At 44.2% G+C, this 81,656-nt stretch carries 67 protein-coding genes; 37 read left to right on the top strand and 30 right to left on the bottom strand.

What is annotated here, in order from left to right; translation table 11 throughout:
* Positions 1–2: 2 nt before the first annotated feature.
* On the bottom strand, positions 3–560 hold the full coding sequence (locus tag ACRBG0_RS13160) for a dihydrofolate reductase family protein (protein WP_431487335.1): 558 nt from the start codon (positions 558–560) through the stop codon (positions 3–5).
* 79 nt (positions 561–639) lie between these two features.
* Here ACRBG0_RS13160 and ACRBG0_RS13155 point away from each other — a divergent pair, with 79 nt between their 5' ends.
* Positions 640–1,317: an HAD family hydrolase gene (locus tag ACRBG0_RS13155; RefSeq protein WP_431487334.1), complete on the top strand. Its 678-nt coding sequence runs from the start codon at positions 640–642 to the stop codon at positions 1,315–1,317.
* 4 nt (positions 1,318–1,321) lie between these two features.
* On the top strand, positions 1,322–2,281 hold the full coding sequence (locus ACRBG0_RS13150) for an ADP-ribosylglycohydrolase family protein (protein ID WP_431487333.1): 960 nt from the start codon (positions 1,322–1,324) through the stop codon (positions 2,279–2,281).
* A 1-nt stretch (position 2,282) separates the two neighbouring features.
* Here the strand turns inward: ACRBG0_RS13150 and ACRBG0_RS13145 are convergent, their stop codons facing one another.
* Positions 2,283–3,050 carry a DUF481 domain-containing protein gene (locus ACRBG0_RS13145; RefSeq protein WP_431487332.1) on the bottom strand — a complete coding sequence of 256 codons (768 nt, stop codon included), beginning with the start codon at positions 3,048–3,050 and terminating at the stop codon, positions 2,283–2,285.
* Positions 3,051–3,111: 61 nt separating this feature from the next.
* Between ACRBG0_RS13145 and ACRBG0_RS13140 the strand changes: the two genes are divergently transcribed.
* Positions 3,112–3,282 (top strand): DUF6435 family protein, encoded by a 171-nt coding sequence (locus tag ACRBG0_RS13140; RefSeq protein ID WP_431487331.1) that lies wholly within the window; start codon positions 3,112–3,114, stop codon positions 3,280–3,282.
* 92 nt (positions 3,283–3,374) lie between these two features.
* Here the strand turns inward: ACRBG0_RS13140 and ACRBG0_RS13135 are convergent, their stop codons facing one another.
* Positions 3,375–5,591, bottom strand: coding sequence for a GEVED domain-containing protein (locus tag ACRBG0_RS13135; protein WP_431487330.1), 2,217 nt, complete (start codon positions 5,589–5,591; stop codon positions 3,375–3,377).
* A 344-nt stretch (positions 5,592–5,935) separates the two neighbouring features.
* Here ACRBG0_RS13135 and ACRBG0_RS13130 point away from each other — a divergent pair, with 344 nt between their 5' ends.
* On the top strand, positions 5,936–6,307 hold the full coding sequence (locus tag ACRBG0_RS13130) for a CoA-binding protein (RefSeq protein WP_431487329.1): 372 nt from the start codon (positions 5,936–5,938) through the stop codon (positions 6,305–6,307).
* Here ACRBG0_RS13130 and ACRBG0_RS13125 read toward each other — a convergent pair.
* The 5 genes from ACRBG0_RS13125 to ACRBG0_RS13105 all read right to left on the bottom strand — a co-directional run bounded on the left by ACRBG0_RS13125 (position 6,304) and on the right by ACRBG0_RS13105 (position 10,611).
* The gene (locus ACRBG0_RS13125; RefSeq protein WP_431487328.1) at positions 6,304–7,143 is read right to left on the bottom strand and encodes a S24 family peptidase; all 840 of its coding nucleotides are present in this window, start codon (positions 7,141–7,143) and stop codon (positions 6,304–6,306) included. The two genes, ACRBG0_RS13130 and ACRBG0_RS13125, sit on opposite strands and share 4 nt — an antisense overlap.
* A 141-nt stretch (positions 7,144–7,284) precedes the next feature.
* On the bottom strand, positions 7,285–8,043 hold the full coding sequence (tpiA, locus tag ACRBG0_RS13120; RefSeq protein WP_431487327.1) for a triose-phosphate isomerase: 759 nt from the start codon (positions 8,041–8,043) through the stop codon (positions 7,285–7,287).
* 63 nt (positions 8,044–8,106) lie between these two features.
* Positions 8,107–8,703 (bottom strand): hypothetical protein, encoded by a 597-nt coding sequence (locus tag ACRBG0_RS13115; RefSeq protein ID WP_431487326.1) that lies wholly within the window; start codon positions 8,701–8,703, stop codon positions 8,107–8,109.
* Between the two features lie 15 nt (positions 8,704–8,718).
* On the bottom strand, positions 8,719–9,411 hold the full coding sequence (locus ACRBG0_RS13110) for a cell division ATP-binding protein FtsE (RefSeq protein ID WP_431487325.1): 693 nt from the start codon (positions 9,409–9,411) through the stop codon (positions 8,719–8,721).
* Between the two features lie 123 nt (positions 9,412–9,534).
* On the bottom strand, positions 9,535–10,611 hold the full coding sequence (locus tag ACRBG0_RS13105) for a branched-chain amino acid aminotransferase (RefSeq protein ID WP_020539614.1): 1,077 nt from the start codon (positions 10,609–10,611) through the stop codon (positions 9,535–9,537).
* 108 nt (positions 10,612–10,719) lie between these two features.
* Between ACRBG0_RS13105 and ACRBG0_RS13100 the strand changes: the two genes are divergently transcribed.
* Genes ACRBG0_RS13100 through ACRBG0_RS13070 form a run of 7 tightly spaced genes read left to right on the top strand, consistent with a single transcriptional unit; the run spans position 10,720 to position 16,562 of the window.
* Positions 10,720–11,175: a hypothetical protein gene (locus ACRBG0_RS13100; protein ID WP_431487324.1), complete on the top strand. Its 456-nt coding sequence runs from the start codon at positions 10,720–10,722 to the stop codon at positions 11,173–11,175.
* A gap of 6 nt (positions 11,176–11,181) precedes the next feature.
* A complete protein-coding gene (gene rdgB, locus ACRBG0_RS13095; protein ID WP_431487323.1) occupies positions 11,182–11,772 on the top strand; it encodes an RdgB/HAM1 family non-canonical purine NTP pyrophosphatase in 591 nt (196 codons plus the stop codon).
* On the top strand, positions 11,765–12,700 hold the full coding sequence (locus ACRBG0_RS13090) for a DUF4340 domain-containing protein (protein ID WP_431487322.1): 936 nt from the start codon (positions 11,765–11,767) through the stop codon (positions 12,698–12,700). Before rdgB ends, ACRBG0_RS13090 begins: the two co-directional genes overlap by 8 nt.
* Positions 12,693–13,166, top strand: coding sequence for a hypothetical protein (locus ACRBG0_RS13085; protein WP_431487321.1), 474 nt, complete (start codon positions 12,693–12,695; stop codon positions 13,164–13,166). The genes ACRBG0_RS13090 and ACRBG0_RS13085 overlap by 8 nt, the downstream gene beginning before the upstream one ends.
* Positions 13,167–13,175: 9 nt before the next feature.
* The gene (locus ACRBG0_RS13080; RefSeq protein WP_431487320.1) at positions 13,176–13,946 is read left to right on the top strand and encodes an FkbM family methyltransferase; all 771 of its coding nucleotides are present in this window, start codon (positions 13,176–13,178) and stop codon (positions 13,944–13,946) included.
* A 15-nt stretch (positions 13,947–13,961) separates the two neighbouring features.
* Positions 13,962–14,648: a hypothetical protein gene (locus ACRBG0_RS13075; RefSeq protein ID WP_431487319.1), complete on the top strand. Its 687-nt coding sequence runs from the start codon at positions 13,962–13,964 to the stop codon at positions 14,646–14,648.
* Positions 14,649–14,651: 3 nt separating this feature from the next.
* Positions 14,652–16,562, top strand: a complete 1,911-nt coding sequence (locus ACRBG0_RS13070; protein WP_431487318.1) for a RecQ family ATP-dependent DNA helicase — start codon at positions 14,652–14,654, stop codon at positions 16,560–16,562.
* Between the two features lie 15 nt (positions 16,563–16,577).
* On the opposite strand, the gene ACRBG0_RS13065 is transcribed toward ACRBG0_RS13070, so the two are convergent.
* On the bottom strand, positions 16,578–18,359 hold the full coding sequence (locus ACRBG0_RS13065) for an LptF/LptG family permease (protein ID WP_431487317.1): 1,782 nt from the start codon (positions 18,357–18,359) through the stop codon (positions 16,578–16,580).
* 278 nt (positions 18,360–18,637) lie between these two features.
* Here ACRBG0_RS13065 and ACRBG0_RS13060 point away from each other — a divergent pair, with 278 nt between their 5' ends.
* From ACRBG0_RS13060 to ACRBG0_RS13010, 11 genes are all read left to right on the top strand, one after another.
* A complete protein-coding gene (locus ACRBG0_RS13060; protein WP_431487316.1) occupies positions 18,638–19,141 on the top strand; it encodes an RNA polymerase sigma factor in 504 nt (167 codons plus the stop codon).
* Positions 19,131–19,625, top strand: a complete 495-nt coding sequence (locus ACRBG0_RS13055) for a hypothetical protein (protein WP_431487315.1) — start codon at positions 19,131–19,133, stop codon at positions 19,623–19,625. The genes ACRBG0_RS13060 and ACRBG0_RS13055 overlap by 11 nt, the downstream gene beginning before the upstream one ends.
* Before the next feature lie 106 nt (positions 19,626–19,731).
* Positions 19,732–20,235 carry a DUF4252 domain-containing protein gene (locus ACRBG0_RS13050; protein WP_431487314.1) on the top strand — a complete coding sequence of 168 codons (504 nt, stop codon included), beginning with the start codon at positions 19,732–19,734 and terminating at the stop codon, positions 20,233–20,235.
* A gap of 214 nt (positions 20,236–20,449) precedes the next feature.
* Positions 20,450–20,971, top strand: a complete 522-nt coding sequence (locus ACRBG0_RS13045; protein WP_431487313.1) for a DUF4252 domain-containing protein — start codon at positions 20,450–20,452, stop codon at positions 20,969–20,971.
* 201 nt (positions 20,972–21,172) lie between these two features.
* Positions 21,173–22,447 carry an HmuY family protein gene (locus tag ACRBG0_RS13040; RefSeq protein ID WP_431487312.1) on the top strand — a complete coding sequence of 425 codons (1,275 nt, stop codon included), beginning with the start codon at positions 21,173–21,175 and terminating at the stop codon, positions 22,445–22,447.
* Between the two features lie 70 nt (positions 22,448–22,517).
* Positions 22,518–23,435, top strand: coding sequence for a heme/hemin ABC transporter substrate-binding protein (locus ACRBG0_RS13035; protein ID WP_431487311.1), 918 nt, complete (start codon positions 22,518–22,520; stop codon positions 23,433–23,435).
* The gene (locus ACRBG0_RS13030) at positions 23,436–24,470 is read left to right on the top strand and encodes a FecCD family ABC transporter permease (RefSeq protein WP_431487310.1); all 1,035 of its coding nucleotides are present in this window, start codon (positions 23,436–23,438) and stop codon (positions 24,468–24,470) included.
* Entirely contained in the window at positions 24,467–25,249 is a 783-nt protein-coding gene (locus ACRBG0_RS13025; protein ID WP_431487309.1) for a heme ABC transporter ATP-binding protein, read from the top strand. Before ACRBG0_RS13030 ends, ACRBG0_RS13025 begins: the two co-directional genes overlap by 4 nt.
* A 22-nt stretch (positions 25,250–25,271) precedes the next feature.
* On the top strand, positions 25,272–25,646 hold the full coding sequence (locus ACRBG0_RS13020; RefSeq protein WP_431487308.1) for a DUF6686 family protein: 375 nt from the start codon (positions 25,272–25,274) through the stop codon (positions 25,644–25,646).
* Positions 25,633–26,688 carry a hemin-degrading factor gene (locus ACRBG0_RS13015; protein WP_431487307.1) on the top strand — a complete coding sequence of 352 codons (1,056 nt, stop codon included), beginning with the start codon at positions 25,633–25,635 and terminating at the stop codon, positions 26,686–26,688. The genes ACRBG0_RS13020 and ACRBG0_RS13015 overlap by 14 nt, the downstream gene beginning before the upstream one ends.
* Before the next feature lie 10 nt (positions 26,689–26,698).
* Positions 26,699–28,768 (top strand): TonB-dependent receptor domain-containing protein, encoded by a 2,070-nt coding sequence (locus ACRBG0_RS13010; RefSeq protein WP_431487306.1) that lies wholly within the window; start codon positions 26,699–26,701, stop codon positions 28,766–28,768.
* Between the two features lie 55 nt (positions 28,769–28,823).
* Here ACRBG0_RS13010 and ACRBG0_RS13005 read toward each other — a convergent pair whose 3' ends face one another.
* The gene (locus ACRBG0_RS13005; RefSeq protein WP_431487305.1) at positions 28,824–30,053 is read right to left on the bottom strand and encodes a zinc dependent phospholipase C family protein; all 1,230 of its coding nucleotides are present in this window, start codon (positions 30,051–30,053) and stop codon (positions 28,824–28,826) included.
* 161 nt (positions 30,054–30,214) lie between these two features.
* Positions 30,215–31,252 carry a Holliday junction branch migration DNA helicase RuvB gene (ruvB, locus tag ACRBG0_RS13000; protein WP_431487304.1) on the bottom strand — a complete coding sequence of 346 codons (1,038 nt, stop codon included), beginning with the start codon at positions 31,250–31,252 and terminating at the stop codon, positions 30,215–30,217.
* 138 nt (positions 31,253–31,390) lie between these two features.
* On the opposite strand from ruvB, the gene ACRBG0_RS12995 reads away from it, so the two are divergent.
* Positions 31,391–33,613 carry an NADP-dependent isocitrate dehydrogenase gene (locus tag ACRBG0_RS12995; RefSeq protein WP_431487303.1) on the top strand — a complete coding sequence of 741 codons (2,223 nt, stop codon included), beginning with the start codon at positions 31,391–31,393 and terminating at the stop codon, positions 33,611–33,613.
* Between the two features lie 71 nt (positions 33,614–33,684).
* Here the strand turns inward: ACRBG0_RS12995 and ACRBG0_RS12990 are convergent, their stop codons facing one another.
* The 3 genes from ACRBG0_RS12990 to ACRBG0_RS12980 form a co-directional block, all read right to left on the bottom strand.
* Complete coding sequence (locus ACRBG0_RS12990) at positions 33,685–35,019, bottom strand: T9SS type A sorting domain-containing protein (RefSeq protein ID WP_431487302.1); 1,335 nt, start codon at positions 35,017–35,019, stop codon at positions 33,685–33,687.
* A 119-nt stretch (positions 35,020–35,138) separates the two neighbouring features.
* Positions 35,139–37,511 (bottom strand): T9SS type A sorting domain-containing protein, encoded by a 2,373-nt coding sequence (locus ACRBG0_RS12985; protein ID WP_431487301.1) that lies wholly within the window; start codon positions 37,509–37,511, stop codon positions 35,139–35,141.
* Positions 37,512–37,738: 227 nt separating this feature from the next.
* Complete coding sequence (locus ACRBG0_RS12980; RefSeq protein ID WP_431487300.1) at positions 37,739–38,089, bottom strand: HesB/IscA family protein; 351 nt, start codon at positions 38,087–38,089, stop codon at positions 37,739–37,741.
* Positions 38,090–38,892: 803 nt separating this feature from the next.
* Here ACRBG0_RS12980 and ACRBG0_RS12975 point away from each other — a divergent pair.
* Positions 38,893–40,284, top strand: a complete 1,392-nt coding sequence (locus ACRBG0_RS12975) for an aminopeptidase P family protein (RefSeq protein ID WP_431487299.1) — start codon at positions 38,893–38,895, stop codon at positions 40,282–40,284.
* Between the two features lie 106 nt (positions 40,285–40,390).
* Here the strand turns inward: ACRBG0_RS12975 and ACRBG0_RS12970 are convergent, their stop codons facing one another.
* From ACRBG0_RS12970 to ACRBG0_RS12945, 6 genes are all read right to left on the bottom strand, one after another.
* Positions 40,391–41,239, bottom strand: a complete 849-nt coding sequence (locus ACRBG0_RS12970; RefSeq protein ID WP_431487298.1) for an alpha/beta hydrolase — start codon at positions 41,237–41,239, stop codon at positions 40,391–40,393.
* Between the two features lie 738 nt (positions 41,240–41,977).
* On the bottom strand, positions 41,978–42,706 hold the full coding sequence (locus ACRBG0_RS12965; protein ID WP_431487297.1) for an RluA family pseudouridine synthase: 729 nt from the start codon (positions 42,704–42,706) through the stop codon (positions 41,978–41,980).
* Complete coding sequence (locus ACRBG0_RS12960; RefSeq protein WP_431487296.1) at positions 42,699–44,711, bottom strand: bifunctional riboflavin kinase/FAD synthetase; 2,013 nt, start codon at positions 44,709–44,711, stop codon at positions 42,699–42,701. Before ACRBG0_RS12960 ends, ACRBG0_RS12965 begins: the two co-directional genes overlap by 8 nt.
* Positions 44,712–44,836: 125 nt before the next feature.
* Positions 44,837–46,390 carry a hypothetical protein gene (locus ACRBG0_RS12955; protein ID WP_431487295.1) on the bottom strand — a complete coding sequence of 518 codons (1,554 nt, stop codon included), beginning with the start codon at positions 46,388–46,390 and terminating at the stop codon, positions 44,837–44,839.
* A gap of 129 nt (positions 46,391–46,519) precedes the next feature.
* Positions 46,520–47,785, bottom strand: a complete 1,266-nt coding sequence (locus ACRBG0_RS12950; protein ID WP_431487294.1) for an HlyD family efflux transporter periplasmic adaptor subunit — start codon at positions 47,783–47,785, stop codon at positions 46,520–46,522.
* Between the two features lie 113 nt (positions 47,786–47,898).
* Positions 47,899–50,076: a peptidase domain-containing ABC transporter gene (locus ACRBG0_RS12945; RefSeq protein WP_431487293.1), complete on the bottom strand. Its 2,178-nt coding sequence runs from the start codon at positions 50,074–50,076 to the stop codon at positions 47,899–47,901.
* A gap of 116 nt (positions 50,077–50,192) precedes the next feature.
* Between ACRBG0_RS12945 and ACRBG0_RS12940 the strand changes: the two genes are divergently transcribed.
* The 7 genes from ACRBG0_RS12940 to ACRBG0_RS12910 all read left to right on the top strand — a co-directional run bounded on the left by ACRBG0_RS12940 (position 50,193) and on the right by ACRBG0_RS12910 (position 58,733).
* Entirely contained in the window at positions 50,193–51,140 is a 948-nt protein-coding gene (locus ACRBG0_RS12940; RefSeq protein ID WP_431487292.1) for a glycosyltransferase, read from the top strand.
* 266 nt (positions 51,141–51,406) lie between these two features.
* Positions 51,407–52,357, top strand: coding sequence for a septal ring lytic transglycosylase RlpA family protein (locus ACRBG0_RS12935; RefSeq protein WP_431487291.1), 951 nt, complete (start codon positions 51,407–51,409; stop codon positions 52,355–52,357).
* Between the two features lie 435 nt (positions 52,358–52,792).
* Positions 52,793–54,241 (top strand): T9SS type B sorting domain-containing protein, encoded by a 1,449-nt coding sequence (locus ACRBG0_RS12930; RefSeq protein ID WP_431487290.1) that lies wholly within the window; start codon positions 52,793–52,795, stop codon positions 54,239–54,241.
* A gap of 22 nt (positions 54,242–54,263) precedes the next feature.
* Positions 54,264–55,418 carry a hypothetical protein gene (locus ACRBG0_RS12925; protein ID WP_431487289.1) on the top strand — a complete coding sequence of 385 codons (1,155 nt, stop codon included), beginning with the start codon at positions 54,264–54,266 and terminating at the stop codon, positions 55,416–55,418.
* A gap of 51 nt (positions 55,419–55,469) precedes the next feature.
* On the top strand, positions 55,470–56,348 hold the full coding sequence (locus ACRBG0_RS12920; protein WP_431487288.1) for a hypothetical protein: 879 nt from the start codon (positions 55,470–55,472) through the stop codon (positions 56,346–56,348).
* A gap of 270 nt (positions 56,349–56,618) precedes the next feature.
* Positions 56,619–57,599 (top strand): glucosaminidase domain-containing protein, encoded by a 981-nt coding sequence (locus ACRBG0_RS12915; RefSeq protein ID WP_431487287.1) that lies wholly within the window; start codon positions 56,619–56,621, stop codon positions 57,597–57,599.
* 39 nt (positions 57,600–57,638) lie between these two features.
* Positions 57,639–58,733: a hypothetical protein gene (locus tag ACRBG0_RS12910; RefSeq protein WP_431487286.1), complete on the top strand. Its 1,095-nt coding sequence runs from the start codon at positions 57,639–57,641 to the stop codon at positions 58,731–58,733.
* 134 nt (positions 58,734–58,867) lie between these two features.
* Here ACRBG0_RS12910 and ACRBG0_RS12905 read toward each other — a convergent pair whose 3' ends face one another.
* From ACRBG0_RS12905 to ACRBG0_RS12890, 4 genes are all read right to left on the bottom strand, one after another.
* The gene (locus ACRBG0_RS12905) at positions 58,868–59,377 is read right to left on the bottom strand and encodes a DUF3124 domain-containing protein (protein ID WP_431487285.1); all 510 of its coding nucleotides are present in this window, start codon (positions 59,375–59,377) and stop codon (positions 58,868–58,870) included.
* Between the two features lie 24 nt (positions 59,378–59,401).
* Positions 59,402–61,375: a glycoside hydrolase family 13 protein gene (locus ACRBG0_RS12900; protein ID WP_431487284.1), complete on the bottom strand. Its 1,974-nt coding sequence runs from the start codon at positions 61,373–61,375 to the stop codon at positions 59,402–59,404.
* A gap of 96 nt (positions 61,376–61,471) precedes the next feature.
* Positions 61,472–62,014, bottom strand: a complete 543-nt coding sequence (locus ACRBG0_RS12895) for a hypothetical protein (protein ID WP_431487283.1) — start codon at positions 62,012–62,014, stop codon at positions 61,472–61,474.
* Between the two features lie 20 nt (positions 62,015–62,034).
* Positions 62,035–63,627 carry an amidohydrolase family protein gene (locus ACRBG0_RS12890; RefSeq protein ID WP_431487282.1) on the bottom strand — a complete coding sequence of 531 codons (1,593 nt, stop codon included), beginning with the start codon at positions 63,625–63,627 and terminating at the stop codon, positions 62,035–62,037.
* 169 nt (positions 63,628–63,796) lie between these two features.
* Here ACRBG0_RS12890 and ACRBG0_RS12885 point away from each other — a divergent pair, with 169 nt between their 5' ends.
* Positions 63,797–65,227, top strand: a complete 1,431-nt coding sequence (locus tag ACRBG0_RS12885; RefSeq protein ID WP_431487281.1) for a hypothetical protein — start codon at positions 63,797–63,799, stop codon at positions 65,225–65,227.
* A gap of 103 nt (positions 65,228–65,330) precedes the next feature.
* Here ACRBG0_RS12885 and ACRBG0_RS12880 read toward each other — a convergent pair whose 3' ends face one another.
* From ACRBG0_RS12880 to ACRBG0_RS12870, 3 genes are all read right to left on the bottom strand, one after another.
* A complete protein-coding gene (locus tag ACRBG0_RS12880) occupies positions 65,331–68,615 on the bottom strand; it encodes an amidohydrolase family protein (RefSeq protein ID WP_431487280.1) in 3,285 nt (1,094 codons plus the stop codon).
* A 185-nt stretch (positions 68,616–68,800) separates the two neighbouring features.
* Positions 68,801–69,871, bottom strand: a complete 1,071-nt coding sequence (locus ACRBG0_RS12875) for a T9SS type A sorting domain-containing protein (protein ID WP_431487279.1) — start codon at positions 69,869–69,871, stop codon at positions 68,801–68,803.
* A 76-nt stretch (positions 69,872–69,947) separates the two neighbouring features.
* The gene (locus tag ACRBG0_RS12870; RefSeq protein WP_431487336.1) at positions 69,948–70,010 is read right to left on the bottom strand and encodes a hypothetical protein; all 63 of its coding nucleotides are present in this window, start codon (positions 70,008–70,010) and stop codon (positions 69,948–69,950) included.
* Positions 70,011–70,465: 455 nt separating this feature from the next.
* Between ACRBG0_RS12870 and ACRBG0_RS12865 the strand changes: the two genes are divergently transcribed.
* The 3 genes from ACRBG0_RS12865 (at position 70,466) to ACRBG0_RS12855 (ending at position 75,118) form a co-directional block, all read left to right on the top strand.
* Positions 70,466–71,794 (top strand): IS4 family transposase, encoded by a 1,329-nt coding sequence (locus ACRBG0_RS12865; RefSeq protein WP_431487278.1) that lies wholly within the window; start codon positions 70,466–70,468, stop codon positions 71,792–71,794.
* A gap of 151 nt (positions 71,795–71,945) precedes the next feature.
* Positions 71,946–74,099, top strand: coding sequence for a prolyl oligopeptidase family serine peptidase (locus ACRBG0_RS12860; RefSeq protein ID WP_431487277.1), 2,154 nt, complete (start codon positions 71,946–71,948; stop codon positions 74,097–74,099).
* A gap of 257 nt (positions 74,100–74,356) precedes the next feature.
* Positions 74,357–75,118, top strand: coding sequence for a sensor histidine kinase (locus ACRBG0_RS12855; protein WP_431487276.1), 762 nt, complete (start codon positions 74,357–74,359; stop codon positions 75,116–75,118).
* A 220-nt stretch (positions 75,119–75,338) separates the two neighbouring features.
* Here ACRBG0_RS12855 and ACRBG0_RS12850 read toward each other — a convergent pair whose 3' ends face one another.
* A complete protein-coding gene (locus tag ACRBG0_RS12850; RefSeq protein WP_431487275.1) occupies positions 75,339–77,600 on the bottom strand; it encodes a T9SS type A sorting domain-containing protein in 2,262 nt (753 codons plus the stop codon).
* A 94-nt stretch (positions 77,601–77,694) separates the two neighbouring features.
* Complete coding sequence (locus ACRBG0_RS12845; protein ID WP_431487274.1) at positions 77,695–78,537, bottom strand: zinc ribbon domain-containing protein; 843 nt, start codon at positions 78,535–78,537, stop codon at positions 77,695–77,697.
* A gap of 259 nt (positions 78,538–78,796) precedes the next feature.
* On the opposite strand from ACRBG0_RS12845, the gene ald reads away from it, so the two are divergent.
* Positions 78,797–79,909, top strand: a complete 1,113-nt coding sequence (ald, locus tag ACRBG0_RS12840; protein WP_431487273.1) for an alanine dehydrogenase — start codon at positions 78,797–78,799, stop codon at positions 79,907–79,909.
* Between the two features lie 208 nt (positions 79,910–80,117).
* The gene (locus ACRBG0_RS12835) at positions 80,118–80,399 is read left to right on the top strand and encodes a hypothetical protein (protein ID WP_431487272.1); all 282 of its coding nucleotides are present in this window, start codon (positions 80,118–80,120) and stop codon (positions 80,397–80,399) included.
* A 198-nt stretch (positions 80,400–80,597) separates the two neighbouring features.
* Here ACRBG0_RS12835 and ACRBG0_RS12830 read toward each other — a convergent pair.
* Positions 80,598–81,656: GEVED domain-containing protein (locus tag ACRBG0_RS12830; protein WP_431487271.1), on the bottom strand; the 1,059-nt coding region annotated here is incomplete at its 5' end.

Raw genomic sequence — 81,656 nt, 5'->3', positions numbered from 1 at the left:
CACTAAGCCTTTTCATATACCAAAACCACGATCCCACAATCAAAAGATTGGCTTTTGATATGTTTTAGTTGAGTGCGCTGTTTGAAAATTTTCATTCCTGTGCCAAGGGCGGCAGGATTAACAAACAGGTGGTATTCATCAATAAGGTTTTCTGAAATAAGGTTGGATACAAATTTTCCGCCACCATAGGCTATCAGGTCTTCTCCTTCCATGCTTTTCAGGGCATTTACTTCCTCTACTAAATCTCTCCCCGCTAACGCTGTATTCGGCCACGCTACGGCCTTGAGCGTTTTGGTGAAAACCACTTTTGGTGTATTTGTGAATTTCTTACCCGCTTCTACTTCCGGATTAGAAGCATCAGCCGCCACGCCTGCCCAGTGAGGGATAAACCCTTGAGCCAGTTTTCGTCCTAATAGAATTGTATCTACTGGTGCAGTGATACTCTTCACGTATTCACCAATGTCGTCCGTCCAGGGGAAGGTCATCCAATCCATTTCGCCATTTAGGCCCGCGATATAACCATCGATGGTTATTTGGACTTGGAGCTTTAGTTTTCTCATTTTATAATTAATTAAAAATTAACTCAAAGTAGACTCGCCAAATCTACTCCTTTTTCCAGCGATCACCTACCTTCGCGTCATGAAAATTCCTAACCCCATCTCTGCTGTTATTTTTGATCTTGATGGCACCCTGGTACAGACCGAAAGTGTTCATTGTGAAGCTTGGTTAAAGGTACTCGCCAAGCGTGGCTTTCATTATGATGAATATTGGTTTGAACAATGGATCGGCACAGCAGATCGCTTTCTTGCCCAAGGAGTGATTGATGAGCATCAACTTACAATTAATCGGCGAGTGCTACAACTGGAAAAAGAAGCCTTGTTTTATGAATTAGTTGTCAAAGAAAACCAAGCTTTTTCGGGAATAGAAACTATACTCAAAGAATTATCGGACAGGCTGCCAATAGCTATCGCTACCAACAGCTCAAAGCAGGATACGGAGTATGTTTTTCGATCTACGCCGATTAATCGCTTTATGAAAACCGTCGTGACCTCTTCTGATGTTAAGCAATTAAAACCTGACCCTGAAATATATCTCTTGGCCGCTGCACAGCTAGGTGTTCCTCCTAGTGAATGCCTTGTTTTAGAAGACTCTCCTGCTGGATCAGAAGCAGGAACCGCAGCAGGTATGTATGTGTTAGGTCTCTGTAGTTCTCAGCCCAAAGAAAAAATGACGGCTGCCCAGGAATGGTTTGCGACACCACAGGAAGGAATGAAAAGGATACTAGAACTTACCGAAGAAGAAATTAAACCCACCTAAATCTATGTCATCAATTATTCATAGTGCCATTATAGGACTTGCTGTTGCAGATGCCTTGGGCGTACCCGTCGAATTTGAAGATCGCAGCAAACTAGCTACCGACCCTGTCACTGACATCCGTGGCTATGGTACATACAACCAACCTCCGGGAACGTGGTCAGATGATTCGTCGCTCACGTTTTGCCTCGCTGATAGCTTGGTCGGTGGGTATGATTTAGCCGATATGGCCCGTAAATTTGTGGCTTGGCGCAATGCTGAAATATGGACACCGCACGGTAGTATTTTTGATATTGGCATGACCACCCATCGCGCAATCGGAATATTATCAGAAATCCTGGTTAGCGGTGATTTGGAGTCGCTCGAAGAGTTGCACTGGGAGGCTGACGAATATACTAATGGAAATGGGGCTTTGATGAGAATCCTTCCCCTCTATTTTGCAATTCATAAGCTTACGCTGGAAGAACAGTTTGATCGCATATGGAAGGTATCAGCACTCACACATGGCCATATTCGGTCTGCTTTATGCTGTTTCTACTATTTGCGTTTCTTTCACCAAATTGTGAACAAAAAAACAAAAGAAGAAGCTTACACTGTTACCAATCTTGAGTTTGTAGCATTCCTCAAGCAGAAAGAAGTTGCTTACGGAGAACAACAGCTTTTTGATCGTATTCTTAGTGGAGCAATTGCTGAATTACCAGAAGAAGCTATTGCTTCGGATGGCTATGTTCTGCACAGTCTAGAGGCAAGTCTTTGGTCATTGCTACGGAATAAGGACTATCCTGCTACGATTTTAGCTGCCATCAATTTGGGAGAAGATACCGATACAACGGCTGCCATTGTGGGGGCTTGGGCAGGGGCTTTATACGGATTTTCAGATATACCTCTCCATTGGAAGGAAATTTTGGTAAAGTATGAGGAAATATCAGCGTTATGTGATCAGTTAGTAACTGAGTATCTAGATTAAATTAAAATCTCAAGCGTAAGGTATTATTCCAAGTGTAATTCGTAGCTGGAATGCCAGGTAACAGCTGAGTTAGTAGCCCATCATAGGTGATGCTAAAGCTACTTCCAAAGGCAATGTGTTCATTAAGGTCAATAGATAGTGTATTTACAGAAGAAAGACGGCTTTCCCCAAGTTGAGATACCAGTGGTTGATAATAAGAAGTACTAGCTAGGTTAGCATGTTCTCCTACTTTAATTCTAGCACTTAAATAGCTACTCAAGCGACTGTCTTCTCTTGTAATCGCTCCTTCTTCCAGTTCGTTGTACTCGTACATATACAACAAACCTACCGCCAATTCCCATTGCTCACTTTCCCGAATCTGCAACCGTGGTCCTGTCCCTACAAGTCCACGAAAATCAATCAAAAGACGACGATTGTACTGTAGTTGGCCAAATGTCTCCCAACTCCATCGCTGATTTATATTTTGTCCAAAGCGAAGGTGGCCAAATCCATCATTTACGAACCGATCTTCATTGGCTTTTACCAGATTGTAATTGGATAGAAAAAGCCATTGTGAATTTTCTTTGATCTGATCTATTCTTACGGCTCCATTCAGGGCTAGTACAGATTTGGTATTCTCTGTAAGCTTGCCCCCAAAATCCAGTTGCCAAAACCAACCGACAGTGTCTAACTGAGCCCGTTTATCTTCTATGTTGACGATTTGTCCGCTTGCATTAATATAAGAGAATAGTGAATATCCAAGTAGTAATAATTTTACTGTTAATCTCATAATAAAACAACAAATTTAGGATAGTGGTGTTTCAATGCAGCATCAAAGATAATCAAGAAAGATGTTTGGATTATTCAAAAAAGACCCTGTGAAAAAACTCGAAAAAGAGTATCAACAACTCATGGAAGAAGCCATGCATGTACAACGATCAGGCGACCTAAAAGCGTACGCTCGAAAAATCGAGGAGTCCGAAAAAATCTTGGCACAGTTAGAGGAATTGAAAAACAAATAAGCAGGAATTGATAGCTTATGCAAGTGAAATACTTAGGCCTTGCTTTGGGTACTCCAAAACAAGGCCTAGTAGGAAAAATGGTAGCTCAGCTATTAGAGTTTTGTAAACCATTGCCCCTGAGGAGCACTATTTTGATTCTCTATATTCAAGTAATAAACCCCTGAGGGTAAACTCGATAAGTCTAAGCTAGCTTGAAAAGCAGATGCGCCTGGATAGATGGTTATTTCCTGCACTTGGCCCAGGCTATTGGTAATAAAGGCTTTGCTCTCCTTCGATAACTCAAAATTCACTCGGACATTGAGGCTATGAGCCACCGGATTGGGAAACAATTGTAAGAACTCATCCCCTTCCCAGTTTAGTGCTACTGTTTTGGAATAGGTGAATTGCCCATCATAATCCTGCTGCTTTAAACGGTAATAGTTTATACCCGCTAAAGGACTCCGGTCTAGCCAATTGTAGGATTTCTCTATAAAAGAAGTACCAGCACCAGGGATTTCTCCTAAACTCACAAATTGATTCTGTTTTTCATCGAGTCGCTCAATGATAAATCCGCTGTTATTGTGCTCCGTAGCAGTTATCCAATTTAGTGTTATATGTTTTTCTTTAGCACTTCCTGTAAAATCGATAAATTCTACAGGAAGAGGTGCTGCAACAACGTTTAGCGTATAATCCTCACTTTCTCCGTATGAATCGGTACCGCAAGATGTCGCGCTTGTGTTCCACGTAATACGTACACGAAATCGGGTGTCCCCTAATTCAGCGCCAACAGGCGGTGTAATGGTCGCAGTATATGGACCGACTCCAGGATTACCAATGACCGTAATGTTTTCATTAGCATCATCAAAATCACCATCTTGGTTCCAATCAGCGAAAATGCCACATTCATCATTAGGATATGCTGCTAATCCATTTGTAATAGTAACTGGGTAATCAGTGCCTATTTCTACCGTCGTTGAACTAGCTGTATAGTTATGGTAACCACCGTCAGTACAAGCTGAAGAGTTATCAATAGTACCGATTTCTACTCTTGATATGAATTCATCGCAAGTAGTTGCCCCTACCCCACAGTAGATTAGATCAACTTCAACTTCTAGTACACTGCTATAAGTGTCTTTATCGCCATTTGTTGGTTTTATCCGATACCAATAAGTGGTAAAAGCTTCAATATTAGGGTCAGACCAACTGACAGCATTGGGACCTAGGCCCATATTCTCAAGCGCTACAAACCCACTATTTGAAGAAGTAGTCGACCGTTCTATAACATAGCCCATTTCATTACCAGCAGCATCTGTCCAGCTTATGTCTATTTCTCCATTTACTTCATCTATAACCCCTATTAATCCCGTCGGTACATTTACGCTCTGAGGGCTTGCTGTTAAAGAATAGGCTGAATGCCCTTGCCGGGTAGAGAGCCCCTGAGCTATGCGTGTATATTGGTCAGGCGTGAATATGCCGCCGCAGGCATCTGGATAGTAAGACATAACGTTATCAATTGGAGGCGTATAAACGTCTCCGTTTTCATCCATTTCGTCTGTTGGAACTGAGCAGCTTCCAAAGTTGAAATTTCCACTATCGTATCTAGGGTCTGCATCTGTATCGCAGAGCAAATCACCGTTGGTGTCACAGTTGGCATTTGGGCCTGTTCGGGGAACATTTTCCGCATCGGGGTCACCAGGGCCATATTCTGTATCCTGGTGCGTATGATATAGATTAAAGTAATGCCCAAATTCATGGACGAAAGTACCATTTGCACCATTCAAAAGACAATCGGTATCCATTACGGAGCGATTGGAATAAGCAGCATTCCAAGGAAAATAAGCATATCCACAGGCATCAAAACCACCGGAGAGCCGTAGGCTATTTACGAAATAGACATTAACAGCATCTATAGCAGTCGTAAATAGAGCAACAAGATCTGCCTCTGTATCATTGCCTCCTATGTCATCATCCTCGCCATTAAAATTGTATAAATCTGTATCGTTTACATAGCTTGGAAAATCTTTGTAGAAGAATTCAATACCAGCACTAGCATAGAATAAATTCAGTTTACTCAGTGCTTTGGCAAGATCTTCCAGGCTAGGCCCTCCACTTCCTCCATCTTGGACAATATGAACCTGAATAGGAATGCCGGTGGTACCTGAGTTCCTGTTTGGCGCAATATTCGCAACATGATTCAACGTGTATTCTATTTGCTCCTGGGTAGGGTTAGCTGTACCACATCCTTCCTCCTGGGCAGTAAGGAATTGTGCAGGAAACAAAAAAAGAGTAAAAAGCAAAAACTTAAATACGGAATGGAAATGTTTAAGCATAAAACTGTGTATTAATTTAACAAGGGAGATAATTGCTATACAGGCGCCTTACCCATGGTGAATTACCAAAAGAGGCCAAATAGATGTACTTGCCCAATGCAGAGCACAGGGAAAGTAGTTTAAGCTTGTTGTTAACTGGAGAAAAGCTTCATCAACACCCGTAGTGCTGGAATGAATTTTGTGTCGTCAGAAGTCTATACAGAAGTACAAAAATACTTTATTCGGAGTAGCTTCTTATAGTGTTTGACTGGGAGAGTTGTGAAAACATAAAGATTCACTAATGTAGCACATAATTACATAAACTTGATTATTACCTAATTAAAAAAATAACCGCTATCAAAAATATGCATACGCTTGTCTTAGGCGCGACTACCAATCCTGGCCGAATAGCATTTCAAGCAATCCATCGCCTCGTAGCGAAAGAATACCCAGTAAGTGCGGTAGGAATTCGGGAAGGTGAAGTGGCTGGTATCCCCCTTCAGCAAGGCACCCCTCTCCTGGAGAAAGTACATACGGTAACTCTTTATTTAAACCCAAAGCGGCAAGAACCGTACTATGATTACATTTTAGGGTTAAACCCCAAACGGATTATTTTTAATCCTGGAACGGAAAATATTGAATTAATGGAAATGGCGAAAGCGAAAGGTATAGAGGTAGAAATAGCCTGTACTTTGGTTATGCTAGCGACAGAAGAATATGCTAAACCATCTATTTAGTCTCTGCGTTGATTTACTAACTGGGTGATGGTCGCATTAAGATTTTCTATCAATCTTGATTGTTGTTGCATCGTTTTACGAAGTTCAAAGACCTCCTCTCTGACCAAATTTTTAATATTCTGTGGAGAAGGAAGAAACGGACTAATCCGGGCTCTTACATACCATATTTCTCGGATGTCATTGAGCTTGATTGTGGTCCTTTCATAGTATAGATTATCAGAGATCAGCTCCAATTGGCGGGACTCTTTCACAAGGTTACTCACCCTTTGCACCAGTACATCAGCTCTAGTAATAATGACATAAACATAGTTGCTCTTGACACCTGTTTCCCACAAAGTAGGTTCTAAGTAACTACAGACCACCTTATCCCCCTCGAAGAGGGTTGGTTCCATACTATCTCCAGCGACATCAAAAGAACGATGTGTGCCTACTTTGTATTTATAATCGGGCAATACATAGCTGGGTAAGTCCTGTATGAAATTGGGGTCGGTGTGCTCAGCAGCATAACCAGCCTGAGCAGGGATAGGGACGTGGACGATACGTTCATCCTCATTGACGGTAGTAACGATCGTCAGAGTTCTAAAATCCTGATTTTCTTCCTCTGTCATAAACATTGGACCATCCCCGGTAAACAGGTAGACAGGATTGACCTTGTACTTGTCGATGGTTTTCTCCATAAGCGAAACAGTGGCGTCTCGCCGACCTTTCAATATTTCGCTTAAACTCTGAGGAAGGTAGTCTACAGAAAGTGCAAATTGCCTACTTGAACGCACCGTACCATCCGACTTCAGCTTGTCATGGCATTTGATGAAACGTTGTGTAACAATGTTGCTCATTCGAGAATTTGTAGCCCGCCTGAAGAATCAGGACGAAGAGAGGACCATTGGCCCAGTGTCATATATAAAACAAATATAGCAAGTTCTGTCAAAGCACCTGCAACAAAAAAGGTAATAATTAGTGAATTGCCATTTTTTTGCTTACATCGCATCAATTATTGCTAGAAAGTCGGCTGCATTCAAAGAAGCCCCTCCTACTAAGCCTCCATCGACATCAGGCTGAGAGAACAATTCCTTTGCGTTACCTGGCTTTACACTACCGCCATAAAGGATGGATGTTGCGTCAGCGATTTCTTGCCCGTATTGCTCTACAATCAAAGAACGGATAAAGGCGTGCATTTCCTGAGCTTGAGCGGGAGAAGCCGTTACGCCAGTACCAATGGCCCATACCGGTTCGTAAGCAATTACCACTTTAGAAAAATCAGCTGCACTAAGGTCAAAAAGGCCTTCTTTTACTTGCTGAGCTACCAAGGTCTCGTGATCACCAGCTTCCCGAACAGGCAGTTTTTCGCCACAGCAGAAAATAGGTAGCATGTCATCAGCTAATGTCTTTTTGACTTTGGCGTTGATCAGCTGGTTGCTTTCCTCAAAATAGTCTCTACGCTCACTATGACCAAGGATTACATATTGACAACCTACAGAACGTAGCATACCTGTTGATATCTCGCCTGTATATGCCCCACCCTCTTCTTGGTGACAGTTTTGCGCGGCTAGATAGAGGTTGTTGATATCACTAATAATATGAGACACTCCTTTCAAGTGGATATAAGGGGTACCTAAAATGGCAACGGTTTCAGAAGGCTTGAGCTTCGCCACGATCTCACGGGCGAGCGTACGCCCTTCTTCGTAGTTCTTGTTCATTTTCCAATTACCAGCAACTATATTTTTACGGTGACTCATTTGTTTCTTGTTTTTAATGTTAGTGACAAAAATACACTAAGTAAAGCGATTATCCCTTCTTCCTTACAAATTCTTTGCGGTGCCTGCCATTTGTCGTTTTTTATTCGCTCGGGATTCAATCCAGAAAGCCAGGCCAATCCCTCCGGCCACAAACAGGAGATTCCAATACCAGGCAAGTGGTTCGCGCCCTACTTCAATATAGTTTACTGTTTCAGATAATTCGTATTTATTGGCCGCCAACATATGTGCTTTATTTTTCTGGCGCTGCATTTCTCTAACTACACCTAGTACATTGCCATGTAAACGTGGCGCACAAGTGTTCTCTATATCACAATCAAGAGAGAATTCTTTGGTCCAACCGATAAACTGGGGTTGCACCTTTTCTCCTGCGTCGGCGGCGGCCATTTGTTTCTCACTAAGCAAAGGAAATATAAGTATTGCCTTATCTGCTCCGGTACGCGGAGGAACCACTATATAATCGCCGCTTTTCCAAGCTCCGGTCAACTCTACAAAATCTGCATCTCCTATACCTTTCTCCAGGGCTTCGTCCATGGTAAAGGTTCTCAATTTATGCGTCCCGAAAAACTGAGAAATAAGACTATTACAGCCGTTGATAAAAAACACAATGCAAAAGAGCATCGCGATTAATCTAAACCACATAAGCTTAATGTATTTCTAAACAATAATGTCTTCATCACTTACCACTCGTTGCTGAAAACAACGCACGATACGGGCTGGGAAATTCTCCAGAATCCGATAATCGTGGGTAGCAAACAATACAGCGGTGTTGTGTTTGTTGGCTAGTTGCCGCAAGAGCAACAATATCTCGTCACTGGTTTCAGGGTCTAGGTTACCTGTAGGCTCATCTGCCAGAATCACTTCAGGGTCGTTTAGTAACGCCCTTGCAATCGCAACCCTTTGTTGTTCTCCTCCTGAAAGCTGGAATGGCATTTTATTCTCCATTCCATTGAGGCCAACCTGTTCAAGCATGAACTGAATACGGTTGTCTCGTTCTTCTGCTTTCAACCAGCCTGTTGCCCGTAGCACAAAGTCGAGATTGTCTCTTATGCTTCTATCGGTTAAGAGGTTAAAATCTTGAAAAACGATTCCCAGCTTCCGGCGTAAAATCGGAATGGAATGCCGGTCAAGCGTTGTCAGAGAAATGTCGGTTACTTTGGCATATCCATCTTGCAGTGGCAGTGCCCCATAAAGTGTTTTTAACAGGCTGGATTTGCCGCTTCCGGTTTTACCAATCAGGTAAACAAATTCTCCTTTGGAAATCCGCAGATTGACTCCTTCCAATACCAGTTGTGTACCCTGTTGGATATTAATTTGCCGTAAATCTACTACCAAATTTGTGGTGGACATGATAACAACTTAAAGTAAAGGGAATCAAATTACTCACAATGGTATAAAAAAAATCGGGAACGATAAAACCTTGGTTTCATCCTTCCCGATTTTTAATGCTTATTTTATCAGCAGGGCTGATATTTATACTTCAGTAACCTGCTTTACAGGTACTATCCAATTGTGAGTATCGGCAATACGGCCAGAACGAAGTCCGTCAATGTAGTCTTTCAGCATTACACCGATTTTACGATCCTCTACCGGTGGTAAAGTCATACGAAAATCGCCATAAGCAATCTCTGCAACGTGAGAAACTACGGCAGCAGTACCAGCACCAAAGGCTTCCTGCAAGGTGCCTGCTTTATAAGCCTCCACCACTTCGTCAATGGTTAATGGACGCTCTTCAAAAGGAATGTTTTTCTCTGCGAGAATCTTCAAGAAACTATCACGGGTAATACCTTTTAGAATAGCACCGTCAGTGGCAGGCGTGACAACCTTTCCGTCAATAACGAAGAAGATATTCATGGTACCTACTTCCTGGATGTGTTTCATCTCTGGGCCACCCATCCAAACGACTTGGTCAAAACCTTGCTCTTGTGCAAGGTGTGCTGGCAACAAACTACCAGCGTAGTTACCGGCAGCTTTTGCTTCCCCCGTACCACCTGGTACCGCACGTACATAATGTTGTTCTACTTTTAGACTTACGGGCTTAGCGTAGTAAGGACCTACGGGGCCTGTGAAGATTACAAATTTGTATGTCGTTGATGGTTTAACACCAATAAACTCATCGGTTGCAAACATGTAAGGGCGTACATAAAGGGCACTGCCCTCTTGGGGCGGAATCCATGCAGCATCCACGTCGATTAGGCGGTGGAGTGCTTCAACGAATACATCTTCAGGGAAATCAGGCATCATCATGCGTTGCGCAGAACGGTTGATGCGCTGTGCATGCATTTCGGGGCGAAGCAATAACGGTTCACCATTTTTTCCTTTTGAGGCTTTCATCCCTTCAAAAATAGCTTGTCCGTAATGGAGCGCCATCGAAGCCGGATGCATTGAAAAGTTTCCAAAAGGAATAATACGGTAATCATGCCATTCGCCGTCGCGGTAATCCGCAACAAACATATGATCAGAAAAAACCCGTCCAAAAGGAATATTAGCAAAATCTACTTCTGCTACCTTGCTTTCCTGTACCTTAGTGACTTGGATGTTATGCTTCATTAGACAAATTATTTTTTACAAAAATACTGGATTATTCTAAATTACACAAGCAAAACAACCTTGTTTAAAACATTGTTCTAAAATAAAACCAAAAACATATTTTTTATTTTGAGTAGTAATTATTTTGATTTTCGATTATTTCGTTTCTCAGAACCCGGAAAAGCCCCTTTGCAATGGCAGGGTAATGGAAAGAGTGGAATTTTAATTATTTACAACCATTCTGAACTGGCAACTGAAGACCGAACCTTTCTCGAAAACATCCTTAAAGCTGTTAAACTCAGCCCTGTAGCGGATCATGTTTTCCTATTGGGATGTCCACCTGGAGAGCATTGGCCTTTGAGTTCTATATGCAGGGATCACGCTATTACCACTGTGTATATTTTCGGCACCCCTCTTGCTCAACTAGGTATTAGAGCAGAGCTCCCACCTTATTCTTTTACTCGGCTTGGTGACTTATCTTTGCTGCGCGCTCATGCATTGAGTACCATCCGCAAAGAGCGGGAACAAAATAAAAACGAAAAAGCCGGTTTACTCTGGCAGGCTCTCAAAGCTAAATATCTGTAAGCATTCATGGAAACTATTGTCTTTGCCACTAACAATCCAAACAAAATTAGAGAAGTCCAGCAATTACTGGGCAGCAATTATCAATTTCTAAGCCTGGAAGAAGTAGGCTGCCAGGAGGAATTGCCGGAGACGAGCCCTACGCTCGAAGGTAATGCCCTGGAAAAAGCACGCCATCTCCTACAGCACTATCATCAAGATTGTTTCTCCGAAGATACAGGTTTGGAAGTAGAAGCACTGGATGGTGCACCTGGCGTTATTACTGCCAGGTATGCTGGCCCTGAACGTGACCCTCATTCAAACATGCAAAAACTACTCCGAGAATTGGCGCCATTCCCTAATCGGAAGGCACGGTTTCGTACGGTTATAGCGCTTTTGCTAAAAGGAAAAGAATATCTTTTCGAGGGAATCGTAGAAGGAGAAATAAGTACAGAACTACAGGGAGAAGATGGTTTTGGTTATGACCCTGTATTTATGCCAGAAGGCCAAAGTCGAACGTTTGCCCAGATGAGCAAGGCTGAGAAAAATGCGATCAGCCATCGTGGGCGGGCGATTGCCAAATTGCAGGCTTTTTTGGAAAAACAAGCGGACCATGGCTAAAAATCGACTATGGGTTCTTCTTTTTGCCTTAGCTGTAGTCGTATATGGTGGAAGTCAGTACTTTCAGCAACAACGCAGTAATCGTTTTCATTCTGTATTGATGGATTTCCTGCCCAAAGACGTTGTGAAGATTGATATCCACAAAGAGGAAAGCCCTCCATTTAGTATCATTCGCTACGAAAACCGATGGCTACTAAGCCAACAGAATGTGAATGAAGCAGCATCAACAGAAGCAGTAGAAGACTTACTGAGACGGTTGCGCGATATCAGAACGTCGGCGCTTATAAGCCAACAGCAAAGCGATTGGGAAGACTTCGGTCTAGGTCCTAAACAAGGCATATTGCTGTGCTTGCATTTTGAAGAAGAAGCAAAAAGCTGCGTAAGGATCGGTCGTTATGCGTACTCCAAAGAAGACAAAGAAGTACAAGCTTATACGCGCTTGGAAGAGCAAAAAGAGGTTTTTACAATTAATGGTTTGGCTTTGAGTATGTTTAGTGGAGAATTATCAGCCTTTCGCCACAACCAACTACTCAGCGGCAAAGGAAAGGCAGACAGCCTCTATTTTGTCTCTGGTGCAAATGCCTTAAAAGCGATCCACACGGATCAAAATCAAATGCTTGTGAATGGTCAGGTGACAGGTGACAGCTTATTGTGGGTGAATTACCTCCAAGCATTAAATGATCTAAAGGGCGATGAATTTGCCGATGACATTAATGAGTTGAGTATTGATTCGCTGAGGTTTTGGCAACTTACGGTTTATCAGGGTAATGATTCATTGGTTTTAGATTGTTATCGAGACACGACTAGGAAGTCGCCCTACTTACTTCACTCTCAGCAATTTCGGAGTACCTGGATCAGCAGTGATAGCGCCGGCCTGCATGCCCAACTTATTCAACCCTGGAAAAAATGGATCAACAATCATGACTGAAATACTTTATAAATACACTCCTACTTCAGATGACCAATTCTATTTATGGTTGGGTATTATCCTTGCCTTCGCTGGATTTGGTACTGCCTATTTTTTACTAAAAAAGCCAGCCGTAGGTCGCGCATATACAAGTAATAGTATCATTGCGATGTTGGCCTTTTTTGTTGGACTGATGGCGGTAGGTACTGCTTTTTTTAGTGGCTGGAGCCTCCGGAAACAAGGAAAGGTGGAGATTTATCAAGAAGGAATACAATTTGGAGCTACTGAAATCCCCTATACTGAAATCAGGAAAATTTATGTTAAACAGGACAAGAGCGCTTCCGTTTTCCAGGCACAAGGTGCTACCACAACCATCAACTACCTGGTCATAGAGCAAGAGGGAGGTAAAGTTCATGCCATCTCAGAGGAGTACTTCCCCATTGGAGAGATCATGGGCAGGATCAAAGAGATAACCAAAAAAGAATAAGCTGGATAAATGAATTTACTGCAAAGCATTTTAGAGTCGAAGTGGCTGGAGCGCAGCAAACGACAATTAGGGAAATTGACCGGCTTGCATATTAAGATTAAACGATTTACTGCTTCGGCAAGTGAACCAAAGCGGGTTGCAATGTTGCTAAAGGATCAAGGAATTGATCTGGTCATAGACATTGGTGCCAATACTGGACAGTTTGCCGAGTCGCTCTACGATTTTGGTTACCGTGGACGTACCATCTCCTTCGAGCCGGTACCCGATGCCCATAGGGAAATTAGCGCCAGATCCGCAGCCTACCCACAGTGGACAGTCGCCGAAAGGATGGCCATTGGTGAAAAGGACGGCGAAATAGAATTCCATATAACGGACGATACTAAATTCAGTTCGGTCCTCCCTATTGAGGACAGCTATTCTGCGCATAATACTAAATCTGCGATTGTCAAAAAAGAGTTATTGCCAATTCATCAATTGGATAGCGTAATTGAAAAATATGCTCCGGATTGGGAACAATCAACTATTCTTTTGAAGATTGATACCCAGGGTTATGAACAGCAGGTAATTAGTGGCGCTCCTAAAGTAATGGCTAAAGCAAAGGGATTGAAAATAGAAATTCCTATCTATAAAATTTACCAGCATGCTCAATTGGGGTTTTACGAAACCCTTCATTTTGTGGAAAAAGAAGGGTTTCAGCCTTTTAGTTTCCATGTAGAAGGCGTCGATTTGCCTACTGGCCGCGTTAATACAATGGATGGCCTGTTTTTTAGAACAAAATAACACCGAAGTTATCTGATGAGAAATCTGGTTTGTATAAATCTGCGCATCTGGGGTTTGATATTCACTATCAGCAGTGCTTTTTCTGTAACCAGTTTCGGTCAGCCTCTTTATGAGGAACAAGGAGCCGACCGGGTAATTCGCCTCTCTCTTGGACATCTATTTGACCCACTGACTCCAGGGCCACACTTAAGTTATGAGCATCGTACCCGGGGAAATATCTATTTGCGACACGAAGTAGGTGTTTTCTTTGATTACAACTATCCCGATCAGGAATCACTTCAAGACCTTGGTGGATTTAGGTTGCGTACAGCACGCCGGAAATATCACAACAACCCAGGGATTATCCGGCAGCGGCACTACCACGAATTTGCTTTTGATTATCGGTTATTGAATGCTCGAGTAGAGGGGGATTTTATACGTGGTGGCTTCAATGGCTTCACACAAAGAATCCCTTATGGTATTGTACAGCATAGTTTCTCCTTAAATTACATTCGGGGCTTTTGCGCTATATTTGGAGAACACTGGCAGCTGGATTTGGGCTTAGGTGTGGGCTTGCGCCTAAATAATCGCAATTATGAAGAAGTTCCCGAAGGAGCGATCTTTGACACCAATGGCTCCCTTTTCTGGCAATACGGTGCTAGAGAACCTTGGCATCTTACTTTATCTGTACCTATGATTCTAGCGCTTGGTTATCAATTTTAATTTTTGAAAGATCCGCTCAAAATATTGCAGCATTACTGGGGATACCCAGAGTTCAGGCCACTACAGGCCGAGATCGTTGATGCTATTTTGAAGGGCAAAGACACCTTGGCACTTTTACCTACCGGCGGCGGAAAATCCATTTGTTTTCAGGTGCCAGCTTTGGCAAGCGAAGGTGTATGTCTGGTTGTTTCTCCATTGATTGCACTGATGAAAGATCAGGTGCAGCAACTCCAGCAAAGAGGAATCAAGGCCGAGGCCATATATTCAGGACTTACCCATGCTGATATTGACCGAATTGTCGACAATGCGGTTTACGGCCACCTCCAACTTTTATACCTTTCTCCTGAACGTTTGCAGTCTGATATCATCAAAGAACGTTTGCCCAAGATGCCCCTGCGGATGATTGCCGTTGATGAAGCTCACTGTATCAGCCAGTGGGGCTATGATTTCCGCCCTGCGTATCTGGAAATTGCGGCGGTTAGAGAACTTGTTCCCGATGTGCCCATTATTGCGCTTACCGCTACCGCAACACCTGAAGTTGCCACTGATATTCAAGAAAAATTGCTTTTCAGAAAAGACAAAGAAGTCTTTCAGAAGAGTTTTGTAAGAGAGAATCTTGCCTATGTCGTACGACAAGCAGAAGGCAAGATTGCACAACTCGTGAACATCTTAGAAAATGTAAAAGGTAGCTCCGTTGTATATGTTCGAAGCAGAAGACGTTGCAAAGAGATCGCCGTAGAGTTGGTGCGAAGAAAAATTGCGGCGAGCTATTACCATGCAGGCTTGGAAATGGAAGAGCGTTCTACTCGACAGGAGGCCTGGATTGATGGACGGATTCGGGTAATGGTGTCTACTAATGCTTTTGGGATGGGAATTGATAAAGCCGATGTGCGCTCTGTTGTTCATATTGACATTCCAGATAGCCTTGAAGCTTATTTTCAAGAGGCTGGCCGTGGTGGTCGCGACGGTGAGAAAGCATACGCCGTCCTCCTTTATAGCCGCGATGACAAAGACCGTCTTCTACGGAATTATGAACTTTCCTTCCCTCCTCTTGAGGAGATTCGCAGGGTTTATCGCGCTCTGGGTAGCTATCTTCAATTGGCTACAGGTGCCGGAATTGGCCGGAGTTATGATTTTGACCTTGCGCAATTCGCACAAACGTATCAGCTTGATGCAGTCGTTGTCCATCATTGTCTAAAAGTGTTGGAACAAAACAGTTGGCTAATGGTAAGCGATGCGGTGTATGTGCCTGCTTATTTACAAGTCATCGTTAACAAAGATGTTTTGTACGATTACCAGTTGAAGCACAAGAAGCTAGATCGTATTTTGAAAATCATTTTGCGCACCTATCAAGGGGCTTTCAACCATCCGGTAAAGCTCAAAGAACCACAGCTTGCCAAGTTTCTAAAAATCAGCACCAGTCAATTGCGCCAAGGTTTACAAAGGATGCATACTGCTGGTATCGTGCGTTATCGCCCAGCAAAGGACAGTCCCCAAATCACATTGTTACGTGACCGCGTGGCTGCTGAACACCTTTCAATAGACTTGCCAGCTTATCGCATTCGCAAAGAACGGCACCTCACGAGAGTCAAAGCCGCTATTCGTTATGCAGAAAGAGATATCTGTAGGTCGCAGCAACTGGTTCGCTACTTTGGCGAAAAGGGCAGTCAGCCATGTGGACAATGTGATGTTTGCTTGTCGCGAAAAAAAGAAGGGTTATCTATCAGCGAACATCAACAACTAGCTAAACGTATTGAAGACTTACTCGCTCAAGAGAGTATATCCTTGGATGAACTGGTCGATCGCTTCGCGAATGTACGTGAAGAGGATGTACTTACTAGCTTGAGCTACCTTATGGACGAAGGATTTGTTGAGAAAAACCAGGAAGGAACGCTTATTTGGCGAAGTCGCTAAGAGAGTACAACATTTCTAAACAGGCTGCTTATGTTTAGGGCGTAGCCTCCTGAATAATTTACTGATACTTGCCGTCAATCCACTCAGGTCAAAAAGTTTACTGTCGGCCATAGCTTTGATGGTCAACCAAACACCTATAGGCGACAAAACAATGCAAGGCAACCAAGCCGCCAGGGAGGCAGGCACCAGTAAGGTCTCCGCAATTTTTCGACAGAAAATGGTTAGAACAATAAACACGATAAAAGCCACTACACTTACCAAAAGCGGGTAGCCGAACCCACCTTTCCTGACAATGGCTCCCAATGGTGCACCAATAAAAACAAAGATAATACAGACCACTGCCATACTGTATTTGGTATGCATTTCATATATGTGCTTGACCTTGTCTTCTTTGGTCCTACTCAGAGATACTTCCGCTTGCTCAGCTTGGTTAATAATCGCCCGGGCACTTGATTTGGCCTTGGTCATGAACCTTCGCCGCTCGGCAGGTGTGAGGACCTCCAGCCAGGCAGTGACAGAGGTAATCGTGTCGTTAAAACGCTCTAAGGGTACTTGGGGCTGAACTTTTGAAGAGTCGACTTTTGTCTCCATGCCCGCAGCTTTCTTAATAGCGGCGGCTTTTGCCATTCTCTCTTTTTGATCGGTAGTTTTTTCTAAAGCGATTAGTTTTTCGCGTTCATCCGTTCGATTTCGGCCTGCGCTTGACATACGCTGCGAGTAACTTTCTAGACGTTGTACACTGTCGGTTCCCATTTTTTCTAATAGCCGCAAGCTATCAGCCAGGAGGGAGTCTTGCATAGTATCTTCATTGGCTAAGCTATCCTGCTCTGCATCTATTTCAGACAGTTCATCCTCCTCTGGCTCTAGTTGTGCTTGTGGGTAAAGGCTATCGACAGGAAGAACACTAAAGTGCGTTCCAACCTGCTTGGCAAGATTCAAATAGCGTTGATCTATGCGTTTTTGGATGGTGTCTATCTGACTAGCAAGTTGACTGATACTCATCATGGACCTATTTTGGCTAAATAGATCGGGATTGGTGATATCCATATTGAATTCACTCAAATCGAAGACCTTATTCCAGGATTTAAAGGCCGTACGTATAAAAGGAGCTCCTTTACCGGTATTTCGCCCAGTGGGCCTTGATTCTATGTACTGATGCCCATTGTACAATTGCATCACAAAATAGCTACCGTCTTTGGTGGAGAACATTTCGCCTGATTCTGCAATCACCTGCGTAAGCTTTCCACTATTGGCTTCTGAATGATCATATATCAGGATATCGCTAATCGTTCGACCGTCGCTGCCCTTCTCCCCTATTCTGATGGCGTAATTCCCGAAGTCGTCGTTGAAAACGCCCGTTTCCATGCTCATGGTGGGCTTCTTTTCCCGGATATCATACATCCGAGATCCAAACTGGAGATTTGCTACAGGAATAATATAGTCGTTACACAAGTAGGAAACAAAAGTAGCAATACTACCAAAGACGATAATCGGGCGCATGACGCGTAAGAGAGAGATTCCCGCAGACTTCAGGCTGGAGAGTTCATAACGTTCCGCCAAACCTCCCATGACCATTACTGCAGAAATGAGGATAGCCAAAGGCAGTGCCATAGGAACGAGGCCTACACACTTGTAAGCCAGCAATTCCATGATAACAAAGATACTCAAACCTTTGCCGGCAATGTCATCGATATACACCCAAAGAATTTGCATCAGGAGCACAAAGGTTGCAATACCGAACGTCACCAAAAAGGGACCAATGAAGCTTACCAGTAAAAGGCGGTCAATTTTTTTCAAAAGCTAAAATTGTGAGAAGCAGCACAAGGCATCCAGTCGTTTTCCCCTTCAACTTCTCCTTGCCGCAGAGAGACGGAGACACAGAGGTTTTTGCAAAGTGCGAAGTACTGCAAATTTTCGTACCGCAAAGGTAACGCTCCAAGGGCCAAAAGAGATGCGTTGCTGCTATATTTTAGGAAAAAGACTGTTTTTGTCGAAAAAAATATCAGCCATCTGTAACAAACGCCAATTTCGTCTCGTCGAGGAATTGAAAACGGATAAATCCACAAATGGACTGGATGGAATTCAGAGAACAAATATGGCCCATTAAAGACCGACTCTATCGCCTGGCGTTGCGGTTGGTCAATGATAGGGCGGAAGCAGAGGATGTTGTACAAGAGGTAATGGTCAAACTATGGCAGCAAGGGAAAGATTTGCTACTTATTAAAAATATGGAGGCCTGGTGCCTTCGGATGACTCGCAACCAGGCTTTAGATAAGCTGAAAGGTGGTTATCGAAAAAGAAGGACAGAAATTACAGATAATCTTCCCCAGTTCACCGTGAAAGATGGCCCCGATCAGCAATTGGAATGGAAAGACACCTACCAGCAAATCCGGGCGATCATACAAAACCTACCAGAGAATCATCGCTCGGTTGTACAATTGAGAGATATCGAAGGAATGAGTTATCAGGAAATTGCGGATGCTTTAGAAATGACGATGCCGCAGGTAAAGACCAATTTATTTCGGGCAAGAAAAGCCCTTCGTGAAGCACTATTAAAACAATCTTCCTATGGACTATAATACAGCAAAAACACTACTCAATCGATATTTTGAAGGAAACACTTCTTTGGCTGAAGAAGAAGCATTACGCAGCTACTTTCAGCAAGAGGTTTTACCAAAGGATATGGAACCTTACCGCTCCCTATTTCAGTTTTTTGCGATAGCTGGAGAACAGAAAGTAAGTGAAGCGTTTTCGGATCGACTCGAATCAATTCAGAAAAAGGAAACCAGCCGATTGGTACAATTTAGAAAACCGATGTCCAGGTGGTTAGCGATCGCAGCAATGATTACACTAGCACTTGCTGTTTGGCTATTAGCTCCAAGTGGCGAATCAAATAAGCAACAAGCTACTATAGATTGGTCCCAGTTTGAGCCTAAGAATGAGGAAGAAGCCATACGTGTAACAACGGCTGCTTTGCAGAAAACAAGTGCGTCTTTACGTCGCGGTATGAATGTAGCTACTAGTGAACTGCAAAGTGTCAAGAAATTGGTGCAGCCCTGGTGATTATTAGCTACTTGATACATAGTACAGGCTGTTTTAATACCCAAGTGAATAATAGCTCTGAAGTAAACCCAATTTAAACAAAATCGAAATTAAAATTACAGCAAATATGAAACAGTTTTTTGCATTAGCCCTGCTTTGTCTGGGCACAATGAGCCTCTTTGGGCAGGCCAACGCCATCGATGATTATTTCCAGGATTACGTGGAGGATGAGCAATTTTCGGTCATCTACATCAGTCCTCGCCTATTTCAGATGTTTGAAAAAATAGGCGGCGAAAAACTCGAATTGGATGATGATGAAGCTGCCGCCTTCATGGATTTAGCTACCGATCTTCGTGGCCTCCGCATTCTTAGCACAGACGTTACGCCGGAGAAATACTTCAATGAAGCAAAATCAAAAATTAACACCAAAACCTACGAAACACTGATTACAATCAGGGAACGTAATGGTGGAAACACAGAATTCCTATTGCGGGAAGACGACAAGGGGAATCTCCAGGAACTACTATTCCTATCTTATGGAGAAAGTGAGTTTACCTTAATGAGCTTTGTTGGCCCCTTGAATCTTGATAAAATCATCAAGCTGGCCAACGAAATGGACGAGGACAATTGACGTGAATTTTGCCTTTTGTGTTCCTAAAAAGCAGGGATAGTTCAAGGCAAAACTCACAGTACTAGGCACTTAGTATAGGGTATAGGGATTTTTAAAAACCCTATACGGCTGCTATATCAAAGCCCCTCTATCTAATACCTGTTCCAGATTCTTTCTCGCAAACCTGACTTAAGTAATCACCCGGCGCTTTTTGTGCGCCCAAAAAACTAAAAGCATGAAACCATTAATGATGCTAATCGCTCTTTCCTTGAGCACCTTTATCCTATCAGCACAGAATAATGTTATCAACTCTTTTATTGAAAAATACAAGGGGTTGGAAGATGTCACCCACGTAAATATTAGCGGTGGGCTGCTCGATTTTATCAGCAAAGCCACTGACGAGGATGGAGAGCGGACCTTTTTGTCAAAACTCAATCATTTGCGTGTGCTGTCCGTGCCTAATCGCTCAGATATTGCAGCTTCCGACCTCACGGCACTGCGACAAAGCATCCAAGCCAATAATTATGAAGAACTCATTAGAATTCGTGACGGAAAAGACCTGGTATACATTTATCTCCATGAAAACAAAGATGAGGTGATTGAAGAACTCATTGTTCTGGTCGAAGACCCTGAAGAGGTTACACTGGTAAGCCTGAGTGGGTTGATGTATTATCAGGATTTGCAAAAACTAGAGCTTGATGGGGAGGCTGGAGAGGCATTGAATAGATTGCCTAGTAAGGAAGAGCCGCGTCCTTAAAAACGGTTTTAAGAAAGACTAGAAAATACCTGCCTATCTCATGTAGAAATAGGCAGGTATCTTTTTCTACCTAGCTCTTAGGTACTGTTACTACCTAAGAGCTAGGTAGCAAGTATCATTAAAATTAGGTATTATTTAGATTTAGTCTAAATAAGTATAAATTGTTTTCTACGTTTGTGTCAACATAAAAATAACACAAGCATGAATCAACAATACATTTGTCTATTAGCATTACTCTTTACAGGATGTTGCCTTAAAGCACAAGTGGAGGAAGTTAGTATCGGTGCCAGTTATTCCAACCAGGTATTTTACCAGATTCAGGATGGGAGTACGACAAGCATAGCCCATGAAGATTGGGATATTGCTTTTGGGGTAGCTCCGCAAAGCGCAGGCATTTTTGTAAACGAAGGAGTGTCGGCTAGCTTTGGAGCTCCGGCGCCAGAAATTTCTGTTTTCTTCAGTATCGACGAGGATTTTTCAACTGCTGACACGCTGAATATCATTGAGCAGGTTTTTAATCCGGAGGTCAGTTGGGAGTCAGGTGCATTTAACAGCATCGCTAGTGCAGACAACCCTTTTGACTTAGGCTGGGGAACGTATAATCCTAGTAATCATACGATAAACAGCAACTATATTTTCTTTATACATCTACGCAATGGAGTTTGGCGTAAACTAGAGATTCAATCTTTAGCCAACAATGTCTATTCCTTCCGTCATGCTAATCTTGATGGTACAGATGAAGTCAATGTACAAATCACAAAGGATGATTTCACGGGCAAGACACTCGCTTATTATTCTTTTGCAAGTAATGAAGTAAAGGACCTGGAGCCAGCTCATTGGGATTTACTCTTCACCCGTTATTATTCTCCGCTTGATGATGGCGAAGGTGGTATCATCGAATATCAGGTGGCTGGCGTTCTATCAAATCAGAATGTTGCAGTAGCACAAGCCGATGAGGTAAATCCTTTTACCGTTTCCTTCCAGGATTACCTAGCGGAATTTCAGGACACATTGAATACCATTGGCCACGATTGGAAATTCTTTGATTTTACTACAGGCTGGGGTATTCAGGAAGATCAAGTATTCTTCATTAAAACAGCAGCTGATAGTATCTGGAAAGTTCAGTTTTTGGATTTTTCCGGCTCTTCTTCAGGCATCACGACCCTAATGAAAAGCTACGAGGGGCTATTGGTTAATAGTGATGACTTGCCTGACATGTCAGATAATCTTTCTGTTTTTCCGAATCCAAGCAATGGAGAGATTAACCTCCGCTGGACGGTTAATTCAGCTCATTCTCAGCATCAAAAGCTGGAAATCATTGATGCTTTAGGCAAGGTTGTTTATCATGAAACGATCCCCACACAAATTGGCCTGAATACCTACCAATTGTCAACAGCACTTCCATCGGGGCATTACCACCTAAGGATTCAAGATGGGCAAGCGCAAATTGTTCGACCATTAATCATAACACAATAGTCGTTTCTCTCTTTAATAGCTGCTTGTAGTTGCGAGGCAACTACAAGCAGCTATTCTTAAAATAAAAATAATGAAGCATTTTCCAGCTAGAATTTTCTTCTTACTAATGGCTATAGGAGTGGTGGCTTTTTCCACTACTTCCTGCTTTCACGACACTACCTCGGATGTCTCCGGTTCAAATACCGGAGACACTTTAAAGCGGATTGTGTCTCTTGATGGAATGGTGACAGAATTGCTCTACCAATTAGAATTAGGAGAGCAAATTGTTGGTATTGATGTAACGAGTACTTATCCCGAAGAGGAACTAAAGGGTAAACCTCAACTTGGGCATGTCAGTCAGCTAAATGCAGAAGCGATTTTAGCCTTGCGCCCTGATTTAATCATTTGCAAAAAACAGGATGTAAACACCCCTGTATTGGCACAGCTTATTTCTGCTGGTGTGAACGTATTTGGGATTACGACTACTACGCACTTTAACAATGCTGTAGAGGTGGCTCGACAGTTACAAACGAAACTGTCAATTTCGGAAGCAAGTATAGGAGAGCTGACTCAAAACATTGCCCTAGACAGTCTGCGTTTGGCTAATCTCCTGAAAGAAACAACTCATCAGCCCAATATTTTATTCTTATATGCTCGTGGAACAGGCCGACTCTTTGTAAGTGGGAGCGGTACGCCCGTAGCTGCTATGCTGGAAAAAGCAGGTGGAAGAAATGCTGTCACAAACTTCTCTGATTACAAAGAGTTGAGCCCCGAAGCATTGCTAGCTGCTAACCCTGAAGTACTGTTACTATTTGAAAGCGGCCTGAATAGTTTAGAAGGAATGGATGGCCTTGGAGAAATACCCGGAATGGCACAAACCACTGCTTATCAGCACAAGCGAGTCATCACGATGGACGGCCACTACTTGAGTTCTTTTGGCCCAAGGGCGGCTCAAGCGGCCTACGATTTGGCGCTTCAGTTACAGACGTTTAGTCAAACCGAGCTTTAAATGAGGGTAGGCAATAGAATTTATTGGCTGCTTTGGGCAGGATTGATTCTCAGCATTCTGGGAAGCCTGATGTTTGGTGCCTACGCGATGAATAGTACGGAATTATTCAAAGGACTCTTTTCCTTTTCAGGCCCCAAAGGGGAAATAGGAGAAGGTTTCCTTATCTATCATATTCGCCTTCCCAGGGTGTTGCTTGCAGCATTGGTTGGAGCCGGATTGGCGAGTGTAGGTGCAGCCATCCAAGGACTTTTCCGCAACCCGTTGGCAGACCCTACCCTGATAGGTGTCTCAAGCGGAGCGGTATTATTTGCCGTCTTGGCGATTGTTCTTACGAAAAGCTACTGGTCTACCCTACCCGATTGGATACAGCAAACCTCCGTAAGTCTATCTGCCTTTATTGGGGGCGTCATCACTACTTTTGTTGTTTATGCGATCTCGAAAAAAGACCAGCATGTTTCTGTCATGACCATGCTACTGGCAGGAATTGCTATCTCAGCTTTAGCAAGTGCAATTGTAGGGGTATGCATCTATCTTTCAGATGACCAGCAATTAAGAGATATTACTTTTTGGACTTTAGGAAGCTTAAGTGGAACAAATTGGCTTCAGGTAGGTATTCTTTCTCCTCTGGTGGTCGGAGGGCTTTGGTTGTTAAACAAGCAAGCAGCGACAATCAATGCTTTGTTACTAGGAGAAAAGGAAGCAGCTTACCTTGGTGTGAAAGTGGAAAGTGTGAAAACACTGATCATTTTAATAGCAGCTTTAATCACAGGTGTTTGCATCTCCTTTACGGGAATTATTGGTTTTGTAGGACTCATCATTCCACATTTTCTTCGCCTTATTTTGGGAAGTAATTACACTCAACTTCTTCCGAGTTCTGCCATACTAGGAGCTCTGTTTTTGGTAATCACCGATACTTTTGCGCGGACCATTGTTGCTCCAGCAGAACTGCCATTGGGTATTATCACGGCATTAGTTGGGGCACCTTTCTTCCTTTGGCTGATTTACAGGACCAATAACAACCAAGTAATGCTATGATTAACCTTAGGAACATAAGCCTTCAAAGGAATGGGAAGCAAATTCTGGAGAGCATTGACCTTGATTTGCCGCCTGGGGCGCTTACAATGATATTAGGCCCCAATGGAGCAGGAAAGACCAGCTTGTTTGAAATACTAACAGGTCAACTTACACCACAAGGTGGGGTAATCACCTGGGAAAATGCGTTGTTTGGCAACTGGTCTGCAAAAGAAATGGCCATCCGGAGGACGGTACTTTCTCAGCAAATGCACGTCAATTTCCCCATCCAGGTAGAAGACCTGATAGGTATGGGAAATTATGCGGTACGCAACCTTCTGAAAGACGAAGAGCATCGCAGTATTGTCCGCTATGCTTTACGCAAAGTTGGTATGACTGCTTTCAGAAACAGAAGCTTTCCTAGCCTATCTGGTGGTGAGCAACAACGCGTCTTGTTGGCAAAATGTATTGTTCAGCTCGAAAGCAATTACTGGCGCCCACATACACAATATTTATTCCTGGATGAGGCGACTGCTAACCTTGATATTAAACAAAAACACGAGGTGATGCAATTGGTGAAAAACATTATCCAGCGAAGAGGAATCGGTGTAGTTGCCATCGTTCACGACCTGGGGCTTGCTGCTACTTATGCAGACCGAATCATATTACTAAAACAAGGTAAGGTATTGGCACAAGGCGACTGTAAAGCCACTTTAACTCCTACCAATATCTCTAAAACATTTGAACTTAAAAGTCACCAAATTCCCACGTTGTTCTCGAATAACCTCACACATTTAGCGTAAAATCATTCTAATACTCGAGTAAATGAACCATTCATCTGGACACGAATCGGATATGATAAATGTTATTATCCATGACGAATTTGGGTACATCGTTCGATGCTCTGGTTGTGGCGTTTTACAAATTGCCTTTGGCAATTTTTGTGTAGATCAGTCTTTCCCTGAGTTCCAAAGGCTTGCAGAAACCATAGCACTAACACTAAAGAAATCTCAAAGTAACAAGGAGTCCTCCTTACTTAAATCAATTTATTTACCCACACCATACGCTGGATTTAATTTGCTATTCACTTTTCATGAGCTAAAGAAATTGAATGACATGCTACAAACTGCACTGCTTATCATTCAAGCTGAATTACTGGCGAGTGACCACAAAACTGATAATTACAATGACTTCAATTGAACTACTTCTGCGCGACAAGCAGACCATTATTGCTGAAACTCCCCGTATTCGCCAGCGAAATTTGGCAGCGAAACTAGGTATCAGCGAAGCTGAGTTGCTTACGCTTGCTCCGGATAGTACCGTTATCCGACTTTCTGGCGATTGGAAATTACTCTTGCCGAAAATCAAGCGCATGGGCTATGTGATGGCCCTTACCCGTAACGAAGCTTGTGTACATGAGCGAAAAGGTGTTTACGATAACATCAATTTTTACGGAGGCCCAGCCAACATGGGCGTAGCAGTCAATCCAGATATTGACCTTCGTTTTTTCATGAATGAGTGGGTACATGCGCTTGCTGTAACCATGGATCGGGGTAAAATGGGGATGCTCTATTCTTTCCAATTTTTTAACGGGGAGGGAGAAGCTGTTCACAAAATATTCTCTACGGAGAAGTCAAATATTGATGTTTACCACCAGTTGGTTGCTGAATACCGGGCAGAAGACCAGTCTCCATTATTTCCATTGCCAAAGAAAGAAGAAGCAAGCACTCAGGAAACAACGAAAGAAGATGTTGATGTGGAAGCATTTCAGCAGGAGTGGCTCAACCTCAAGGATACGCACGACTTCTTTGGTTTGCTGAGAAAGTACGGTCTTAGCAGAACCCGTGCGCTTGAATTAGCTCCTTTAGGCCATAGCCAGGCCGTGCCTGTAGATTTTTTAAAGGAAGTTCTCCAATACTGTGCAGCGCAAGCGATTCCTATCATGTGTTTTGTCCACAGTAAAGGTTGTGTTCAGATTCATACCGGTGAAGTAAGCCAGCTTAAGGAATTGGGAGAATGGTACAACATTCTGGACCCCGCTTTTAACCTTCACCTAAATATGGAAATGGTCAAGAAAGCCTGGATCGTTAAAAAACCAACAGTAGACGGTATCGTCACCAGTTTGGAGCTTTTTGATGAGGATGGCGAACTTATCGTTTACTTTTTTGGTGCACGCAAGCCAGGAAAGCCAGAGTTAGAAACTTGGCGAGAAGCCATTAACCAATTTTCTCTGAGCTGCTAATCAGAAACTGATGAATAAAATACCCAAGCTACTCCCGTTTGCGCTCTTGTGTTGCAGCACGCTACTTGCACAAGTAGAAAATGATTCAATAACTTGGTCTCTTGCTATTGAAGACATTGTCGTGACGGCTCAATTTGCCCCCACTGCCAAGGAAAATGCGGTGCATGAAGTTAAAGTAATCGAAATCGAGGACATTACTCGGCAAGGCATGAACAACCTGGCAGAGGTACTTACCCAGCAGTTGAATTTTCGCGTAAGCAACGACCCTATTCTCGGTAGCGGCGCACAAATACAGGGCGTTGGAGGAGAGAATGTACAAGTAGCTATCGACGGTATTCCAGTTATAGGGAGGGTCAACGGCAATGTTGACCTTTCCCAAATAAAACTTTCGGATGTAGATCACATAGAGATCGTTGAAGGAGCACTCTCTGCCCAATATGGCAACAATGCCGCTGGCGGTGTCATCAATATTATCACAAAAAAAACGCAACTCAACAAATACAATGTTTCGCTTGCTAGCCAATTTGAGGACATTGGGATCATGAATTATGACGCTTTGTTCTCTGCCCGTTTTGATCGTTTTTTTTTCAGTGCCAGCGGAAGTCATTATCAGAGCCAATTTGAACCCAATGATAGCCTCCGGCTTATTGAAACAACAACCTTAGCTGATGGATCAACGCTTCAACAACGGAAATTTCCATGGAATCCAAAGGTACAGAACAGCCTCAATGGCAAATTGACTTATCGGCCCAATGACTCGTTTGACATTACCTACCAGCAACGTTACTTTACGGAATCTGTTTTTCTTTACGGCCCTGTAAAGCGGCCATCTTTCAATCCTTATGCTTTTGATGAAACCTACCTCACCAATCGCCATGATCATACACTGTCTCTAAATACCTGGATGTCTTCCTCGTTGTATTTACAATCACAAACGGCACTGAACAGCTTTACGCGAACCAAACAATATGAACGGTTGGAATTGGAAAGCGGTGAATCTACTCCCGTTTCGGCAGAACAAGACACCTCACGGTTTACCTCAATCCTGCATCGTACGAGTATCAATACCGCAAGTCAGCGAAAAATCAATGGACAGTTCGGCGTAGAATATCTTCGAGAAATGGCTTTTGGCCGCCGACTTATGGATACTTCGGCTGTTGATCTGAATGAACCTAGCCAACAAAACATTGCGTTCTGGCTTGGGGCTCGCTGGACACCAATCACAAAACTGATCCTTCAAGCGAGCCTTCGATATGGTCATAACAGCCAGTTTGACCACCCAGTGTTGCCAGCTTTAAACCTGCGCTGGAACATAACAGAGGATTGGACGCTAAAGTCCAGTTATGCACTAGGGTTTCGTGCGCCTTCTATCAAAGAATTGTACTTCAACTTTATTGATATCAATCATTTCATTGTCGGTAATAATGAATTGCAGGCAGAGTATTCAAACAATGCCAGATTGAGCCTTGATTATCGTAACAACCTAGGTAACAACCAATTGCTTCGTTTTGGGGTAAAAGGCTTTTACAATGCTGTCAGGAATAAAATAACGCTGGCAGAATTTTCGCCACTGCAATACAACTACCAAAACCTCGAAACATACGATACACATGGGCTAAACTTCACGGTCAATTATGAGTCGGAAATCATTTCTTGTGAAAGTGGCTTTTCAATAACCAATATTGCCAATGATTTTGCAGAAGAGACCAGCTATGAACCTACTTTTGTTCCCGTAGCCGAAGTGCAATCCCAGCTATCTATCTGGATTCCTAAAGTAGACATTGACTTCTTGGTTACGCATCGTTATATTGCACGGCAGCAGCGATACTATCTTTATGAAGACGAGGTTTTGCTTGGGTTCATTGGCCGAAACCATCAGCTAAATGCCACTTTAAACCGTCAGTTTTGGCAAGAAAGAATACACCTTAGTATTGGTGCTAAAAACCTGCTCAATCAATCGAGTCGATCACTAAGCGGAGCGAGTAATTCTGGCGATGTACATGGTGGCAGCGGACAATCTATACTTACGGGTTTCGACCGCAGCTATTTTGTCCGATTGCAATTCTCATACGGAAAATAAGTGAGCGTATAAAACCAAATTGCCCCCTCTTATTTTAGCTCGAAATACCAGGGGGTTACTTTCCGCTATGGTCTCTCCCCTTGCTTTCTCCCTGCTGGAATTCCTGTTCTAGTTCTTTTTGTTCCCGTAATTCATCCTCGGTAGCTTGGGTGTCGAGTAGTGCATTCAAATCTGGTTGCCCGGCATCTACCCAAGCCGTAAACCAGGAACTGCCAATGGCCAGAATCGCATCTTGCATTCGTGTTTCCACCATGCCATCCATGGCTTGCTCGTAGACCTTTGCGTAGTCTTCGCACTGGGTACGGATCGAACGGCCCAATCGCTCTTCAAAGCAAAATTGTTGATCGGGCGGGATTGTTTGGCTCAGCCTTTTTTCGATAAGGAGAACACTGTCCAATAACTTATGACTGTCTAAGACGGCAGTCCAGAAATAATCATTTTTATCGCGGATATACTCTGCTTTGCCCACAAAATAATCGTAGCCTTTGTCGGCAAAAAGCTCAGGTAGACGACTTTCCCAAAAGGCATGAATACCTACTTGGTTAGTCATCTCGCCGTTATAGTTTTCAGTGGTGTGAAGAGGTACATGTGCATCGCCGATATAGTGGCCGATTTCTGAACATATCCTCAGAATAGATCGGGCATCTCCTCGTTCAAAAGCCCTGGTGAGTTGTCGCTGAGTAGCCTCCAAGTGATAAGGAACGATGCCGTATTCTGAAAAATGATCAATGGCCTCTACCCTGCTAAAAGTCTCTGCGGGCCAGCCAAAAAGTGCTGCTGTTGCGGCAGGTGATGGCAACCATTCGTCTTCGTAGTACTGTGGTTGAATTTCCTCCTGCCAATAAGTCTTGTAATCTTTCAGCGACAAATAGAGCGGCAGATCAGGATGGTTAACTTTTAACAAGGCGGTATCTCTGCCGTTATTTGCTCTTAATATAGAAGCTACTTCCACAACCAGGGTGTCAGTAGAACCAGCTTTGATCATTCTTAACTCGCCGTAGCGCAACAATGCTTCTGTCCAGTTGCGGGGCACCTCAGGAAAGGGATGGACGCCCCAATGGTCAATGTCAATATAATGCCGTACGGCTTCATGCTTGGTGGCATAGCGGCGTTTGTCAGGATCTACGGCATGATCGGTAACGTACTCGATATGGTGGCGAAAGAAGGGCATCATTTCCGGTGGCAGGGTGAATACCGCCATTCTATTAATTCGGCGATGACCGAAAAAGCCCCATTCCTCCATCGCTGTGTCGCTTAATGTAAATGCGCTTAGCAAGGTAAACATCAACAATAAAAATAGTATACCCGGCTTTAAAAAAGAAGATGTCGATTTGGCCACAGCTTTGAATTTAAAGGACTTTGATATGAAAAACACTTGAACCATATAAGTTATATAAGGAAATATAAATCCCCCTAATTTACTCAAATGACGATGTTTGAGAATTTCTATTCTGCAATCTCAAACAAAGTCCCTGTACGTCCCGGAGGGACGAGGCCAAGATGGCGGTAGGTTTTTTCAGTAGCCTCTCGCCCTCGGGGTGTTCGTTGGATATAACCTTCCATAATCAGGAAAGGTTCGTGGACTTCTTCGATGGTGCCAGACTCCTCTCCTACTGCGGTAGCGATGGTCGTGATTCCAACCGGGCCACCTTTAAATTTGTGGACGATTGCACTCAATATCTTGTTGTCCATTTCATCGAGGCCGCCTTCATCAACATTAAGGGCTTCCAGGCCATACTTTGCAATTGCCACATCTATGTTTCCGTTGCCTTTTACTTGAGCAAAATCCCTGATTCGGCGTAATAGAGCATTGGCTATACGAGGTGTGCCTCTGCTTCGGCGGGCGATCTCCATTGAGCCTGGGCCATTGATGGGCACTTGCAGAATTCCGGCAGAACGAATAATGATTTTACTTAAGGTAGCGGCATCGTAATAATCCAGCAGACAGGTAATACCAAAACGCTCACGCATTGGAGCTGTTAACAGTCCTAAGCGGGTGGTCGCGCCAATCAGCGTAAATGGACTCAGGCTAATTTGAACAGTCCGTGCATTGGGGCCGCTATCAATCATGATATCAATCCGATAATCTTCCATCGCGGAGTAGAGGTACTCTTCGACGACGGTATTTAATCGATGAATCTCATCAATAAAGAGCACATCCCCTTCGGATAAATTGGTAAGTAAACCGGCTAGGTCTCCTGGTTTTTCCAAGACAGGGCCACTGGTCATCTTCAACTCCGCGCCCATTTCGTTGGAAACAATATGTGACAAGGTCGTTTTCCCTAATCCCGGAGGGCCGTGTAGCAAAACATGGTCCAGTGCTTCCCCACGTTGTTTAGCGGCCTGGATGAATATTTTTAGATTTTCAACAATTTTAGGTTGACCACTGAAGTCATCCAATGCCTTGGGACGTAGTGCTCTTTCGTATTGCTGATCATCTGCCGGTAGCTGATCTTTATCAGGATCCAAGTGAGGATTTCGCATATTTTGAATTCGTCAGAAAAAAATACCCTAAAAAACAAACTAGATGTTTTTTGATCGTGTTTGCAAGTTAGTAAGAAGCGGAGAAATTCTTACTTTTGTGCGGTTATAAAAATAACGATTTCAAACGGGATAATAAATATGAGTACACAGAAGATAATTTATACAAAGACTGATGAGGCACCGTTCTTGGCAACTCATTCTTTTTTACCTATTGTTCAAGCTTTCACCAAGTCAGCTGGTGTTGAAGTAGAAACAAGAGACATTTCTCTTGCAGCCAGGATTTTGTCTGCATTTCCAGACTTCCTTTCTGATGATCAAAAAGTCTCTGATGATTTATTAGAACTGGGAACGCTTGCAAAACAACCAGAAGCTAACATCATTAAATTACCTAATATTAGTGCTTCTGTACCACAGTTGATTGCTGCAATTGAAGAGCTACAAGCAAAAGGCTTTGCCATCCCTGATTATCCGGAAGAAGCAAATTCTGAAGAAGAAAAGGCCATTAGAAATCGCTACAACAAGATTAAAGGAAGTGCTGTAAATCCAGTATTACGAGAAGGAAACTCAGACAGACGCGCTCCGAAGCCTGTCAAGGCTTATGCCAGAAAGCATCCACACAGAATGGGTAAATGGACAGCTGATTCAAAATCGCATGTAGCCACCATGTCGTCAGGAGATTTCAAAGCAAACGAAAAATCGATTACTATTCCAGTTGATACTACAGTAACTATTCAGCATGTAGATCAAGCTGGGACGAAAACCATCCTCAAGGATAACTTAGCTTTATTGGCGGGCGAAATTATTGATGGAACATTCATGAGCAAAAAAGCTTTGCTAAGCTTCCTGGATGAAAACATTCGTGATGCAAAAGAAAAAGATGTACTCTTTTCACTGCACATGAAGGCTACTATGATGAAAGTTTCGGACCCCATCATTTTTGGTCACGCTGTCAGAAGCTTCTTTGCACCTGTATTTTCAAAACATGCTGATACATTTGAAAAAATCGGCGTAGATGTAACCAACGGTTTTGGCGACTTGATTGCAAAACTAGATGAATTGGATGCATCAGAAAAAGCAGAAATTCTTGCTGATATAAATGCCTGTTATGCAGATCGCCCAGATCTAGCGATGGTTAATAGTGATAAAGGAATTACAAACTTGCACGTACCAAGTGATGTGATCATTGATGCATCAATGCCTGCTATGATCCGTACTTCTGGACAGATGTGGGACAAAAATGGCGAGCAAAAAGATACCAAAGCAGTCATCCCTGATAGTAGCTATGCTGGGATTTACCAGGAAACTATTGATTTCTGTAAAGAGCATGGCGCTTTTGATCCCACAACAATGGGTAGTGTGCCAAACGTAGGTTTGATGGCACAAAAAGCAGAAGAATACGGCTCTCACGACAAGACATTTGAGATAGCCGCAGACGGAAAAGTAGAGATTGTTGATGGCGACGGAAATGTCCTAATGTCACACGACGTAGAAGCAGGTGATATCTGGAGAGCATGCCAGGTGAAAGATTTACCTATCCAAGATTGGGTTAAACTGGCCGTCAACAGATCAAGATCTAGCGACACTCCTATCGTTTTTTGGCTAGACGAAGAACGCGCTCACGATAGAGAGTTAATCAAGAAAGTCGATAAATACCTAGGGGATCACAATACGGATGGGTTGGAGATTCACACGATGTCACCTTCTGCAGCAACTAGATTTTCGCTGAATAGGATTAAAGAAGGCAAGGATACTATTTCTGTGACAGGTAATGTGCTGAGAGATTACAATACCGACTTATTTCCAATTTTAGAAGTAGGGACAAGTGCTAAAATGCTTTCTATTGTTCCATTGATGAACGGAGGAGGCTTGTTTGAAACAGGAGCTGGTGGATCTGCACCTAAGCATGTACAACAGTTCGTTGAAGAAGGACACCTAAGGTGGGATTCTCTTGGTGAGTTTTTAGCATTAGCAGTGTCATTGGAACACCTTGGGTCTACATTTGATAATTCAGGTGCAGTCATCTTGGGAAGCACTTTGGATAAAGCTACTTCGGAATTCTTGCAAAATGACAAGTCACCTTCTCGGAAAGTGAACGAACTCGACAATAGAGGAAGCCACTTTTTCCTAGCTAAATATTGGGCGGAAGCACTTTCGGAGCAAAACGAAAACAAGCAATTGAAGGAGAAATTTGCTACTGTGGCGACAGAGTTAGCTGCTAAAGAAGCAGTAATTCTTCAAGAACTACTCGATGCTCAAGGGGCTCCTGTTGATATTGATGGCTATTACTACCCACAAGTCTCTATGGTAAATAAAGCAATGAGGCCTAGTGAAACACTAAATGGTATTTTAGCTAGCATTTAGGTTGGTGTAAATCACTTCGTGACTTAACTTTTAGAACGGGCTTTTGACTTGCGTCAAAAGCCCGTTCTAGCTTAGTGCTGCACCACAATACTCCTGCTAGTATTCCCTTTCTCCGTTGCTACTTGCAGCGTGTATATACCGTTTGGTAAGTTTTGGCAGTTTTCTGAAATCGTTTCTCTGTATACCTTTTGAGAAGGATAAGTCTTGACTAAGCGGCCTGCTTGGTTGAATAATGCCATTTGAGTTGCTGCCTGCTCTGGAAAATCAAATACCAGCGTAAAGTACTCATCAGCAGGGTTTGGAGCAATTGTAATTTGATAATTAGGAGGCAGTGAATTGCTTTGAGTATTTCCAACTGGAACGAAAGGTTTCAGCCGAATAAGTGGAGTAATATTGGTCCCTAAGCCATTTATCACGAAGTTTGGTCGATCTCCACCAAGGCTATCGGAGTAGATAACATGAGCATATTGAGGCAAATCCATTTGATTAGAAATAACACTATTGGCATGGTAATCGTATTCATCGCTTACTGAAATCACAATGGTGTCTTCTTCGTCTTCACTTACATATTCAAGTACGATCAGGTAATATTTCCCTCCGGGCAAAGTTAGTCGATCATATGGGCCTTCCGAGTCTATGTGAATAGGAGAACGTACCAGCGTTTGATTTTCAGAACCATCAAAGAGGTATTCATTAAAATAGATGGGGGTATAATCATATTCCAACGTATCAATAACACCATCTTGGTTTTGATCCCCCAGGGTTTCGTAGAGTAGAATAGTAACCGCCCCTTGCCCTTCCGAAACTTCCGATGCATTATCAATCATAAATTCCACATCTCTTACTTCAAAGGTATAAGGCTCAGGGATATAAAAGCAAGTGCCTATATAGTAATTTGATCCTTGCAGTCTAATCCCTCCTGTCCGCCCGGATTCTTTTGCCAGGCTTTCGTAGCTAGAAGAAAAATTGAAGTGAATGGTGTCATTTTGAGGGTTAATATCATTGCTGGTGGTCGTAACAATGTAGGTACCCCAGTAATCTCTTTCTACAAAAAAATTAGTTAATGGTAAGTTGAAAGGCTCTTCATTGAGTACATCATTTCCGATGCTTTCTCCGGGCAATAGCTCGCCATAGTTTTTTTCAACACTATAGATTACTTCTCCAGTTGTAAGATTGGTAATCTGGCAGTTTACAATCACATCATTGGCGGCCTCATCTCCTGTATTGAGGACATTAACCGCAAAGTATTGGGGGTTAAAAAGCGCTGTTGGCGCTTGTGCGTTTTCCGGAATGACATAAAAGGTGGTATCCAGTTCCAAATCTGGTCCGCCTTGAGCATTGAGAGGAATTGAAAAAAGAAAGATAGCACAAAGGCTAAGAAGTAAGTGTGTAGAGAGAAGTCGCATAATCATTTATTTATATTCTATCAAAAATAAAACGGGCTGACTCAGTATCAACTGAATCAGCCCGCTGTTTTTGTCAAAAGACTTGCTAAAACACAGGTTTTAGCATAAAAAGCCTACGACTAGTGTTGTACAACGATCTTCTCGATACGTGTACCAGCATCGGTATCCAACTGTAGGAAGTACAAACCGCTAGCAAGCGAACGTACATCGTAGTTGAAAGTACCGTTCTGTAGCTTATCAAATTCTTGGGTAAGAATGATACGTCCAGTTTGATCGTACAAACGAACAAGCACATCCACCTGCTTAGGGAAGTCAACTTTCATATTGAAGTTGTCTTTTGCAGGAACAGGGTATACATTCACCCCAAACTCCGTAGGAAGTACCGTTTCGATAGCTGTAATTGCAGGCTGATCCAGGAATGGGTTATCACCAATAGATAGACGCACCACAGGCACAGATGTACCACCAAAGCCACCAGAGAAGAAGTTTGGTTCTTCAGCCACCAAATCCACAACATCAGAGTACTGCTCAATGCCAATAGAATCAGTAATGAAGTTATTAGCAGCGTAGTTATAATCTTCACTTGCAGAAATAGCTACCTGGTCATCTGCATTTGCAGCAACATACTGTACAACAGCAAAGTAATATTTGCCACTGGTCATTTCAATGCCCTCTCCTTCCAAGTCTACAGGGATGGTAATTAATACTTCATCTTCTGTACCATCAAACATGTATTCATTGAAGGCAATAGGCACATTACCATACTCATCAGGTCCGATACGTCCATCGCCATCTACATCTCCGTCAGACTCATAAAGGAAAGTCGTAACACCAGTAGACTGAGCATCAGAAACATTACTGATCATGAAAGACATGAAACGAGCATACCAGTTTTCGCCATTAGGCACGTAGTAGCTGTTACCAATGAACCAATCGCGGTCGTTGGTAAGGAAGATAGCACGGGTAGGGCCTGTTTCCTTAGCAAATAAAGAATCGGTAACAGAGAAGCTAAAGAACAGAGAATCATTTCCAGGATTGACATCGGTAGAATCCTGGCTCAAAATATAAGTACCTTCATAAAAACCAAGAGACGATTCATCTGGTGCAAGATCCAACGGCATCGTAGTATCGATGAAATCATTCTCTGCAATAGAATCTACAGCAATGTTGCCATAGTTTTTAGTCTGGTCATAAACCACAGTACCACCATCAGTAACGTTTACGATCTGAAGGTTCAGCTGTACGTTTTCAGCCACTAAACCACCATTGTTCTGGATATCAGACATGAAGTACTGAGGCTGAAGCTGAGAGTAAGGTGTGTTTACGTTATCAGGAATAGCAAAGAAGTTGGCATTCGCCTGAATGTCGTAACCGATACGCTCCTGGATAGAGATATCATCAATACCCCAGAAGTAATAATCTGTTGCAAAGGTGATTTTGATCCGAATTTCATCAGCACCAGCAGTGTGGGCATTTAGAATCGGAACCGTTTGGCGATTGCTGCGGATTACATTGTTTCCCAAGTTCGGATTCAAATCCGTTGCTGGGCTCCAGGTTGCGCCATCATCAGTACTTACGGCGAAAGAGGTCTTCAAACCATCAGGGGCATCCGTTGGCAAGTTCAAATAGCGCAAGGTTTGCGAAATTGAAATTGACAAAGCACGATCCGCTGCTGAGATATCAATAGGAGGAGAAATCAACTCTGCTACGTACTGCGGGTACGGAGGAGGGTTAGATGCAGGTACGTTAGCAGCGTCGCCACGGAACATCTGGAACATGTTGTTCATGATCATCGTACCATTGGTACGGGTAGCTGAATTAACAAAGATAGCGCCAGGTGCTTCGAAACCGAAGATGCCGTTGCCCAGGTTGCCGTTAGGGCTCCAGGTCCAAATGGCTCCGCACTCAGAGCGCTTGGTGTAAGTGAATACATATTCATCACCTGCATCGGTGATCTGCGTGTAAGTTAGTGTATTTCCTCCATCGGAGTATACTATCGTAGGTTCACCTCTTCCGGTGTAAGCATCTACAAAAGCTGGAAATTCAAGTTCTGCATTAGTAGCCCATTCTACTACACCACCAGCAGTTGTTTCGGCAAATGCTATGCCATTGGCCAGTACGGTAGAGGCGTTCAAAGAAGAGATTAGGGTGTCACCAGAAAAGCTGTAAGTTCCATATACAGTAGCATATTCAGAACCGTCATCAGTATCAAAGGTAAACTGATACTCTGTGTCATTTAGAAAAGACCACTCAAAGGTAAGCCCATCGTATCCAAGGGGGGAACCATTTTCTGTTCCTTCGGTAAGCGTCCAAATACCATAATCAGGACCAGAGTTATCACCATAAGTGCTGACATTTGAGCCACAAAGAATAGGGTTAACGCTCCATCCTGCCATACCTTTGGAGAAATCTTCTTCCCAGATAATGTCTTGCGCGGTCAAAGTACCGGCGGCCATTACCAAGAAGGCGAGTGTAAGTAAACGTTGCATCATGAATTGCATGTTTTAAATTTAAGTGTAGGATATAAAAGACAAATATAGGTCACTACTTTTAGAAAAAAGTCGAAATAATTAGCTCGCATCTGACAATAGATAGCAATAATTATTTCTCCTTATTCGTATAGGAGTTCTTTTCCTAGACAATAGTTTAATCAGGAATGTTCACTAGGGTGTTAGTTTTCCACTCCGTGGTGTGTATGACCAAGAAGAATGGAAAGTTTTTAAGCAGAAAAGGACGTTCCACAGCCACAAGATTCTTTGGCATTAGGGTTATTGAAGGTAAAGCCACGGTTATTTAAACCGTCTAGCCAATCAACTTCCATACCAAGTAAATAGATCGCGTGGGCTTTCTGGACCATCACTTTCATCCCTTCGATTTCGTAAACATCGTCTTGCTCTTTGATCAGGTCAAAGCCAAGGATATAAGAAAAACCAGAGCAGCCTCCTCCTTTTACTCCTACACGTAAGCCGTGGTCTGAAGGGACAGACTGTTCTTTCTGTATTCGCTTAAGCTGTTCAACTGCGCCAGGCGTAAGGGTAATGGGTTGCATACTCGTTTTCACCGTGCTCATACTGATGATGTCTTATTAAGATAGATTCCAAAGTAAAGATACAAATCCAAAACATACTCAATGAGCACTTAGTTGGCATTTGTGAAAAAATAACGCTGAAAAGTGGAGATTCTTTGCGCAGCAGTTACTTTTGTGGCATTGGTGCATTATAAGATTGTCTAAACATCAGTAATAATTACTTTAATCAATGAAGCTGTCTAAAAGCTTCAACAATCACGGATAAGACCATGATGGTATTCCTAGAAATAATAAAGATCGCCATTCCTGCTATTGTAGTTGCGTTGACCAGCTACTTTATCATTAGAGAAATGCTGCGCAAGCAACTTCAAATGCAGGAACAGCGCATTCGGCAGGAGCGCCAAAGTGCGGTTACGCCGCTGCGTATGCAGGCCTATGAAAGGCTATCGCTTCTTATTGAACGGTTATCCTTGCCGGGGTTACTCATGCGTACTGACAGTAGTAGCATGCAGGCGAATACTTTAAAGATTGCACTCATGATGACCGTTCAGCAAGAGTTTGAGCACAATATCTCACAACAAATTTATGTATCTGAAAAATTATGGGAAATCATCAAAGCAACAAGGGATGATTTGATTCAGTTTTTAGATTTGGTGAGCGAGAAGCTGCCCAAGGATGCTCCCGCCAAGGCTTACCGAGATGCATTGNNGTTTGCCTACCAGCAACAACGCGACTACGATCCTGTGGCTACAGCTCAAATGGCTATTCGTAAAGAGGCAACGAGTTTGTTTTAAGCGACTTCATTTACTAGAGATTCTTTTCCTTTTTTCTAAAATTCCTGTTCTATGTTTACTCCTTCTACCTACCGGGACCGTCGGGATGCACTGGCTCAACAAATGACTGATAACGGACTCCTTCTTATCTTCGGTAACGAAGAGAGCCCGATGAATTATACGGACAATACTTATCCGTTTCGCCAGGATTCCAACTTCCTTTATTTCGCCGGATTGGAGGATACAGGGCATTTTCTAATCATGGATTTGTCGACAGGTAAGACCACGCTCTATGGCAATGACCTCAGCCTCGATCACATCGTTTGGATGGGCAACCAGCCGAGCATGGACGAAAAGACGGCCTTAATTGGAGCTGATCAACATGCTCCTTACAAAACAGGGCTGGATGTTATTCGCAAGGCAAAGGAGCAACAGCAGCCGGTTCACTACCTCCCCCCCTATCGGGCGGAACGGGTAGAGCTGCTAGCTGATTGCTTAGGGCAATCTTTGCAAGCGACCAGAGAAGGATTTTCAGCACCGTTGTGCCATGCAGTGATCAAATTGCGTTCTCACAAAACAGCGGAAGAAGCTGCGGAAATGGACAAGGCCGTTGATATAACCCGCGCTATGCACCTCGCAGCCATGCGTACGGTAGCAGAAGGGCAGCGGGAATCCACCGTGGCAGGAATAGTAGAAGGCATTGCTATTGGTGGCGGTGGTCGCCTGGCTTATCCTTGCATTGGAACCATCAACGGGCATATTTTGCACAACCATCACCATGGCAATGTGGTCAAAGATGGGCACCTTTATTTGTTGGATGCTGGAGCTTCCTCTATTAGTCAGTATGCCGGGGATATTACCCGTACTTTTCCCGTAGCCAAAATCTTTACGTCCCAACAAAAAGACATTTACGCTATTGTCCTTAAAGCTTTGGACGACTGTTCTGCGGCGTTGCGGCCAGGGTTTGCTTATAAAGATGCTCACCTACAGGCTGCGCGAATCATCGTTGAAGGCCTGAAAGACTTGGGCTTGATGAAAGGTGATACGGAAGCAGCTGTTGCAGAAGGAGCTCATGCTTTGTTTTTCCCGCATGGTCTAGGCCACATGATCGGACTTGACGTTCATGATATGGAGGACCTCAACGAAAACTGGGTGGGCTACGATGAAGATACACAGCGTTCTACTCAGTTTGGTCTAAAATCATTGCGTTTAGCTAAGAAGTTAGAAGCCGGTTTCGCGTTGACCGTAGAACCTGGCATCTATTTCATTCCTACCCTTATTGAGCGTTGGGAAGCTGAAGGAAAATTCAAGGATTTCGTCAATTATGGTGCACTAAAGCCCTACTTCAACTTTGGGGGTATCAGAATTGAGGACAACCTCTTGATTACAGAAAATGGTTCTCGATTGCTTGGCAAGGCTATACCTAAAAGTATTGCAGACATTGAGGCTGCTCGTCAGTTATAGATAGAACGGTGCTCTGCACCAAAGCCTCTAGCCTAAAATGGGAAAGTTATTCTTTGCTGGATACTTAGTATTATGCAAAAATGCATAGCCCTCTCTATTTGCTAAGCTATATCGCTGTATTTGTCCATTCCTCGGCGCGGGCAATAATCCTTTGACGCAAGGGCGTGTCATGAAACATCCAGCGGGCAGCATCTAAATGCGTCCCTTCTTGCATGGTGATCAATTCACAAGCAGCAGAGGGAATTTCCTGAAGGCGCTTTTGAAAATTTGTTGCTGCCTGGTAGGGTACCATTCCATCCTTTGTGCCATGAATCAATAAAAACGGGGGAATATGTGCTGTAAAAACAGCTAACTGCGCTGAAGGATTGGCCTTTGAGAAGGTAGCTCTTTGGGGAGACCCAGCCAATAAACGAATAACGGGGTTATTTTTCATCATAGACAAATCAAGGACTGCCCCACAGGCGATAACCCCTTTTATTTGCTCACTTTGCCAACCTGCTTGCTGCCAAATACCCGCATCTAGCCCTGTAATGGCAGCCAGGTGACCACCTGCGGACATCCCCAATAACACAACTGGCGGAGAAGGATCACCATTGTTTTCTTCCCAATAATGTCGACAGGCCACTAATGCGTCGATCGTATCCCTGCGGATAGCACGGAAATCATACCAAGGCAAACGGCGGTAGCTTGGGATAATCACCCCATAGCCGGCTTCCAGCCATGCGTTTGCCGTTTTCTGGAACTGCTCTGGGCTTCCAAACTGCCAGCCACCACCATGCCAATAGACAATCCATGCCTTTGGCGTGGTAGCTGATTCTATGACCAAGCAGTATTGGCGGGGATGATTACCGAAAGGTAACTTCTTGATGGGGTAGGTTACGCTGGGTGAGCCTTTCACATCTAACAAATAGAAAGGCAAATTGAGTAGTTCGTGAAAGATCGTACCTCTAATCATAAAGAGTAGGTGTTATTTTTTTAGGCTTGCCCTGCGAAAAACCAACAGTAGTTCTTACTAACTTACAGTATTTACTTATAAATGTCCACCCAATTAGATGTTAAAATGAACGGAGAAGAATCGTTGTGTTCGTAGGGGACATAGAGATAATGAAGACGGATTTGGGTGTCCTCTGACCTGAGCAATAATTCAGACAACTCAGTCTTGTATTTGAAGACTATAGTACTTGAATGTTCAAAAGATAGAAAATTATTAATTGGTTTCGGCAAAGCAAATTGACTATTAACAACAACCCTATCATCGAGCAATTTTGTTCTGGGGTGTTTTCGATTAAAACCAATGGTCTCCATGTCACCAAAGTCATTCTCGATAATTAGTTGAGACAGTGGTAATACTTGCTGGTATCGCACTAATCGTTCGTTGGGTGCCAAATTTGTATCTTGAATTCCTAAGGAAGAGATACTCGTTATAAACGAAAAACAGTGAGAGTCGTTCCAGATAAAATGATCCACACTACCCGTTTTCAAAAATGAAATAACCAAATAACATGCAGTGTCAGCGTTTAAGTTTTCTAGATCAATCTTCATCGTAAACTGGTCAGGAATAGAAGATTCAACTTGTGCGTTTGCGATATTAATCACTAATGAATAAAATAGGACTAATAAGGATTTATGCATGATATTCGGGTACTTATTGTCTTCTTTACTCAGCAGAGCTATCACTGCTTATACTTCCACTCTATCTATCCCAACGACTCAACTGATTAAGCGTCGCGCGAAAATCCTTGGGGAGGTCAGCTTCAAAGGACACTTCTTCTCCAGAGATGGGGTGCTCTAATTGTAATTGGTAGGCTTGCAAAGCCGTACGGCCCATCAGTGGCCGCTCTTGTCTGCCCTTGGCCTTTCTGTATTTCTTTCCTTTTATTGAAGACAAAAATAATTCGTGCCTGCGCCCATAGAAGGGGTCTCCTACCACAGGGTGGCCAATAGACTGTAGATGCACCCTGATCTGGTGTGTTCGCCCGGTTTTGATGCCCACCTCCAGTAAGCTGAAGTTAGCGTATTTCTCTACGACTTTGTAAGTGGTGTGAGCGCTCAATCCTTTCGCGGCGGTCGTCATACGGCCCGGTTTGCGAGGGTCTTCTATCAATGGTGTTTCTATCACTCCTTCGTTCTCGAAAGGGATTCCCTCCACAAGTGCCAAGTAAACTTTCCGAGGGCTATGTGCTGCAAATTGTTGAGAAAGATTCCGGTGTGCGTCTGCAGTACGGGCAAAAGCAAGCAGCCCGCTCGTATCTTTATCAATACGATGAACGGTAAGAATATCGCCGTAAATCTCCTGCAATAGATGTTTAGCATTCGGAAGATCCTGATCATAACGATCTGGCACACTTAGTACCCCGCTGGGTTTGTTGATTACAAGAAACGATTCTTCTTCGTGTAAAACCTCTAGTCTCTGTTTAGCCATTCAAACGTTGCTTTGGTAATGCCCCGAAGGACCTGATACGACGGCCATAATAAGCCCAAACGATGCTGCCCCGATATATTCCTTTTCTATTCTCAGGACCTATGGCTAATGTTGTTATTCGCTGGTTATAGCTCCTGCGACGTTTTAGCCAATACCCCAGGCGAGGAAAAAAGTGCCAATGAGCCTTTACGATTGCACCGATGTGTTGCCACTTTCCCTGGAGTAAAAACAGGCATCCAGCCAGCCCGTCCATCAACAACCGGAGCGGCAGCCACCACAGCAGTTTGCCCTTACTTTCATTTTTGAAACTGGTGACCAAAGTGTTGTGGAAATTGAGATAGGTTTTTCGCACCGACTGATAGGCAAGTGTACCTCCTCCAAGGTGATAAACGATTGAAGAAGGAATGGCCATAACTCGATAACCAGCACGCTTAAATCGCCAACATAAGTCTATTTCTTCTGCGTGAGCAAAATAATCGGCGTCAAAACCTCCGAAGGACTTGAAAAGGTCGGCCCTGACAAACATCGCTGCGCCAGAAGCCCAAAAAATCTCCTCCTTCTCCTCATATTGTTCTTCGTCTTGTTCGAGGGTGGCAAATATCCGCCCACGACAGAAGGGGTAGCCCAAGGTGTCTATCCACCCTCCTGCCCCACCAGCGTATTCGAAATATTCCGGATCTGAATAGGCTTTTATTTTAGGTTGGCAGGCAGCGAGGCCAGGATCAGCTTCAAGCTGCTCGATACAGGGATGAAGCCAATCTTTTGTCACTTTAACATCAGAGTTGAGTAATACAAAATAGTCTGCTTCAACTTGGGCCAAGGCTTCATTGTATCCCCCAGCAAAACCGTGGTTCTTATCCAGGCGTAAGCAATCTACTTCCGGAAATTCTGTACTGAGCACCTCCAGAGAATTATCCGTTGAGGCATTGTCCGCTACAATTAGACGATAGTCTGTATTCTCCAGGGAGTCGATTACCGAAGGTAGAAATTGCTTGAGGTATTCTGCTCCATTGTAGTTGAGGATAACGATAGCTACCTGGGGATTGAATGTCGCACCAAGGCTGTTCGGTTCTTCTTTTGAAAGAATCTGCAAGCTTGCTTCCTTGTCTTTCGCCAATTGCTTTTTTAAACCTTCTAGATCGGAGAATTGCTGATCTCCCCGAGTATACTCTACGAGAGAAAGGGTCAGCTCTTGGCCGTATATTTTTTGATCAAAATCAAAAATATTAACTTCAATAACTCGCTCATCGACCCCCTCAATACTTGGTCGACGACCAATGTAAAGCATTCCATTGTATTCGTCCTCCTGATGCACTACCCGAACAGCATAGATACCATCGGCAGGAATCAGCTTATACTTGTTACTCGGTTTGATGTTTGCGGTAGGGAAGCCCAGTTTTGTACCTAGCTGTTGACCATGCACCACCTTCCCGGTCAGGGTGTATTGGTGATTAAGCCAACGGCCTGCTTCTTTTACTTTACCTGATAATAGCGCATTGCGAATTTTGGTCGAGCTAACTGCGATGTCATCAACCTCTTTCTGCTCGATTTCTACCACATTGAAGCCCGCTCCTTTACTGTGCCACTTGAGGTAATCAATGTCTCCCTGGCGATTCAGTCCAAATTTATGGTCGTAACCAATGACGATCGTCGCAGGATGGAATTTATCCACCAAGAACCGTTGAATATACTCATCAGCGCTAAGCTGTGAAAAAGCTACTGTAAATGGAACGACGACGACATTATCTACCTCATAGCGTTCAAATAGAGCTACCTTTTCTTCAATGGTTGATAATAGCTTGAGGGAATCATCCTTTGGATAAATAACCTGTCGAGGATGGGGATGAAAAGTGATGACAATGCTCTCGCCACCACTCTGGCGTGCCAGGCGGTTGATACGGGCCAGCAGCTGTTGATGTCCGCTGTGTACTCCGTCGAAAGAGCCGATGGTGAGTACCGCCCTCTTAAATTGAGGAAGGTCTTCGAGCTGATAGAATACTCTCATTACGCTGCAAAAGTAAAAGAAATATTTAAACCGTAAACGCTAGGAAGGATAACAAATTATCCCCCCTGACAGTAATGGTATTATTCCCGCCCGCTTGGCTGTTGAGCAGCAATTGGATACGGTTACTAATCGGTAGTAAAAATACCCACTTGAAAAGATTTTCGGTCTGCTGCAATCAAAAAAGTCTGATTGTTTGCAAAGGTGGAACGTCGGGCAAGTATCTCTTTCTTCTTTTCTGTATTTATTGCAACAATTCTTTCTGAAGACCACCCTGCCTGAGTATTCAATGTACGAGAAATCGTGAATATAGAATTTCTCTTTGCGTCTGCGGGTATTGGTAAGGTCGTAGTCGCTTCTGTATTGTACAAAAAATGGAGTTGATTTCCCTTGGCTCCTACAGCAAAAGAGCTGGCCAAGGGATTGGAGGTGAATAATTTTTTATCTAGTGTAGCAATACGCTCCAAGTCCCCTTGCTTATTAAACCAGGGAATAATCAACTGATGAGTTGCAAAGCTTACCTGCTGTGCATTTGCAACACGCTGAGGAGTACTGATGTAAGCGACCTCTGCGATAAAACCAAAATTTCCGTTATCTAACAAGAAGAAGTCCCTCAGTATTAACTTGTCTTGCCAATCACTATAGTTACTATTGCTATCCAAAACATTGGAAAATGGGTGGGTATTCGACGTGAATGTTTGCTCATCAATGTTCATGGTATTAATAAAGACACCATTGTTTCCACCTTCTAGGGCCAGATTGTTGTAGAGTCCACAAACGGTAACAACATCACTGGTGCCGCCAGGAAGAAACAATCTACTTTCTAATGGGGCCTCCTCTTCCTCTAGATAGATGTCTATATCTTGTATTGCAGTTTCATCAATGCTAAAAACCTGGCACCGGTAACCGGCTATATGGGGTGTTCCTACAGAGGCTGCAAATGTTTTGGAAGCATGGAGCTGAGTCAAAAGAATCACCTTGCCATCATTGCTTATTGTTGCATCTAGAACTGTTATATATTCGGCCACGTTCTCTAATTCTAGCTTTCGTCGCCAGAGCAACTCGCCAAATTCATTCATCACAGCAATTACAAATTGCGATTGTGTATTGACTGTCCTTTTCGATATACACTGAATGTAAGCCAGTTTTGTTCCATCCGGGCTACGATAAAGCGGAGAAACGACTCCTAGATTATTGTATTTATCGGTACTTATTGCGCTTTCGCTTTCAGCAGTTGACCTCTCATAAGAAAAAAGGGTGTTTAAATTGCCTAATGCCCCATCTCGGAAGGGGGCCAACATAACAGTCTGAGTGGACTTTTTAGGTGAAAAAAGAGAAAAGCATGTAAAACTATTACTCCTACTACTTATCGCTCCTTGAAAAACGAGGGGTTCTAAGTTGAATCTTTGTTCAAATTGTTCGTTTTTTAATAGCGTATGCTGGTTATTAAACGTCAATAATGCCTTTGGCGCTTTATTGGGGTCAAGGAATAAGTGATAAGCATTTTCAGTGGGAGAAAACAGTTGAAAGTTGACCTCCCCTTTAGTTCTTGGGAAATCAGCTCCCCAGGTTGTAGTAGCCTGAATAGAGGAAAAAAAAGGGGGTAAATCAGTATTTTCTTGTGCTAAAACAGATTGAGAAAGTAAACAAAGACAAAGAGAAAGTAGCGTTAGGTGTTTCATGCTTATAGTTTTTACAAATAAGCATGAAAGCAGCAAGATTGTTGATGATTAAAGTCGGGTTTAAGTTTTCTTTAAAACTAGAACTGTAAAAAAAGGCTTTTCAAGTACTTAACATATCATTTATGCATTTTACAGCCGCTGTAGCAACCAGCTGATTAGCCGCTTTTCTTCAATGATAATTGTCATATTACCTGACATATCCTGTCCTACTTCCAGACTGCGTCCGGTATTGGTTACCAGGCCATTGGGGAAGCGTATTTCTATAGGAAGGGTATCATCCTTGGTTGGAATTTTGCTTTTAAAGGTTACAATCCCTTCTACGGCGCCATACTGTTGGGCGGGGAAGCTGAAGAAATCAACAATCACTTTCTGGCCTTCCGCAACTTGCCCTGATTCATTGAGCTTAAGTTCTGTTTTACCAATCAAACTAGAAGGCGATGCAGGGATAACTACCGCTAAGCGGTCTTCTGATTCTACATAATTGGTTTCTTGAATATCATCAAGAATAACAACCCCGTCAATCGAAGAAACGACCATGTTGCGTCGGCGCCAGTCGCCAACTGCTCTGCGTAAATTATCGAATTCTGCCCTTAAGCCATCCATTGCTTTACGCTTACTTTCCTCTGAAATGGTAGCAGTCGTAGCTAATTGCCTACGCAGGAGTTTGATATTACCTAAGCTTGCATTGATGCTGGATTCGGTCTCCAATACGTTGCGCTCCGCTTCTAGCTTAAGGTTTTCCTTTTCCCGGACACTGTTGTAATCCCCTATCTTTCCCTGCTGGAATAAATTTAATTCTCGTTCATAAGCTGCTATGCTGGATAGTCGCTGATTTTCTAAAACTCCGATTAATGACCGTGCTCGACTTATCTGTCGTTCTTCCTGTCGGATTTCCTGCTTGATATCATCAATAGACATTTGACTAAGCCTTCCTTCTTGCAGGTTTCTTACTTCATCTTGTTTTTCCTGAAAGGTATACAACTGCTCTTTGACCCTTCCAAGAATAAGGTCTTTAGGTAAATTTAAGTTGATCAGCACTGAGTCCTGATCCATATTTACGCGCGCTAATTTGTCATCCAAATAATGGATATCAGAAGGTTCTCCTGTTGACTTAAGTACGATGAGTGTCTCACCCGCAACTACAGTATCTTCAGATTCAACAAAAATCTCACTGATATGCCCGGAACGGGGAGTGATCAGTTCGATCTCAGGGTCTTCTCGCTTGATGCGAATAACAGCATTGACCGTTTCAGGAAAGGTTATCCAATATAGTAACCAAACGGTCACAATAAGGAGTATTAATGCAAACAATAATCCCCAGCGAACGAGCCAGTGCGGAGGAGTACCTAGCAGTTCCTGTACTTCTTCACTCCTAATATCTATATCGTCGGTCATAGATTAAAGTAATTGTAGTTCATTGTGGTGAAGGGGGCAGATGTCTTCGATATCGTAAGTGAATTGCAAATTATTGGAAATGCAGTGGTTTGCGTCTGCCAATTCACATTGCGTTATGCTCCAAGCTCAATTTGATTACGGACAAGTTGGTAGTAAGCACCACGAGAATAGTAAAGGTCTTCGTGCGTTCCCTGTTCTACCAATTCGCCAGATTCCATGACGATAATCCGGTCTGCCAAGCGTACAGTATTTAGGCGGTGTGCTACGATAATCATGGTTCTATCAGGGAAAGCTTCTGCAAAATTTTCCATGATGAGCATTTCGTGAAAAGCATCCAGTGCAGAGGTAGCCTCATCAAAAAAGAAGTAATCTGGGTCTTTGTATACTGCTCGGGCTATGAGAAGTCGTTGTTGTTCGCCAAGGCTCAGGCCAAGTCCTTCTTTTCCTACTTTCGTACTGTATCCAAGAGGTAAACCCTCGATGTAAGTCTGGATATTAGCGACCTTAACGGCTCTCAGTAGTCTTCGTTTATCAATGATTTCATCTCCAAGAGCGATGTTCTTCGCAATGGTGTCATTAAAAATATAAGCATCTTGCAAAACAGCACCGCATTTATCACGCCAGAAGCGGTGTTGCAGATTATCGAGCTTTACTTCGCCAAGCCGAACGGCACCACTTACGGGTTGATAGACATTAAGCAACAGCTTGAGTAAAGTGCTTTTCCCACTACCGCTGGTACCTACAATGACAGTAGTTTCTCCTTTTCGAATATCAAGACTGATGTTATTCAGCACCATAGGAGAATTTGGGCCGTTGTATTGAAAATCAACATTTTCAAAGCTCAAATCGCCCGTTTCCGGTAGCATATTGATCTTGCCACGGGCATCCTCCTCATTGGCTTTGGTGTGAATTTCATTCATTCGTTCCAAGCTAATCTTGGCTTCCTCAAAGGAACGGATGAATTCGACAAACTGTCGGATAGGAGAATTCAATTGGGCTACCACATACATGATAGCTACCAGCATTCCCAGGGTCATGGTGCCTTCTAAGACAGCATTGGCGACAAAGAAAAGAATGATCAAATTCTTGCCTTCATTTATAAAATCACCGCCGGTACGCTGAATTTGGTTGTAAACAGCACCACCCATTTCTGTACGAATGAGGGCAGCCTGGGTGCGTTCCCAAGACCAACGTTTCGATTTTTCGGCGTTATGGAGCTTGATATCCTGCATACCTTCGACCAATTCGATTAGCTTTCCTTGGTTGTCTGCATACTGATCGAAGCTTTTGTAGTCTATTTCTCGCTGATTCTGCTGGAAGAGGTAAACCCAGGCCAAATTCAATAGGGTTCCCAGGAAAAATACCGTTAATACCCATCCACTCCAAAAGTAAAGTAGCAGCGAGAAAGCGATGAAATTGAATAGAGACAAAACAGAAACCAACGTAGTAGAGGTCAGGAAACGTTGAATACGCTCATGATCAGCAATTCTTTGCAGTAAATCTCCGGTAAGTCGATTATCAAAGTAGCGCAACGGTAGCCTTGTCAACTTTTGTAGGAAATCTGAAAGAATTTTGACATTGACCCTCACGCCAACATGGATAAGAATCCAGCGCCGAAATACTTCTACTACAGTTTGGGCAATGAACAACAAGATCAAGCCCACTATCATCATAGTAATGAAACTGGGTTCAAGGTGTCCGATACCAATATCTACCAGTGATTTCAGTAGGAAAGGCATGGCGATCTGTAACAAACCTGCTACAATTACGCCAACGCCAAGCTGAATGAGTAAACTCGATTCCTGGCGAAAATAAGCCCACACGTAACTCCAACGAGAGTGGTCTACGCCTTCATTATCGCGATCATAAAACTCGGGTGTAGGTTCCAAGACGAGGATAACACCTTCCTCTTCCCCCTGTACCCAACTTTCTTCGAATTCTTCTTTTGTTATTTTGAACTTGCCTTCCGCTGGGTCGGCAATCCAGATGTGGGTAGCATTGATCTTGTGTACAACAACAAAATGCTCATCTTCTAAGTGTGCAACACACGGGAGGGGTACATCGTCTTGGAGGCGGTCGTAATTCACTCTTACGGCCAGTGTTTGCATACCAATAGCTTCAGCAGCATCACTGATTTCGAGTAAGGAAACCCCCTGCTTGCCCATATAAGTCAACTCACGCAAGTACTCCAGCGAATAATAGCGGTTGTGGTAACGAGCAATCATCCGCAAGCAGGTTGCTCCGCAGTCCATGCGTTCCAACTGTTGAAAAAAAGGAAATTGTTTGGCCATACCCTGCTGTCCGTGAGGAAAATGCAAAACGCTGATTTCAACAAAATTAACCTTTTTGGTGATATTTCACAACAACTTATGTTTATTCGCGGAAAACCTATTTACTTTGCAATGCTATGCATAATACCTTCATTTCCGTTATTGGGGTCATTCATCAGAAATATGACCTGGACCAGCTCTCCATTTATTTGGAGGGGCTTTTTCCTATTCTGGAAGCAAATTTCAGTGATTATGAAATCATTTTGGTCAACAATGTACCAGAGTGGCGGATAGATGATGCCATAGCCCCTCTCCTACCTGCACTCAAGAAGCAGATTTATCTGATACAGCTTTCGTCTCGCACGAATAAGAATCACGCGATTCTGGCTGGCCTTGATCGTGCAAATGGTGATTATACGGTTATTTTTGAAACGATCTTTGCGGATCAGCCCGAGGTTATCCTTGAGCTATTTGCCAAGAGTCAGGAGCAATACGATGTCGTCTATTTGCGGGCCCGTGAGCGGGAAAGCTCTCAGGGAATGAAGTGGTTGTACCGCACTTTCTACTTCATCCTCAAGCGGTACTCCCAGCTTAAGGTCGATGAAAAAGCCCATAATACGCGTTTGATCTCTCGGCGGGCATTGAATTCCCTGTTGCGTTTGCGGGAAAACCTGCGGTACATGAAAGCGATTTATTCGATTATTGGCTTTCGTACCACCAGTATCAATACCGAACAGGCACTACCTAATGACGAAGATTTTCGCGAGCGCTTTCGCACTTCGCTGGTGGCCATCACCTCTTATACGACCTTTCTGCGGTCGAGTATGCTGCTTATTTTCCTGGGGTCATTTTTGTTCTTAATGGGGGTTATCGCCAATGCCCTCAAGGTGAAATTTACAGAAACGGATCTCTTAGGCAATCCGGCTATTGCAGATTCGGGTTGGACTTTTTTGGTCATTCTTATTGCAATTTTCTTTGCTGTAACGACACTGAATCTCTACATTATGTCTATCTATCTTTCGAATATTTACACGGAAATGAAACAACGCCCTCCTTATATTATTGAATCAGTGCAACGGTTTTAATAAAAACCACTAATTTTGGGGTACGCAACAAAAGAAGCTGGTTAAAGCTTCATCATAATCTACTTTCATTGCTGGTTAATCCCATCTTGTTTGATAACAAAACAAGGATAGGAAACGTTTGTGAGCGGGAAACACCGAACACTGACTATTCACGAAGTTTGAATTCAAAGCGACCAAAAGCCACAACTTCAACTTTTGAATATTAGTGCTAGCTTGCTATGGATGAAAATTTATTCCAAGCAGGCGCTAACCAAAAACTTAACTTAATGAAATTAACCCTACTTACCTTTTGCGTATGCCTTAGCATTTTTGCTCAAGCACAGAGTTTTCGCTGGAATAATGAAGCTGATACCACTGAAAAAGGAGTTTCTACGGAAGTAGATTATTCAGGTACCGCACAGATTTATCCTGATTATCACGAAGGTAATCCCACGGCCTTGGGTGAGGTTTTCAGCCAGCAGCAGATGACAGCAGCTCACAAAAAATTACCCTTAGGTACCATTGTAAAAGTAACGCGGATGGACAATGGCCTTTCTACAACGGTTAGAATTAATGACCGCGGAGCTTATTGTGATGACTGTGTCATAGACCTTAGCAAAGCAGCAGCTCAACAATTGGATATCCTGTCTATTGGTCAAGCCAGGGTTAAACTTAGTGTCATAGGCTCTAGTAGTACCAACCCTACTTCTTATGGTGCGGCAGCAAGCTTAACGCCTGAGCCTAAGCTAACTAGCCGGGGAGCCCCTTCTCCGACATCACCAACAGCCTATCAAACCACACTTCCTCGCCCCAATACTTATCAGGTAGACGAACCTCGGTTGACAGCGCGCACGCCTGTTGTAACCAATCCACCGAATACGCAAATAAGTGAGGTTAATCGGGAGCCATCTCCTGCAACGCCAACCAAAGGAATCACAGCTAATATTGGAGAAGTCAATGTCATCGATGTGCCTATCTCTCCTTTCGCTGTTCAGCTAGGCGCATATAGCAAGTATTCCAATGCAGAGCGTCATGTTTTAAAACTCCAAGGGCAGGGTTTCAATAATATTTTTCTATTAAAAGAACTCAATCAAGACGGTGCACCTCTGCACAGGGTTATTGTTTCTCCTTTTCTTTCCTTGGATGATGCCCGCGAGTATGTGGAAGACCTCGCCGATTACCATGAAATTAAAGGCCTTGTCTTTCAAACCAAACTCATAGAAGTAGATAAGAATTAAGGTGCTAGGTTTTTAAAATCTTCGTACCTTGTGATCAGTAGTAAGATCAAGTGTTTTTTGTCTCGTTGCCCAGCGAATGTCAAGAAGAGCTACCCTTTTTTGATGGCAAAAAACATCTCTTTTAAGCAACTTGTCTCTTACTCATAATCTCTAGTACACTATCTTTTACAGTCTTGCGCTATGGTTTCCGCCTGTTAAAACAACAAGCTTAGAAACCTTTCGGGAGATTGTCCCGAAGACCTAATTTACCAGTGCATACCGCTGGGTAATTTGACCATGTATTGCGCAGAAAGCAAAACGCGATTTTTCAAGCTTTTCAGATAGTTAAGACACTCGAAATGAAGCGTTCATTCAACTATTTTGAAAAACAACCACGTAGTAGACGCGGAGCGAAATCGGTTTTCATTTTCGTGCTGTTCCTTAAATCATCAAAGTGTGCTCAAATTCTTAAGCGTCTTTTATTTCTTTGTGATGCAGCTGTTTTCTTTCTCACGAACGAGTAGTGTTTGTGGACTATTACTCTTCGGACTACTGCCCTACGTTGGAAATGCCCAAGACGAATGCCTTGACCCTGGTGGCGATTGTACATTGGCCACCCCTATAGAGTTTCAAAATACCATTTTCGTTAGCTGTGGAGACACCGTACGTCTTAATCCTACCCAGGAATTGTGCAATACCTGGACGATTGACAACGACGTTAACTTTAGCTACGGTTTTGGAGATGATTCACTGGCGGTTTTTGTCATTATCGACCAATGTTACCAAGAAGCATTATACGTTGATGGGGTCACCAACACTCCTAGCGGAACAGGCATTGCGTCCTGTGATACGCGCATAGTGTACCATTTGGTACCAGCTGTAGATACTATTCAGCAAGGACTAGATTGTGCAAATTTTGCTGCGCTAGATTCCCTCCAAGCAAACCTGCCAAGCAGCTGTGGCTGTGATAGTTTATTGGTGAACTATTTTCTGGATGATGTTATTGACACCACCTATCTCTATGCCCAAAGCTGTATACCATCGGAGGTAGGCATCAGCATGGATACGCTTACCGCCAGTAGTGGTTGTGACAGTATCCTTATCACCTCGACTGAACTGAATGACTCCCCAGAACTTTTCCTGGAGGATGTTTATGCCTGTGTGGGCGAAATGGCGTTGTTGCAGGCTTATGCGCTAGAAGAAGGAACCTACATGTGGAATACGGGCAGTAATGACTATTCTCTGGAAGTAAGTGAACCCGGTACCTACTCGGTCACTTTTACGGACGAAAATGGTTGTACAGCTACTCAGAGTGCTACTGTTGGTTTTACAGATATATCAGTAGAACTCACACCTACCGTGGCTGAACACTTGTTGCTTTCCACTAATCCACTAGAGGTTTGGCAAGGATCAGCCATTGAAATGGAGGTCTTAGTTAGTAATACTCCTTATCCGTACGAAATCATTTGGGATGGTGGCCCCGAAATTGGGGACACTACCTTCAATTACATCGCCAGCAGTAGTGGCAGTTTTCAAGTAGCAGCGATTGATTCTATCGGATGTGCAGGTGTCGCTGAGGTCGAGATTCTGGTACGGCCGATTGGCGTTTATGTTCCTACCGCTTTTAGCCCCAATGGCGATAACAATAATGATTTTTTCAGCGTCTACTCTTCCCCTAATGTAGAGGAGGTACGGTTGCAGATATTTTCAAGGACAGGGGGCACTGTTTTTGATGAGCGATTGGAACAGACAGAACAGTTGTCTCAGGGGATTATATGGCAGGGTTGGGATGGCACTTATCGGGGTAAACGGCTCAATCCGCAGTTGTTTGCCTATCAACTATGGTACCGTGCTATCCAGGGAGAATGGAAAAATATTTCCGGAGAGGTGAGTTTAGTAAAGTAAAAAACAGCTTAAAAAACAACGAATGAAGCATATTTACTGGTTGGCTTTTGTTTTTTTGGGGATGTTTACAACTGCGACAGCATTGGCCCAGGAAGTAGATGAAGGGGATTTTCAGTTACTTGATATTACAAAACAACGAGCATTAACTGTTGCGAGTTATGATATGAAGAGTAAAGGTAAACCCAGTACATTCAAATGGCCCTGGCGAGCGCAGCGGATGGATTACTTTAGCTGGTGGTCAAAGAAAGTAACACTCCGGATCATGGAAAGCTTTCAAGTAAAACCTGGAGTGCGGTATATGTACCAAAAAAGCAGTTTGAGTTATGTAGCTGACGAAACGATCCTGGGAGGAAATATTACCATTGACGACGATTTGCTTAATGCCGTAAATTTACCAAGTGTTGTAGAAAGACCACTTGAAGACCTCTTGATTGAGCTACCCACCGGCCAAGTCGGCCGAGAGGTCAGAAACTGGACTTCATTGGCTAGATGTGAAGCAAATGTCATTGGCATTACCATGAGAGCCAACTACTGGTCAGGGGCATTGTCTCCTGGGCAATTTCCACAGCCCCTGGACATCAACAAGCTATTTGATGTCAATGAATTTGTAGGCGTAGCAGCCAGAGAACTTGCAGCTACATCAGCACTCAACAATGCTGTTTCGTTGGAATTGTTGGTTCATCCATTTATGTTGCTTACCGGGTTTCGGCAACTGGAATGGAATAGTGGTAGCGGTATTTACCTCAATGGTGATTTTGCTTTTGGCTGGGTAAAAGCCACTGACCTTACTTTTAAACAAGGCCGTGAACTGTTGGGAGAAGTGGATATGGGGCAAGAAATACGGAATGCCCTCCCTGACCCATTAGAAAACCTTATTAATACAGATGAAGCCGGGCAAATTATCCTGGACGCTGCGGAGAGTCGCCTACCCCTCTATGGGTTTGGCCTACCTGTGGCTACAGGAAAAACGATGGAATTTAGCGGTGCTCTAGGTTATCGTTGGGCAAATAGTACCTGGACTGGAGATGCCAGTATAGGACTCTTTTATCAGACCCAACAGTTGAGCAATGATCACCCGTCTAACCCTGAACTGAAAATACAGCGAATCACTCCTACCGTTAACGTGAAGTGGATTTTTAATAAAAGAAGCACAGAATCATCGCTATTCGAGGGTTAACACAAGTAAATACCAGCTATCTTTTCAACGACTACTCAGAATTTTAAGCTTATGAAGAATTTTACATTTTGGTGCTTTCTGGTTTTGATTCCCTGTACGATGAGTGCACAAATCGACTTTTTTGGCCGCTCTATTAATGGCGGTCAGAGCCCCAACAGTGCCAGTGTGTTTTTGACCGTAGGCCTGGCAAATGAAACCAGCATTGTTAGTGACGCTGCAAACCTCAAAGATTTTGATCATGCTGCTCGGCAGATTAATCTCTTTAATCTCGGAATAGGCTACGCTACTCAAATCTTGGAAATAGACAGTCTAGAGGAGATTGAAATTGATCTCGACACGGTTATTGGTGGGCCTGTAACCCAAAATGCTTTCCGCTTTTATATGGGGATGCAATATGAAACCTTTAATCGCGATACACGCACGACCGCTAGTGTTGGCGGCTCTCGTTTCCGTGATGGAGGACTTTCGTTTTCGTTGCGACACGAGATGAGTCTCTTGACCGAGAATAACATGTGGGAAATTGTTCCTGCTACCGCCAGTGCTCAATCGCTGATGGCCTCTGTTTACACCGGCCTAGAAGCGGGATTTGATAGTGGATTTGGCATCTCCCTTGAAGAATCGGGTATACTGCAATTGATAACAGATCACCTCGTACGGGATGTTGCCGAAGGCGACCTTACCTTTGATGAATATAAGTCCCTTGAAGCCACTTTGCACGAAAGTATCCGCTATCAGGCGCCCAAAAATACGGGAGGCTCAGAGTGGTATCTTTTGGCAACGGTGAAAGGGCAAATGTTCATCTCGCCATTCCAGCGCGTCCCTCTGCGTTTTACACTTGGAGCAGATTTAGGCTTAGATATTACCAGGGTAAGAAAACGCAACCAGAACAGAATTGGAATCTTCTTCAAGACGGAATACCTTTTTTACTAAAAGAGGGCAACTGACAAAAGAGGATAAATAAGAAAAAATCAACTATCTTATCGCGTCAAAGGGCTACTTTTGCCACATACTAGTGATCTACACGTGCCATTTCCTATAAAAAATGGCAATCTTTTTTAATCAACGCCCCACTTCCACTCATTCCCATTGTGTTTTTTTGGCAGCTGTTAATCAGCTTCCTTGCTTGTAATTATTTACCAGAGCGCCTTATTTTGTCTTTGTGAGCTAATGAACTATCTACAACAAATAATCAATTCCTTTATGGATGGGTTTTTGCCTGTCTTTGGCTTCTTGGTGCTGGCAGGTGGTGGATATTTTATTTACGAACAAGGATTCGACGAATTTAGAAAGCTTCCTGTCATCCAGGAAATCACGGACGCCTCCCGAATAGGCTGGGAACAGACCACTACCTTAGGAGAAAAGCTAGCCATTCATATCATTACCCTGGACAATAGACTGTTAGAGCCGCGCTCGAAAATGTCTACTGCCTTCCACGTTGAAGAATCATTACAAGTTCGTCATAACTGGAACGCTGATGTAATTGCCAAAAAACTAGCCAAAGAAGGTTGGTCGTCAGGGAAACTAAAGGCAGCTAATGCTTACCTGGCTTATATTGAATCTTATCTGGATGAGGCCTTGTATGATATGTACAATACCAATGTTTCAGCAAGTATTACCATCGCTCAGGGAATATTGGAAAGTGATGCTGGCAGGTCTCGTTTGGCCAGAACAACCAACAATCATTTTGGTATAAAAGCCCTTCCTAATGCTAATGGTCGAAAAAAGATAAAAAGTAAAAATTATGGTCAGTTGTATGATCACGATTTTACTTTTAAAACACCGGCCATTGGGGTATCTCAACATCATGACGACCATAAATACGACCGGTTTGAAACCTATCTTAGTGTGCAGGATAGCTATCGACGACACAGCAATTTGTTGAAAAACAAATGTACGACAGCCCGCAAAGGATGCTATGCCTGGATTTGGGAGACATTCCCTGTGCAAAAAGAGCGAATTGATATTACGGAGATGGCTTCTATTTTCCAAAAGACCTCTGGAATTCCCCCCGAAGACTTTTTTGGATACACTACCCTGCCCTATTACGCAGCACAAGCTGCCGGCCTAAAAATGGCGGGCTATGCGACCTCAAAAAGCTACCATAAAAAGCTGGTTTACTTGATTGAGACCTACGAATTATGGCGGCTGGATGCTGCCTTATCGAACGCCCTTAACTCATGAAAAATTTATACTTAATAACATACCAAAAATCGTGTAATTATGAATTTCATTCTACAAATTTTTAAATACTTTGGCGCTTTTGCGGCCATTGTGCTTTGTGTTGGCTTTGTTTCAAAATCTGATTTATCCTCCTTTCTGGCAACACAGACGACCCAGGATTTCACAGAAGACGAACTTGGGCCAACCCAAGAATATGCAACCCTTAACTTGAGTAAGGCACGCGAAGACCTCAGGGGAGAAAGTAGCTCTATCAGAAGAAGTCCTTCAGATCGTGCAGCACTCCCTACGCTACGGGAAGCTTCCCGCAGTAGCAAAATCAGAACGGTTGCCACCCCAGAAGTAAAACCAGTCAGCACCCGCAATAGCCGCAACATGATTCGGAGCAGCGATATCAACAGCTGGATAGAAATGAGTGCCGCGCAAACCTTTTTGGAGGCTGAAAAAGAAACCATGTCGCCGGGAGTAATCCTTGCCACTGGGGTCTATTTCCTTCAGCAAGGGCAAGGCGACCTCAGTATGAGTGCAGCTGACGTTGCAGCTTACCTGGCAGAAGTAAGGGACAATGCCAGCGGAGAAGCCAAATCACATATGAAATACATCGCCAACAGTGAAGAATGGTTTAAGGGGCTAAGTCTTGCTGGTTTTGACGGTGTTCAAATAGCAAGTATCTTTGACCGCCAAGGCCTCGCGGCTTATGATAAAGCCATGTACAGCCGTCACGTAGAACGAAAAGTTGAACAAGCAGATTACGCTGGAGACCCTTCCGCTTTGGGTGCGGACGAGGAGGTTCGAAACAAGAATTTGGCAGAAGCTTATAATGACTATGCTGACCGGCCCGAGGTTAGAAAAAAATATGGCCTGCCTAGTAGCGTGAATACTCCTGCGGCCATCACTGGTGTCGAAGTATCAGAAGGTCGTGAAGAAGCCATGTCATTCCGCAAAGGAGAAACTAAAAGTTATGACAATCCTCGCCTTTTTTGGTCTGTCCTTCAGGAAATGATTGCCCTTGAGCATGGCTACGAAAGTTGGGATGCTTACAAGGGCGACCACTCTCGGTCCGCTGATAAGGAATTTCAGCAACGCTCTGATATCATTGCGTTGGGAGGAGACATGAAAGTGACGCGGAAGCAATAATCGCTTTTACAAATCGTGAACCATATAAGGGATTATAAAAACCATAATAAGTGTCTTTATTATAATACTTAAATGACCTTATAATCCCTTATATGGTTCAAATTGCAAACCTTTCCTGGTAGTTTATGACAGGACTACTCTACCCTTTTTCCCTGCGTGGAGAAGGATAAACCTTGCTGCCCGGAGGTGGAAATCATTACTGCTTCAAAGACAGGTTCATGCGCCTTGTGCCGGATATGCCAGTCGAAGATGAAGTTAGCCCCGGTACCTCCATCCTTATCTATTTCGTCAATCACAATTTCTACGGTTTCCATGGGAGCGATGAAGATAGTTTCGTCAAAATAACTCCGAAGGAATGTGCCGTGGGTATCATAATAAGCGGCCTGACTTAGATAAACGGTATCCTTTAGGCTCGTATTTCTCATGCTCACTGTAGCTGTCAAGCTGTGGGTAGTATGCTCCGTTTGGCTATAAATTTGAGAATACACAGAGAGATAAGTCATGCCATGCTCTAGTGAATCAAGAATTATTTCTCTTGCTTTTCTCTTCTCCCAATTCACAGGAGAAATGGAGCTGATAGCTTGCTCATCTATGCAGGAAAAGCACAGGGTTGCGAGGAGTATTAGTTGGAGTATTTTATTCATTATAAATTCTAGTTTTTCAGGTTGTTATTGCAATTCCAACACCACGGTTTCGTAAGGCTTTAGTAAAAGACTAGCCACATCCTCAACTTTCTGTCCGGTAACGATGTTTGTTCCAGCTGTTGCTCCTGCTATTTGTTGTGCAAAGCGGTCGGTTGCGAGTGTCATTTCTGCAGGATTAGAATTATAGGCGATCATTACTGTTTTTTCCTCATTGTAACGAAAGAAGACATATACGCCATCTTCTGGAATGTACTGTGTGAGTTGACCGTTTTGTAACACAGGATTTTCCTTGCGGTAATTCGCTAGTGCCTTTATAACATTGAACGCCTCTTGCTCTTCGGTAGTTCTGTCTCTCTCTTTGAATTTGTTTTCCTTATCTCTGGGGAAACCACCGGGAAAATCTCGTCGGCCACCTTCGCCAAAAGCCCCGCCAGTACCGGTCATCAGAATTTCGCTCCCATAATAAAGCATCGGAATACCTCGCAGCGTGAGCAACAAGCTTACAGCAGATTTGAATTTATCTAAATCCTCTCCTAGTTCGCCGTAAATACGCCCCAGGTCGTGGTTGTCTAAAAACAGGACATTGCGGTAAGCGTCTTCGTAAAGATAATCCTGTGCTAAAATATAGTAAATTTTGGCAACACCACTTGTCCATTCTTGTGTTTCGGTGAGGGCTTCTTTGAGTGCATAATACAGTTGAAAATCTGTAACTCCCGGCAGGTGACTGTTATGATCATTCGCCCGTGTTCCTTTAGCAAACCAGGACTGAACACCGGTGCCATGGACCCAAGTTTCTGCAAATATTCCTAAGTCGGGATATTCCTTTAGCATCCGACGATTCCATTCGCTCATGAAACCCTGGTCACAATAGGCATAAGTATCAACACGAAAACCATCTTGGCCACTGTATTCTGTCCACCAGATGCTGTTCTGAATGAGGTAGTTGGCTAATTGTGGATGTTGTTGATTTAGGTCTGGCATATGCTTATCGAACCAGCTATCCGTAACTTGCGTGAAGTCGCTTTCCGCTGCATAAGGATCAAGGTGTACTGGCGCCCGGTAGGAAATATCGCGATAACCATCCTTCCATTGGTGAATCCAGTCGGTAGCAGGCAAATCCCTGATAAACCAATGTTGGTCTCCTGTGTGGTTGAAAATAACGTCCATGATAACCTTCTGCCCGCGTGCATGGGCCAGTTGTATCAGCTGCCGATATTGCTCGTTACTACCCAAACGAGGGTCAATTTCATAATGATCTGTGACGGCATAACCGTGGTAACTTTCGTAAGGTTGGTCGTTTTCGAGCACGGGGTTTAGCCAAAGTGCAGTTGCCCCCAATTCTTCGATATAATCGAGGTGTTCCATGATCCCAATGAGGTCTCCACCGTGTCGAAAAAACACTTTATCACGGTTGGTTCCTTTCTGGAGCATATCTCGCCCTTTGTCGTTGCCTTTATCACCATTGGCAAATCGATCCGGCATGATCAGATAGATAAAGTCAGCTGCTGTAATACCTTGTGCTTTAGGGGTATTGTCGCGGGCTTTTAATTCGTAAGGGTAAGCTTTATTTTCTCTACCATCCGGATACTTTAGTTCAATAAAAAAGCTACCAGCCTTGGTCTCAGGAGCTATATCCAGTAAAAGGAAAATGTAATTGGGATTCTCCAGTCTTGTCGTTTCCAACAAGCTTACCCCCGGATAATCAATGGAGGGTTCTAGGTCGCTAGCGTTTCGATCATAAATCAGGATTTCCAGTTGGCGCTCTGCCATTCCTGTCCACCAATTGGGTGGTTCAATACGCGTATTGGAGAAGGATTCTCCGGTGGCTTCGCGGTAATGATACTCACTCTCCTCTGTGCCCAGAGGCATTTTTTGCATCGGATCATCATTGTAGATGCCATGTTGGGCAATTAAAGGTAGGGTAAACAAAAAGCCCAGTAGTCCACAAAGTGCGGTACGCTTAATATTGGCTAAAGCCATTTTTTGGTGAATCATCATTTTTTTACTTAAAACTATAGCAGGTTCCGCGGGACAACATCCACGAAACCTGCTAAATCATAGGAAATATTTTTGACCAGAACTAGTGATCTGTCACTATTCTGCAACGTTGAATTGCAGCTTGGTAGGCATACTCAACAAGCTGACTGCCTTGACTGCTATCCGACTCATGTCATAGGTCTTTGTTCCTGACCAAGACATATAATCTTGCAATTGGGAAACGGCCTGCATCTCGAACTCCATATCCAGCGCATTATTCGCTGCATCGAAATGAAGAAGCTCTTTAGGGCCGTCGTTATAGATTACCCAACTGCCATTGGAATAAGTTTCTTGCCATTGTCCTGTAGTGAAAGTCCCATCGGCATTAAGTGCCCACCAGCGGCCCTTGTTGGGAAGGTTTTGGGTATTGTCTTCGTGGTTTACCCAATGCTCTGCTACCCAGTAAGGAGAGCGTAGTAAAAGCTGAACCTTGGGGCTATTGGCATTTGGTAGTACGGGCGTAGCAAAACTTCCCTGCTCGGTTGCCTCATTGGGGGCAGCATCTACCGTTGCACCGTTATCGCCAGGAGCGTCGGGTTTACAGCTCGTCATTAATGTAACAGCCAACAAAAGGCTAAAAAAGTACTTCAAAAATTGCATGGTAATTATGATTGTTTTATTTATTTCTCATTAACGCCTGGCTGGCGAATTTCTACGCCTTCGGAAGACTTAGCATCCTGCACCATTGCCTTCACGTCTTCCAATAGTTGCTGTGCATCGTAAACGACACCGTCTTTAACGGTATATTTTACCCCTTCCGTACGAATGACCTCATTATTATCATCCAGGCGTATTGCGCCCGTGCCGTACAGCACCTTAAAGTCAGCTAGTGGATTTTCGTTTACGATGACAAAGTCGGCTTTCTTGCCCACTTCTACCGTTCCTATTTCCTGCTCCATCCCTAGGGCTTCCGCTCCATTGAGGGTAGCTGACCGAATGACCTCTAGCGGGTGGAAACCAGCTTCGCGAAGTAGTTCCAGCTCGCGAATGTAGGCAAAACCGTACAATTGGAAAATAAACCCAGAATCGGAGCCTGTGGTTACTCTCCCTCCCCGGTTTTTGTATTCATTAACAAAAGTCATCCACAGACGGTAGTTCTCCCGCCATGCAACCTCTTGTTCGGTGCCCCAGGCATGCCAGTAAGAGCCATGACTGATTCGGCTAGGCTGGTAAAATTGCCACAAGCTGGGCAAGGTGTATTCTTCATGCCATTCGGCGCGGCGAGCCCTCATCAGGTCGCGGTTGGCTTCGTAAATATTAAAAGTCGGATCAATGGTGAAGTCCAGTGCGATCAAGTCATCCATGACTTTATTCCAATGATCGCTAAATGGTGCTGCAGCTTGTTTCCAAAGGCGCCCAGCTTCCTGAAAGCGATCCTGCTCATTTTGATAATTATAGTCTACAGGGTAGTTCTGTACCGTGCGATCGGTAAAAAGTGCCTCGGGGAGCCCGTACCAGTGCTCCATCGAGGTCAATCCTGCCTCAGCGCTATTGACTACATTCCAGCGACCAACATCCATTTGGGCATGGTGACAAGCAGAGCGCAAACCTAATTTTTTATTCTCTGCCAATGCTGCACCCATAATGTCGGGGTTGGCTCCAAAAAACTTGATGCCGTCGGCTCCTTTGGCAGCATTGTCACGCACCCACTGACGAGCGCCTTCGGGGGTGTTGATTTGATCGTAATTTCCCTGACCAAAGACGGTATAAGCTTCAATGCGAGGGGCGGCAATCTCATTGCGATCACTGCGCGCTTTGTGCTCCAGTACCCAGTCTAATCCATTTCCACACGATGGGTCACGAATGGTTGTAATACCGTGACCTAGCCACAATTTAAAGACATACTCTGCATCAGCGCCTTGTGCCCGACCACCAATATGTCCGTGCATATCCACAAAACCCGGCATCAAGTACATACCTTCTGCGTCGAGTTCGTAGCCGCCTTCCTCCAATTCTGGACGTCTATCTGGATTAATTGGCACATTAGGATTGCCCACTACCTGGATTTTGACGATTCTGTCATTTTCTACAACAATGTCAATTGGTCCACGTGGAGGAGCACCATTTCCATTGATGAGGGTAACGCCACGGATGATTAGTTGGCTATGAGGCCCCTCTCCTTCTCCTGGAATACGATCAGGGGCGGGATCAACCTGGGCGGTGAGTAAGGTAGTGATGCTTAAAAACAGGAGAAAAAGGTAAACATGACGCATAGGTTTGTAAGTTTTATCCTTGGTGGAATTCAAAGTAGCGGAACCCTCACAAGGTAAGAAATTTAAGGATTTGTAGATTATTGTTTAGGACGTGTTTGTCTACAAAACCAGCCATGCTTTTTTGATCTATCAGATATTCCTATCTTGTAAAACACCTAGTTATTGTCTTATGCTGATCACTGAAAATTTTAGACGTGTTTTTTATCGCTTATGCGCCATCTCTGTGGGATTAAGTCTTTTCTATCTAATTCTTTTTTGGAGTAATGGCACGCCTCGTTACGGTTCCGAAACGCTCAATTACGGGCCTCTTTTCTTGAATACTGTTTATTATATGGCCATACCTATTTGTTTGTGGTGGGGAATTGGCCAACTTACAGGTGAAAGGCGAGGAAGTTTTATCGCAGGGGCTATTCAATCCTTGATGGCTGGATATCTCTACTATAGTACTTTCACAGGCCCCAACAGTTCCTATGAGAATTTTGTTAGTGCCTACTGGTTTAACGCCGCAGGATTATTGATAGCGGTGGGTGTTTTTGCGTTCTTTTATTTCAAAGAAAGAAGAAAAGCTGTTTCCTTTTTACTAATAACCTTCCTGGTTTTACTCGGTTTTAATATGCCCACCTTTGATTATGGTGAATTGGTGGAGAAATTCTACCGTCTTTTTGGAGCAAAGAACTTTTTGTCGCTCAGCATTACTTCGGGCACCAATTCTACCCGTCGGATAAATATGCTGACGGTGTTACTTTCTAATTTGCAACTCCCTGCTTTCTTGCTTATTATTTGGTTCTTAATCAACAAAGTAAAGAATGCCCGTTTCTTTGACTTTAAGCAAGTCAGCATTCCTGAAGCCCCGCCGATGAGTGCGCTCACTTTTTCTCTGATCCATTGGGTAACGCGGCTAACGCTTTTCGTCTTAGTATTTGGGGCTACACGGCAGATACAAAAGGTAGCGAGTTTAGATTTTGCTCTCGGGCCATTGGTGTTGTTAACTGCTATTTTAGTAGCTCTGTATGTTGTTTCTGTCATCTACCGTAATTTTTTGGTAGCTTATTTTGTATCCAGAGCCAAGTACCCTTCCTGGTGTTATTTGTTTCTAAATATCCCTTTTATTCATGTGATTGCTTGGGTTATAGCAGTGGCCATGCCTGCCAGTAAATCTGTAGATTACGGCAATGAGCAAATGATAAAAGAAGATATTTCAGCCACCTTTAGTGCGCTTAAAATGCAGTTTGCTCAAAACAAGAATGCAGGTATACTGACCTTTATGTTGATCATCATTATCCTCTATACCATTGTTGCAAGTCTCAATATTAGATCGGGAGTCGGTTCGCAAAAAACAATTATCGTTGCGATGGGGATCGTAAGTATTCTCTTGCTTTTATGGTATAAGAGTAATAACCGAGCGGTGTATTATATTTTTCTAATAGAGGCCGTTTGTCTCTTTGTTGCTACCCTACTTGGGCGTATTGAATTAATGACCCCACTTATCTTCTTGGGCTTGAGCAATTATGTTATCTACTATTCGCTCTTTTATTTTGATCAGTTTACCTTGATACAAGAAGAGGGAGAAACACCCCCTCCGGCTATTTCTCCCTCTTAGGGGCTTCACATTTGAACCATATAAGGGATTATAAGGTCATTTAAGTTGTTATTAATAAAAGCACTTATATTTTCTTATAATCCCTTATATGGTTCCATAAAAATCACCGCTGACAAGCACACTGCGTAGGCATAAACGTGCCCGTTTCCGTCATCAATGGCCAAGCGTTTCCGCTACCGGGGAGTTCAAAATAGAACTGGCTACGAGGGACATCGTAATTGCCGATTTCGTTCATTGTAGCGGAATCATAGAGGCGGCCATTCACCATAGTCATTTCTACATTTTCAGAATCCTGGATGTTTTCCAATGGATTACCGTCGATAACGATAAGGTCGGCGAGTTTGCCAACTTTCAGGCTACCAATCTCCTGATCCATACCGAGGTAGCGGGCACCGTTGATGGTGGCACAAGCCAGGGCTTCGTGGTTGGTCATGCCGCCTTGCTGGAGCATCCAAAGTTCCCAATGTGCACCAAGGCCTTGTAGTTGTCCGTGTGCACCGAGGTTGATATTTACACCAGCGTCGGTCAGTTTCTTCAGCGATTGGCTAGTGAGGATGTGGCCATTTTGGTATTCTTCGTCTGGAACCATCGTGCGATGACGGGCTCTGCTGTCAATAACCGGGCGAGGTGTGAAGTTCAGTAGGCGGTCTTTTTCCCATACATTGGTATTTTGGTACCAATAGTATTCACCATTTACACCACCGTAGTTGACGATTAGCGTGGGCGTGTTGTGGGCATCTGTTTCCGACCAAAAGCTAGTCACATCTTTAAAGAGTGGTGCAACTGGAATGTTGTGCTCCACACCGGTGTGACCATCGGCCAGCATGCTCATATTGTGGTAAAAGAACGAGCCGCCTTCGGGAACAACCAAAAGTCCTAGTTCACTGGCGGCTTTCATCACCATTTGGCGTTGCTCGCGGCGAGGCTGATTGTAACTCTTGACGCTGAAGGCACCGTAAGCTTTCGTCCGACGCAGGGCCGAGCGAGCATCTTCCAGGCTATTGATCACGGCTTTGAAATCACCGTCGGCACCGTAGATAATCGTACCTGTGCTGTAAAGACGAGGGCCTACCATGTGCCCGGCTTTGATCATTTCGCTGTGGCTAAAAATCATCTCCGAATTGGAGCTAGGATCATGGGCGGTTGTGACACCATAAGCGAGGTTGGCATAATAATACCAGCTCTTTTGCGGACTGAGTCCATAGCGGAAATCACCCAAGTGGCCATGTACATCCACGATGCCCGGCATAATGGTCTTGCCCGTGCAGTCGATCACTTTGGCATCTTTTGGGATGCGTACTTTACCGGCTTCGCCCATACTGACGATTTTGTTGCCTTCGACCACCAGATTGCCATGCTCTATTACTCGATCACCCTCCATGGTGATGAGGCGGGCGTTGGCCAAGACCACTACCCCGCTGGGTTTGTCTGAGTTGAGTTCCAACGGCAATTTTATCCCGGTACTATCCATTGGTGGTAAGCTATCCGCTGCGCCTTCAAGGAAGGAGAAACGCTCGGTCAGTTCGTCTGAGAAGTACTCGTTACCTAAGGTCCAGAACAGGCGCTCGCTATCGGCTGACCAGTGGATATTAATCCCCGCATCGCGCGCGACCTGCGCTACAGGAACCGCCTTGGTGCTGGCGCTGATCCCAACGGTTTTCCCCGTTTTCGGGAACGGTGCAACGTATACTTTGAACAGCTCCGACCAAGCAATCCACTGATTGTCTGGACTGATACTGAAACGCTGGGCGTATTTACCATCAAAGTGCTTCTTTTCGTCGGTACCATTGGTTTTGATACTGTTGAAACTCTTGGTCAAGCTACCGAATAGGAAGCCGCCCGTTTGGAAAAATATGCGCTCGCCATCGGCACTATAAACGGGGTACTCGCCACGCGGGGTGACGATGGTAGGCTCGCCGCCCGTAGTGGCTATTGTGTAGAGGCCAGGCTCGGTACAATGGGTGTAGCCTTGGTGGCCGTTGCCGTCGTCCTTGCGAAAAACGATAGTACTTCCATCTGGTGAAAACGCTGGTGTTCGATATATGCCGGGTTCTGGCGTAAGCACCTTATCGCTGCCTGTAGCTAGATTGCGCAGGTGTAGCTGCCCCATTTTCTCGTCGTTCCAGCTTACGTAGGCGATCTGTTTGCCATCCGCAGAAAAAGCGGGTTCAAATTCAAAATCGGTGGCTTTGGTCAGGCGCGCCGCTTTCTTATCGGTCAGCGACATGCTCCAGAGGTAGCCAGCGGCACTAAAAACAACCGTTTTTTCATCGGGAGAAGTGACAAGGTGGCGAATTACATTCACCTCAAATTTATCGTCATGCACTTGGTTTTGCTGCGTACGGGTAGCTGCTACCTGGGTGTTGACTTCTACACTAAAGGGTATCGTACGTGGCAATGCCTTGGATTGCGGATCAGAAGGTACTTGCTGAATCTTACCACCGGCCCAGATGATGATCTGCTGATCGTCGGGCGTCCAATCGAAGCCGGGATAGGTGCCAAAAACGGCCCAAGCTTCCTGCTGGTCTTTGCTGAGTTCGTCGTAGAGGGGGAAGGTTTCGCCTGTTTCCAGGTAATGTACCATCAATACCGTTTTGGTACGCACGCGACGGACAAAAGCCAGCTTTTTGCCATCATTAGACAGCTGCGGACGGCAAGCACCACCGGGGCCGCTCACGACGGTTTCCACTTTATCTTCCTGCCGATCATAGCGCTTGATCACGTAAATCTGACTGTTAGGATCTTTGTTGTACTGAAAGTAACCACCGGGGTACATGTCTTCGCTGAAGTACACATAGCGTCCATCGGGAGAAACCACCGGCTCGTTCACATCCTGCTGATCGTTTTTGCGCTCGGTAAGCTGGATGCCGCTACCGCCTGTGATATGGTAGAACCACATTTCTCCAGCCCCTAAAGAGCGCTGAGAAGTAAAGTGCTTGCGGGCAATAATGTACTGCCCATCTGGCGTCCAGGCTGCATTGTTAAGGAGTCGGAATTCTTCTTTGGTAATCTGCTGAGCATCGCTGCCATCGACATTCATCACCCAGATGTTGTCACCGCCACCGGCATCGCTGGTAAAGAGGATTTGCTGTCCATCAGGGCTAAATCGGGGCTGTACTTCCCAGGCTAGGCCCGTACGAAGGGCTTTGGCCGTACCACCCGTAATAGGCATTTTGTACAGGTCGCCCAGCATATCAAAGATGATGGTCTTGCCGTCGGGGCTCACATCGAGGTTCATCCAGGTGCCTTCGTCCGTGGTGAATTTGACATCTTTCCAGTCCCACTCACCGGGCGGGTTATTGACGTCCCATTTATCGGTGCTGCCCGGTTGGGCGATCAGGGCAAACGTGGCGAGGGCCAAAAAGAGGGTGCTCCAAAGCTTCAGCATAATTGTGTGTCGTTGATTTGCTGGCTAAGGTAAGGAAAGATGGAGGGATTGGGTAGTGATTGATTTGAAAGGCAGCAGCAGGATTTTTTATCTCGCGCAGAGGGCAAAGAGCTTTTTTGAAAATTTCGCGCAGAGCCGCTGAGACGCAGAGAGCTTTTTTTAGGTGAAATCAGGAAGAAGAGGCTTTACTCCACCACCAACTTCTTCGTCACCTGCCCCGCTTCATTGCGTAATTCGATCCAGTATACGCCCGCAGGCCAAGTACTTACATCAATAACCTCTCGCTGTATTTGCGCCGTGCCATTTAGTGTTTTTTGGAGCATAATTTGCCCCTGAGCGTTGATGGCTTTCAGATTGGTTTCGCCGTTTAGACCGCGGTATTCAAGGGTGGAGGTTATGGTAGCGGGGTTGGGGTAGATGCTCAAAATTTTATTTGCCCCGATTGCTGGTACCGTTGTAACAAGGCTGGCTGAATCTACAATAATCATAAAAGCCTTGGTAATGGTGGATACCATCGTCCATTGTTGGTTATAAACTGGATTGCTAGTCCACTTCACCTCTCTTACTTTAGCCGCGACAGCATATTTCCCTGGTACCAAGGGGCGATCCCAGTACATAATTCCGTATTCATCAATAAAGAGTTCCCCGTTTGTAGCAGGTGGAAAGTAACCCTCAACCGGAAAATCTGCCAGTGCGTAACTAAGAGAGTCAAAATCATAAGGGACTTGATACATCTGAAGACTTTCGTACCAGCCTTCCTGCTCGTAATTGGTTGGAGAAAGTATGGCCATATCTGGACTCTCGTTGTCTGTAATTCCAATGATTGGAGAATTTTCTGAGGTGAAAATCAATATAGAATCCTTCATGACAAAATCAGAACTTGCTTCTTCTTCCATATTAACGAAATCATCGATAATTTGGCCGGGAGTTATTTTCAATTCCACGTATTCGTTAGTACCTGGTTCGTATTGGTGAATTCCCAAATAAAAATTGATAATGTACCCGTTCCCAGCACCAATGGTTCCCGATAAAGGCAGACTATCCAAATGCCCATCTCCCCAATCGAACGGTAGAAAATCCACCGGACTTCCTTGCCGACAAACCTGAACCTTTACATAAAGTTGCTGTGTATTTCCAAAATAATACTGTTTTTCAATTTCTGCTCCGCAGACGGCTTGGGCTTGGAGGATACTCAAATTCATCAGCAAGAAAACCAGCATTACGCCACCATTCTTATACGTATCAAATCGGCCCATCTTATTCGGTGTTTATTTTTATCAAAAATAGGCAAATAGAACATCACACGCTAGGCAGATCGAAAAAATAGGTTCATCACTCTACCACCAGCTTTCGTACCACGCTTCCGTCCGCACTTTCCAGTTTTACGAAATAGATGCCCGCAGGCCAGGTGCTGACGTCGTTTGTTGTGCAATAATACTTTGTGGCGTGGGCTTTCCTCCTCCGTCCTCGCGGACACCTCCTCCCGAGGAGGACATGGGGTTTGTTTTGGGTTTTGGGTAAGCGCTGAGGGCTTTTAGAGCTTGTTTGGTACTAATCCAAATAGAGGATACAAGCCTATACGTCACTCCTTCCTTGCGACGAAGGAGCCGGAGGACGGAGCCTAAGTCTAATCCAGTGCGTAGGCCGTGAGGCCGGAGCTCGGGGCCCGGAGGGGGCAAGGACGAAGGATGGGCGGGAGCGGGAGCGACCAGACAGCCTGGTGCCGATCCCGTCCCGACTAGAAAAGTCGCATAAGCGTCAACTTAATAAATCGTAATATGAGTTGACAAAAAAAAGTTGCTGCTTAGTTTTGTTCTAGACATCGATATTGGAACAACCACGCAGCAACCATGAAATATAACTTATCACAAATTAAAGAGAAAATTGGAGAACAAGCAATACTGTCGATAGCAAAAGAGAGTGGTTTTGAAATGCGGACACCGAGAAAGATTGATGGGGTCAGTTTTTTATTGGGCTTCTTTATGATGGTCCAGTTGGGTAAAATAGGCCTTAACGATTGGGCACGGCAGATAGGGCGACTTACTCAGAAACTCGTCTCTAAGCAGGGGCTTCAAAAGAAGCTTCAATTCCGACAAGAGGCTTTTGTGCGCAGCCTTTTGGCTCATGTAGTCAAGCAGACGACTAGAGGATGGGGCCATAAAGACATTGAGCTGTTTAAGCATTTCAACAAAGTCTTTGTGGAGGACAGTAGCTGTCTCAGCCTACCCAGAAACCTGTCTGCTTTTTATCCAGGGCCTCATAGTAAAAAACATGGCAAGTGTGCAACGGCTCGCGTGCAGCTACGCATGAACCTACTGGACGATTCCTACGAGGGGATAGATGTGGAAAGCTACCGAGACAATGATCAAAGTTTTGCCCACAGGATTATGGAAGTGCTCCAGGCTGGGAGCCTCGTCATTCGTGATCAAGGTTATTTCGTATTGTCTGCGTTTAAGGCAATCATGGAAAAGGACGCCTTTTTCCTGTCCCGCCTTCGTTATGGAACGAATGTCTATGATGAAGAGACAGGCGAAAAAATGGATTTGTTAGGCCTACTCAAGCAGTTGAAAAAGGAGGGTAAGCAGGTCTTAGATAAAAAAATCTTGTTGGGTAGCAAGCATAAGCTGCCGGTCCGACTGGTCGCGGTGGAGGTACCCAACGAGGTTAGAAAAATCAGGCAGCACAAGGCCAGCAATGACCGAAATACCAAGGCTGCCCACAACGAGTTGTACATGGAACTACTAGGGTGGACCATTTTTATCACCAACGTAGAAAGGGAAGTCTGGAGTTTTAAGGATATCATCAGGGCATATCGTTACCGCTGGCGCATCGAAATCGTTTTCAAGTGCTGGAAGAGCAAGTTCAACGTGGATAAATTCTTTAAAGGCAAGGATTACGTCTGTCCCCCGAGGGTAATTATCACTATTTATTTGATGCTCATCTGGATGACGCTTACACTTGGATGGTACGGTATCTTTGTACAGCGGGTTTATGAGGAAAAACGAGTGTTTTTGAGCCTACTCAAGTTCGCCGACTTCATAAAGGAACGTTTCTGGGAGGTAATCCTGGAAAAAAATCCCGATAAATTTATCGAAGAACTCGCACGATACTATTGCTATGACAAACGAAAATCCCGAGAGCATTATCTCGAATCATTATATGAGAATTTATTAAGTTGACGCTTATGCGACTAGAAAAGTCGAGACGGGAGACGGCACGGCCCCAAATGATACTCCTCCCCTTTTCACTTCCTAATAACTGCTATTCGCTGAACTGGTGGGTGGGACTATCACGGAATTGCGTAATTTTAAGCAAACCAAATAAAAAAATATGCTTATTCGCATCCTTAGCTGTTCTTGTCTGTTACTTTTGATGGCTTGTAACAACAATACAGAACAAGAAGTGACTACAACAGCTTACGAAAAAATGACTGTCAAATACCCTGCTACGGCGACCGTTGACCATACGGATGATTACCACGGAACGGCGATTGCCGACCCTTACCGCTGGTTGGAAGTAGATACGGCGCAAGATGTGGAAGCTTGGGTGAAGGAGCAAAATGCGGTGACCTTTGGCTACCTGGAAAACATTCCTTTTAGAAAGAAAATTGAAGAGCGCCTCACGGAGTTGCTCAATTATCCGCGCTTGAGTTCGCCTTTTCGGGCGGGCGATTATTACTTCTTTTATAAGAATGATGGCCTACAAAACCAGGCGGTGATTTATTACCAAAAGGGGTTGGATGGTGAGCCAGAGGTGTTTATTGACCCCAATACCTGGTCGGAAGCGGGTACTACGGCGATTAGCCTGGTGGGCTTTTCGGAGGATGATCGTTATGTTGCTTTTACGGTAGCAGACGCTGGTAGTGACTGGCGCAAGATCAAAGTGATGGAAGTGGCTACCAAGAAAGAGCTGGACGACGAGCTGGAGTGGGTGAAATTTAGCGGCGCTGGCTGGTCGGGAGATGGCTTCTTTTACAGCCGCTACCCTGCGCCAAAAGCGGGCCAGGAATTATCGGGTAACAATCAGTACCACAGTGTGTATTTCCATAAGTTGGGGACACCGCAGTCGGAAGACGAACTTGTGTTTCGGGATGATGACAACCCCGATCATTACCACTATGGTGGCGTGAGCGAAGACGGTGACTACTTTGTGATGTACGACGCACCGGGAACGGATGGCTTTGCGGCCTACTACAAAGACCTGAAGAACGATGGTGATTTTGTGGCCTTGTTTCCTGGTTACAAAAACAAGAGCAGCATCGTACACAATATCGGCACAAGAATGCTGGTGCTGACCGATATTGATGCGCCAAAATACCGATTGGTGGAGGTAGACATCAATAACCCAGGAAAGGAAAACTGGAAAGAGATCATTCCGGAATCGGACAACTTGCTACAGAGTGTTTCTAGCGGCGGTGGTTACCTTTTTGCCAACTACCTGGAGAATGCGACCGACCGCTACTACCAGATGGCCTACGATGGTAGCAACAGAAAGGCGATTGAGCTACCTGGAACAGGTAGTGCCGGTGGCTTGGGAGGCGATGAAGAAGATACGGTGTTGTTTTACACTTTTACTTCGTTCACTTACCCGCCAACGATCTTCAAGTACGATGTAAAGACGGGAACTTCAGAGCCTTTTTATCGGGCGGAGCTGAAGTTTAACCCAGAGGATTATGTAGAGACGCAGGTTTTCTACCCTAGCAAGGACGGTACCCAAGTGAGTATGTTTTTGGTACACAAAAAAGGTCTGAAGATGGATGGTAGCAACCCTACCTACCTGTACGGCTACGGCGGATTTAATGTAAGCCTGACGCCGAGCTTCAGTGCTTCGCGTTTGGTGCTGCTGGAAAACGGTGGTGTATTTGCGATGGCCAACCTGCGCGGTGGCGGCGAATACGGCGAAGAATGGCACCAGGGCGGAATGCTGGACAAGAAGCAAAATGTATTTGATGACTTTATTGCTGGTGCAGAATACCTGATTGAAGAAGGATATACCAGTAAAGAAAAGCTGGCGATAGCTGGTGGTAGTAATGGTGGTTTGCTGGTAGGTGCTTGTATGGCGCAGCGGCCCGACTTGTTTGCGGTGGCGTTTCCTGCCGTAGGGGTGATGGACATGCTTCGTTACCACAAATTCACCGTAGGCAAGGGCTGGATTCCTGAATATGGTTCAAGTGATGATCCAGAACAATTCAAGAACCTGCTCAGCTACAGCCCGATACACAACTTGAAAGAAGGCGTAGCTTACCCTGCTACGATGGTCACTACGGCTGATCATGATGATCGGGTGGTGCCTGCGCACAGCTTCAAGTTTGCGGCACAGCTACAAAAAAGCCATCAGGGCGACAATCCTGTGCTGATCCGGATTGCTACCGATGCCGGGCATGGCGCCGGTAAGCCGATCAGCAAAATCATTGAAGAACAGGCTGATCAGTGGTCGTTTTTCTTCTACAATACGGATGCGCCGGTGATTTATATTGAAGGATAGGGGCTGGTTGGGATATTCACGACCCACCCTCTAGCTCCCTCCCTTTTGATGGAGGGAGGACTAGCAGTCTATAAAGTGTTGATTTTGAAAGCCCCTCGCCTAGCAGGGAGGGGTTGGGGTGGGTCGTGAATGCAAGCCAAATAAACCAGCCAGATTAGGAACTTAAGTGTAAGGGTGCAAGGGTTATTATTTTAACTTTTACACCCTTACACCTTTTCCTTACCTTTGTGCTGTCTTATAGAACAAGCACGAAAAAAATGCCCGACGACCAACTTTCAAAAGGGGCTGAAAAAGATCTATTGATCGCGGAATTACAGCAGCAAATCAAAGACCTTCAACAGAGCAATCAGGATTTAGAACATTTTGCTTATGTTGCCAGCCATGATTTACAAGCGCCTCTTCGTACTGTAGAGGGCTACCTTGGTATTATTCGCCAAGAGCTTGAAAAAGAGAATATCCCTGTTGATATCGAAGAATATTTCCAGCACGTTACCTTTGGTGTCAAACGGTTACAACAGCTCATTAAGGATTTATTGGAGTACTCGCGGGCAGGCCGTATGGTAGAACGCCAAAGGGTGAAGACGCTCCCTATGCTGGAGATTGTGAAGTACAATTTGCGACACAACATAGAGAAAGGAGCCGCTACGGTGACCACCAATGGGTTGCCGGAAGAATTTCAGGGCCATCGCATGGGGATTACCCAACTGTTCCAAAATCTGCTGGCCAATGCGATCTATTTTGGCAAAGAAGACACCTCCAATCAAATCCATATTGAAGCAGTTGACAAAAAGGACTACTGGCAATTTTCTATCGCTGACCAGGGAATCGGTATCGCGCCTGAGAACCACCAAAAAATCTTTGAGCTTTTTACCCGCCTGATTCCCAGAGAGGTAGATGACAAAGGCACGGGGATTGGCTTGGCGCTATGCAAGCGAATTGTAGAGAGCCATAATGGTAAAATCTGGGTAAAGAGTGAACTTGGGAAAGGGAGTACTTTTTATTTCACGATCAAGAAATAGGCTACTATTTTCCAGCTATCAAGACATTCTTTTTACCACATGAGACACAGCGGATGATTCTTTTACGTAGACTCAGGTCTACCTATCCCTAGGTGTCTATGTACTGAGAGAGGTTAGTGTTATTATTATCACATAGACACATAGCGCATTTATTTAGTGCAGACGGATGCAGTGTAGTTCCTCTGCGGTAAAAAAGTAGAGATAGTGCCTAAGGTCCAACCTACTCCACCACGATCTTCTTCACAGAACTCCCCGTTGATGTACGCAACTGTAAAAAATACAATCCAGCAGGGTATTTACTGACGTCTATCTGTGTAGTAGAAGAAGATGCCGATTGCCATAAAATGCGGCCCTGTTGATCGTAAAGGCTTAATGTGCCTTCATGAAGATCTTTGCCCCTAAGGAATAGCTGATCACTTACCGGGTTCGGGTACAGCTCCCACGTGGTAGCTTGATCGACGATGTTTTCTGCATCCACCGTGCCGTCTGGTAAGAAGTTGGTAGCGAAGAAGCTCACTCCTCCCCTTTCATTCCCCAGCATAAGATCGAAGAAGTCGTCGCCGTTCCAGTCCCACAAGACGGGGTGGGTATAGATTCCTTCATTGCGATCGAGCAGGTTTTCACTAACGGTTGTAAACGCCGAGCCATCGAGGTGCCCTTCAATATCGCGGTAGTATTCTAGTGAGCCGGACTGTGTACCTAGAAACAGGTGATACGCTCCATTAATGTCTACAAAAAAGGTCGTTGAATAGCCCACCGAGAAGCCAGGTATCCGAGCATCGACCTGCCCCAGTTGACGGACATTAGGCGCAATCTCTTCATCATTGCCAAACATGGCTGCTCCTATGGTTCCTACATTTTGAAAATAATTGAGGTTGCCGGTTTTCTCACCGATAACGATATCCCCTAAACCATCACGATTGAGGTCCACGATTTCAGGAGTGGCTGCTTGGCCAATATCAATACCCATGTAGCCATAAGTTGCTGCGCTAAACACGGCGGGTTGACCTTCACCAGCTGTATTTTCAAAATAAAACAGCTTGCCTTCAATATCTCCGACCAAAGCATCATCATCACCATCGCCGTCCAAGTCGCCAAAGGCAGGCGAGAAAGCGTAGGTGCCTGTGCCGGGGACCGTGCCATTGTACTGGGCCATTCCCAAATAGTCTTCACTCACCAGGGTAAAGGCAGGAGATTCTGCTGACCCTGTGTTTTCGTATAAATACAGGCGGCTGTTTTTGAATCCTAGCTCTGCATAAAAAGAGAAGTTACCTACCACTAAATCTTGTAGCCCATCGGCATTGTAATCCAATAATGCAGGGTGAGAGCGTGTCCCCAGGTCTATCATTCCTCCAACCAAAAAATCATCCTGGCGGAAATCAAAGTTGGGATTGCTGTCTGTGCCTACATTCTTGTAGTACCATACATTTTTGTGGTCAATACCAATGTTGTCTTCATTACTGGCTACTACTAAATCTCGTTTATTATCTCCATCAATGTCCAAAAAAAATGATGCAGGAAAAAGCGGTAGATAAGCAGGTACATCATAGCTGGGGAAGTTGATATCCTGGGAAGTCATCCAGGCATCGCTACAGTTATTTCCATTGGTAGCCATTGTAAGGGAGGAGAAAGAAAGGTCACCCAGTACCAAGTCGTGGTCGCCATCACCATCTTCATCAAATGTGAGGACGGTCGAGCCTACATGCCGGTCCTCTATTTCGCCACTAACGATGCCACTGGCACATTCGCCGGCACTAGAAGCTAAATCCAATTCAGGAGAAAGGCCACTTTCATAAATACCTCCGTAGCAATTGTCGGCCAATACAAAAATGAGGCTGTCTGCCCCGTAACCATTTTCTACAGACAGGTTGGTGTACAATTCCAAGAAGCCACCGCTGATATTGAAGGTAAGTATATCAAGATCGCCATCACAGTCAATATCTGCTATATTCGGATAGTCGATATTGCTAATATAAAGCTGTGTATCTGCACCTCCGGGAGTAGGCACAAAAATGATATTCAACTCATTGTCAAAATAAAATCGTTCAAAATCAATGATGCCTTCCGGCGAATAACTGCCGGTGTAAACTTGAACACCAGAGGCCACATTGCGATTATAGGTAAAAATGTCTTCAATACCATCATTGTTGTAATCACGAAGCAGAACCCAAGAATCAAAAGCCGGAAAGTTGACCAGCAAGTCTGGCCGCAGCTGCCATTTTCCGTTGCTGTCCTTTGTGAATCCCATTGCTACATCCCCTACCCTGTCAAATGCAAAAAGGTCTTTCTGCCCATCATTATTGAGATCTACTGTTGAAAACTGTGGGCTATTCAAGCCGCCAGTGAACCCCAATGAGGAAGGGCTACCGTTTTGGGTAACCGTAGGAAAACGGCGCTCGAAATTAATATTCTGAGCAGTTCCTGAAGGGATAGCGTAGAGAAAGAGGGAAAAGAAAAGAAAGTAGCGAAGCGTAGTGTTCATAAAGTAGTTCATTAGAGAGCCTCAAAGATAACGGGCCTGCTGCTTATTAACCTGCAATGGCTATAAATCTTTAGCAAGGAAGGCTACAAATGGTCTACAAATCTGCACGAAGGAGCCGCGACAATCGGCGAAGCAACCAAATCATTTTGGTATTGAGGCTAGGCGACGCATTGAAATAGAGTTCATTGATGAGAAGCCATTCTTTTTCTTTCGACAGGGCAAAAAGTTTGTGATAATATACGCGCTGTGCTGCTTGCAGGCCCGATTTCCAGTAGAGCGCCTTTTCGGTCATCGCAAAACCTTTTTTTGCATTACCCAACAGGCTTTGATCACAGATAAACCATATTTTTTCTTCCCTTTCGGGGAAAAGAAATGCTTTGCCAGCGTTGCGAATCTTATTGACGGGCATCTTTACAAAATCCGTATACAAACGTTCTTCCTCGTGTTCAAAATCCAAAAATGCGAGTGCCATTTCGCCAAGATCAACCTCTTGCACCGGCAATTGCTGATAGCGCAACAACACCTGAGGCAGTACAATCTTATTGATATCCGCGCAATGGATGATGAAGAAAAAATCGAGTAAATCATCACACAAATGACGAAGCTCACGCAAATGACGTTGCTGTTCTGTTTGGTGAGGAGATATAGTGAGGCTTTCTTCCCACTGCAAGAGTCGTCTTTGTACCGTTTCTCTGTAATTACTTTCGTAAAGACGTTCCTGGTATTGCGGTAGTTGAGTCTCGTCTTGTTCGCAAGCTACCCTTTCATTCAACCGTTCCTGAAACCGGGCAAATGCTTGTTGCACAAGTGGTGCTTCCCAGTCCCATGTGGGGGTAGCGGTAGCAGGCTTCAAGCTAGATAGCTGAAGTGCCCCACATTGATGGCAAAAGCGAGCCTCTGGTGGCAAACTGGTCTGACAATTAGCGCAAGTCTTCATAAGCGCCAAGATAGTTAATATTTGAAAATCATATTTTGGCACACTTCTTGTTTTACACTCAGTAAGATTACAATTTGTTAAAAAGGTTATGTAAAAAAAAGGCTCGTTTCGTAAACGGGCCTTTTTTTATACTAAGTCTTATTCCTTCTTCCTATCTTTGCCGCGAAATTTGAGACAAGGGAGGCAAACGTTGTCCTTCCCCTCAACATATGCCTTAACCAAGGGGCTTCTACTGCTCCTGCACTAAACTTACCACCACATGATCATTGGTGTTCCTAAGGAAATCAAGAACAACGAGAACCGCGTAGCACTTACTCCTGCCGGAGTGATGGAACTAAAGAAGCGTGGCCATGAAATCTATGTTCAAGCAACTGCCGGTATGGGTAGTGGTTTTGCCGATGATGATTATTCTAATGCCGGAGCTACACTTCTTCCTACCATTGAGGACGTTTATGCTATTGCTGAAATGATCATCAAGGTCAAAGAGCCGATTGAGTCGGAGTACAAACTCATCAAAAAAGACCAACTGCTCTTTACCTATTTTCACTTTGCTTCTCACGAGCCACTCACCAATGCCATGATTGAAAGTGGCGCTACTTGCTTGGCTTACGAAACCGTAGAGTTACCCAACCGTAGCTTGCCCCTACTCGTACCTATGAGTGAAGTCGCTGGCCGGATGAGCATCCAGGAAGGTGCCAAGTACCTCGAAAAACCTATGGGTGGTCGTGGCGTACTGCTAGGTGGTGTACCTGGGGTTATGCCTGGCAAAGTGATCGTTCTGGGCGGCGGTGTTGTAGGCACTGAAGCAGCAAAGATGGCTGCTGGATTGGGTGCCGACGTAACTATCCTTGACATCAGTTTGCCTCGCCTCCGTTACCTGAGCGATACTATGCCAGCTAACGTGAAGACGCTCTATTCCAATGAGTACAATATCCGTGAGTTGATCAAAACAGCCGACCTTATCATCGGTGCGGTCTTGATTCCTGGTGCAAAAGCTCCTAACCTCATTACGCGCGCGATGCTTAAAGATATGCGCCCCGGAACGGTACTCGTAGACGTAGCCGTAGATCAAGGTGGTTGTATCGAAACGTGTAAACCCACTACCCACGCTGATCCTACTTTCGTGATCGACGAAGTGGTACACTACTGTGTGGCCAACATGCCTGGTGCAGTGCCTTATACTTCCACCCTCGCCTTGACCAATGCAACGCTGCCTTACGCAATCCAATTGGCCGACAAAGGCTGGCAAAAAGCTTGCCGTGAGAATCAGCCGCTATCTCTTGGACTCAACGTCGTTGATGGCAAGGTAGTTTACAAAGCAGTAGCGGAAGCCTTCAACTTGGATTACACGCCATTAGAAGACGTATTGTAACATATTAGACTCCTAACTCTTTATCTCAGGCTGTAAGTCTAAGTTGAGGAGTTAGGAGTTACTCATTCGAGTGTATTCATCAATGCGAGTCTGACTACTATTAATTGCAGAGTTCTAGCTCCCTGAGTCTTCTAATAAAAATCTCTGCGCCTCTGTGTCTCTGCGCGATATACTCAATTTTGAACACGCCCACTCATCCCCCACTCCTATGCGAATTTTAGGTTACCTCGATCATCCTATTCTCAAAATCACCGTTTTCAAGACCGACACCCGTCTGTCCATTAAGTTTGAAAACAACCATTTCGAGCAGACCTACAAATTCCGCCCCACCGAAAAGACCAACAGCCTGAATGAACTCCGCCAACTGGTCGATGAACCCTTTATTGAAAAGGTAATGAGTCATTTTCAGGAAATGGACCAAGACTTTGCCGCGGCTTTTGAGCGCAACTTTCCCGAAGAGGAGGACGATGATTTTCCGGAGATTATTTAGGGGCATTGTCCTGCGCTAATTTTGACCCTGATCGTATGAATGCGATTACGCATTTGTACGATTAATGTGAGCTAAGGGTTTTCTGGTATAGTAATAAAACATCCTACATGACCAGAAAAAGAGGCTGCCTTCTTAAAAGACAGCCTCTAGTCGAAAGAGTAGAGTTAAATATTGGCTATTGGTTCTCAATGATTCAATTTACCGAACTACAGCAATTTTTCCGACAAATTTCTCTTTGCCTGTTTTTATTTGAACGATATAGGTTCCCTCGGGTAAATCAGATAAATTCAAACGAAGTATGTTCTCCCCTTCCAATACTTCCTTGTGGAGCAATTTGACTGTCCGCCCTGTCAAGTTAACTAACTCAACCAATGCTTCTCCGCTGCTATTAGCGTTAAAATCCAGCTGAACATATTCCATAGCAGGGTTAGGGTGAATTCCCAAAATGTTTTTGTTCTGAATAAAACTATTTACCCCCTCCGGCATCGCGGAGCCAATCACGATAGTGTAATCTTCTACTTCACCATATTGGAAACTTTCACATGGAGAAGAGTAGCCGTTGTACTTCATGGATACACGCATCCGAGTAGAACCAGATGGAACATTGCTAGGAATGTAGGCAGAGCCTGTAATAGTAGAAGTACCATTACCTTGACTTACCATTTCGCCACTATCATTGAAGTCGCCATCTTGGTTGAAGTCAATCCAAATTGTCCAGTATTCACTGTAAACTGAACTTGAAAAGCCCGGAACAAGCGTCCAAGAAACATTAGTGTTCGCATTTACAACAGTAGATGTTCCGGTGTAGTTAGCGTATCCACCATTGTTGCCTGAAGTATTATTAATTCCGCCAAACTGTACACGATTTATCCATTCATCACTGGTGGTGTTTCCATTTGAGTTACAGTAAGCGTTTCCTCCGCCACCACCGGTCGTCGTGAAATATTTAGAAGATGTCCATGGAGACCAGTTTGATCCACACCATATACCACCTTGGTATTCATATTGCGTTCCGGCAGTTAATCCAGATAAATTCGTAACACCTGTTGACGAGTAATTTGCAATTGTAAATGTTGAAGAACCTGCAACTTTATACTGGAAAATAGAAAAATCTTCACTCCCTGTATAGTTTAAAGAAACGGTAGTGCTACCAACATTGCTTGAGTTTATCTGACTTACAGCAGGAGCATTACAGCCACCACCGCCGCCGGTCGTCGTGAAATACTTAGAAGATGTCCATGGAGACCAGTTTGATCC

The organism is Lewinella sp. (assembly GCF_050633125.1).
Classification (GTDB): domain Bacteria; phylum Bacteroidota; class Bacteroidia; order Chitinophagales; family Saprospiraceae; genus Lewinella.
Note: the sequence above shows the minus strand (reverse complement) of the source record. Positions and strands in the feature narration are given on the sequence as shown.

Bases quoted from the DNA above. Each gene is read 5' to 3' on its own strand.
- ACRBG0_RS12885 (WP_431487281.1), top strand. From the start codon at position 63,797: ATGCTGATCACTGAAAATTTTAGACGTGTTTTTTATCGCTTATGCGCC.
- ACRBG0_RS13140 (WP_431487331.1), top strand. From the start codon at position 3,112: ATGTTTGGATTATTCAAAAAAGACCCTGTGAAAAAACTCGAAAAAGAG.
- ACRBG0_RS12925 (WP_431487289.1), top strand. From the start codon at position 54,264: ATGAAGCATATTTACTGGTTGGCTTTTGTTTTTTTGGGGATGTTTACA.
- ACRBG0_RS12940 (WP_431487292.1), top strand. From the start codon at position 50,193: ATGCATAATACCTTCATTTCCGTTATTGGGGTCATTCATCAGAAATAT.
- ACRBG0_RS13025 (WP_431487309.1), top strand. From the start codon at position 24,467: ATGATTAACCTTAGGAACATAAGCCTTCAAAGGAATGGGAAGCAAATT.
- ACRBG0_RS12995 (WP_431487303.1), top strand. From the start codon at position 31,391: ATGAGTACACAGAAGATAATTTATACAAAGACTGATGAGGCACCGTTC.
- ACRBG0_RS13015 (WP_431487307.1), top strand. From the start codon at position 25,633: ATGACTTCAATTGAACTACTTCTGCGCGACAAGCAGACCATTATTGCT.
- ACRBG0_RS13135 (WP_431487330.1), bottom strand. From the start codon at position 5,591: ATGCTTAAACATTTCCATTCCGTATTTAAGTTTTTGCTTTTTACTCTT.
- ACRBG0_RS12980 (WP_431487300.1), bottom strand. From the start codon at position 38,089: ATGAGCACGGTGAAAACGAGTATGCAACCCATTACCCTTACGCCTGGC.
- ACRBG0_RS12855 (WP_431487276.1), top strand. From the start codon at position 74,357: ATGCCCGACGACCAACTTTCAAAAGGGGCTGAAAAAGATCTATTGATC.
- rdgB (WP_431487323.1), top strand. From the start codon at position 11,182: ATGGAAACTATTGTCTTTGCCACTAACAATCCAAACAAAATTAGAGAA.
- ACRBG0_RS13115 (WP_431487326.1), bottom strand. From the start codon at position 8,703: ATGTGGTTTAGATTAATCGCGATGCTCTTTTGCATTGTGTTTTTTATC.
- ACRBG0_RS13055 (WP_431487315.1), top strand. From the start codon at position 19,131: ATGGACTATAATACAGCAAAAACACTACTCAATCGATATTTTGAAGGA.
- ACRBG0_RS13030 (WP_431487310.1), top strand. From the start codon at position 23,436: ATGAGGGTAGGCAATAGAATTTATTGGCTGCTTTGGGCAGGATTGATT.
- ACRBG0_RS12875 (WP_431487279.1), bottom strand. From the start codon at position 69,871: ATGGGCCGATTTGATACGTATAAGAATGGTGGCGTAATGCTGGTTTTC.
- ACRBG0_RS12860 (WP_431487277.1), top strand. From the start codon at position 71,946: ATGCTTATTCGCATCCTTAGCTGTTCTTGTCTGTTACTTTTGATGGCT.
- ACRBG0_RS12915 (WP_431487287.1), top strand. From the start codon at position 56,619: ATGGATGGGTTTTTGCCTGTCTTTGGCTTCTTGGTGCTGGCAGGTGGT.
- ACRBG0_RS12970 (WP_431487298.1), bottom strand. From the start codon at position 41,239: ATGATTAGAGGTACGATCTTTCACGAACTACTCAATTTGCCTTTCTAT.
- ACRBG0_RS12865 (WP_431487278.1), top strand. From the start codon at position 70,466: ATGAAATATAACTTATCACAAATTAAAGAGAAAATTGGAGAACAAGCA.
- ACRBG0_RS13035 (WP_431487311.1), top strand. From the start codon at position 22,518: ATGAAGCATTTTCCAGCTAGAATTTTCTTCTTACTAATGGCTATAGGA.
- ACRBG0_RS13130 (WP_431487329.1), top strand. From the start codon at position 5,936: ATGCATACGCTTGTCTTAGGCGCGACTACCAATCCTGGCCGAATAGCA.
- ACRBG0_RS13010 (WP_431487306.1), top strand. From the start codon at position 26,699: ATGAATAAAATACCCAAGCTACTCCCGTTTGCGCTCTTGTGTTGCAGC.
- ACRBG0_RS13060 (WP_431487316.1), top strand. From the start codon at position 18,638: ATGGAATTCAGAGAACAAATATGGCCCATTAAAGACCGACTCTATCGC.
- ACRBG0_RS13075 (WP_431487319.1), top strand. From the start codon at position 13,962: ATGAGAAATCTGGTTTGTATAAATCTGCGCATCTGGGGTTTGATATTC.
- ACRBG0_RS12985 (WP_431487301.1), bottom strand. From the start codon at position 37,511: ATGATGCAACGTTTACTTACACTCGCCTTCTTGGTAATGGCCGCCGGT.
- ACRBG0_RS12990 (WP_431487302.1), bottom strand. From the start codon at position 35,019: ATGCGACTTCTCTCTACACACTTACTTCTTAGCCTTTGTGCTATCTTT.
- ACRBG0_RS13090 (WP_431487322.1), top strand. From the start codon at position 11,765: ATGGCTAAAAATCGACTATGGGTTCTTCTTTTTGCCTTAGCTGTAGTC.
- ACRBG0_RS13005 (WP_431487305.1), bottom strand. From the start codon at position 30,053: ATGTTTACCTTGCTAAGCGCATTTACATTAAGCGACACAGCGATGGAG.
- ACRBG0_RS13040 (WP_431487312.1), top strand. From the start codon at position 21,173: ATGAATCAACAATACATTTGTCTATTAGCATTACTCTTTACAGGATGT.
- ACRBG0_RS12880 (WP_431487280.1), bottom strand. From the start codon at position 68,615: ATGCTGAAGCTTTGGAGCACCCTCTTTTTGGCCCTCGCCACGTTTGCC.
- ACRBG0_RS13155 (WP_431487334.1), top strand. From the start codon at position 640: ATGAAAATTCCTAACCCCATCTCTGCTGTTATTTTTGATCTTGATGGC.
- ACRBG0_RS13145 (WP_431487332.1), bottom strand. From the start codon at position 3,050: ATGAGATTAACAGTAAAATTATTACTACTTGGATATTCACTATTCTCT.
- ACRBG0_RS12920 (WP_431487288.1), top strand. From the start codon at position 55,470: ATGAAGAATTTTACATTTTGGTGCTTTCTGGTTTTGATTCCCTGTACG.
- ald (WP_431487273.1), top strand. From the start codon at position 78,797: ATGATCATTGGTGTTCCTAAGGAAATCAAGAACAACGAGAACCGCGTA.
- ACRBG0_RS12950 (WP_431487294.1), bottom strand. From the start codon at position 47,785: ATGACCGACGATATAGATATTAGGAGTGAAGAAGTACAGGAACTGCTA.
- ACRBG0_RS13020 (WP_431487308.1), top strand. From the start codon at position 25,272: ATGAACCATTCATCTGGACACGAATCGGATATGATAAATGTTATTATC.
- ACRBG0_RS13125 (WP_431487328.1), bottom strand. From the start codon at position 7,143: ATGAGCAACATTGTTACACAACGTTTCATCAAATGCCATGACAAGCTG.
- ACRBG0_RS12945 (WP_431487293.1), bottom strand. From the start codon at position 50,076: ATGGCCAAACAATTTCCTTTTTTTCAACAGTTGGAACGCATGGACTGC.
- ACRBG0_RS13160 (WP_431487335.1), bottom strand. From the start codon at position 560: ATGAGAAAACTAAAGCTCCAAGTCCAAATAACCATCGATGGTTATATC.
- ACRBG0_RS12835 (WP_431487272.1), top strand. From the start codon at position 80,118: ATGCGAATTTTAGGTTACCTCGATCATCCTATTCTCAAAATCACCGTT.
- ACRBG0_RS13045 (WP_431487313.1), top strand. From the start codon at position 20,450: ATGAAACCATTAATGATGCTAATCGCTCTTTCCTTGAGCACCTTTATC.
- ACRBG0_RS12955 (WP_431487295.1), bottom strand. From the start codon at position 46,390: ATGAAACACCTAACGCTACTTTCTCTTTGTCTTTGTTTACTTTCTCAA.
- ACRBG0_RS12910 (WP_431487286.1), top strand. From the start codon at position 57,639: ATGAATTTCATTCTACAAATTTTTAAATACTTTGGCGCTTTTGCGGCC.
- ACRBG0_RS12900 (WP_431487284.1), bottom strand. From the start codon at position 61,375: ATGATGATTCACCAAAAAATGGCTTTAGCCAATATTAAGCGTACCGCA.
- ACRBG0_RS12965 (WP_431487297.1), bottom strand. From the start codon at position 42,706: ATGGCTAAACAGAGACTAGAGGTTTTACACGAAGAAGAATCGTTTCTT.
- ACRBG0_RS12935 (WP_431487291.1), top strand. From the start codon at position 51,407: ATGAAATTAACCCTACTTACCTTTTGCGTATGCCTTAGCATTTTTGCT.
- ACRBG0_RS12850 (WP_431487275.1), bottom strand. From the start codon at position 77,600: ATGAACACTACGCTTCGCTACTTTCTTTTCTTTTCCCTCTTTCTCTAC.
- ACRBG0_RS13085 (WP_431487321.1), top strand. From the start codon at position 12,693: ATGACTGAAATACTTTATAAATACACTCCTACTTCAGATGACCAATTC.
- ACRBG0_RS12890 (WP_431487282.1), bottom strand. From the start codon at position 63,627: ATGCGTCATGTTTACCTTTTTCTCCTGTTTTTAAGCATCACTACCTTA.
- ACRBG0_RS13050 (WP_431487314.1), top strand. From the start codon at position 19,732: ATGAAACAGTTTTTTGCATTAGCCCTGCTTTGTCTGGGCACAATGAGC.
- ACRBG0_RS12975 (WP_431487299.1), top strand. From the start codon at position 38,893: ATGTTTACTCCTTCTACCTACCGGGACCGTCGGGATGCACTGGCTCAA.
- tpiA (WP_431487327.1), bottom strand. From the start codon at position 8,043: ATGAGTCACCGTAAAAATATAGTTGCTGGTAATTGGAAAATGAACAAG.
- ACRBG0_RS13150 (WP_431487333.1), top strand. From the start codon at position 1,322: ATGTCATCAATTATTCATAGTGCCATTATAGGACTTGCTGTTGCAGAT.
- ACRBG0_RS13105 (WP_020539614.1), bottom strand. From the start codon at position 10,611: ATGAAGCATAACATCCAAGTCACTAAGGTACAGGAAAGCAAGGTAGCA.
- ACRBG0_RS12960 (WP_431487296.1), bottom strand. From the start codon at position 44,711: ATGAGAGTATTCTATCAGCTCGAAGACCTTCCTCAATTTAAGAGGGCG.
- ACRBG0_RS12905 (WP_431487285.1), bottom strand. From the start codon at position 59,377: ATGAATAAAATACTCCAACTAATACTCCTCGCAACCCTGTGCTTTTCC.
- ACRBG0_RS13110 (WP_431487325.1), bottom strand. From the start codon at position 9,411: ATGTCCACCACAAATTTGGTAGTAGATTTACGGCAAATTAATATCCAA.
- ACRBG0_RS13080 (WP_431487320.1), top strand. From the start codon at position 13,176: ATGAATTTACTGCAAAGCATTTTAGAGTCGAAGTGGCTGGAGCGCAGC.
- ACRBG0_RS12845 (WP_431487274.1), bottom strand. From the start codon at position 78,537: ATGAAGACTTGCGCTAATTGTCAGACCAGTTTGCCACCAGAGGCTCGC.
- ruvB (WP_431487304.1), bottom strand. From the start codon at position 31,252: ATGCGAAATCCTCACTTGGATCCTGATAAAGATCAGCTACCGGCAGAT.
- ACRBG0_RS12895 (WP_431487283.1), bottom strand. From the start codon at position 62,014: ATGCAATTTTTGAAGTACTTTTTTAGCCTTTTGTTGGCTGTTACATTA.